At 71.7% G+C, this 114,452-nt stretch carries 101 protein-coding genes, 1 rRNA gene and 1 pseudogene (1 of these 103 running past the window's edge); 68 read left to right on the forward strand and 35 right to left on the reverse strand.

The features are described from left to right. Positions 1-87, forward strand: a 5S ribosomal RNA gene (gene rrf, locus AB0J71_RS31230); the annotation flags it as partial. Positions 88-1,093: 1,006 nt separating this feature from the next. Here the strand turns inward: rrf and AB0J71_RS31235 are convergent. Next, on the reverse strand, positions 1,094-2,494 hold the full coding sequence (locus AB0J71_RS31235; protein WP_364417328.1) for a hypothetical protein: 1,401 nt from the start codon (positions 2,492-2,494) through the stop codon (positions 1,094-1,096). On the opposite strand from AB0J71_RS31235, the gene AB0J71_RS31240 reads away from it, so the two are divergent. Beyond that, positions 2,438-3,490 carry a hypothetical protein gene (locus AB0J71_RS31240; protein WP_364417330.1) on the forward strand — a complete coding sequence of 351 codons (1,053 nt, stop codon included), beginning with the start codon at positions 2,438-2,440 and terminating at the stop codon, positions 3,488-3,490. The two genes, AB0J71_RS31235 and AB0J71_RS31240, sit on opposite strands and share 57 nt — an antisense overlap. An 80-nt stretch (positions 3,491-3,570) precedes the next feature. Here the strand turns inward: AB0J71_RS31240 and AB0J71_RS31245 are convergent, their stop codons facing one another. Further along, a complete protein-coding gene (locus tag AB0J71_RS31245; protein WP_352326199.1) occupies positions 3,571-4,497 on the reverse strand; it encodes an MBL fold metallo-hydrolase in 927 nt (308 codons plus the stop codon). Positions 4,498-4,607: 110 nt separating this feature from the next. Between AB0J71_RS31245 and AB0J71_RS31250 the strand changes: the two genes are divergently transcribed. After that, positions 4,608-5,000 (forward strand): single-stranded DNA-binding protein, encoded by a 393-nt coding sequence (locus AB0J71_RS31250; RefSeq protein ID WP_364417332.1) that lies wholly within the window; start codon positions 4,608-4,610, stop codon positions 4,998-5,000. An 82-nt stretch (positions 5,001-5,082) separates the two neighbouring features. On the opposite strand, the gene AB0J71_RS31255 is transcribed toward AB0J71_RS31250, so the two are convergent. Further along, positions 5,083-6,702: a DUF1015 domain-containing protein gene (locus AB0J71_RS31255; protein ID WP_364417334.1), complete on the reverse strand. Its 1,620-nt coding sequence runs from the start codon at positions 6,700-6,702 to the stop codon at positions 5,083-5,085. A 114-nt stretch (positions 6,703-6,816) separates the two neighbouring features. Here AB0J71_RS31255 and AB0J71_RS31260 point away from each other — a divergent pair, with 114 nt between their 5' ends. After that, positions 6,817-7,242, forward strand: coding sequence for a tetratricopeptide repeat protein (locus AB0J71_RS31260; RefSeq protein WP_352326203.1), 426 nt, complete (start codon positions 6,817-6,819; stop codon positions 7,240-7,242). A gap of 818 nt (positions 7,243-8,060) precedes the next feature. Here AB0J71_RS31260 and AB0J71_RS31265 read toward each other — a convergent pair. Further along, positions 8,061-8,477 (reverse strand): TipAS antibiotic-recognition domain-containing protein, encoded by a 417-nt coding sequence (locus AB0J71_RS31265; protein WP_352326205.1) that lies wholly within the window; start codon positions 8,475-8,477, stop codon positions 8,061-8,063. A gap of 121 nt (positions 8,478-8,598) precedes the next feature. On the opposite strand from AB0J71_RS31265, the gene AB0J71_RS31270 reads away from it, so the two are divergent. Next, positions 8,599-9,570 (forward strand): HAD-IIA family hydrolase, encoded by a 972-nt coding sequence (locus AB0J71_RS31270; protein ID WP_364417337.1) that lies wholly within the window; start codon positions 8,599-8,601, stop codon positions 9,568-9,570. A 506-nt stretch (positions 9,571-10,076) separates the two neighbouring features. Here AB0J71_RS31270 and AB0J71_RS31275 read toward each other — a convergent pair. Continuing rightward, a complete protein-coding gene (locus AB0J71_RS31275) occupies positions 10,077-10,424 on the reverse strand; it encodes an SCP2 sterol-binding domain-containing protein (RefSeq protein WP_352326207.1) in 348 nt (115 codons plus the stop codon). Between the two features lie 127 nt (positions 10,425-10,551). Here AB0J71_RS31275 and AB0J71_RS31280 point away from each other — a divergent pair, with 127 nt between their 5' ends. The 13 genes from AB0J71_RS31280 (at position 10,552) to AB0J71_RS31340 (ending at position 23,835) form a co-directional block, all read left to right on the forward strand. After that, positions 10,552-10,725, forward strand: a complete 174-nt coding sequence (locus tag AB0J71_RS31280; RefSeq protein ID WP_352326208.1) for a hypothetical protein — start codon at positions 10,552-10,554, stop codon at positions 10,723-10,725. After that, positions 10,722-11,534 (forward strand): TlyA family RNA methyltransferase, encoded by an 813-nt coding sequence (locus AB0J71_RS31285; RefSeq protein ID WP_352326209.1) that lies wholly within the window; start codon positions 10,722-10,724, stop codon positions 11,532-11,534. The genes AB0J71_RS31280 and AB0J71_RS31285 overlap by 4 nt, the downstream gene beginning before the upstream one ends. Beyond that, positions 11,531-12,433 carry an NAD kinase gene (locus AB0J71_RS31290; protein ID WP_352326210.1) on the forward strand — a complete coding sequence of 301 codons (903 nt, stop codon included), beginning with the start codon at positions 11,531-11,533 and terminating at the stop codon, positions 12,431-12,433. Before AB0J71_RS31285 ends, AB0J71_RS31290 begins: the two co-directional genes overlap by 4 nt. A 94-nt stretch (positions 12,434-12,527) precedes the next feature. After that, positions 12,528-14,237, forward strand: a complete 1,710-nt coding sequence (gene recN, locus AB0J71_RS31295) for a DNA repair protein RecN (protein WP_352326211.1) — start codon at positions 12,528-12,530, stop codon at positions 14,235-14,237. A 73-nt stretch (positions 14,238-14,310) separates the two neighbouring features. Next, positions 14,311-15,507 carry a putative cytokinetic ring protein SteA gene (gene steA, locus AB0J71_RS31300; protein WP_352326215.1) on the forward strand — a complete coding sequence of 399 codons (1,197 nt, stop codon included), beginning with the start codon at positions 14,311-14,313 and terminating at the stop codon, positions 15,505-15,507. Then, positions 15,504-16,478 (forward strand): copper transporter, encoded by a 975-nt coding sequence (locus AB0J71_RS31305; protein WP_352326212.1) that lies wholly within the window; start codon positions 15,504-15,506, stop codon positions 16,476-16,478. Before steA ends, AB0J71_RS31305 begins: the two co-directional genes overlap by 4 nt. Before the next feature lies 1 nt (position 16,479). Then, entirely contained in the window at positions 16,480-17,331 is an 852-nt protein-coding gene (locus tag AB0J71_RS31310) for a hypothetical protein (RefSeq protein WP_364393717.1), read from the forward strand. A 72-nt stretch (positions 17,332-17,403) separates the two neighbouring features. Beyond that, positions 17,404-18,996, forward strand: coding sequence for a lipid II flippase MurJ (locus AB0J71_RS31315; RefSeq protein ID WP_364417338.1), 1,593 nt, complete (start codon positions 17,404-17,406; stop codon positions 18,994-18,996). Between the two features lie 706 nt (positions 18,997-19,702). Next, a complete protein-coding gene (locus tag AB0J71_RS31320) occupies positions 19,703-20,800 on the forward strand; it encodes a glycosyltransferase (protein ID WP_364417445.1) in 1,098 nt (365 codons plus the stop codon). Between the two features lie 176 nt (positions 20,801-20,976). After that, entirely contained in the window at positions 20,977-21,960 is a 984-nt protein-coding gene (locus AB0J71_RS31325; protein WP_352329586.1) for a TerC family protein, read from the forward strand. Between the two features lie 108 nt (positions 21,961-22,068). Further along, positions 22,069-22,710 (forward strand): phosphatidylserine decarboxylase, encoded by a 642-nt coding sequence (locus AB0J71_RS31330; RefSeq protein ID WP_352329585.1) that lies wholly within the window; start codon positions 22,069-22,071, stop codon positions 22,708-22,710. Then, a complete protein-coding gene (gene pssA / locus AB0J71_RS31335) occupies positions 22,697-23,524 on the forward strand; it encodes a CDP-diacylglycerol--serine O-phosphatidyltransferase (protein WP_357983442.1) in 828 nt (275 codons plus the stop codon). Before AB0J71_RS31330 ends, pssA begins: the two co-directional genes overlap by 14 nt. Positions 23,525-23,559: 35 nt before the next feature. Beyond that, the gene (locus AB0J71_RS31340; RefSeq protein WP_352323039.1) at positions 23,560-23,835 is read left to right on the forward strand and encodes a hypothetical protein; all 276 of its coding nucleotides are present in this window, start codon (positions 23,560-23,562) and stop codon (positions 23,833-23,835) included. Position 23,836: 1 nt separating this feature from the next. Here the strand turns inward: AB0J71_RS31340 and AB0J71_RS31345 are convergent, their stop codons facing one another. Then, the gene (locus AB0J71_RS31345; RefSeq protein ID WP_352323038.1) at positions 23,837-24,493 is read right to left on the reverse strand and encodes an MBL fold metallo-hydrolase; all 657 of its coding nucleotides are present in this window, start codon (positions 24,491-24,493) and stop codon (positions 23,837-23,839) included. After that, positions 24,490-25,281, reverse strand: a complete 792-nt coding sequence (locus AB0J71_RS31350) for a maleylpyruvate isomerase family mycothiol-dependent enzyme (RefSeq protein WP_364417339.1) — start codon at positions 25,279-25,281, stop codon at positions 24,490-24,492. Before AB0J71_RS31350 ends, AB0J71_RS31345 begins: the two co-directional genes overlap by 4 nt. A gap of 217 nt (positions 25,282-25,498) precedes the next feature. Here AB0J71_RS31350 and uvrA point away from each other — a divergent pair, with 217 nt between their 5' ends. Further along, positions 25,499-28,339: an excinuclease ABC subunit UvrA gene (uvrA, locus tag AB0J71_RS31355; protein WP_352323036.1), complete on the forward strand. Its 2,841-nt coding sequence runs from the start codon at positions 25,499-25,501 to the stop codon at positions 28,337-28,339. Positions 28,340-28,479: 140 nt separating this feature from the next. On the opposite strand, the gene AB0J71_RS31360 is transcribed toward uvrA, so the two are convergent. Then, a complete protein-coding gene (locus AB0J71_RS31360) occupies positions 28,480-29,226 on the reverse strand; it encodes a DUF2306 domain-containing protein (RefSeq protein WP_364417341.1) in 747 nt (248 codons plus the stop codon). 220 nt (positions 29,227-29,446) lie between these two features. On the opposite strand from AB0J71_RS31360, the gene AB0J71_RS31365 reads away from it, so the two are divergent. From AB0J71_RS31365 to whiA, 7 genes are all read left to right on the forward strand, one after another. Continuing rightward, the gene (locus tag AB0J71_RS31365) at positions 29,447-29,863 is read left to right on the forward strand and encodes a Rieske (2Fe-2S) protein (RefSeq protein ID WP_364417344.1); all 417 of its coding nucleotides are present in this window, start codon (positions 29,447-29,449) and stop codon (positions 29,861-29,863) included. Positions 29,864-30,061: 198 nt separating this feature from the next. Continuing rightward, complete coding sequence (locus AB0J71_RS31370) at positions 30,062-30,529, forward strand: Rieske (2Fe-2S) protein (protein WP_352323033.1); 468 nt, start codon at positions 30,062-30,064, stop codon at positions 30,527-30,529. Between the two features lie 76 nt (positions 30,530-30,605). Continuing rightward, positions 30,606-31,028 (forward strand): Rieske (2Fe-2S) protein, encoded by a 423-nt coding sequence (locus AB0J71_RS31375; protein ID WP_364417346.1) that lies wholly within the window; start codon positions 30,606-30,608, stop codon positions 31,026-31,028. A 128-nt stretch (positions 31,029-31,156) separates the two neighbouring features. Beyond that, positions 31,157-33,061 carry an excinuclease ABC subunit UvrC gene (uvrC, locus tag AB0J71_RS31380; protein ID WP_352323041.1) on the forward strand — a complete coding sequence of 635 codons (1,905 nt, stop codon included), beginning with the start codon at positions 31,157-31,159 and terminating at the stop codon, positions 33,059-33,061. A gap of 44 nt (positions 33,062-33,105) precedes the next feature. After that, the gene (rapZ, locus tag AB0J71_RS31385) at positions 33,106-33,972 is read left to right on the forward strand and encodes an RNase adapter RapZ (protein WP_352323031.1); all 867 of its coding nucleotides are present in this window, start codon (positions 33,106-33,108) and stop codon (positions 33,970-33,972) included. 11 nt (positions 33,973-33,983) lie between these two features. Further along, positions 33,984-34,940 (forward strand): uridine diphosphate-N-acetylglucosamine-binding protein YvcK, encoded by a 957-nt coding sequence (yvcK, locus tag AB0J71_RS31390; RefSeq protein ID WP_364417447.1) that lies wholly within the window; start codon positions 33,984-33,986, stop codon positions 34,938-34,940. Between the two features lie 72 nt (positions 34,941-35,012). After that, the gene (whiA, locus tag AB0J71_RS31395; protein ID WP_138714326.1) at positions 35,013-35,993 is read left to right on the forward strand and encodes a DNA-binding protein WhiA; all 981 of its coding nucleotides are present in this window, start codon (positions 35,013-35,015) and stop codon (positions 35,991-35,993) included. Positions 35,994-36,180: 187 nt separating this feature from the next. Here the strand turns inward: whiA and AB0J71_RS31400 are convergent, their stop codons facing one another. After that, positions 36,181-36,879 carry a hypothetical protein gene (locus AB0J71_RS31400; RefSeq protein ID WP_364417348.1) on the reverse strand — a complete coding sequence of 233 codons (699 nt, stop codon included), beginning with the start codon at positions 36,877-36,879 and terminating at the stop codon, positions 36,181-36,183. A 182-nt stretch (positions 36,880-37,061) separates the two neighbouring features. On the opposite strand from AB0J71_RS31400, the gene gap reads away from it, so the two are divergent. The 5 genes from gap to AB0J71_RS31425 all read left to right on the forward strand — a co-directional run bounded on the left by gap (position 37,062) and on the right by AB0J71_RS31425 (position 40,827). Further along, positions 37,062-38,066, forward strand: coding sequence for a type I glyceraldehyde-3-phosphate dehydrogenase (gap, locus tag AB0J71_RS31405; protein ID WP_352323029.1), 1,005 nt, complete (start codon positions 37,062-37,064; stop codon positions 38,064-38,066). A gap of 37 nt (positions 38,067-38,103) precedes the next feature. Further along, positions 38,104-39,291 (forward strand): phosphoglycerate kinase, encoded by a 1,188-nt coding sequence (locus tag AB0J71_RS31410; RefSeq protein WP_352323028.1) that lies wholly within the window; start codon positions 38,104-38,106, stop codon positions 39,289-39,291. Position 39,292: 1 nt separating this feature from the next. Next, positions 39,293-40,078, forward strand: coding sequence for a triose-phosphate isomerase (tpiA, locus tag AB0J71_RS31415; RefSeq protein ID WP_352323027.1), 786 nt, complete (start codon positions 39,293-39,295; stop codon positions 40,076-40,078). A gap of 99 nt (positions 40,079-40,177) precedes the next feature. Then, positions 40,178-40,408, forward strand: coding sequence for a preprotein translocase subunit SecG (gene secG, locus AB0J71_RS31420; protein ID WP_090942947.1), 231 nt, complete (start codon positions 40,178-40,180; stop codon positions 40,406-40,408). Positions 40,409-40,482: 74 nt separating this feature from the next. Beyond that, positions 40,483-40,827 (forward strand): RNA polymerase-binding protein RbpA, encoded by a 345-nt coding sequence (locus AB0J71_RS31425; protein WP_082310244.1) that lies wholly within the window; start codon positions 40,483-40,485, stop codon positions 40,825-40,827. Positions 40,828-40,876: 49 nt separating this feature from the next. On the opposite strand, the gene AB0J71_RS31430 is transcribed toward AB0J71_RS31425, so the two are convergent. Further along, complete coding sequence (locus AB0J71_RS31430) at positions 40,877-42,481, reverse strand: amidohydrolase (protein WP_364417350.1); 1,605 nt, start codon at positions 42,479-42,481, stop codon at positions 40,877-40,879. 40 nt (positions 42,482-42,521) lie between these two features. Then, positions 42,522-43,898 carry an FAD-dependent oxidoreductase gene (locus AB0J71_RS31435; protein WP_364417352.1) on the reverse strand — a complete coding sequence of 459 codons (1,377 nt, stop codon included), beginning with the start codon at positions 43,896-43,898 and terminating at the stop codon, positions 42,522-42,524. A gap of 337 nt (positions 43,899-44,235) precedes the next feature. Between AB0J71_RS31435 and AB0J71_RS31440 the strand changes: the two genes are divergently transcribed. Further along, positions 44,236-45,252 carry a GNAT family N-acetyltransferase gene (locus tag AB0J71_RS31440; RefSeq protein WP_364417354.1) on the forward strand — a complete coding sequence of 339 codons (1,017 nt, stop codon included), beginning with the start codon at positions 44,236-44,238 and terminating at the stop codon, positions 45,250-45,252. A gap of 108 nt (positions 45,253-45,360) precedes the next feature. Here the strand turns inward: AB0J71_RS31440 and AB0J71_RS31445 are convergent, their stop codons facing one another. Next, positions 45,361-45,894: a hypothetical protein gene (locus tag AB0J71_RS31445; protein ID WP_352323023.1), complete on the reverse strand. Its 534-nt coding sequence runs from the start codon at positions 45,892-45,894 to the stop codon at positions 45,361-45,363. 209 nt (positions 45,895-46,103) lie between these two features. Beyond that, positions 46,104-46,487, reverse strand: coding sequence for an STAS domain-containing protein (locus AB0J71_RS31450; protein ID WP_352323022.1), 384 nt, complete (start codon positions 46,485-46,487; stop codon positions 46,104-46,106). A 165-nt stretch (positions 46,488-46,652) separates the two neighbouring features. On the opposite strand from AB0J71_RS31450, the gene AB0J71_RS31455 reads away from it, so the two are divergent. Then, entirely contained in the window at positions 46,653-47,021 is a 369-nt protein-coding gene (locus tag AB0J71_RS31455; protein WP_364417356.1) for a helix-turn-helix domain-containing protein, read from the forward strand. Between the two features lie 190 nt (positions 47,022-47,211). Further along, positions 47,212-47,682, forward strand: coding sequence for a hypothetical protein (locus AB0J71_RS31460; protein ID WP_352323020.1), 471 nt, complete (start codon positions 47,212-47,214; stop codon positions 47,680-47,682). Between the two features lie 248 nt (positions 47,683-47,930). Here the strand turns inward: AB0J71_RS31460 and AB0J71_RS31465 are convergent. Further along, positions 47,931-48,347: pseudogene (locus tag AB0J71_RS31465) on the reverse strand (Clp protease N-terminal domain-containing protein); the annotation flags it as partial. 73 nt (positions 48,348-48,420) lie between these two features. Here AB0J71_RS31465 and AB0J71_RS31470 point away from each other — a divergent pair. After that, positions 48,421-49,254 carry a hypothetical protein gene (locus AB0J71_RS31470; protein ID WP_364417358.1) on the forward strand — a complete coding sequence of 278 codons (834 nt, stop codon included), beginning with the start codon at positions 48,421-48,423 and terminating at the stop codon, positions 49,252-49,254. 39 nt (positions 49,255-49,293) lie between these two features. Next, positions 49,294-50,052, forward strand: coding sequence for an oxidoreductase (locus tag AB0J71_RS31475; protein WP_364417360.1), 759 nt, complete (start codon positions 49,294-49,296; stop codon positions 50,050-50,052). Between the two features lie 319 nt (positions 50,053-50,371). Here the strand turns inward: AB0J71_RS31475 and AB0J71_RS31480 are convergent, their stop codons facing one another. Next, complete coding sequence (locus AB0J71_RS31480; protein WP_364393699.1) at positions 50,372-51,268, reverse strand: class I SAM-dependent methyltransferase; 897 nt, start codon at positions 51,266-51,268, stop codon at positions 50,372-50,374. A gap of 102 nt (positions 51,269-51,370) precedes the next feature. Between AB0J71_RS31480 and add the strand changes: the two genes are divergently transcribed. After that, complete coding sequence (gene add / locus AB0J71_RS31485; RefSeq protein ID WP_364417362.1) at positions 51,371-52,390, forward strand: adenosine deaminase; 1,020 nt, start codon at positions 51,371-51,373, stop codon at positions 52,388-52,390. A 39-nt stretch (positions 52,391-52,429) separates the two neighbouring features. On the opposite strand, the gene pgl is transcribed toward add, so the two are convergent. The 6 genes from pgl to tkt are packed head-to-tail and all read right to left on the reverse strand — an operon-like array spanning position 52,430 to position 60,552. After that, positions 52,430-53,203: a 6-phosphogluconolactonase gene (pgl, locus tag AB0J71_RS31490; RefSeq protein WP_352323012.1), complete on the reverse strand. Its 774-nt coding sequence runs from the start codon at positions 53,201-53,203 to the stop codon at positions 52,430-52,432. Positions 53,204-53,229: 26 nt separating this feature from the next. Beyond that, positions 53,230-54,144, reverse strand: a complete 915-nt coding sequence (gene opcA, locus AB0J71_RS31495) for a glucose-6-phosphate dehydrogenase assembly protein OpcA (protein WP_352323011.1) — start codon at positions 54,142-54,144, stop codon at positions 53,230-53,232. Then, positions 54,144-55,745, reverse strand: a complete 1,602-nt coding sequence (zwf, locus tag AB0J71_RS31500; RefSeq protein WP_364417364.1) for a glucose-6-phosphate dehydrogenase — start codon at positions 55,743-55,745, stop codon at positions 54,144-54,146. The genes opcA and zwf overlap by 1 nt, the downstream gene beginning before the upstream one ends. Position 55,746: 1 nt before the next feature. Next, on the reverse strand, positions 55,747-57,363 hold the full coding sequence (locus AB0J71_RS31505) for a glucose-6-phosphate isomerase (RefSeq protein WP_364417366.1): 1,617 nt from the start codon (positions 57,361-57,363) through the stop codon (positions 55,747-55,749). Then, positions 57,360-58,451 carry a transaldolase gene (gene tal, locus AB0J71_RS31510; RefSeq protein ID WP_364393688.1) on the reverse strand — a complete coding sequence of 364 codons (1,092 nt, stop codon included), beginning with the start codon at positions 58,449-58,451 and terminating at the stop codon, positions 57,360-57,362. Before tal ends, AB0J71_RS31505 begins: the two co-directional genes overlap by 4 nt. A gap of 7 nt (positions 58,452-58,458) precedes the next feature. Further along, a complete protein-coding gene (gene tkt / locus AB0J71_RS31515) occupies positions 58,459-60,552 on the reverse strand; it encodes a transketolase (protein ID WP_352328036.1) in 2,094 nt (697 codons plus the stop codon). 272 nt (positions 60,553-60,824) lie between these two features. On the opposite strand from tkt, the gene AB0J71_RS31520 reads away from it, so the two are divergent. After that, positions 60,825-61,769, forward strand: a complete 945-nt coding sequence (locus AB0J71_RS31520; RefSeq protein ID WP_352328037.1) for a heme o synthase — start codon at positions 60,825-60,827, stop codon at positions 61,767-61,769. A 125-nt stretch (positions 61,770-61,894) separates the two neighbouring features. Next, on the forward strand, positions 61,895-63,085 hold the full coding sequence (locus AB0J71_RS31525) for a PrsW family intramembrane metalloprotease (RefSeq protein ID WP_352328038.1): 1,191 nt from the start codon (positions 61,895-61,897) through the stop codon (positions 63,083-63,085). Here the strand turns inward: AB0J71_RS31525 and AB0J71_RS31530 are convergent. After that, positions 63,061-63,768: an ElyC/SanA/YdcF family protein gene (locus AB0J71_RS31530; RefSeq protein WP_364417368.1), complete on the reverse strand. Its 708-nt coding sequence runs from the start codon at positions 63,766-63,768 to the stop codon at positions 63,061-63,063. The two genes, AB0J71_RS31525 and AB0J71_RS31530, sit on opposite strands and share 25 nt — an antisense overlap. A gap of 22 nt (positions 63,769-63,790) precedes the next feature. Further along, positions 63,791-64,777 (reverse strand): COX15/CtaA family protein, encoded by a 987-nt coding sequence (locus AB0J71_RS31535; protein WP_364417370.1) that lies wholly within the window; start codon positions 64,775-64,777, stop codon positions 63,791-63,793. Between the two features lie 117 nt (positions 64,778-64,894). Here AB0J71_RS31535 and AB0J71_RS31540 point away from each other — a divergent pair, with 117 nt between their 5' ends. From AB0J71_RS31540 to AB0J71_RS31550, 3 genes are read left to right on the forward strand one after another with little or no spacing between them, the layout of a single operon-like run. Continuing rightward, positions 64,895-65,875, forward strand: coding sequence for a proline racemase family protein (locus tag AB0J71_RS31540; RefSeq protein WP_364417373.1), 981 nt, complete (start codon positions 64,895-64,897; stop codon positions 65,873-65,875). Beyond that, on the forward strand, positions 65,872-66,885 hold the full coding sequence (locus tag AB0J71_RS31545) for an ornithine cyclodeaminase family protein (protein ID WP_364417375.1): 1,014 nt from the start codon (positions 65,872-65,874) through the stop codon (positions 66,883-66,885). The genes AB0J71_RS31540 and AB0J71_RS31545 overlap by 4 nt, the downstream gene beginning before the upstream one ends. Before the next feature lie 12 nt (positions 66,886-66,897). Further along, on the forward strand, positions 66,898-67,566 hold the full coding sequence (locus AB0J71_RS31550; RefSeq protein WP_352328043.1) for a GntR family transcriptional regulator: 669 nt from the start codon (positions 66,898-66,900) through the stop codon (positions 67,564-67,566). A 256-nt stretch (positions 67,567-67,822) separates the two neighbouring features. Here AB0J71_RS31550 and AB0J71_RS31555 read toward each other — a convergent pair whose 3' ends face one another. From AB0J71_RS31555 to AB0J71_RS31565, 3 genes are all read right to left on the reverse strand, one after another. Continuing rightward, positions 67,823-68,740, reverse strand: coding sequence for an EamA family transporter (locus AB0J71_RS31555; protein ID WP_364417377.1), 918 nt, complete (start codon positions 68,738-68,740; stop codon positions 67,823-67,825). 108 nt (positions 68,741-68,848) lie between these two features. Next, positions 68,849-69,619 carry an ABC transporter permease gene (locus AB0J71_RS31560; RefSeq protein WP_364417379.1) on the reverse strand — a complete coding sequence of 257 codons (771 nt, stop codon included), beginning with the start codon at positions 69,617-69,619 and terminating at the stop codon, positions 68,849-68,851. Beyond that, entirely contained in the window at positions 69,616-70,524 is a 909-nt protein-coding gene (locus AB0J71_RS31565; RefSeq protein ID WP_352328762.1) for an ABC transporter ATP-binding protein, read from the reverse strand. The genes AB0J71_RS31560 and AB0J71_RS31565 overlap by 4 nt, the downstream gene beginning before the upstream one ends. A gap of 156 nt (positions 70,525-70,680) precedes the next feature. On the opposite strand from AB0J71_RS31565, the gene AB0J71_RS31570 reads away from it, so the two are divergent. The 11 genes from AB0J71_RS31570 to AB0J71_RS31620 all read left to right on the forward strand — a co-directional run bounded on the left by AB0J71_RS31570 (position 70,681) and on the right by AB0J71_RS31620 (position 81,443). After that, a complete protein-coding gene (locus AB0J71_RS31570) occupies positions 70,681-71,457 on the forward strand; it encodes a VOC family protein (RefSeq protein WP_364417381.1) in 777 nt (258 codons plus the stop codon). A 93-nt stretch (positions 71,458-71,550) separates the two neighbouring features. Continuing rightward, entirely contained in the window at positions 71,551-72,786 is a 1,236-nt protein-coding gene (locus AB0J71_RS31575) for a multidrug effflux MFS transporter (protein WP_352328766.1), read from the forward strand. Between the two features lie 91 nt (positions 72,787-72,877). Continuing rightward, positions 72,878-73,576: a metalloregulator ArsR/SmtB family transcription factor gene (locus tag AB0J71_RS31580; RefSeq protein ID WP_352328768.1), complete on the forward strand. Its 699-nt coding sequence runs from the start codon at positions 72,878-72,880 to the stop codon at positions 73,574-73,576. Then, positions 73,573-74,985, forward strand: a complete 1,413-nt coding sequence (gene sufB, locus AB0J71_RS31585) for a Fe-S cluster assembly protein SufB (RefSeq protein ID WP_352328769.1) — start codon at positions 73,573-73,575, stop codon at positions 74,983-74,985. Before AB0J71_RS31580 ends, sufB begins: the two co-directional genes overlap by 4 nt. Next, the gene (gene sufD, locus AB0J71_RS31590) at positions 74,985-76,106 is read left to right on the forward strand and encodes a Fe-S cluster assembly protein SufD (RefSeq protein WP_364417383.1); all 1,122 of its coding nucleotides are present in this window, start codon (positions 74,985-74,987) and stop codon (positions 76,104-76,106) included. The genes sufB and sufD overlap by 1 nt, the downstream gene beginning before the upstream one ends. Next, a complete protein-coding gene (locus AB0J71_RS31595) occupies positions 76,103-76,420 on the forward strand; it encodes a non-heme iron oxygenase ferredoxin subunit (protein ID WP_352325535.1) in 318 nt (105 codons plus the stop codon). The genes sufD and AB0J71_RS31595 overlap by 4 nt, the downstream gene beginning before the upstream one ends. A 2-nt stretch (positions 76,421-76,422) precedes the next feature. After that, the gene (gene sufC / locus AB0J71_RS31600; RefSeq protein ID WP_352325533.1) at positions 76,423-77,169 is read left to right on the forward strand and encodes a Fe-S cluster assembly ATPase SufC; all 747 of its coding nucleotides are present in this window, start codon (positions 76,423-76,425) and stop codon (positions 77,167-77,169) included. Next, complete coding sequence (locus AB0J71_RS31605; protein WP_352325532.1) at positions 77,166-78,422, forward strand: cysteine desulfurase; 1,257 nt, start codon at positions 77,166-77,168, stop codon at positions 78,420-78,422. The genes sufC and AB0J71_RS31605 overlap by 4 nt, the downstream gene beginning before the upstream one ends. Before the next feature lie 2 nt (positions 78,423-78,424). After that, positions 78,425-78,862 (forward strand): Fe-S cluster assembly sulfur transfer protein SufU, encoded by a 438-nt coding sequence (gene sufU / locus AB0J71_RS31610; protein WP_352325531.1) that lies wholly within the window; start codon positions 78,425-78,427, stop codon positions 78,860-78,862. Then, positions 78,859-79,218: a metal-sulfur cluster assembly factor gene (locus tag AB0J71_RS31615; protein ID WP_352325530.1), complete on the forward strand. Its 360-nt coding sequence runs from the start codon at positions 78,859-78,861 to the stop codon at positions 79,216-79,218. Before sufU ends, AB0J71_RS31615 begins: the two co-directional genes overlap by 4 nt. A 308-nt stretch (positions 79,219-79,526) precedes the next feature. Continuing rightward, positions 79,527-81,443, forward strand: coding sequence for a DEAD/DEAH box helicase (locus tag AB0J71_RS31620; protein WP_352325529.1), 1,917 nt, complete (start codon positions 79,527-79,529; stop codon positions 81,441-81,443). A 75-nt stretch (positions 81,444-81,518) separates the two neighbouring features. Here AB0J71_RS31620 and AB0J71_RS31625 read toward each other — a convergent pair whose 3' ends face one another. Further along, positions 81,519-82,541: an aminotransferase class V-fold PLP-dependent enzyme gene (locus tag AB0J71_RS31625; RefSeq protein ID WP_352325527.1), complete on the reverse strand. Its 1,023-nt coding sequence runs from the start codon at positions 82,539-82,541 to the stop codon at positions 81,519-81,521. 150 nt (positions 82,542-82,691) lie between these two features. On the opposite strand from AB0J71_RS31625, the gene AB0J71_RS31630 reads away from it, so the two are divergent. The 6 genes from AB0J71_RS31630 (at position 82,692) to AB0J71_RS31655 (ending at position 87,281) form a co-directional block, all read left to right on the forward strand. Then, positions 82,692-82,955, forward strand: a complete 264-nt coding sequence (locus AB0J71_RS31630) for a phosphoribosyl-ATP diphosphatase (RefSeq protein WP_189652386.1) — start codon at positions 82,692-82,694, stop codon at positions 82,953-82,955. Between the two features lie 59 nt (positions 82,956-83,014). Next, positions 83,015-83,860: an ATP phosphoribosyltransferase gene (gene hisG / locus AB0J71_RS31635; RefSeq protein WP_352325534.1), complete on the forward strand. Its 846-nt coding sequence runs from the start codon at positions 83,015-83,017 to the stop codon at positions 83,858-83,860. Positions 83,861-83,930: 70 nt separating this feature from the next. Then, positions 83,931-84,815, forward strand: coding sequence for an ABC transporter ATP-binding protein (locus AB0J71_RS31640; RefSeq protein ID WP_352325526.1), 885 nt, complete (start codon positions 83,931-83,933; stop codon positions 84,813-84,815). Further along, on the forward strand, positions 84,815-85,549 hold the full coding sequence (locus AB0J71_RS31645; protein ID WP_352325525.1) for an ABC transporter permease: 735 nt from the start codon (positions 84,815-84,817) through the stop codon (positions 85,547-85,549). Before AB0J71_RS31640 ends, AB0J71_RS31645 begins: the two co-directional genes overlap by 1 nt. Continuing rightward, positions 85,546-86,679, forward strand: a complete 1,134-nt coding sequence (locus AB0J71_RS31650; protein WP_352325524.1) for a sensor histidine kinase — start codon at positions 85,546-85,548, stop codon at positions 86,677-86,679. Before AB0J71_RS31645 ends, AB0J71_RS31650 begins: the two co-directional genes overlap by 4 nt. Continuing rightward, the gene (locus AB0J71_RS31655; protein WP_352325523.1) at positions 86,676-87,281 is read left to right on the forward strand and encodes a response regulator transcription factor; all 606 of its coding nucleotides are present in this window, start codon (positions 86,676-86,678) and stop codon (positions 87,279-87,281) included. Before AB0J71_RS31650 ends, AB0J71_RS31655 begins: the two co-directional genes overlap by 4 nt. Positions 87,282-87,343: 62 nt before the next feature. Here the strand turns inward: AB0J71_RS31655 and AB0J71_RS31660 are convergent, their stop codons facing one another. After that, entirely contained in the window at positions 87,344-88,369 is a 1,026-nt protein-coding gene (locus AB0J71_RS31660) for an EAL domain-containing protein (protein ID WP_352325522.1), read from the reverse strand. 119 nt (positions 88,370-88,488) lie between these two features. Here AB0J71_RS31660 and AB0J71_RS31665 point away from each other — a divergent pair, with 119 nt between their 5' ends. Continuing rightward, positions 88,489-89,142, forward strand: a complete 654-nt coding sequence (locus tag AB0J71_RS31665; RefSeq protein WP_352325521.1) for an acVLRF1 family peptidyl-tRNA hydrolase — start codon at positions 88,489-88,491, stop codon at positions 89,140-89,142. Positions 89,143-89,165: 23 nt separating this feature from the next. Here AB0J71_RS31665 and AB0J71_RS31670 read toward each other — a convergent pair whose 3' ends face one another. Beyond that, a complete protein-coding gene (locus AB0J71_RS31670; protein WP_364417385.1) occupies positions 89,166-89,990 on the reverse strand; it encodes an NAD(P)H-binding protein in 825 nt (274 codons plus the stop codon). An 87-nt stretch (positions 89,991-90,077) separates the two neighbouring features. On the opposite strand from AB0J71_RS31670, the gene AB0J71_RS31675 reads away from it, so the two are divergent. The 5 genes from AB0J71_RS31675 (at position 90,078) to AB0J71_RS31695 (ending at position 95,707) form a co-directional block, all read left to right on the forward strand. Further along, positions 90,078-90,656 (forward strand): helix-turn-helix domain-containing protein, encoded by a 579-nt coding sequence (locus AB0J71_RS31675; protein ID WP_364417387.1) that lies wholly within the window; start codon positions 90,078-90,080, stop codon positions 90,654-90,656. 157 nt (positions 90,657-90,813) lie between these two features. Then, positions 90,814-92,412 (forward strand): ABC-F family ATP-binding cassette domain-containing protein, encoded by a 1,599-nt coding sequence (locus AB0J71_RS31680; protein WP_364417389.1) that lies wholly within the window; start codon positions 90,814-90,816, stop codon positions 92,410-92,412. A gap of 113 nt (positions 92,413-92,525) precedes the next feature. Further along, positions 92,526-92,741 carry a helix-turn-helix domain-containing protein gene (locus AB0J71_RS31685; RefSeq protein WP_125642298.1) on the forward strand — a complete coding sequence of 72 codons (216 nt, stop codon included), beginning with the start codon at positions 92,526-92,528 and terminating at the stop codon, positions 92,739-92,741. A 145-nt stretch (positions 92,742-92,886) separates the two neighbouring features. Beyond that, positions 92,887-93,714 carry an enoyl-CoA hydratase/isomerase family protein gene (locus tag AB0J71_RS31690; protein WP_364417391.1) on the forward strand — a complete coding sequence of 276 codons (828 nt, stop codon included), beginning with the start codon at positions 92,887-92,889 and terminating at the stop codon, positions 93,712-93,714. A gap of 103 nt (positions 93,715-93,817) precedes the next feature. Beyond that, positions 93,818-95,707, forward strand: coding sequence for an ABC transporter ATP-binding protein (locus tag AB0J71_RS31695; protein WP_352325515.1), 1,890 nt, complete (start codon positions 93,818-93,820; stop codon positions 95,705-95,707). On the opposite strand, the gene AB0J71_RS31700 is transcribed toward AB0J71_RS31695, so the two are convergent. After that, entirely contained in the window at positions 95,679-96,563 is an 885-nt protein-coding gene (locus tag AB0J71_RS31700; RefSeq protein ID WP_364393665.1) for a sulfotransferase, read from the reverse strand. The two genes, AB0J71_RS31695 and AB0J71_RS31700, sit on opposite strands and share 29 nt — an antisense overlap. 101 nt (positions 96,564-96,664) lie before the next feature. Between AB0J71_RS31700 and AB0J71_RS31705 the strand changes: the two genes are divergently transcribed. Continuing rightward, positions 96,665-97,558: an LD-carboxypeptidase gene (locus AB0J71_RS31705; RefSeq protein ID WP_364417393.1), complete on the forward strand. Its 894-nt coding sequence runs from the start codon at positions 96,665-96,667 to the stop codon at positions 97,556-97,558. Between the two features lie 41 nt (positions 97,559-97,599). Continuing rightward, positions 97,600-98,475, forward strand: coding sequence for a hypothetical protein (locus AB0J71_RS31710; RefSeq protein ID WP_352327782.1), 876 nt, complete (start codon positions 97,600-97,602; stop codon positions 98,473-98,475). Between the two features lie 27 nt (positions 98,476-98,502). Here AB0J71_RS31710 and AB0J71_RS31715 read toward each other — a convergent pair whose 3' ends face one another. The 5 genes from AB0J71_RS31715 to AB0J71_RS31735 all read right to left on the reverse strand — a co-directional run bounded on the left by AB0J71_RS31715 (position 98,503) and on the right by AB0J71_RS31735 (position 113,439). Then, positions 98,503-101,226 (reverse strand): BTAD domain-containing putative transcriptional regulator, encoded by a 2,724-nt coding sequence (locus tag AB0J71_RS31715; RefSeq protein ID WP_364417395.1) that lies wholly within the window; start codon positions 101,224-101,226, stop codon positions 98,503-98,505. Between the two features lie 208 nt (positions 101,227-101,434). Beyond that, a complete protein-coding gene (locus tag AB0J71_RS31720) occupies positions 101,435-103,750 on the reverse strand; it encodes an excinuclease ABC subunit UvrA (RefSeq protein ID WP_364417397.1) in 2,316 nt (771 codons plus the stop codon). A gap of 74 nt (positions 103,751-103,824) precedes the next feature. Continuing rightward, a complete protein-coding gene (locus tag AB0J71_RS31725) occupies positions 103,825-104,196 on the reverse strand; it encodes a hypothetical protein (protein WP_364417399.1) in 372 nt (123 codons plus the stop codon). A 70-nt stretch (positions 104,197-104,266) separates the two neighbouring features. Next, entirely contained in the window at positions 104,267-107,272 is a 3,006-nt protein-coding gene (locus AB0J71_RS31730; RefSeq protein ID WP_364417401.1) for a BTAD domain-containing putative transcriptional regulator, read from the reverse strand. Between the two features lie 152 nt (positions 107,273-107,424). Next, complete coding sequence (locus AB0J71_RS31735) at positions 107,425-113,439, reverse strand: phospholipase A2 (protein WP_364417403.1); 6,015 nt, start codon at positions 113,437-113,439, stop codon at positions 107,425-107,427. Positions 113,440-113,715: 276 nt separating this feature from the next. On the opposite strand from AB0J71_RS31735, the gene AB0J71_RS31740 reads away from it, so the two are divergent. Beyond that, a protein-coding gene (locus tag AB0J71_RS31740; protein WP_364417405.1) for an ABC transporter ATP-binding protein crosses the window boundary here: on the forward strand, positions 113,716-114,452 show its beginning. Its footprint extends 1,036 nt past the window's final position; only the first 737 of its 1,773 coding nucleotides appear in the window; the start codon lies at positions 113,716-113,718; its stop codon lies beyond the right edge, outside the window.

Below are 114,452 nucleotides of genomic sequence, written 5' to 3' on the forward strand. Positions count from 1 at the left end.
GGTTACATTCCGAACCCGGAAGTTAAGCTTCTCTGCGCCGATGGTACTGCACTCGGGAGGGTGTGGGAGAGTAGGTCACCGCCGGACAATCTTTCAAAGAAGCCCCACACGGATCGTGTGGGGCTTCTTTGCGTTGTACACATTTCTCGATGAAGAGCTTCAGGGGCGTGCAGGACGCCTTGGGAGTTCGGTTCGGTGTCACAGGGCCGGCCGCCAGTCGCGTCGTGCCAGCCGGTTCGCGAACACGGAGCCGCCTGTCGGGGCCGGTGCGCTGTGAGCACCCCCATGTGTTGACGCGGCGACCACACCCGGGCTTGCCCCCCTTGGATACAAGCACAGCGACCCCGGCGGACGTCCCGCTTGCACGCGTTGAGAACGGGCGCGACGTTTTATGAGCTTCGTGAGACGGCCTTGGGTGGTGGCGGTGAGCCCACCGTCGAATCGTGCAAATTCTCGGCCGCCGCTACCGGGAGGAGCGGTGAGCGGTGCGCTAGTCGTCGCCCTCTTGCCTTCTGGATCGGTGTTGCATCAGAGCAGAGGCATTCTCTGAGCGCCTGGCGCACAGTAGGCGTGAGGATCCACCCCCAAGCCACCGGCCCGTTCGCGAGACTCATCGTTCAGAGGCTTCTCCGATGCTCCGGGAACACGTTTATGAGGATGTGGGCCAGATACCGCTGAGGGGACTTCCCGTTCTTCGGGTGTTCGGTTTCGACCATGAGATCGCTGCCGCACCGTTCTGGTGAGCGTCGTTCTGTGGGTGGCGGCGAAGGTAAGAGGCCGGTTGGCCGAATGGTCGTGGGTGGCTGGAGGGCTCGTGAACGTTCGGGGGCTTGCTAGGCTGGGGGGAGCGGGCCACCCCCACGGGTGGCCTTCGTCGCGTAAGGCCCGAGGGCGGGCGGCGACCAGCCACGGTGGACCGGCGTTGTGAGTCCGCTGAGTGAGCCAACGAAATGGACCAGAAGTGAACAGAGAAGACGGATCGGACGGCGGACAGCGCGGGCGGGGCGACTACGGGGACAGGCGCTCCAGCGGCGGCAGGACTGGCGGATACGGCTCTCGCGGGCGTGATTCCGGTGGCGATCGTCCGTTCCGTTCAGAGGGCCGGCCGCGGCCGTACAACCGCGAGGACAGAGCGCCCCGAGGCGGGGAGGGTTCCCGCGACGAGCGTGCGCCGCGGCGTGAGGGCGGTTTCCGGGACGAGGGCCGCTCCTACCGCGACCGGGACGACCGCGGACCCCGCCGCGAGGGTGGCTACGGTGACCGCCGTGAAGGCGGAGGCAGCTACGGCGAGCGTCGCGAGGGCGGCGGTGGCTACGGCGAGCGTCGCGAGAGCCGGTACGGCGATCGCGGCCCGCGTCGTGAAGGTTCCGACCGTGGTCCGCGACGCGAGGGCTTCGATCGTGGTCCTCGCCGGGAAGGCTTCGACCGCGGGCCGCGTCGTGAGGGTGACGAGCGTCGTCCTTACCAGGACCGGGATGATCGTGGGCCGCGCCGTGAGGGCGATGACCGCCGTCCTTACCAGGACCGTGGGCCGCGTCGTGAGGGCGGCGGCTACGGCGACCGGGGTCCGCGTCGCGAAGGTTCTGACCGTGGTCCTCGCCGGGAGGGCTTCGACCGCGGGCCGCGCAGGGAGGGCGATGAGCGTCGTCCCTTCCAGGATCGCGGACCTCGGCGTGAGGGCGGCGGCTACGGTGACCGGGGACCGCGTCGTGAAGGCGGCGGTTTTGGTGACCGTGGGCCGCGTCGTGAGGGCGGCAGCTACGGCGACCGTGGGCCGCGTCGTGAAGGCTATGACCGTGGTCCACGTCGGGAGGGTTTCGAGCAGGGGCCGCGGCGTGAGGGTTTCGACCGGGGCCCGCGTCGCGAGGGCTTTGACCGTGGTCCTCGCCGGGAGGGTTTCGACCGCGGGCCGCGTCGTGAAGGTTTCGACCGGGGCCCGCGCCGTGAGGGCGGCGGGTTCGGGGAGCGCCGCGACGACCGCTTCGGTGACCGTGGCCCGCGCCGGGAAGGCTATGACCGTGGTCCTCGTGGTGAGGGCTCGGAGCGTGGTCCCCGCAGTGAGGGCTTCGACCGTGGTCCGCGTCGCGAAGGTTTCGACCGCGGGCCGCGTCGAGAGGGCTTCGATCGGGGGCCGCGTCGCGAGGGCGGGTTCCGTGACGACCGCGGCGGCGGGCAGCGTCGTGAGGGGTTCGACCGGGGGCCGCGTCGCGAGGGTGGCTACGACCGCGGCCCGCGCCGCGACGACTCCTACGGGCCTCGTCGCGAGGGTGGCGGCTACCGTGAGTCGCGTCCGTTCTCGCGTGACGACCGCGGGGAGCGTCCGGGCGGTGGCACCCGCGCCAGGTACGGCCGGGAGGACCGTGACTCCGACGCCCCGCAGCGCGAGAGGCTGCCCGAGATGGCGCCTGACATCACCGCGGAAGAGCTCGACAAGGAAGTGCGCGAGGAGCTGCGTTCGCTGCCCGGTGACCTCTCCGACCTGGTCGGCAGGCACCTGGTCGCGGCGGAGCGCGCCCTGGAGGAGGACGACCCCGACAAGGCGCACGAACACACCAAGGTGGCGCGCCGGTTCGCCGCGCGCATCGGTGTCGTACGCGAGGCCGCGGGCATCGTCGCCTATCGGGCCGGGCACTTCTCCGAGGCGCTCAGCGACCTGCGTGCGGCCAGGAGGATGACGGGGTCGGACGCGTACCTGCCGGTCATGGCCGACTGCGAGCGCGGTCTGGGCCGTCCGGAGCGGGCCATCGATCTCGTACGTTCGCCGGAGGCCGAGCGCCTCGACCGGGCCGGACGCATCGAGCTGACCATCGTCGAGTCGGGCGCCCGGCGTGACCTCGGCCAGCAGGACGCGGCCGTGATCACCCTCCAGCGCCTGCCCGAGCTGCGCGACCCGCAGCCCAAGCCGTGGTCGGCGCGCCTCGCGTTCGCCTATGCGGACGCCCTGGCCGACGCCGGGCATCAGGAGGCGGCGACGGACTGGTTCGCCCGGGCGATGGCCTTCGACGAGGACGGCGAGACGGACGCGGCCGAGCGCTACGCCGAGCTCACCGGAGCCGTCATCGAGGACGTCGAGGAGGACTTCGAGGAGGACCTCGACTCCGAGGACGACTCCGAGGACGACTCCGAGGACGACTTCGACGACGCCGGCGTCGCCGACGAGGGCAAGCTGGCCGAGGAGGAGGAAGAGGACGCCGAGGCCCTGGCCGAGGCGGACGACCTCCTGGAGCCCGAGGTCTCCGAGCCTGCCGTGCCTGCTGAACCTGTCGAGCCGGGCGCGCCGGTCGAGCCTGTCGAGCCGAAGGACGCCGTCGCTGCTGAGGCGGCCGAGCCGGAGGCGGGCGAGCCCGCGGACCGTGGCGAGGAAGGCAAGCCGGCGGAGGCCGGGACGCCGGGGATCACGCCTGCGTTCATCGAGCCGGACTTCGGTGACGTGCTGGAAGTCGAGACGGACGAGTCCGCTCAGGACCGGCCGAAGAAGAACGGCGAGTAGGTATTGAGGCTCCGCCGTACCCCTGATGATCAGGGGTACGGCGGAGCTTTTGTGTCCTATGAGGTGTGGTCAGCCGGTGGTCATCGTTCGACGCGGTTGAGCCAGTGGAGGATGCCCGCGACGTTCGACGGGGCGCCGCTCAGCAGTTCGAACTGCTCGGCTGTCACGTCGTCCGACTGCAGGGCGGTGTAGCGCTCCTTGGTGCGGTCGCGGACCATGGCGACCGCGTGATCGAGGTCGAGGCCCTCGGAGTGTGCCTGGCGGGTGAGATCCACCCAGACCCGGAGCTCCTCGGCGGATCGCTCAAGGGTCTCCTGGACGGCGCCGACCGGTCCGTAGTGGCTGAACAGCAACCGTTGCGGACCAAGGGCCTGGAACAGGGCGATCGAGTCGAGGGCCGTCTGAAGGTCGAAGTCCGGCGGCGGCGTGGCGGGGCGCAGGTCGCCGGTCTGGGGCAGATACACGCCCGCGGCGTCCCCGACGTAGAGGTCTCCGGTGGCGGAGTCGATCAGGCCGACGTGGTGCTTGGCATGGCCGGGGGAGTAGTGGCTGCTCAGCGTGCGGCCGTTGCCCAGGTCGATGGCGCCGGTGTCGCCCAGGGCGACGATGCGCTCGGCCTCGGTGGGGGACAGTTCGCCGAAGAGGGTGTCGAGCTGGTCACCCCAGACCATCCGGGCGCTGGCCATCAGACGCGACGGATCGGCCAGATGGCGCGCACCCTTCTCGTGTACGACCACCTGCGCGGACGGGAAGAACTTCGCGATGTCCCCCACACCGCCCGCATGGTCCAGGTGGATATGGGTCACCACCACGGTGGCCAGGTCGTCCGGGCCGACGCCGAGCGAGGCGAGCGCGTCGCGCACCACGGGGGACGAGGTCGAGGTGCCCGTCTCCACCAGGCACGGCCGATCTCCCAGGATCAGGTAGCCGGCGGTGATGCCTGAGTATCCGGCCATCTTGGTGTCGATCTCATAGACGTCGCCGCCTAGTGCGGTGATGTTGTCCACAGGCACTCCCGCGCGTACATCCGTCATCCCCAGAACGACGTTCGTATCGATCCGGGCTTCCCCTCATCGTAGAGAGTGATCTCCTCCGGAACACAAACGGGAGGACGACAATGGATCGGAACGAGGTCGTGCTGGTGGGGCGGCTGTCGGCGGCGGTCGAGGAATACGCGATGCCGAGCGGCGACATGGCCACGAAGTGGCGCGTCATCGTACGCCGCCGGCGCAGGCACCGGCGAGGAGCGGCTCTCACCGACAGCATCCCGTGCGTCACGTTCGATCCCGAGGTCGCGCACATCGTGCGAGGTCTCAAACCGCGGGACTTCATCGAGGTGACGGGCGCGTTCCGCTGCCGGGTCTTCGGCCCGGCCGCCGCCAAGATCTGGCGGTACGAGGTGGAGGTCGGTGCCGTCAGACCTGTCGAGGAGACGGTTCCTGAGCCGTCTGAAGAGGTGGTGGCGAGCCGGGGGCCGCGGCAGGTGGCTCAGCTGGCCGGGGCGGGGTGATCTTGTCGGCGATGGCCAGGCGCCGCCCTGGAGAGCGCTCGGCGATGGGCAGGGGAGGCGTGGCTACGCGGCAGGGGCGGCGTCAGTCGATGGCGAACGTGCGCAGGACCAGGCCGGTACGCGGTTTGGGGCCGAAGGAGGTGGACTTGCGGGGCACTCGTTCGCCCCCCGCGGCGACGGCCAGCACGTCGTCGACCATGAGCGGCTTGAGGATGACGGCTGTGCCGCCCGTCTGGATCGCGAGCCGCAACGCCGCCTCGGTGTCGTGGTGGACGATGCGTACCGCCCGCTCGTCGTCCTCCATGCCCCACACCTTGGGCAGGATGAACTCGCTGAGGATGGAGGTGTTCAGCGAGTTCCAGCGGTCCGAATGGCCGTCCGGCATCGCCAGGTTGAGCTGCACCGGGTCGGGGTCGGTGAGCAGATGCGTGCCGCTCTCACCGGCGAGGAGGAAGGCGGGTTCGGCCGCGTTCTGCAGTGCCTCCAGGCCCTGCGCCAGGTCGTCGTAGTCGTGTACCTGCCAGGCGCCTCTGGCCCTGGCGGCGGCCTCGGCCAAGGGGAGACCGGGGATGACGCGGTGGATGGCCTTGAGGTCGGGCGGGTAGGCGGTGGAGTCGACGATCAGGGCGAGCCCGAAGTCCCAGGGGCCCAGCGCCTGCCGGGGGTCGGCCGGGGCGGAGGCCGGCTCCGCTGACGGATGGGCCAGGTGATCGGTCAGCTCGTGCCGGAACGAGGTGATTGGGCTAGGAGAGGGTGTTACGGGGTGGTCCGGCGCGGTGGACGGGTGTGATGCGCCCTGGGAGTTGTGGGTGGGCATGCTCGGGGGTGCGTTGAGGGGGACGTGCTGAGAGGGCTGGATGGCTTCCTGTGACCCGTCGTTGGGCGTGGCCTGGTGCGTCCCGTCCCGCAGGGCTTGGCGGGCGGCGTGTTCCTGACGCTGGAGGACGCGGTAGGTGGCGTACCGGTGGTGGCCGTCGGCGATCAGGGCTTGACGGTTGCGCAGGTCGGCGTTGATGGCGTCTATCTCGTCCGGGTCGGTGATCGCCCACAGCCGGTGGGTGAGGCCGTCCTCGGTTCCGGCCGTGACGAGGGGCGGTCGTTTGGCGGCGACCTCGTCCACCAGGCGGGTCGCCCTGCCGTTGTCGCCGTTGTAGAGGAGGAAGATGGGTTCGAGGTTGGCCTCGGTGGTGCTCATGAGGGCCAGCCGGTCGGCGATGGGGCCGGGCATGACGTCCTCGTGGGGGAGGATGACGCGGTCGGCGGGGTCGACCAGGCCGACGTCGCCGATCAGGCCGCGCTGGAGGACGTGCGGGCCGCTCTGCTCGTACACGTACAGGGCGGGGGTGTCGTCGGCCACGAGGACGCCGGCGTCCAGCCAGGCCCTCAGCGTGTCCCTGGCCTCGGAGTAACGCGCTTCCAGCGGCACTTCGGTCCGGTGGCGGAGTCTGGACGGGGTCCCGGCCGGGTCACGAGGGGTGCCGGGTTCGGTGGCGGGTGTCGCTTCTGGGTTGCAGGGAAGGATGAGGCGGACGACATTGTTCGGGTGGGAGGCAAGGAGGGCTTCGACGTCCGCGTCGCTGATCAGGTCGTACGGTGGGGAGGTCACCTTGGCGGGATCTTCGACATCGAAACGTACGCCTCGGAAGGGCCGTAGCACCAGTCCGTCCGGCACCGGCAGTTCAGGAGTCCCCATACCGGGCATGCTCCCATAAATGCTTGCGCCTACCAGGAGTTGCCCCAATCGTTTGCTGTCGCGCCCCTTACGCGGCGGAGGGGGAGCGAGGTTCGTCGTCCAGCGATGAAGGAGTCCTCACGCATGGTTCAGGGCGGAAATGGTCACGATGAGTCCGTGGGTGGCGTTCCCGGGGGCGGTGTGTACGACTGGTATCAGCGTGGTGTGAAGTTGCTGAAGGAGGGGAGCCCGGCTGCTGCCGCGGCGTTGCTGGAACGGGCCGCCGCTGCAGAGCCGCAGTCCCGGAGCATCCTCGAGGCGCTGGCTCGGGCGCAGTTCAACTCCCGTCAGTACGCGGAGGCCGCGGCCAGCTTCCGGCAGATCGTGGATGCGAACCCGGCTGAGGATTATGCGTACTTCGGGCTGGGCTTGTCGTTGTGGCGTACGGGGGATCTGGAAGGGGCTCAGGAGCCGCTGGCCATCGCGGTGGCCATGCGGCCGGACGAGCGGCATTACGTGTCGGCCTTGAAGAGTGTGCGGGCGACGTTGAGGGCTCGCCGAGAGATGTAGGGGCAGGCGGGCGCGGGGGCCGGCCATGGCCGACGTCGTCTCCCAAGCGACTGTGCCGAGGCGTTTCGGTCCTCTCCGGGGGCGTTGACTCGGTGGGGAGGCCGCCCTGCGATGTGTGCTTGCGGCCCGTCGTGCTGATCGGGCGTCGTCGCAGCAGATCGCTTCCTTGGTCTGGCCCTGTGTTGGAGGGCGGCTATCCGTGCCCTAGGTGGGTCCATTGGGGTGGCGTTGTCGCTGAGGTCCTTCCAGGGCCTCGGCAAGGCGTTCACGCCGTCGCGCATGGGCGGCCCTGTCCGCGCGTTCCCCAGCCGCTGACGGCGGCCGGGAGACAGCAGCCGCTGAAGGCGGCCGGGGGACATCACGGCACAGCCCGCCGTCGACCCCGAGCACCTGGCCGGTTGTGACGACTCCGACCGATACCGGAGGAGTGGCAACCCTGGCTGCTGGGCGACCCACTCGGGTTGTAAGGGCACCACCGTGATGGGCCGTGCGAGGTCTCACCACTGGGACATGAGGGGCCTGTGCGGTGGCTTTCCCAGGCGAGCGCCCGAGAAGCGTGGTGCGGCGAATGCAGTTGTCGTGGCTGCCCAGGCGGTGCCTGCTTGAGAGTCCGGGCATGCCACAGCTGCATCTGGCTGCCCTCGCGTAAGGGGGTAGGCATGCCTTGGCCGTATTTGGCTGCCAGACCATCATGGAAGAAGGTCGCCGTGAGGGTGTTTGCCTGGTTTTGCGTGGCAGAACGGCGCCTTGAGGGGCGGCCGTGCCCTCAGTTTTGGGCTCGTCGGCCGCCGCCCTCTGTACGCGCATGGTGGTGGGGGTCAGGCGTGGCGGGTGGCGTTGGCGAGGATGGCGGATCGGAGGTAGGCGGCCAGGCCGGGGGAGGTGCGGTCGAAGGCGGCGGTGAAGCGGGGGTCGGAGACGTACAGGTCGGCGAGGCCGCGGTGGATGTCGTACGTGCAGTCGTAGAACCAGCGCGAGAGGTGGGCGCGGTGTTCCTCGGCCAGGTCCATCGCGAGGTCGCCGTCGGCCGGGACGTCTGCGTGCATCGCGTCGGCGAGGCGGGCCGAGAGGGCGGCCGCTTCGGCTTCGTGCCGCTGCCAGTCCAACTTCGTGTACGCCGACGTGCGGCGGGCGGATTCGGCCCAGGCGTCTGTGCCGCCCCAGCGTTGCTCGGCCTCCGCCGCGTACGCGTCATGGGTAGGGGCGCCGAGGGGTTCTGCGCGTTCCTGGGGCATGGTTGTCCTTCCGGTGTCGGTTACGGGTTTCCCGATCCACGAAGAGAAGGCTTCCTGTGGACGGGTACGAAGGCGACGCTAAAGTCTCACGCGGCGTGAGAGTCAAACGGGAAGAGGCGCTGTGCTGATTGACGGCTATGACACCCTGCTGCTCGACCTCGACGGTGTGGTCTACCTCGGACAGCACGCGGTACCCGGGGCGAGGCAGGCGCTGGAGGAGGCGCAGGGCAAGGGGGTCCGGCTCGCCTACGTGACCAACAACGCCTCCAGGACGCCCGCCGCCATCGCCGCCCACCTGCGGGAAATCGGCGTCCCTGCCATGGCGGCCGATGTGGTGACCTCGGCGCAGGCGGCCGCGCGGCTCGTCGCTGAGCGGGTGGCTCCGGGCGCCGCGGTGCTGGTCGTGGGCGGGTCGGGGCTGCGGGTGGCCGTACGGGCTCATGGGCTCAGGCCGGTGTCCGTCGCGGCCGAGTCGCCCGCTGCGGTGGTTCAGGGGATCGCTCCCGGTCTGTCGTACGCCTTGCTGTCGGAGGGGGCGCTGGCCGTACGGCAGGGCGCGCTGTTCGTGGCCTCCAACGGTGACAGCACCATGCCGACAGGGCGGGGCGAACTGCCGGGGAACGGGGCAATGGTCCGGGTCATCGCCGCCGCCACCGGGGTCGAACCGGTGTACGCCGGCAAGCCGGATCCGCCGCTGCACCGGGAGTCGATGATCCGTACCGGCGCTCGGCGGCCGCTGGTCGTGGGGGATCGGCTGGACACCGACATCGAAGGGGCCTCCAACGCGGGGGTGGAGAGCCTGCTGGTGTTCACCGGGGTGGCCACTCCGCTCGACGTGCTGACCGCCGCGCCCCGGCACCGGCCCACGTACCTGGCCGAGGACCTCGGCGCGCTGGTGCAGCCCTATCCCGACGTGCGGGACGGCGCCTGCCGGGGATGGCGGGCCGAGTGGCGCGACGGGGCGCTGCACCTCGAAGGCGACGGCAGCCGGATCGACGGCCTGCGCGCGGCCTGCGACGCCGCCTGGACGGCCGCGGGCGAAGGGCAGATCGGGGAGGACGCGGTCAAGGACGTCCTGCAGCGCGTGGGGTGAGGCGATCAGCACGGGCGGAGGGGGCCGCCTCGACCCTGCCCTTTCCCGCCTGGCAGCGGCCAGGAGCCCGCGAGCCCACTCGTGACGGCGTCCTCCTTCCGCAGCCCGCACCACGCCGGACTCGTCGAGCGGGCACGCCATTGGGCACGGGACCAGTAGCCACAGCCCGCACCACGCGGGACTCGTGCACGCGAGTGGTGCAGGGGCAGCGCCGTGATTGCGGGGTGTGGGCTGGTCGGGAAAAGCGTCGTCAGATGGGGGCGACGTGGCCGCCGGAGGGCGGCTCAGTCGGTCGGGGGATGAGGGGGCAGGTTCGCTGTTCGCTTGTCGCCTAACAGTTAACGCACGCGCCGAGCAGTTGCCTGATCGCGAACACACGCGCCGAGTAGTTGCCTGATGGCGAACACGCACCGAGTAGTTGCCTCATGGCGAACACACGCGCTGAACGGCTGCGCAGGACAGCGAACAGTCGCCTGACAGCGAACGCGCGCATGGCACGGACCCGGTCAGATCAGCTTGCGCAGGCGCAGCAGGTCGCCGAAGCTTGCGTCGATCTTCACCCGCCCTCCGAGCAGGGCACGGGCCAGATCCAGTTCACCGTCGACCAGCGCGACCAGGTCGTCGCTCGCGATGGTGATCTTCACATCGGCCGGTTTGCCGCCCGCCGGCGGCTCCTCGGTGAACGGGTCGAGCCCCCCGTGATGCAGCCGCCCGTAGAAGATCACGTCGAGGTCGGACACCCGGGCGCTGACCGTGCGTTCCACCACGTGTTTGGCACGATCCTCCGCGCCGATCTCGTCGAACTGGGCGACGAGCCTGGCCAGTGCCGCCCGGCACTCCTCGACGCTTGCCATGTTGGGCATCCTTTCTTTCCCTTTGCGGTCGGTAGCGTTCCACATCACTAGCACCCCCGTATGAGCTTCAACGCGTGACACGCCTGCCAAGGTCCCGGGCGCTCGCCCGAGGCGTTACGGTCGAGTCATGAGTGAGCTGCCGGAGGAGACCGGTGACGAGCGGGTCGACGCCATCGTGGCCGGTCTCGGTCGTGTGGGCGAGCTGCCGGTGAACGAGCACGTGGCGGTGTTCGAGGAGGCGTTCGCCGGGCTGGAGTCCACTCTCGCGGGTGCGGGCGACGAAGCGCTGGGCGAGCGGTGAGCCGGCGGATCCGTCTCGACAGCGAGCTGGTGCGCCGCGGGCTGGCCAGGTCGCGGGAGCAGGCCGCCCAGCTCATCGAGGCCGGGCGGGTCAGCGTGGGCGGCCAGCAGGCGCACAAGCCCGCGACCCAGGTCGACACCGCCTCGGCCATCGTCGTCGCCGAGTCGGCCGACGGGCCCGACTACGTTTCGCGGGGAGCGCACAAACTGCTCGGGGCGCTGGAGGCGTTCAAGAGCCTGTCGGTGGAGGGGCGCAGGTGCCTCGACGCGGGAGCCTCCACGGGAGGCTTCACCGACGTGCTGCTGCGCCACGGCGCGGCCCACGTGCTCGCGGTCGACGTCGGTTACGGCCAGCTCGCCTGGTCGCTGCGCACCGACGAGCGGGTGACCGTGATGGAACGGGTCAACGTGCGCGATCTGACCCCCGAGATGGTCGGCGAGCCGCCCACGCTGGTCGTCGGCGACCTGTCGTTCATCTCGCTGCGGCTCGTGCTGCCGGCGCTGGCGCAGGTCGCCGCGCCGCGGGCCGACTTCGTCATGCTGGTCAAGCCGCAGTTCGAGGTGGGCAAGGAGCTCGTGGGCGCGGGCGGCGTGGTGCGCGACCCCGAGTTGCGGGCCAGGTCGGTGCGCGAGGCGGCGGCCAAGGCGCAGGAGCTGGGGCTGAGCGTGCGGGGAGTGACCGCGAGCCCGCTGCCCGGTCCGTCCGGAAATGTCGAATACCTGCTGTGGCTGGGCAAAGGAGAGGGTGATCCGCCCGTCGCCGAGCTCGATGCCGAGATCCAGCGTGCCGTCGCGGAAGGGCCGCAATGAACCGGACCGTGCTGGTCGCCGTCCACACCGGGCGGGGCGCCGCCGTCGAGAGCGCCCGTCTGGTCATCAACCGGCTGGTCGGGGCGGGCATCAACGTACGCGTCCTGGACACCGAGGCGCGTGACATCGGCTGTGGCGGGGTGGAGGTCGTCCCCAGCGACGACCCCGGTTCGGCCAAGGACGCCGAGGTCATGATCGTGCTCGGCGGCGACGGCTCGCTGCTGCGCTCGGCCGAGCTGGCCAAGCCCGCCGGCACGCCGCTGCTCGGGGTCAACCTCGGGCACGTCGGGTTCCTGGCCGAGGCGGAGGTGGCCGACCTGGCGACGGCGGTCGACAGCGTGGTCGCCGGGCGCTACGACGTCGAGGAGCGCATGACGATCGACGTCCTGGCCAGGCAGAACGGCCGGGTGATCGCCGACACGTGGGCGCTCAACGAGGTCACCGTGGAGAAGCAGGAACGCATGCTGGAGGTGGTCGCCGAGATCGACGGGCGGCCGCTGTCCCGCTGGGGCTGCGACGGCGTGATATGCGCCACTCCGACGGGTTCGACGGCGTATGCGTTCTCGGCCGGCGGGCCGGTGGTCTGGCCGGAGGTGGAGGCGCTGCTCCTGGTGCCGATCAGCGCCCACGCGCTGTTCGCCCGGCCGCTGGTGGTCTCGCCACGGTCCACGATGGCCGTGGAGATCCTGCCGGACACGCCGGGCGGGGTTCTGTGGTGCGACGGCCGCCGTCGTTTCGAGCTGCCCTCCGGGTCGCGGGTGGAGGTGCGCAGGGGCGCCGAGCCGGTGCGCCTGGCCCGTCTGCACGGCATCGAGAACACCGGCGCGCCCTTCACCGACAGGCTGGTCGCCAAGTTCGAACTACCGGTTCAGGGATGGCGCGGGAGAGTGCGACCCTGAATGAATGGAGGGCGGAGCGCGTAGGATCCCATGGGCAACAGATGTCCGGAGACAATCGACCGGCCATCAGGCACGGCAGTGACGGGAGTGGGCAGTGCGACCAAGGGTCGAGGAGGTCCGCATCCAGGGGCTCGGCGTCATCGACGAGGCCGTACTCGAGCTTTCGCCGGGCTTCAACGTGGTCACCGGCGAGACCGGCGCGGGCAAGACGATGGTCGTCACGGGGCTCGGGCTGCTGTTCGGCGGCCGGGCCGATCCCTCGCGCATCCGTCCGGGGGCTGACAAGGCGACCGTCGAGGGCACTCTCGTCGTCGAGCCCGGCGGCCGGGTCGCCCAGCAGGTCGAGGACCTCGGCGGTGAAGTCGAGGACGGCGAGTTGATCATCTCGCGCACCGTCTCGGCCGAGGGCCGCTCAAGGGCCTGGCTCGGGGGCCGCACGGTGCCCGTCGGCACGCTGACGTACCTGGCCGACGACCTGGTGGCGGTGCACGGGCAGATGGACCAGCAGCGGCTGCTGCAGGCCGCCAGGCAGCGCGCCGCGCTCGACCGTTACGCCGGAAACGAGCTGGTCAAGCCGTTGCGGGCGTATGCGCAGGCGTACAAGCGGCACAAGCAGGTCGGGGCGCTGCTCGACGAGCTGACCACCCAGGCCAGGGAGCGTGCCCAGGAGGCCGACCGGCTGCGGTTCGGCCTGGAGGAGATCGAGAAGGTCGACCCCAAGCCGGGCGAGGACGCCGACCTGCGCGAGGAGGAGGAGCGCCTCTCGCACGCCGACGCGTTGCGCAGCGCCGCCACCACGTCCCACACCGCGCTGCTCGGCGACCCGATGGAGGCCGGCGGCGGCGCCCGTGACGTGATCTCGCTGCTCGGGGAGGCCCGCGCGGCCGTCGAGGCCGTGCGCGACTACGACCCGCAGCTCGCCGGCGTGGCCGACCGGCTCGCCGAGGCCGGATACCTGATCTCCGACGTCGCCACCGACCTGGCCGCCTACGCCGAGTCCATCGAGGCCGACCCCGCCCGTCTCGGAGCCGTGCAGGAGCGCAGGTCCGTGCTGGGCAGCCTGATCAGGAAATACGCCGAGGACAGCGCAGGGGTGCTGGCCTGGGCCCAGCAGGCGGCCGCCCGCCTGGGCGAGCTCGAAGGCGACGACGAGCGCATCGAGGAGCTCACCCGCGAGCACGAGGAGCTCACCACCAGGCTCACCACCCTGGCCGCCGAGCTCACCAAGGTGCGTGAGGCCGCCGCCGAGCGCTTCGGCCAGGCCGTGACCGAAGAGCTGACCGCGCTGGCCATGCCCCACGCCCGGGTCGTGGTGCAGCTCACCCAGAGCGCCGAGTTCGGCCCGGAGGGCGTCGACGAGGTGGAGCTGCGGATGGCCGCCCACCCGGCCGCGCCGCCGCTGCCGCTCAACAAGGGCGCCTCCGGCGGTGAGCTGAGCCGCGTCATGCTCGCCATCGAGGTCGTGTTCGCCGGTGCCGACCCGGTGCCGACGTTCGTGTTCGACGAGGTCGACGCGGGGGTCGGCGGCAAGGCCGCGGTCGAGATCGGGCGCCGGCTGGCCCGCCTCGCGCGCACCGCGCAGGTGATCGTCGTCACCCACCTCCCGCAGGTGGCGGCCTTCGCCGACCAGCATCTGGTCGTCGAGAAGGCCAGCGACGGCAGCGTCGTGCGCAGCGGTGTCGTCACGCTCAACCACGAGGGACGCGTCCGCGAACTGTCGCGCATGCTGGCCGGTCTGGAGGACTCCGAACTCGGCCGAGCGCACGCGGAGGAGCTGCTCGGGCTCGCAGCGGCCGACAGGTGATTCAGCGTGACATAGTGGACACGCGGCGTAGTGCTTGGCCCCGGCGCTGTTTCCCTCTGGCAGGATGGTCATGATGAAGGTTCCGGGGAGCAAGATGCCGGGCCTCCGTGGCAGGAAGGTCGATGACCTTCCCGGTGTGACGGCAGTGGCGAGAATCGACCGGCGAACCAAGAGGCTGACCAAGCGCCTCCAGCCCGGGGAAATAGCGATTATCGACCATGTCGACGTTGACCGGGTCAGCGCGGAGGCGCTCGTCGCGTGCGGCGCGGCGGCTGTCGTCAACGTCGCCGCGGGCATCAGCGGCCGCTATCCCAACCTGGGTCCGCAGATCCTGCTCGACGCGGGCGTGCCGTTTGTCGACAACGCCAATCCCGAGCTGTTCGAACGCGTCAAGGACGGCGACGTCATCCGCCTCCACGAGGGCGCGATCTACCTCGACGACGACGTCGTGGGCAAAGGCGACGAACAGACGGCCGAGGCCGTCGAGGCCGCCATGGCCGAGGCGCGCGCCGGGCTGGCCGTGCAGATCGAGGCTTTCGCCGTCAACACGATGGAGTACGTTCGTGGTGAGGGCAAGCTTCTCATCGACGGAGTCGGCGTGCCTGAGATCCGCACCCCGATGGAGGGCAGACATGTCCTCATCGTGGTGCGCGGATATCACTACAAGGAAGACATCGCCACCCTCCGCCCCTACATCAGGGAATACCGTCCCGTGCTCGTCGGCGTCGACGGCGGCGCCGATGCGCTGCTGGAGGCCGGCTACCTCCCCGACGTGATCGTGGGCGACTTCGACTCCGTCTCGACCAAGGCCCTGACCTGCGGCGCCGAGCTCGTCGTGCACGCCTACCGCGACGGCCGGGCCCCCGGCCTGGAGCGGGTGCACCAGCTCGGCCGCGAGGCGGTCATCTTCCCGGCCACCGGCACCAGCGAGGACATCGCGATGCTCCTGGCCGACGACAAGGGCGCCGAGCTGATCGTCGCGGTCGGCACCCACGGCACCCTGGAGGAGTTCCTCGACAAGGGCCGCTCCGGCATGGCCAGCACCTTCCTGACCCGGCTGATCATCGGCAGCAAGCTCATCGACGCCAAGGGCGTCAGCAGGCTCTACCGCAGCCGCATCACCACCTCCCAGCTCCTGATGCTCGTGATCACCGCCCTGATCACCATGGGGGTGGCGCTCTTCCTGTCGCCGCTCGGCCAGACCTGGCTGAACGGCCTGCAAGACGTCTGGAACGCATTCATCTTCTGGCTGGTCGGACTCTTCTCGTGATCGATTTTCGCTACCACGTCGTCTCCATCGTCGCGATCTTCCTGGCGCTGGCGGTCGGGATCGTCCTGGGCACCACGCTGCTGCAGGAGCCCGCGGTCAAGTCCGCGCAGGAGATCTCCGCGCAGCTCACCAAGACCAAGGACGAGCTGCGCGTGCAGATCGACCAGCTCCAGGGCCGCGAGGCGGGCAACGACGCCTTCGTCAGCAGCGTCACCCCGAAGCTGGTGGCGGGCGAGCTGACTGGGCAGCGCGTGCTGCTGGTCGAGGCGCCGGGGTCGAGCACCACGTTCCGCGAGGCCGAGCAGCAGGTGCTGGAGGAGGCGGGCGCCGAGGTGAGCGGGCGCGTGACGCTGACCGAGAAGTTCTTCGACCCCGACCGCAGCGGTGTGCTCGACGGCCTGGTCAACCAGCTCAAACCGGTCGACATGGTCTTCCCGTCCACGGCGACCGTCTGGGACAAGGCCGGCGCGCTTCTTGCCTCCACGCTGCTCACCACCGACCAGGCCCAGGCAGGCACCCCCAACGCCGCGACCTCCGCCGTCATCAGCGGGTTCGAGGCGGGCGGGCTGGTCAGCACCGACGGCGACCCCGCCAAGCGGGCCATGCTTGCGGTGATGTTCGCGCCGGAGAAGGCGTACGAGGGGGAGCAGGCCGAGACCCAGCTGGGCGCGCTCGTCTCGGTCGCCGACCGGCTCGACGCCGCCGGCAAGGGCGCGGTGCTGGCCGGCAGCGCCGCCAACACGGCCGTCACCGGGGGCGCCGTCAGCGCCCTGCGCGACGACGGCGACGTCGCCAAGCGCGTGTCCACCGTCGATACCGTCGATATGCCCACGGGCCGGGTCGTGGTCGTCTACGCTCTCCGGGAGCAACTGAGCGGGCGGGCCGGCCAGTACGGCATCGGCAAGGGGGCCTCGGCCACCCAGCCCGCGCTGCCGACCACCACACCCTCACCGACCCAGTCAGGGAGCTGACATGGCCCGTGGCCTGCTCTACGCGCTGGCCGGCGCCGCGATCGGTGCCGTCGCCGCCCGTGCCGCCTACTCCGCCTTCACCCGGAACCGTCCGGCCGACCTGGGCGGGCGCTGGACGCGCAAGAACCACCGCGGCGAGCCGATCACCCTGCTGGAGGGGCCCGCGTTCGTGGCGGGCTCCGGCGCCGCGGCCGCGCTCACGCCCGGCCTGACGCCGCGTACCCGGCTGGCCGCGGTGCTGGCCGGCGTCGGCACCGGCGCCCTCGGCGCCTACGACGACCTCTACGGCACCACGTCCTCCAAGGGTTTCAAGGGCCACCTGACGGCTCTGGCCCGCGGTGAGGTCACCAGCGGCGCCGTCAAGATCCTCGGGATCGGCGCCACCGGGCTGGGCGCCGCGGCCCTGGTCTCCGACGGGCCCGTCGACACCCTGGTCAACGGCGCGGCCATCGCGGGCGCCGCCAACCTCGCCAACCTGTTCGACCTGCGTCCCGGGCGGGCGATCAAGGTCGGGCTGCTGGCCGGCGGGCCGCTGCTGGCCGTCTCGCTGCTGCGGTCCTCGCCCGCCGCCGCGGCCCTGGCCGCCGTGCCGCTGGGCGCCGCCGCGGCGCTGCTGCCCGACGACCTCGGCGAGCGCGCCATGCTCGGCGACGCGGGCGCCAACTCGCTCGGCGCCCTGCTGGGGCTCGCCGCGGTGACGAAGCTCGGCAGGCCCGGCAGGCTCGTCCTCCTGGGCACGGTCGCGGCGCTCACCGCGGCCTCGGAGAAGGTCAGCTTCACCAAGGTCATCGCCGCCAACCCGGTGCTCAACCGGATCGACATGCTCGGGCGGCGTCCCGTCGACCACGTGTGACCCTCCGCGCACGATTGTCGGTGGCACCTGCCAGGATGTCGGCGTGACCGGATGCTGGGCGGGGGAGGCCGGGTGCGAAGCGTGACGGCGCGGGGCGTGGCGGGTGGCGCCCTGCTCATCGGGGCGATCACCGTGCTGGCCCGGATCGCCGGCTTCGCCAAGCAGTACGCCTTCGCCCAGACCGTCGGCACCAACTGCCTGTCCACCGCGTACATGACGGCCAACCAGATCCCCAACATCGTCTTCGAGGTCGTCGTCGGAGGCGCGCTGGCGGGCATGGTGGTGCCGGTGCTGGCCGGGTCCGCCGCCTCGCGCGAGCGCACCGGGCACATCAGCTCGGCGCTGCTGACGTGGGTCGTCGTCGTCCTGGTGCCGCTGGGGGCGCTCACCGCGCTGTTCGCCCGGCCGGTCATCGAGCTGTTCCTCGGCGAGGCCGTCAGCGGATGCGACACGACCCAGCTCGTCGCCCTCGCCACCCGCATGCTGGTCGTCTTCGCCCCCCAGATCCCGCTGTACGGCGTGGCCGTCGTGCTCTACGGCGTGCTCCAGTCGCACAACCGCTTCGCCGGGCCCGCGGTCGCGCCGCTGGTGTCCAGCATCGTGGTCATCGTGGCGTACCTGCTGTTCGTGCCGCTCAGCTCGGGGATCGTCGACCCGGCTCACCTGCCCGGGCCGGCCGAGCTGGCCCTGTCGGTGGGCACCAGCCTGGGCGTGCTCTCGCTCGTGCTGACCGTGGTCGGGCCCGTGTCGCGGCTGGGGCTGCGGTGGCGGCCCACCTTACGCTTCCCCGACGGCGTGGCCGGGCAGGTGCGCAGGCTCGCCCTGGCCGGGATCGCGGCGCTGCTGGCCCAGCAGGCCGCCATGATCGTCGTCGTGCTGCTGTCGAACAAGGCGATCGGCAACGGGGCCCTCACCATCTACAACTATGCGTGGGCGATCTATCTCGTGCCGTACGCGGTGCTGGCCGTGCCGATCGCCACCAGCGCGTTCCCCCGGCTGTCGGCGCAGGCAGGCGACGCGGTCGCGTTCTCGGCGCTGGCGGCGCGGACCACGCGGGCCGTGGTGCTCGTCACGGGGCTGGCCGCCGGGGTGCTGGCCGCCGCGTCGGGGCCTGGCGCGGTCGTGTTCCTGGGAGGCAGGAGCGAGGTGCCGCCGCCTCAACTCGCCCTGGCGATCGCGCTGTTCGCGCCGGGCATCGTCGGCTACGGGCTCATCGCCCACCTGAGCCGGGTGCTCTACGCTGCTGGGCTCGGGCGGGCGGCTGCCACCGGGACGGTGGCGGGGTGGCTGGTCGTCATCGTCGCGCAGACCGTCCTCGTGCTGGTGCTGCCCGCCGGGTGGAAGATCGGCGGGATGGCGTTGGGGATGAGCATCGGGATGACAGCAGGTGGGGTGGTGCTGCTCGGGGCCGTGGTCCGGTCGCGGGGGAGCGGTGCCGCGGCAGGGCTGCCCCGGGCGGCGGGGGCGGCGGTCGCCGGTGGTGTGCTGGGGTACCTGGCGGGGGCCGGGGTGGTGAGGTGGCTCGGGGGCTCGGGCATCTGGCCGAACGTGGGTGCGGTGGTGCTGGCGGCGGTGGTCGCCGTGGCGGTGGGGGCTGCCGTCGTTGCGGTGGTGGACCGGCCGGATGCCAGGGTGGTGGCCGGGCTGCTCCGACGGGGCGGCTGATCCACCGCCACTGATCCTCTGCCTTGGTTGCGGTGGGTGCCCTACGGCGGTTCCTGGTTGTCGCGCACGGCTTCCGGGCCGGACGGCTCGTGGTGTGCGGCTTCTGACGCTCGGACGGCTGGTCCCGCAGGGCTTCTGGGGCTGGAACGGCTGCGGCGCCTGCGGCTTTTGGGGCTCCTTGTGGGGGCGCGTACGGCTTCTGGGGTTTGCCGTTGTGGGGCTGGTTGCCGTAGGCGACGAGCATCGCAGACCGTCGGGTGCGGTGGCCTTCAGGAGTGGCTGGCCTCGGAGGGGGCGTCGGGCGCTGGTGCAGTGGCACTTGACCTCTCGTGGGCCAGGCGCACGGGATTGGCCGGTCTGTGAAGGTGATCACACTCCTGGGGTGTTGGCCCGTGAGGCGCAGAAGCTGCCGAGCTGCCTCGCATCAAGAAGGTGTCATGGCTTCGGATCCTTCGGCCCTTGGCTTCGGGCGGGGGCCTGCGCGGTTGGTGCTTGGGTGATGGTCATGGCTTGCGGGCCAAGGCGCGGCGGTTGGGGCCGGCAGCCCTTGAGCCTCGGGGGCCTGTGAGGGCCGGTATGGGGTGTCGGTGGGTTGGGTGGGTGAGATCGGGAGGCTGCGAGGTGATACGGGCTACGGTTTCAGCTTTGAGGTGTGGCTGCGGTTTCCGGTGAGGGCCTAGGAGGGGTCGTGCGGGTGGCATTTGTGATGGGGACCACGTCGGGTGGGACCGGTCGGCATGTACGGATGCTCGTCGAAGGGCTGGTGCAGCGCGGTAACCAGGCGGCGGTGGTGGGGCCTGGGAGTGTCGAGGAGGCGTTCTCCTTCCGGGCCGCGGGAGCTACGTTCGCCGAGGTGGCCGTCTCCGACCGGCCGCATCCGCTGAACGACCTGCGCGCGGTGCTCGCGATCCGGCGGCTGACGCGCGACGCCGACGTCGTGCACGCCCATGGCCTGCGAGCGGGGGCGCTGGCGAGCCTGGCACTGAGAGCGTTCAAGACTCAGGGGACAAGCGGCCGGGAGGGGAGGGGGCCGGGGGTGGTGGTCACCTTGCACAATGCGCTTACCGCCGGCGGTTTCGTGGGGTTCGTCTACGGGGTGCTGGAGCGGATCGTGGCGCGGCAGGCCGACCGGGTGCTGGTGGTCTCGCCGGATCTGGCGGAGCGGATGACCGTCCTGGGAGCTCGGGAGGTGGCGGAGGCGGTGGTGCCCGCGCCTCCGCTCCGGCCCGCGCGGCGCAGGCCGGAGGAGGTGCGGGAGGAACTGGGGGCGGGTGATCGTCCTCTGGTGCTGACGATCGGCCGGCTCGCCCAGCAGAAGGGGCTCGACACCCTGCTGGACGTGGCGGCCGGGCCGTGGGAGTCGCCGGTGCCCCTGTTCGCCGTCGCGGGCGAGGGGCCGTTGCGGGCGGAACTGGAGGACCGGATCCGGTCCCGGAGCCTTCCCGTCCTGCTCCTCGGAGACCGGGACGACGTCCCCGACCTGCTGGCGGCCGCGTCCGTCGTGGTCAACTGCAGTCGCTGGGAAGGGTTGCCGCTCAGCCTCAGCGAGGCACTGATGGCGGGCAAGCCGGTGGTGGCCTCCGACGTCGGCGGGGCCCCGTGGCTGGTCGGCGACGCGGGGCTGCTGGTGCCGTACGGGGACGCCGGTGGGCTGCGCAGCGCGTTGCGCAAGGTCCTGGGCGAGCCCGGGATCGCGCGGACGATGGCCGAGGCGGCGGCCCGGCGCGGACGGGAGTTGCCGGACGGTGACGATGCCGTGGAGAGCGTCCTCGGGGTGTACGAGGGGGCAAGATCGAATGGATGATGAGATCAGAGTGTCGGCGTATACTGCGTGGGTTAGGGAGGGGAGTATCCCTTCGCGACAGCCTCGTCATCACGGTGCAGCCCCGCTCCACGGGGCCCCCGGGGCTGCCGGTCCGCGTTGTTCGCGGGCGGGAGAGACCTCCGGCAATGAGTCATGCATGCCGGAGGGTTTGAATCGTGACCGTACCCGTGTGGGCCTGGATCGCCGTCATCGGTGGTCTGCTGGTCGTCCTCGCCTTTGACCTTTGGATCGTCGACCGCGGTGAAGCCCGTGAGTTCTCCATGCGGCAGGCCGGATATTGGGTCACCTTCTATGTCGCCCTGGCCGCGTTGTTCGGTGTGGGGTTGTGGGCCACCTTCGGGGCCGACAAGGCGGGGGAGTTCTTCGCCGGTTACATCACTGAGTACAGCTTGAGCGTCGACAACCTGTTCATCTTCTTCATCATCATGAGCAGGTTCGCGGTGCCGCGGCCCTACCAGCACAAGGTGCTGCTCGTCGGCATCGTGCTCGCGCTGGTCATGCGCGGCATCTTCATCGCGCTCGGCGCCGCCGCGCTGGAGCGGTTCAGCTGGCTCTTCTACGTCTTCGGCGCCTTCCTGGTCTACACCGCCGTCAACCTGATCCGGCAGCACCTCAAGGGCGAGGAAGACGAGTTCAACGAGAACATCCTGCTCAGGTGGGTGCGCCGGGCGTTCCCGACCACCGAGGGGTACGTCGGCTCGAAGGTCAGCGTCAAGATCGACGGCCGCCGCATGGTGACCCCCATGCTCATCGTGATGGTCGCCATCGGCACCACCGACCTGCTGTTCGCCCTCGACTCGATTCCGGCCATCTTCGGGCTCACCAAAGACCCCTACGTCGTCTTCACGGCCAACGCGTTTGCCCTGATGGGGCTGCGTCAGCTTTACTTCCTGCTGGGCGGGTTGCTGCAGCGACTCGTCTACATCAGCTATGGTTTGGCGTTCATCCTCGGGTTCATCGGGGTTAAGCTGATAATGGAGGCGTTGCATGCCAGCGGCGTCACCTGGGCACCCGAAATTCCCATCTGGGTGTCGCTCACGGTCATCGGCTCCACCATGGCGATCACCACGGTTGCGAGCCTGATCAAAGCCCGCATGACGAGCGGCGAAGGCGAGCACACGCACCCGGAGCAGGTCTAGCGGAACGGCTATCGAGGCGCTTTGCTTGTGTAGTTGCGCCGTGTAATAGTTGCGAGTTCCGTAACAGCATGGCAAAGCGCCTAGTCCAGTCACCACCAAAGGTTGTACGTGTCAGACGATTCTGCTAAGTCGAGCCGCGTCCGGCTCGCGCGCGGGGTCTCCCCGTGGCTCCTCCCGACGGCGGCCGCGGCGGCCGCCACCGCGCTGCTGACGCGCCGAGACCGGCGCTGGGCCCTGGCTGCGGCCCCGCTGGGTGCGCTCACGGGCGGCATGCTCTGGTTCTTCCGCGACCCCGAGCGCACTCCTGGCGAGGGGCGCATCCTGTCGCCCGCCGACGGCGTGGTGCAGAGCATCGACCCCTGGCCGGACGGCCGCACCCGCGTCGCGATCTTCATGAGCCCCCTGAACGTGCACGTCAATCGTGCCCCTCTTGCGGGAAATGTCACGTCCGTGCAGCATGTCGCGGGTGGGTTCCTGCCGGCGTTCAACAAGGACAGCGACCAGAACGAGCGCGTGGTGTGGCATTTCGAGACCGCGCTGGGCGACATCGAGATGGTGCAGATCGCGGGCGCCGTGGCGCGCCGGATCGTGCCGTACCTGAGCGCCGGGGCCAAGGTGGCGCAGACCGAGCGCATCGGGCTCATCCGGTTCGGCTCGCGGGTCGACATCTACCTTCCCGAAGGCATCTCGCCCGCGGTGACCGTGGGGGAGAAGACGGTTGCGGGGGTGACCAGAATTGACCACGGCTGACGCCGGCAGCTGGCAGGCGGGCGAGGAAGAGCCCCGCGGCCCCGTGGGCAAGGCGTTCCGCCTGTCCGCCGCGGACTCGCTCTCGCTGGGCAACGCGGTCTGCGGGTTCCTCGCCGTCTGCGTCCTGGCCTACTCGGCGATTCAGCAGCTCACGGTCGCCGACGGCAAGTTCACGCCCACGCCGAGCTACTTCGCCACCGCCATCGTCCTGCTGCTCATCGGCGCGACCTGCGACCTGTTCGACGGGCTCGTGGCGCGGCGCTTCCGCGCCTCGGCGATGGGCGCCGAGCTGGACAACCTGGCCGACGTGATCAGCTTCGGCTTCGCGCCCGCGTTCATGGTCGTGATCTGGGGGGTCGGCGCGCCGCCTTCGGTGCCGTTCATCGCGGTGGTCACCGCCGCGGCGGCCGTGCTGGTCGCCGGTGTCGTACGGCTGGCGCGCTTCGCGTGCGTCAAGACCAAGAGCGGCGACTTCATGGGCCTGCCCATCCCCATGGGCGCCATGACCGTGATCTCCATCGTGCTGCTGTTCCAGCCCAGCATCTGGGCGCTGTTCGCGGTGCTCGGCGTGGCCTGGCTGATGGTCAGCCGGATCGAGTACCCCAAGCCGAAGGGGCAGCTCGCGGCGGTCGTCCTCGGGTGGATCATGGTGAACGTGGCCTTCCTCACGTTCTGGGTGGCCTGGCCGGAAGGCGGCGACCTGCCGATCAAGATCGGCGCGACCATGCAGATCGCGCTCGTCGCGGCGATCCCGCTGCGCATGTTGTTCTACAAGCGGGAGCTGCGCAAGGAAGCCGAGCGAATCGGCAACTAGGGGATTTTTCATCCATCTTCGGCTTTGATGGATTCATGTCGGCCATGCCGCGCGAGCACACGCGTACGTACTACCTCGGCAAGCTGGCCACCGAGCTGGAGCAGCGCGGGCTGACCGCCACCCTGCGGGCCGACCCGCCCGCGCTGCGGATCAGCGATCCCGACACCGCGCTGCTGGCCGAGACGATCGACTGCGTGCCGCTGCCCGAAGGGTGGTTCTACCGCTGGTCGTGGGGCGAGCTCGTGGGCCTGGCCGACGATCCCGCCCTGGCGGCCGGGCGCATCGTGCGCGTGCTGGCCGCGGGCAGGTGAGCTACCAGCCTCTGGCCTTCCACTCGGGCAGCGAGGGACGTTCGGCGCCGAGCGTCGTGTCCTTGCCGTGGCCGGGGTAGACCCAGGTGTCGTCGGGCAGGCGGTCGAAGATGCGCTCGGTGACGTCGGTGTAGAGGCGCTCGAAACGCTCCGGGTCCCTGCCGGTGTTGCCCACCCCGCCGGGGAACAGGGAGTCGCCGGTGAACAGGTGACGGCCGTCGGGGCCGCCGTCGTAGAGCAGCGCGATCGAGCCGGGCGTGTGACCGCGCAGGTGGATGACCTCCAGGCTGACCGGGCCGAGGGCGATCGTGTCGCCGTGGTCGACCGTGCGGCCGACCGGGACGGGCAGGGCGGGCGCGTCGAGCGGATGGGCGATCACCTCGGCGCCGGTGACCCTGGCCACCTGTTCCAGGGCCTGCCAGTGGTCGCCGTGCTGGTGGGTGGTGACGATCGCGCCGAGCGGCTGGTCGCCGACGAGCGCCAGCAGCCGGTCGGCGTCGGCCGCGGCGTCGATCAGCAGCTCGTCGCCGGTCTCGGTGGAACGCAACAGGTAGGCGTTGTTGTCGTGGGGGCCGACCGCCAGCTTGGAGATGGTCAGGGCGGGCAGCTCGCGCACGTCGGCGGGGCCGCCGACCCGGACGTCGCCGGTGTAGGTCATGGGTAGTCCTTCGGGGGCGTCGCGGGCAGATCAGCGGGGGCCGGCATCGTCAGCCACGGCGGCGGCTCGGGAAGGAGCGCGCCACCGTCACCAGGCGGCGACGGCTGTCCCGCGGGCACCAGGGTAACGCCCTCGCCGTCCGACCTTCCCGTCAACCAGGCCAGCATGTCGGCCGGTCGTCCCTGCACGGCAGGACCCTGGCCGAGGTTCTGCCACCTTTGCCCCGGCTCGCCGGTCAGGACGACCTCGCTCACCGTGCTGCGGTCGTACGGCCAGGATCGGCGGAGGTCGTGCAGTTCGCGATGGACGAACGTCTCCGGCCAGTCGCGGGGGCCGTACCCGGCGCCCAGGTCCACGTGGTGCATGCCCACCTCGCGCAGTCGGCGTACCAGGACGTACCAGGCGGGATGCGACGGCGGGCGCATGCCGCGGACGGGCGCCGGCCACGCCGGGGCGGGCAGATCGCGGATCGCGGCGGCCAGGCGCGCGGCGCTGTCGGCCAGGTCGGCCAGGTGGCGCGCGGCCGGGCGGGCGGCGGCGGCCTCGATCTCGGCGGTCCTGGCCTCCAGGGAGGGGTACTGCGGGGTCTCGACGCCCGTCCTCGCCCAGGTGAGGAGGCGGAGGTGGGAGCGCGCGTTGCCGGCCAGGTGGGCCAGCACGTGCCCTCTGGTCCAGCCGGGCAGCAGGGACGGGGCCGCGACGTCGGCGTCGGACAGGGAGGCGGCCGTGGCCAGCAGCAGGTCGGTCGCGGAGGCGAGTTCGGCCTGCACCGCGGGTAGAACAGTCATGTCCGGATATTTCATCACTTAGGTGTCCAAGGTCGGGCGTGGGCATAAAGCGGCAGGTCAAGTGGTTGACTCTCAAAGGGCTCCTGCCGACGCGGGAGATGGCCGTAACCTGTGAAGGACGGATTTTCGGGGGCCGGGGATCGGCTCGCCGAAAATGTCGGTGCCCCCGTCTACCATCCCCCGTGGACCTATCCGCCTTTCGACCTCCGGGATCGCCGTGGCAGACCGCCTGATCGTGCGTGGTGCACGAGAACACAACCTCAAGGACGTCTCGCTTGACCTGCCGCGAGACTCGCTGATCGTCTTCACCGGCCTGTCCGGCTCCGGCAAGTCGAGCCTGGCCTTCGACACGATCTTCGCTGAGGGCCAGCGGCGCTACGTCGAGTCCTTGTCGGCCTACGCCCGCCAGTTCCTCGGCCAGATGGACAAGCCCGACGTCGACTTCATCGAGGGTCTGTCGCCCGCGGTGTCCATCGACCAGAAGGCCACCAGCAAGAACCCCCGCTCGACCGTCGGCACCATCACCGAGGTCTACGACTACCTGCGCCTGCTGTGGGCGCGCATCGGCAAGCCCCACTGCCCGGCCTGCGGCCGTCCGATCGCCCGGCAGATGCCGCAGCAGATCGTCGACCGGGTGATGGACCTGGAGGAGGGCACCCGTTTCCAGGTGCTCGCCCCCGTCATCCGCGGCCGCAAGGGCGAATACGCCGAGCTGTTCCGCGAGCTGCAGACCAAGGGCTTCGCGCGGGCCAGGGTCGACGGCACGGTCGTGCGGCTGGAGGAGCCGCCGACGCTGAAGAAGTACGAGAAGCACGACATCGAGGTCATCGTCGACCGCCTGTCGGTCAAGGAGTCCTCGCGCCGCCGGCTCACCGACTCCGTCGAGACCGCGCTGCAGCTGTCCGGCGGCACGATCACGCTGGAGTTCGTCGACCTGCCGGAAGACGACCCGGGCCGTGAGCGCTTCTACTCCGAGCACCTCTACTGCCCCTACGACGACCTGTCGTTCGAGGAGCTGGAGCCGCGCTCGTTCTCCTTCAACTCGCCCTTCGGCGCCTGCCCCGAGTGCACCGGCCTCGGCACCAAGATGGAGGTCGACCCCGACCTGGTGGTGCCCGACCCCGAGCGCACGCTCGGCGACGGCGCGCTGCACCCGTGGTCGGGCGGCCACACCAGCGAATACTTCGTCCGGCTGATCGAGGCGCTCGGCCACACGGTCGGGTTCACCCTCGACACGCCGTGGGAGCGGCTGCCCAAGAAGGCCCAGAAGTCGCTGCTGTACGGCCACGACGAGCAGGTGCACGTCCGCTACAGCAACCGTTACGGCCGACAGCGCTCCTACTACACCACCTTCGACGGCGTCATCCCCTGGGTGCAGCGCCGGCACGCCGAGGCCGAGAGCGACGCCACGCGCGAGCGCTTCGAGGGCTACATGCGCGAGATCCCGTGCCCGGCCTGCAAGGGCGCCCGGCTCAAGCCGGTCACCCTCGCCGTCACCGTCGACGACAGGTCGATCGCCGAGGTCGCGGCCATGTCGATCGGCGAGTGCGCGAAGTTCCTGGCCGAGCTGAAGCTGTCCGACCGTGACATGCACATCGCCGAGCGGGTGGTCAAGGAGATCAACGCCCGCATGGGCTTCCTGCTCGACGTCGGCCTCGACTACCTCACCATGGACCGCGCCGCCGCCACCCTCGCCGGTGGCGAGGCCCAGCGCATCCGGCTGGCCACGCAGATCGGCTCCGGGCTGGTCGGCGTCCTCTACGTGCTGGACGAGCCGTCCATCGGCCTGCACCAGCGTGACAACATGCGCCTGCTCGACACGCTGATCAGGCTGCGCGACATGGGCAACACGCTGATCGTCGTCGAGCACGACGAGGACACCATCGCCGCCGCCGACTGGGTGGTGGACATCGGTCCCGGCGCCGGCGAGCACGGCGGCCAGGTCGTGGTGTCCGGCACCGTCCAGGAGCTCCTCGCCAGCGAGGAGTCCATGACAGGCCAGTACCTGTCGGGACGCCGGAGCATCCCGATCCCGGCCAAGCGCCGCAAGCGCGACAAGAAGCGGCAGATCACGGTCAAGGGCGCGCGCGAGCACAACCTCAAGGGCGTCGACATCGAGTTCCCGCTGGGCGTGTTCACGGCGGTGACCGGCGTGTCCGGGTCGGGCAAGTCGACGCTGGTCAACGACATCCTCTACAACGCGCTGGCCAAGGAGCTCAACGGCGCCCGCACGGTGCCGGGGCGGCACTCCCGCATCAACGGCATGGACCAGGTGGACAAGGTCGTGCACGTCGACCAGTCGCCGATCGGCCGTACGCCGCGCTCCAACCCGGCCACGTACACCGGGGTCTTCGACCACGTGCGCAAGCTGTTCGCCCAGACGGCCGAGGCCAAGGTGCGCGGCTACCAGCCCGGGCGGTTCAGCTTCAACGTCAAGGGCGGGCGCTGCGAGGCGTGCGCGGGCGACGGCACGATCAAGATCGAGATGAACTTCCTGCCGGACGTCTACGTCCCCTGTGAGGTCTGCCACGGCGCCCGGTACAACCGGGAGACGCTGGAGGTCCACTACAAGGGCAAGACGATCGCCGAGGTGCTCGACATGCCGATCGAGGAGGCGCTGGCCTTCTTCGACGCGATCCCGGCGATCAAGCGGCACCTGCAGACGCTCAACGACGTCGGCCTGGGCTACGTGCGGCTCGGGCAGCCGGCGACCACGTTGTCCGGCGGCGAGGCGCAGCGCGTCAAGCTCGCCTCCGAGCTGCAGCGCCGCCAGACCGGGCGGACGATCTACGTGCTCGACGAGCCCACCACCGGCCTGCACTTCGAGGACATCCGCCGGTTGCTCGGCGTGCTCGGGCGGCTGGTCGACGGCGGGAACACGGTGATCGTCATCGAGCACAACCTCGACGTCATCAAGACCGCCGACTGGATCATCGACATGGGCCCCGAAGGCGGGTCCCGCGGCGGCACGCTCGTGGCCGCGGGCACGCCCGAAGAGGTGGCCCTGGTCAACGAGAGCCACACCGGGCGCTTCCTGCGGAAGATCCTGTCGCTCTGAGGCAGGTGGCGGCTCGGATGGGACCCGTCTCACCGGGAGTCGGGTGGCGGTTCGGGTGAGCCCGTCTCACCGCGAGTCGGGTGGGGTCCGTCTCGCTGTGGGGCGGGTGGTGGCCCGGTGTGCGGCTGGGTCCCGCCTGGTCAGGTGGTGGTGCGGGGTTCGCTGGAGGTCAGGGCGGTGGCTCGGGCGCGGCGGCGGCGCTTGGCGGCGTCGCCGCGCTCCAGCCACCACTCGGCGAACAGCAGCGGCAGCACCCAGCCCAGCCAGGCGCTCAGCGCGCCGACCGTGGCGGCCAGCAACGCCTGGTCGCCGTGGAAGGTGGTGTCGAGCTGCGGTGACAGCGTGATGACGAACACCGCGCCCCACAGGCGGTTGGTGATGATCGACATCGTCAGGGCGAAGCTGCGGATCATCCACCTGCGATGATCGACGAACCTGCGCTGCCTGGCCATCCGCCAGCCGGCCAGGGTGCAGCCCAGCCAGAGCAGCGCCAGCACCACGCCGCTGGCCCTGGTCACCGGGCCGAAGGGCGTGGCCAGGCTGACCACCAGGCCCAGCAGGCCGCCGGGCAGGCAGCCGCCGAAGACGTACACCCGGCCGATCACGCGGTGGGCCCGCGGATGGCGGGCCCGGAACCACGGCCAGACCTGTAAGCAGCACGAGATCATCGCGATCGAGCCGAAGATCACGTGCAGGGAGAGCACCGCGAAGTGCGGCGGGAAGAAGTCGGGCGCGGGCACCCGCGACCGGCTCGGGTCCAGCGACAGGTAGGGCGGCAGGGAGAAGGCGACGAACGCGATCGCCAGCACCGCGAGCGGGGCGACCCACGGACGCCGCCACCAGCGCGGTCCGGACGTCGTGGGAGTGGGAGTCTCGGTGAGTGTCATGAGCGACACGCTCGCGCCTGGCGCTGACCGCGGGCGTACCGTCCGCTGACCGTGCGCCGCCCGCTCGTTGCCGCGACGGTGACCGTATCGGTCACCCGATGGGCGGACCGAGGGGTGGAGCCAATAAAGTTGAGGCACGGGTAACGGCTTGACCTGCTGGGGGTCGGCGGAGACGCGAAGGGTCGGCTGAATCATGACGGTGACGAATCAGGGCGAAGCCATGCCCGAAAACAGCAGCGGCATCGGGCGTCGCGAAGTGCTCGGCGTGGCGGGGGTGGCCGCGTGCGGGCTGGCGCTGGCCGGGTGCGGAGCGGGGGACGCCAAGGCGCAGCCGGCGTCGGGGATCAAGGGCAAGGTGCTCGCCAAGACGGCGGACGTGCCCGTCGGCGGCGGCACGATCGTGCAGGAGTGGCGGATCGTGGTCACGCAGCCCACGAAGGGCGTCTACAAGGCGTTCAGCGCGGTCTGCACCCACAAGGGATGCACGGTGGGCAGGCCGAAGGACAACGTCATCACGTGCGCGTGCCACGGCAGCGAGTTCGCCGCCGACAGCGGCAAGGCCACCAAGGGGCCGGCGACTGCGCCGCTGACGGTCTACCAGGTCAAGGTGGAGGGCGACGGCATCGTCGTGGTCTGAGGACGCGGTCTGAGGATGCGGTCTGAGAGCGCAGGCCCATGACCTGTCTGAGGCCCGCGCTCGTGGCTCGGGGGGCGGGCCGGAGAGCTTGTTCTGGGTAATTGTGCGTGGTTTCCGGGATTGGGGGCGTGCAGGCTGAACCGGTGCGGGGGCACCGGCCGTACCTGCATGTGAGACCGAGACCTGGGAGGACGCACCATGACAGAAACGACGCGCCGGACGGTCATGCTCGGCGCCGGAGGCGCCGGGCTCGCGGCGGTTCTGACGGCGTGCGCGAGCTACGGTTCGCCGACGACGGCGGCGAACGAGGCGCCGGCCGCGAAGGAACCGGACGCCGAGGAGCCGTCGTCGGAGCCCAAGAAGAAGGCGAAGAAGAAGGCCAAGGCGCTGGCCGACACCAGTGACATCCAGGTCGGCGGCGGCACGGTCTTCAAGGACCAGAAGATCGTGGTGACGCAGCCGACCGAGGGGGAGTTCAAGGCGTTCACGGCGATCTGCACCCATGCGGGATGCACGGTCGCCGCCGTCTCGAACGGCACCATCAACTGCCCCTGCCACGGCAGCAAGTTCAAGATCGAGGACGGTTCGGTGGCCGACGGCCCCGCCGGCGCGCCGCTCGCCGAGAAGAAGATCACCGTGGACGGCGACAAGATCAGACTCGCCTAATCCCCGTCTCATGAATTTCTCACCTGCCTCCGGTTGGGTGGGACGCATGGGAGATGACCTTCGAAGCCGTAGGGCAGTGATAGCGGGTGTGGGCGCGGGCGGGCTGGCCCTGGCGATCAGCGCCTGCGGCGGAAGCACCGAGACCCCGGCGGCCACCGCGCCCGACGCGGGCGGCCAGTCGAGCGCGGCCCAGCCGGGCGCATCGCAGTCCGGCGGCGCGCTGGCCAAGACGGCAGACATCCCCGTCGGCGGCGGCACGATCTTCAAGGACCAGAAGATCGTGGTGACGCAGCCGACGGCGGGCGAGTTCAAGGCCTTCAGCGCGATCTGCACGCACAAGGGCTGCCCGGTGGCCAGCGTCGCGGACGGCGCGATCGTGTGCCCGTGCCACGGCAGCAAGTTCGACATCGCCGACGGCTCGGTCACCAATGGGCCGGCCGACAAGCCGCTGGCCGCCCAGCAGATCAAGGTGGAGGGCGACCAGATCACCCTGGCCTGACCCGTGCCCTGACCCCTGGCCTGACCCGGGAACGTGGTGAGTCCCGTCGTGCCGTCCGAAGCTCGGCGGGTCACCTTGTCGGTGGCGCCTACTAGTCTTTGACCGTGGCGAGAGCAGCGGGCAGCCCCTTGAGTTTCCGGCCCAGACCAGGTTCGATCCCCGAGTCGCCGGGGGTCTACCGGTTCAGGGACGCGCACGGCCGGGTGATCTACGTCGGCAAGGCCAAGAGCCTGCGGCAGCGGCTCAACTCCTACTTCGCCGACTTCTCCGCGCTGCATCCGCGCACCCAGTCGATGCTCACCACGGCCGCCGACGTCGACTGGACCGTCGTCGGCACCGAGGTCGAGGCGCTGCAGCTCGAATACTCCTGGATCAAGGAGTTCGACCCGCGCTTCAACGTCAAGTACCGCGACGACAAGTCCTACCCCTACCTCGCGGTGACGATGGGGGAGGACTTCCCGCGCGTCCAGGTCATGCGGGGCGCCAAGCGCAAGGGCACCCGCTACTTCGGCCCCTACTCGCACGCCTGGGCCATCCGCGAGACCGTCGACCTGCTGCTGCGCGTCTTCCCGGTGCGCACGTGCAGCGCCGGGGTGTTCAAGCGGGCCGGGCAGATCGGCCGTCCGTGCCTGCTGGGGTACATCGACAAGTGCTCGGCGCCGTGCGTGGGCCGGGTGACCCCGCAGGAGCACCGCGAGCTGGCCGAAGACTTCTGCGACTTCATGGCGGGCAACACCACCCGCTTCATCAAGCGCCTCGAGAAGGACATGCGCGAGGCCGCCGCCGAGCAGGAGTACGAGCGGGCGGCCCGGCTGCGCGACGACATCCAGGCGTTGCAGCGCGCGCTGGAGAAGCAGGCCGTGGTGCTCGGCGAGGCCACCGACGCCGACGTGATCGCGCTGGCCGAGGATCCGCTGGAGGCCGCCGTCCAGGTGTTCTACGTGCGCGGGGGCCGCATCCGCGGTCAGCGGGGCTGGGTGGTCGACAAGGTCGAGGAGACCTCGCCCGGCGAGCTGGTCGAGCAGTTCCTGCTGCAGATGTACGGCGAGGCCGGCCCCGAGTCGATGCCGCGCGAGGTGCTCGTGCCCGCGCTGCCGCCCGACGCCGAGGCGGTCGCCGAGCTGCTGACCGAGCAGCGCAGGGCCCGGGTGGAGGTGCGCGTCCCGCAGCGCGGCGACAAGAAGGCGCTGATGGAGACCGTCGAGCGCAACGCCAAGGAGTCGCTGGCCCAGCACAAGATCCGCCGCGCCGGCGACCTGACCACGCGCAGCAAGGCGCTGCAGGAGATCGCCGACGCGCTCGACCTCGACCAGGCGCCGCTGCGCGTCGAGTGTTACGACGTCTCCCACCTGCAGGGCGAGAACGTGGTGGCGTCCATGGTGGTCTTCGAGGACGGTCTGGCGCGCAAGAGCGAGTACCGGCGCTTCGCGATCAAGACCAAGGAAGGCGACGTCGCCTCGATCCACGAGGTGATCATGCGGCGGTTCCGGCGTTACCTGGAGGAACGTTCGGCCACCGGCGAGCTGGCCGCCGAGGACGACGACGGCCACGGGCCCATCGACCCCGAGACCGGCAAACCGCGCAAGTTCGCCTACCCGCCCAACCTGGTCGTCGTCGACGGCGCGGGCCCGCAGGCGGCCGCCGCGCAGCGGGCGCTCGACGAGCTCGGCATCGACGACGTCGCGGTGTGCGGCCTGGCCAAGCGGCTGGAGGAGGTGTGGCTGCCCGGCGACGACCAGCCAGTGATCATGCCTCGTTCAAGTGAGGGTCTCTACCTGCTGCAACGCGTCCGCGACGAAGCACACAGGTTCGCTATCACCTACCATCGTTCCAAGAGGTCCAAGTCAGTGAAGGAGAGCGCGCTCGACGGCGTGCCCGGCCTCGGGCCGGCGCGCAGGCAGGCGTTGCTCAAGCACTTCGGCTCCGTCAAGAAGCTACGCGAGGCCAGCGCGACCGAGATCTGCGAGGTTCCCGGCATCGGGCCGGCCCTCGCCGAGGTCATCGTGTCGACGCTGAAGGGAGATACATCGTGAACACCCGCGAGGGAGCGCAGGGTGTCGGCGAACGGAGTGAGGCCATGAGCACCGAGCCGGCGTTCGTCATCGTCACCGGCATGTCCGGGGCGGGGCGCAGCACGGCCGCCAAGGCGCTGGAAGACCTGGGCTGGTTCGTCATCGACAACCTGCCCCCGGGGCTGCTGTTCGCGATGGCGGAGGAGGCGGGCAAGGTCAAGCTGGCAGCCGACAAGGTGGCCGCGGTCGTCGACGTGCGCAGCCTGGCCTTCACCACCGACCTCAACGCGGCCATCGAGGAGCTGGAGGGCCGCGGCGTGCGCGTACGGGTCGTCTTCCTCGAGGCCAGCGACGAGGAACTGGTGCGCAGGTTCGAGAACGTCCGCCGGCCCCACCCGCTGCAGGGCGAGGGCCGCCTGGTCGACGGCATCACCCGCGAGCGCGGCATCCTGCGCGAGGTGCGGGCCAACGCCGACCTGGTGATCGACACCTCGTCCCACAACGTGCACGACCTGCGCAACAAGATCGTCGCCTACTTCGGCGGCGATGACCGTCCGGGGCTGCGGCTCAACGTCGTCTCGTTCGGGTTCAAGTACGGCCTGCCGGTCGACGCCGACCTCGTCGTCGACTGCCGGTTCCTGCCCAACCCCCACTGGGTGCCCGAGCTGCGGCCGATGAACGGCCTCGACGCGCCCGTCAGCGACTACGTGCTCGGCCAGCCGGGCGCCAAGGAGTTCCTCGACGCCTACGAGGAGGTCCTGCAGGTCGTCGCCACCGGCTACGCCCGCGAGGGCAAGAGCTACGCGACCCTGGCCGTGGGCTGCACCGGCGGCAAGCACCGCAGCGTGGCCATGGCCGAGCAGGTCGCCGCCCGCCTGCGCGACCGCGGCATGGAGGTCCAGGTCAGTCACCGGGATGTGGGGCGGGAGTGACCCATGAACGTATGGACGCGGGGCTGCCCCATCCGCTGAACGGTCCCCGCGTGGTGGCCCTCGGCGGCGGCCACGGGCTCTACGCCTCGCTGTCGGCCTTACGGGTCGTGACCGACCGGCTGACCGCGGTGGTGACCGTGGCCGACGACGGCGGCTCCAGCGGCCGGCTGCGCCGCGAGCTCGGCGTGCTGCCGCCCGGCGACCTGCGCATGGCGCTGGCCGCGCTGTGCGGCGACGACGAGTGGGGCATCACCTGGAGCGAGGTCGTCCAGCACCGCTTCCGCAGCGAGGGCGAGCTCCACGGGCACGCCGTCGGCAACCTGCTGATCGTGGCGCTGTGGGAGCTGCTCGGCGACTCGGTGGCCGGCCTTGACTGGGTGGGCCGGCTGCTCGGCGCGCACGGCAGGGTGCTGCCGATGGCCTCGGTGCCGCTCGACATCGTGGCCGAGGTCGAGCTCGACGGCGTCACCTCGACCGTGCGCGGCCAGGTCGCCTGCGCGCTCACGCCGGGCCGGGTGCAGGCCATCTCCCTGGTGCCCGAAGACCCGCCCGCGCGTCCCGAGGCGGTCGCCGCGGTGCACGAGGCAGACTGGCTGGTGTTCGGGCCGGGCTCGTGGTTCACCAGCGTGCTGCCCCACCTGAAGGTCCCCGAGCTGGCCCGCGCGCTGCACGACAGCAAGGCCAAGCGGCTCGTCACCCTCAACCTGGCCCCCCAGCCGGGCGAGACCGACGACTTCTCCCCCCAGCAGCACCTGGAGGTGCTCCGCCAGCACGCCCCCGACCTGGCCTTCGACGTCGTGCTGGCCGACACCGGCGTGGTCGACGACCTCGACGCCCTGGACAAGGCCGCGGCGGCGCTCGGCGCCCGGCTCGTCCTGGCCGACGTGGCCGCCGCCGACGGCTCGCCCCGGCATGACCCACGACGTCTTGCCTCCGTCCTGGACGAGATTTTCCTCCAGAAGCGTTGATCCTGGTCGGCGTGGCGCGAAGGTGCGAGAGACTGGCGGGAGCCGGTCTGAATGGGGGAAGGACTAACGCTTATGGCGATGACAGGTGTGGTGAAGGACGAACTGAGCCGCCTGCCGGTGCTGAAACCGTGCTGCCGCAAGGCGGAGGTTTCCACGCTGCTGCGGTTCGCCAGCGGCCTGCACCTGGTGGGCGGCCGCATCGTGATCGAGGCCGAGCTCGACACCAACGCCACCGCGCGGCGGCTGATCAAGGACATCGGCGAGGTGTTCGGCCACAAGGCCGAGGTGCTCGTGCTCGCGCCGGCCGGGCTGCGCAAGGGCTCGCGCTACGTGGTGCGCGTCTACCGCGACGGTGAGGCGCTGGCCCGGCAGACGGGCCTGATCGACAACCACGGGCGCCCGGTGCGCGGCCTGCCCCGGCAGGTCGTGGCCGGCGCGGCCTGCGACGCCGAGGCGGCCTGGCGGGGCGCCTTCCTGGCGCACGGCTCGCTGACCGAGCCGGGGCGTTCGATGTCCCTGGAGGTCACCTGCCCGGGGCCGGAGGCCGCGCTCGCGCTGGTCGGCTCGGCCCGGCGGCTGAAGATCCACGCCAAGGCCCGGGAGGTGCGCGGCGTCGACCGCGTCGTGGTCCGCGACGGCGACGCGATCAGCGCGCTGCTCACCCGCCTCGGCGCGCACGACAGCGTGCTGGCCTGGGAGGAGCGCCGGATGCGCCGCGAGGTGCGCGCGACGGCCAACAGGCTGGCCAACTTCGACGACGCCAACCTGCGGCGTTCGGCGCGGGCGGCCGTCGCGGCGGGCGCGCGGGTGCAGCGCGCGCTGGAGATCCTCGGCGAGGAGGCGCCGGACCACCTGGTGGTGGCCGGGCGGCTGCGGGTGGAGCACAAGCAGGCGTCGCTGGAGGAACTGGGCCAGATCGCCGACCCGCCGCTGACCAAGGACGCCATCGCCGGGCGTATCAGGCGGCTGCTGGCCATGGCCGACAAACGCGCCTCCGACCTGGGCATCCCCAACACCGAGGCCAACCTCACCGTCGACATGCTGGCGCCGTAGCGGGCTCGCCGCCGTGCGGGCGCCCGCGCCGCCGTCCGGGAGACCCCCATCCCGTACGGCTCCGCGCGGTGGCCCGCACGCGCCGACGTCCCTGCAGGCCCGTCTTGGCCGGTCGTGAGGGCTCACGGGCCGTTCGCCGTGACGAAGCGCGCTGTGGGCCGCCCGACGGCTGCTGAGTGGGCGTCCGTCAATCCCTGGCGGGCTTGCGCGGCGTGAACAGGTCCGCGGGCACGGCCTGCTGCGCGGGCGGCTGAGCGAGCACCTGCGCGGACGACTGTGCCGACGACTGGGCGGGCGGTTGCGCGGGCTCGAAGGGCGCCCGGTACTCCTGCCCCGCCTCCTCCGCCGCCTCCTGAGCGGCCAAGGCGGCCCGGTCGGCGCGGCGTACGCGGAAGACGCGCAGCGTGACCAGCAGGAGCGCCGCCACGGCGGCGACGGCGATGTACAGCCACATCTGCCAGGTCTGCGCGAGCGGCTCGCGGTAGACCGCCAGGGCGCGGGGAAGCCCCTCGCCGGCGTTGGCCGCCGTGATGTCGCCGAGCCGCGGGGAGAAGGGCGTGCCGGTCGCGGGGGTGCGCCGAGCGGCGCCGAGCATGACGGACACGCCCGAGATCTGGCCGCCGGCGACGGCCGCCGCCGCGTACAGGGCGGCCACCACCGGCAGCGCCCGGCTGCGCGGGCGGGCCGCGCCCACGGCCAGGGCGACCAGCAGCGCGATCAGGAGCGACAGCGTCACCGACAGGGCGTGGCCGTTGCCCAGCGTGGCCACGGCCCTCGGCAGCCGGTCCTGGAACAGCACCGCGAGCCCCAGGGCCGCCGCGCAGACCAGCGCGGCGACCAGCCCCGCGATCAGTCCAGGAAGCAGGCCGGACCGCTTATGTGACATCTCAGCCCCCAGAGAATGCACGAATTTACTCCGACGAGTCGGGCACTTTACTCGAAGCTCGCAAATTGCGCCCCCTGAACGGGGATACGCAGGGCAGTACCTGCAGTGGTCTAAACCAATTTGGGTCCGATAGTGTTCGTGGTTGAGATTCAACCGCCATCTGTTCGAGGAGATCGGTTTCCGTGAGCATCCGCGTAGGCGTCAACGGCTTCGGCCGCATCGGTCGCAACTTCTGGCGCGCGGTCGCCGCCAGCGGCAAGGACATCGAGATCGTCGCGGTCAACGACCTGACCGACAACGCGACGCTCGCCCACCTGCTGAAGTACGACAGCATCCTGGGCCGTCTGCCGTACGAGGTGAAGGCCTCCAGCGACGAGATCACCGTCGACGGCAAGGCGATCAAGGCGTTCGCGGAGCGCGACCCGGCCAAGCTGCCCTGGGGCGACCTCGGCGTCGACGTCGTGGTGGAGTCCACCGGCCTGTTCACCGACGCCTCCAAGGCCAAGGTGCACGCCGACAACGGCGCCAAGAAGGTCATCATCTCCGCGCCGGCCAAGAACGAGGACGTCACCATCGTGATGGGCGTCAACGAGGACGTCTACGACCCGGCCAGCCACACGATCATCTCCAACGCGTCCTGCACCACCAACTGCCTGGCCCCGATGGCCAAGGTCATCCACGACACCTTCACCATCGAGAAGGGTCTGATGACCACCATCCACGCCTACACGCAGGACCAGAACCTGCAGGACGGCCCGCACAAGGACCTGCGCCGCGCCCGGGCCGCCGCCCTCAACGTGGTGCCCACCTCCACCGGCGCCGCCAAGGCCATCGGCCTGGTGCTGCCCGAGCTCAAGGGCAAGCTCGACGGCTTCGCCATGCGCGTGCCGATCCCCACCGGCTCGGCCACCGACCTCACCGTCGACGTCAGCCGCGAGGTCACCGCCGAGGAGGTCAACGCCGCGGTCAAGGCCGCCGCCGACGGCCCGCTCAAGGGCATCCTCAGCTACACCGAGGACGAGATCGTCTCCTCCGACATCGTCACCGACCCCCACTCCTGCATCTTCGACGCCGGCCTCACCAAGGTCATCGGCAACCAGGTCAAGGTCGTCGGCTGGTACGACAACGAGTGGGGCTACTCCAACCGCCTCGCCGACCTGATCGAGCTGGTCGGCCGCGACCTGTGAGGGTGACCGAGGCCGCTGCGGGAACAGGAGCATGAGCATGCGCACGCTCGACGATCTCGACGTCAAGGGGCGGCGCGTGCTCGTGCGCGCCGACCTCAACGTCCCGCTCGACGGGGAGAAGATCACCGACGACGGCCGCATCCGCGCGTCGGTGCCGACGATCCAGGCGCTGGCCGGGCGCGGCGCCAAGGTCGTCGTCTGCGCCCATCTGGGCAGGCCCAAGGGCAAGGTCAACCCCGAGTACTCGCTCGCGCCGGTGGCCGCCCGCCTGGGCGAGCTGCTCGGCCAGGACGTCGCCTTCGCCACCGACGTGGTCGGCGACAGCGCGCGGCAGACGGTCGAGGCCCTCCAGGAGGGCCAGGTCGCCCTGCTGGAGAACCTGCGCTACGAGCCCGGCGAGGAGTCCAAGGACGACGCCGCCCGCGGCGCGTTCGCCGAGAAGCTGGCCGCCCTGGCCGACCTCTACGTCGGCGACGGGTTCGGCGCGGTGCACCGCAAGCACGCCAGCGTCTACGACGTGCCCAAGCTGCTGCCGCACGCGGCCGGCGGGCTGGTCGTGGCCGAGGTCGAGGTGCTGCGCAGGCTGACCGAGGACACCGAGCGTCCCTACGTGGTCGTCCTGGGCGGGGCCAAGGTCTCCGACAAGCTGGGCGTCATCGCCAACCTGCTCACCAAGGTCGACCGGCTGCTCATCGGCGGCGGCATGGCCTACACCTTCCTCAAGGCCCAGGGCCACGAGGTGGGCCGGTCGCTGCTCCAGGAGGACCAGCTCGACCAGGTGCGCGGCTTCCTCGCCGAGGCCGGCAAGCGGGGCGTCGACCTCGTGCTGCCGGTCGACGTGCTGGCGGCCGTCACCTTCGCGGCCGACGCCGAGCACGAGGTGGTCGAGGCCACCGCGATCCCGGCCGACCGCGAGGGGCTCGACATCGGCCCCAGGACGCGCGAGCTGTTCGCGAGCAAGCTGGCCGACGCCAAGACCGTCTTCTGGAACGGGCCGATGGGCGTGTTCGAGTTCGACGCGTTCTCCGGCGGCACCAGGGCGGTGGCCGAGGCGCTCATCGGCTCCGACGCCTTCACGGTGGTCGGCGGCGGCGACTCCGCGGCGGCCGTGCGCAGGCTGGGCCTGCCCGAGGACGGTTTCTCGCACATCTCCACCGGCGGCGGGGCCAGCCTGGAATACCTTGAGGGCAAGACCCTTCCCGGACTCGCGGCTCTGGAGGACTGAGGTGGCCCAGCAGCGCAAGCCGCTCATCGCCGGCAACTGGAAGATGAACCTCAATCACCTTGAGGCCATCGCCCTGGTCCAGAAGCTGGCGTTCGCGCTCAGCGACAAGGACTTCGACAAGGCCGACGTGGCCGTCCTGCCGCCCTTCACCGACCTGCGCAGCGTCCAGACGCTGGTCGACGGCGACAAGCTGCGCATCGTCTACGGGGCTCAGGACCTGTCCCAGTACGACGGCGGCGCCTACACCGGCGAGGTGTCGGGCGTCATGCTGGCCAAGCTCGGCTGCACGTACGTGGTCATCGGCCACTCCGAGCGCCGCCAGTACCACGGCGAGGACGACGACCTCGTCAACGCCAAGGTGCAGGCGGCCTACCGGCACTCGCTCACGCCCATCCTGTGCGTGGGCGAGGGGCTGGCCGTGCGCCAAGAGGGCGGCCACATCGCGCACAGTCTCGGTCAACTCGACGGCGCCCTGCGCAAAATCAGCGCCGAGCAGGCAAAATCGATAGTGGTGGCCTACGAGCCCGTGTGGGCGATCGGCACGGGCGAGGTGGCCACCCCGGAGGACGCCCAGGAGGTCTGCGGAGCGTTGCGGGTGAGACTCGCGGAGCTCTACGACCCCGAAGTGGCCTCCGCGGTCCGTATCCTTTACGGTGGCTCGGTCAAGTCCGGCAATATCGTGGGGATCATGGCTCAACCCGATGTCGACGGCGCGCTCGTGGGCGGTGCCAGCATCGACGCCGGGGAGTTCGCCAAGATCTGCCGATTCTCCGAATTGCCTGGCTAACTGAGTCGTTCTGAGGGTGCGACTTGACACCAGGCCGTACCCTCAAGAGGCAAGTTTGAATCGTCACGCGTAACAGAGCACTGAAGGAACAGGCATACCGTGGAAATCGGAATCTCCATCGCCCTCATCCTGGCGAGCGGTCTCATGATCCTGCTCGTCCTGCTCCACAAAGGCAAGGGTGGCGGCCTGTCTGACATGTTCGGCGGCGGTTTCTCGTCGAACTTCGGTGGTTCCTCGGTGGTGGAGCGCAACCTCGACCGGCTGACCGTCATCACGGGCACCGTCTGGTTCGTCTGCATCATCGCTCTCGGCCTGCTCATGCGGCCCTGAGACAACTGATTAACGCGTGACAGTGATTCTCCCCCCGTGTCACGACGCGGGGCGATCGAGCGAGGAGTTCATCCGTGGGTAGTGGCAACGCGATCCGTGGCAGCCGAGTCGGCGCCGGCCCTATGGGGGAGGCCGAGCGCGGCGAGGCAGCTCCGAGAGTGCGGGTCTCGTTCTGGTGCGCCAACATGCACGAGACGCGCCCCAGTTTCGCCAGCGACGCGGCGGTCCCCGAGATGTGGGATTGCCCACGTTGCGGCCTCCCAGCCGGACAGGACGAGGAGGCCCCGCCTGCCCCGCCCAAGAACGAGCCGTACAAGACGCACCTGGCCTACGTGAAGGAGCGCCGGAGCGACAAGGACGGCAAGGCGATCCTCGAGGAGGCACTGGAGCGCCTGCGCAACAACAAGTCCCCCTGGTAGGCGAGCCGTCGGAAGGGCCCTGGTGCTGGTCACCGGGGCCCTTCGCGCGTCACCGGCCGTGCACCGCCACGCCGTCGACGAACGTCATGCGCACCCGCGTCGTCCAGATGTCGGCCGGGGGCAGCTCGAAGGGGTCGCGGTCGAGCACCACCAGGTCGGCCGGGCGGCCGGGTGCGATCACGCCCGCCGGCGAGCGGTTGATCCAGGCCGACCCCTCGGTGTACGCGGTCAACGCCGTGGCCAGGTCGAGGCGCTGGCCGGGCAGGAACGGCGTCTGCGCCGTCGGGTAGCCCGCGTGCACCGATCCGCCCGGTTCGGTACGGTTCACCGCCACGTGCATGCCCTGGATCGGGTCGGCGTCGGAGACCGGCCAGTCGCTGCCCGCGCAGAACCGGGTGCCGTGCGCCTGCAGATCCTTGAAGGGGTACTGCCACGACGAGCGCGGCTCGCCCAGGAACGGCAGCGTCAGCTCGTCCATCTGGGCGTGGTGGGTGGCCCACAGGGGCTGCAGGTTGGCCGTGACGCCCAGCGCGGCGAAGCGCGGCACGTCGGAGGGCTCGATGATCTGCAGGTGGGCGATGTGGTGGCGGTTGGCCGGGTCGGTGCCCTCGAAGCTGTCCAGGGCCTCGCGCACGGCACGTTCGCCGATGGCGTGAAAGTGCACCTGGAAGCCCAGCCGGTCCAGCTCGGCGACGTACCGCTTGAGCTTGCCGGGATCGACGTAGGACAGGCCCGTGCCGCCGCACCGGCAGTACGGCTCCAGCGTCGCGGCGGTGAAGTTCTCCGTGATGCCGTCCTGCATGATCTTGACGGAGGTGGCGGCGAACCGGTCCAGCCCCTCGGCGGCGGCCCGCCTGCGGACCAGGTCCTCGATCTGGTCCTCGCCGCGCGTCCTGTCCCACCACAGCGCGCCGACCACGCGGGCGCGCAGCCGCCCCGCGCGGGCGGCGTCGAGGTAGGTGGGAAGCTGGTCGTCAGAGCCGGCGTACGAGCCCACGATGGCGTCCTGCCAGCCGGTGACGCCCAGCGAGAACAGGTGCTGCTCGGCCTCGGCCAGGGCCCGGGCCTGGTCCTCGGCGGTCGGGCGAGGGGCCAGCAGGCCGACGAGGTCCATCGCGCCCTCGTGCAGGACGCCCGACGGGGTGCCGTCGGCGTCGCGCTCGATCCTGCCGTCGGCGGGGTCGGGGGTGTCGCGGGTGATGCCGGCCAGGTCGAGGGCGCGGGAGTTGACCCAGGCGGCGTGGTGGTCACGCTGGATGAGGTAGGCGGGGCGGTCGAGGAAGTCGAGCTGGGAGCGGTGGGGGAGGCCGTTGGGGAAGGCTGACATGTCCCAGCCTCCGCCGTCGATCCACTCTTTTTCTGAATTTTTCGTGGCGTAGTCGGAGATCTTGGCGATGTAGGTGTCTAGGCCGAAAATCTCTGACAAGTCGCACTTTGCTCGTTCGAGTCCGGCTTGTACCGGGTGCATGTGCGCATCGATGAAGCCCGGGGTGAGCAGGCCGCCGTCCAGGTCGACGGTGTCGTGGCCGGGGGCGCTGCGGGACAGCTCGCCCTCCGGGCCGACGGCGGCGATCACCCCGTCCCGCACCAGCACGGCGTCGCGCCGCACGGCGCCGCCGATGAAGGCGCCTCCACCACGGAAGAGGATGTTCATGGAGGTTCTCCCTTTCTCAGTGCGGGTTCCCGGTACGGGGTCAGTGACCGGTGATCAGGTCGGCGAAGCGGGCCAGGGCGGAGGTGCGGGGCATGGAACGCTCCCGGTGGTCGGCCACCCGGTACAGGCGGTACATCGCGTGCACCCCCATCCAGCGCAGCGGCTCGGGCTCCCAGGAGCGCACCTTGCGCCCCACCCACGGCAGGGACGTCAGCTCCGTCTCCTCCCCGAGTATGAGATCACGCAGGGTGCGCCCGGCGAGGTTCGTCGTGGTCACGCCGTGTCCGGTGTAGCCGCCGGCCCAGCCCAGGCCGGTCGCGCGGTCCACGTGCACGGTCGAGCACCAGTCGCGCGGCACGCCCAGCACGCCCGACCACGCGTGCGCGACCGAGGAGGAGCGGGCCGCGGGGAAGAAGTCGACCAAGAGCCGCCACAGGGCCTCGACCGTCCACTCGTGGGTGCGGCCGCGGGCGTCGATGCGGGAGCCGTACAGGTAGGGACGGCCCCGGCCGCCGAAGGCGATGCGGTCGTCGGCGGTGCGCTGGGCGTACATGTAGTAGTGCGCGAGGTCGCCGAGCAGTTCGGCGCCCCGCCAGCCGACCTCGTCCCAGAAGGAGGCGGGAAGCGGCTCGGTGACGATCATGGAGCTGTTCATGGGCAGCCACTGGCGGCGCAGGCCGTTCAGGCGGGCGGTGAAGCCCTCGGTGGCGCGGATGACGTACGCCGCCGTGACCGTCCCGTACGGGGTCACCGCCCGGCCGGGGGCGATCTCGGTGACCGGGGTGCGCTCGTAGACCGGGACGCCGAGGTCGCGTACGGCCCTGGCCAGCCCCTGGGCCAGCTTGGCGGGCTGGATGCGGGCGCAGTGGGGGCTCCAGGAGGCCGCCAGGGCGCCCGCCACGCGCACGTGCTCCGAGGGGTCGGCCAGCCGCAGGTCCGCCTCCTCGATGCCCCAGGCGCGGGCGGCGGCCACCGAGGCGCGCAGCCGGTCGGCCTGGGCGGGGGTGCGGGCCACGTTCACCACGCCGCCCTTGACGATGTCGCAGTCGATCGACTCGTTCTCGCAGACCGCGATGACCTCGTCGATGGAGGCGTACATCTCGCGCTGCAGCCGGCGGGCGCCCGAGCCGTACCGTTCGTGGGAGCCGGCCAGGTCGCCGGTCAGCCAGCCGCCGTTGCGTCCCGAGGCGCCGAACCCGGCGAACTCCTGCTCCAGCAGCACCACCCGGAGCGAGGGGCGGGCCTTCTTGAGGTAGTACGCGGTCCACAGCCCCGTGTAGCCGGCCCCGACGATCGCCACGTCGGCCTGCAGGTCGCCGTCGAGCCGCGGACCGGGCTCCGGCACCCCGGACGAGCGGTACCAGAAGGACACGTCACCGTTGACGAATCCGGACGACAAGGGAACTCGCGCATTCATGGCCACATATCCTGCTATATCGGGATTAGGTGGCGCATCTCACGACGAAATTCGTGATGAAACCCGTCGTCAGCGGGTGGGGGCACGTACCCCGGCGTGCTCCTCCTCGCGGGATTCGTGCGCGTCCGGACCACGAGCGAACCGGACGGCCGGCCTCCACTCCCGGCGGGCCCCCCGAGGCGGTCATGCAGGTCTCGGTGGAACGCCATGGCGGCACCTGGAGCTGGGCGAAGACCGCAAAAGCCGCAAACCGGGAAACGAAACGGCGGAGCCACCACCGTGTAGCAACCCCGTAACACACCTCTTCCACGCTGGAATCACAACGGAAGGGGACCCCATGGCCTACATGCGCATCCGCGCCACCGTCGACGAGCGACCCGGACGCCTCGCCTCCCTCGCCACCGCCCTGGCCGAGCGCGGCGGCAACATCCTCGGCCTGTCCGTGCAGCCGGACACCGCCGGCACCGTCGACGAGTTCGTCGCCGAGGTCCCCGCCTCCGCCGAAGACGTCGCCGCCGCCCTGAAAGCCGCCGGCGGACGCCGCGTCCACGTCGTTCCCGCCGCCGCCCACGAGCTCGCCGACGAGACCACTCGCGCTCTGCTCCTCGCCGCCCGCCTGCACGCCCAGCCATGGCGCCTGCCGGCGATCCTGGCCGACCTGCTGCGCGCGGACTCCGCCCGCTGGGCCTACGGTGAGCCCGTGAGCGAACTGCCCGACCCCCACCAGCTCGTCATCCCCGTCGCCCCCAAGCGCGTCATCCAGCTGCGCCGCCGCGAGCTGCCCTTCACCCTCACCGAGGCCGCTCGCGCCGCCGCCTTCGTCCGGCTCGCCCAGCCCCCCGCCGAACCCGCCGGCAGCGACCGGTCCCTGCGCCTGGCCGACAACACCGAGGTCGACGTCCGCCCCCTGACGCCCGCCTTCCGCGAGGCCGTGCGCGACCTCCATGACCGCTGCACCCCGGCCTCGCGCCGCTTCCGCTACTTCACCGCCATGCCGTCCCTGCCGCCGCGCATGTTCGACCGGCTGTGCGACCGCGACCGCGGCGAGTCCGTCGTCGCGTGCCATGACGGCCAGGTCATCGCCCTGGCCAGCCTCATGTACCGCGCCGACCCCGGCGCCGCCGAACTCGCCTTCCTCGTCGAGGACGGCTGGCAGGGCCGCGGCCTGGGCGCCGCGCTCGCCCGCATCCTCATCGACGCCGCCCGCAACCACGGCTTCGCCGAGATCCGCGCCACCATGTTGTCGGACAACATGCGCATGCACCGGCTCATGGCCAGGCTGGGCGCCGCCGTCGGCCCCACCGACGATCCCGGCGTGATCGAGGCCCGCCTGTCCGTCGCCGCCATGGTGTGAATCGCGACGGCGCGGCCCCGGTCAGGACCGCGCCTTCGCCTGCGCCGATGTGATCAGAGGGACACCAGCTCAGGAGCACTGGGATCCACGGCTGGCCGCCTCGATGGCTCAGGCGGTGCGCTTGGCCCAGAAGTGCACGCCGATCGGCCCGAACAGCGACAACGATGTCGCCTGCGGAGACTGGCTCTGCCCCAGGTGCCGGAGGTTGGCGACGTTCTTGGTCGGCAGGGTGCCGCCAGGGCCTGACACGGCGGTGGGGTGGAACCACTTCTGGCTGTCGGTGTCGTCGCACGCGGCCACGACCACGTCCACGACGTTCCTGGCGGTCAGGCACAGCGGAGAGCCCGTCTCCAGGCTGGCCCGCAGCGTGTAGACGAAGGCGGGCTGCCCGCCGCCCGAGGAGACGGTCGCGGTCTGCGCCCACTGGCCGAGCGCGCTGTTGGTGTCGGCCTTCAGCACGACGAAGGAACCGTTGAAGTTCGCCTCCGCGGACAGGACCAGCCTGGAGGCGTTGCCGCGGTATTCGAGCTCCTTGTACACGGTGGCCGCCTGCGCCGGCGAGGCGAGCGCGGCGCCGATTCCGGCCACGCACATGGCGGCGGCGAACGCAGCGGTGCGTCCTGGTCTTCCTGACGTGAACATGTATCCCCTTGATGAAGCGGTCCGCCGGATTGCGGGCCTCGGGTAGTACACACGCCGCCAGGCTGGTCGGTCGGCGCACAAATACCCACTGCGCCAGTGATCCCGGACACAGGGAGGAGGGGTGCGCCATGCGGGATTCCACCGGTGAGGGGTGCCCGCGGGGAAGCCCGCGCCGGCTCGCTACGGCCGGGCTGTCAAGGGGCGAGTGGTCAGGCGGGGTTCCGCTCGGGGAAGGAGTCGCCCGCGTCCGGCTCGTCCAGTGCGGTCAGGGCGTGGTCGACGCTGGGGTGGACGTTCAGGAAGTCCGCTACGCCGGTGATCTCCAAGAGCCGGGCGGGGGTGCCCTGGACGGACGCCAGGTGCAGACCGCCTCCGACAGCGCGCAGTTCGTCGTGCACGTGGATCAGCGCCTGCAGTCCCTTGCTGTCCATGAAGGTCATCGCGGCGAGGTCGAGCACCACCGGGACGCCGGCCCGAGCCGCCCGGATCAGGTACTCCTGCAGGCGGAGGGCGTTGGTGGTGTCGATTTCGCCTGTCACGGTGACCACCACCGCGCCGGGTGTGTCCCACGAGTCGATCAGTAGCGGGGTCATGACGATGCCCCCTCGGTTCGGTGGTTCACGATGGCTGCCTCCGGGAATGGGCATCGCTTCTCCCCGATGTGGGGACCGTGCTTGCCGAGGCAGCCCCAACTGTAATCCCGAAATACAATACCGGAAAGAGTTTTCTGCACAGTCCCTTCGTGAAATGCTGTCGGGATGCGCATCTCCGACACGTCAGTGGACGCACGAGCCGATGAGGCGGTGGCCGGCCGTGCGGACGAGCGCCGGTGGACCTTCCTCACCCATCACGCCCGGGTCCTGCTGGAGATCGCCCGCCATCCGGAGGCCCGCCTCCGCGACATCGCCGCGACCCTGGACATCACCGAGCGCACGGTGCAGAGCATCGTCTCCGACCTGCACCAGGGCGGCTATGTCGTGCGCGAGCGGGTAGGTCGCCGCAACCACTACCACCTCAACCTGGACCAGCACTTCCGCTATCCCACCGAGGCGGAACTGCCCATCCGCCTGCTGGTGGACATGTTCACCGAACGAGACCTGCCCCGGCAGGCGCACCAGGACAACTGACCGCGGCCATGACCCGAAGGCGTGTCGCGGGGCCGCGAAGAACCGGATTCCCGGAGCTCTTGGCGGCGTTCCTGACGTCCAGGCGGTGGTCGTGGAGTCCTCAAGCCATTGCTTCGGGCAAGGCTCTCGCAGGCGACTCCCGCCGCTCGGACACAGGGCCGCTGACGAGACTAGGCTTGGATGTCTTGGGGTGCAGCCGCGAAGGGATCCGATCATCAGCAGTGACTCCGTCTCCCCGTGGGAGGACCGGCCGAGGCGGGCGCGCCGCCGCGTCACCGAAGCAGCCGTCCTGGGCGCCCAGCCCCAGAGCGCGGCCGACGTCCTCCAGTGGACCTGTCCGCATGGCCGGCATGCCGCGCATGGCTGCGTCACCTGCTACCACGTCTGTGCCGACGTCGGTCCGGCGCAGCCGCTCTGGGAGGTCGCGGTGTGGTTCACCACTGAGCGGCCGATCCCCATCAGGGCGCTGCAGGACGTGCACCGCCACGACCGCGACCTCACTCTCACCCAGCCGGCGACGCCCCTCGTCTACCTCTTGAGCGCACGCGTGCGGGCTGCCCTGGGCGCGGAGGCGGTGGCGGGGGTGGTGGGGTTCCTGGTGCAGAACAGGCACATCGTCGACGAGTTCACCGTGACGGAGATCCGCGCCGCCCACTCCTGAACGCCGTGAACGCGCGCCTGCCTGCCGGTCAGGGGCTGCCGGTCGCCTCAGCCCAGGCCTTCTCCGCGCGGCCCTTCCTGCGTGGGCGTCTCGGGCTCGTCCGGGTCGGCGGCGGCGGGGCCGATGCCCAGGTGGCGCTCGATGCGTTCCAGGCTCTCCTCGATGCGGGTGAGCCGTTCGGCGAGCACCGAGCCGCCGCCGAAGTACACCTCCGTCGGACGTTCCCTGGTGCCGCGGCCCACCCGGTCGAGCAGGCGCTGCCGGACGTCGGCCAGGTCGGCGCCGGTGTCCGCCAGAGCCAGGGCGGCCAGGCCCTCGCCCTCCCTGATCAGCCCGAGCAGGATGTGCTCGGTGCCGATGTAGTTGTGGCGCAGTTGCAGGGCCTCGCGCAGGGACAGCTCCAGTACCTTCTTGGCGCGCGGGGTGAAGGGGATGTGCCCGCTCGGCGAGCTGGCCCCGCGGCCCACCTCGCGCTCCACGAAGGCCCGTACGTGCTCCAGCTCCACGCCGCAGCCGTCGAGCACCAGCGCGGCCAGCCCCTCGCCCTCGTAGATGAGGCCCAGCAGGATGTGTTCCGTGCCGATGTAGTCGTGGCTCATCTGCCGCGCCTCCTCCTGGGCGAGCACGACGACCCTGCGCGCACGGTCGGTGAAGCGTTCGAACACCGGGGGCCTCCGTTCGACTGGGGCTGCCTCCACTATGCGCTACAAACCGCGCCGCGTGGGGTATTTGTCCTGTGTGGATCTTGACGAGGTGGCCGGCCGCCTCTACGCAGTCCCGCCGGCGGAGTTCACCGCCGCCCGCGCGGCCGAGGTCCGCGCGGCCAAGGAGGCGGGCGACGTACGGCTCTCGCGCGACATCGCGAAGCTGCGCAAGCCCACCGTCTCGGCCTGGGCGGTCAACCGGCTGGCCCGGGAGCACCCCGCCGAGCTGGCCGAACTGCTCGGCGTGGGGGAGCGGCTGCGCGCGGCCTGGCAGGCGCAGGACGCCGAAGCGCTGGCCGAGCTGACCCGCGCGCGCGGCGAGGCGACCGCCAGGGTGGCGAGGCTGGCCAGGCAGGCCGGCGGCCTGTCGGCGGCGGCCGCCTCGGAGGTGGACCAGACGCTGGACGCCGCCGTCGTGGACGACGGCGCCGCCGACCAGGTGCGGGCCGGCCGCCTGGCCAAACCGCTCAGCTACAGCGGCTTCGCCCCCGCCCTCGCCACCACCCCTTCCGCCGCGCCTTCCGGCGGGCCCCGGCCCGATTCGCGTGGTCGGGGACGGGCCGGGAAGGACACGGCGGCCGAGGCGCGGACGCGGGCGGAGGCCGAGGCCAGGCAGGCCCGAGAGGCCAAGGAGGCCAAGGAGGCCAGGGAGGCCAGGAAGGCGAAGGAGCGCGCGGAGGCCGAGGCGGCCCACCGGGAGTGGGCCGAGGCCCTGGAGTCGGTCACCCGCGACTACGACGAACGCGCCGAGAAGGTCGCCCGGCTGGAACGCAAGCTCGCCAAGGCGCGCAAACGGCTGGAGGAGGTCCGGCAACGTCTGGAGGTCACCCGCCGCGAGGAGCGCCACGCCCGCCGCCGACTGGACTAAGGTGCACGAAACGCGCTCATACACCTGCAAGGAGGGGCGATGGCCCCCTGGACGCCCGCCGACATCCCGGACCTCACCGGCACAACGGCCATCGTGACCGGCGCCAACAGCGGCATCGGCCTGCCCACCGCCCGCGAGCTGGCCCGGCACGGAGCCCGCGTCGTCGTGGCCGCCCGCTCGGCGGACAAGGGCGAGGCGGCCGTGGCCGAGATCCGGCGGGCCGTGCCGGGGGCCGACGTCAGATACGGCGCCCTCGACCTGGCCGACCAGTCCTCGATCCGGCGCTTCGCCGACACGGTGGACAAGGTGGACCTGCTGATCAACAACGCCGGGATCGGCCTGATCCCCCGTCAGGTGACCAAGGACGGCTGGGAGCTGCAGTTCGCCACCAACCACCTCGGCCACTTCGCGCTCACCGGGCTGCTCCTGCCACGGCTCCTGGCCGCCCCGCACGCGCGCGTGGTCACCGTCTCCAGCGACGCGCACTCCATGGGCAGGCTGGACTTCGACGACCTCGCCCTGGAACGCGGGTACGGCCGGATGAGCGCGTACGGACGGTCCAAGCTCGCCAACCTGCTCTTCACCCTGGAGCTCCAGCGACGGGCCGACAGCGCCGGTGTGCGGCTGATCAGCGTGGCCACCCACCCGGGTGCCACCGCGACCCGCTTCGTCAAGCTGGGGCCCCTGCAGCCCTCCTGCGCCTGTTCCTGCAGTCGGCCGACGCCGGCGCCGCCCCCTCCCTGTACGCCGCCACCTCTCCGGACATCACCGGCGGCGAGTTCGTCGGCCCCCGGCTGAAGTTGCTCACGCCCTCGGAGACGGCCAGGTCCGAGGAGGTCGCCCGGCGGCTGTGGGAGGTGTCCGCGCAGCTCACAGGCGTACGGTTCGAGGAGATCGCCCCCCGCTGAACAACCTGCCGCGGCCCCGGACACTCGCCGGGGCCTTGCGCGCCCACAAAGTGATAGGCGTGCGCGTCCTGGTCGAGCGGGGTGGCGAGCTCGACGCAGCTGTCCACAGGTCGCCTGAGGCTCTGCTGTGGCAGCCATGATCTTCACCGGGCCGCTCTTCGGCGAAGAGCCGGTCGGCGGCGTGGCCGGCGCCGCCGGTCCTGATCCGGTCAGCGTATGCCGCGGGCCAGGTGGGCGCAGACGGGGAAGCCCGTGCCGGCGTACGGGGCGGCCATGCGGTCGTAGCAGGCCCGGACGCGGGCGTAGGTCTCCGGCGGCTGGCGGGCGATCGTCTCGAAACGCGGGCCGCCCGCCTCGACCACGCCGCTCCACCAGGCGGCGACGTCCACCAGGTGCCGCCAGCGCAGCGTGCGCACGTCCACGGCCGTGAAGCCCGACTCCGCCAGCGACGCGGCGAAGCGTTCCGGCCGTTCAACGGCGGAGAAGGGGCGGACCGGGGGTTCGTACGGCACTCCTGCCGCCGCCAGGGCCTCGGCGAAGACGTTCGTGGCCGTCATCTCGTCGGACTTCCACCAGGTCAGCGCGACGGCGCCGCCGGGACGCAGCACCCGGCGCAGCTCCGCGAGCGTCGCCGGGACGTCGGCGACGTGGTTGACGACGAAGTTGCCCGCCACGGCGTCGAAGGAGGCGTCCTCGAACGGCAGGACGGGCAGGGTGGCCCGGCGGACCGTGGCGGCGGGGTGGCGGCGGGCGACCAGCTCCAGCATGGCGGGGTCGGCGTCCACGGCGGTGACCTCGGCACCGGCTGCGAGAGCGGCCGCCGTGACCACGCCGGTGCCGCATCCGACATCGAGAATCCGCTCCGGACGCCGCTCCGCCTCCCGGCCGTCCGGCAATGCCGTCACGTCAGCGCCCGGGGGCGCGGCGATGCCTGGGGGCTCGGCCGTGCCCGGCGTCACGGCGGGGCCTCGCGTCACGGCGGCGTCTCGCGTCACGGCGGCGTCTCGCGTCACGGCGGAGTCTCGAGTCACGGCGGCGAGCAGAGGTTGGACGGTGTGCGAGCTGAGCCGCGCGAAGCCGCGGTCGTAGGCCTCAGGATCTCTCACGAACCAGGAGCCTACCTGTGCAACCCGAATCCTGACATCTTGCCGTGAAATTTCGCCTCTTTCCCTGTCTCAGGGGGAAATCTCAGGCTTATGGTCTTCGCCATGACCATCGACGCCTTCATCGACGCGCTGCCCAAGGTGGAGCTGCACGTACATCTGGTCGGATCGGCCTCGGTCGACACCGTGCTGGAGCTGTCCCGGCGGCATCCCGGCAGTGAGGTCCCGACCTCCGAGGAGGAACTGCGCCGCTTCTACACCTTCCTCGACTTCCCCCACTTCGCCCGCGTGTACCAGGCCGTCAACAGCCTCGTCCGCGAGCCCGAGGACGTCGCCACCCTCGTCCTAGGCCTGGCCAGGGACCTCGCCGGGCAGGGCGGCCGGTACGCCGAGCTGCAGGTCACCCCGTACGCCCACCACATGGTCGGCATGCCCATGCGCGAGGTGACCGAGGCCCTCGACCTGGCCGCCCGCCGCTCACTGACCGACCACGGCGTGGAGATGGCCTACATCTTCGACATCCCCGGCGAGTACGGCGAGGAGGCCGCCCGGATCACCGTCGACCACGCTCTGCGCGAACCTCCCGCCGCGTTGGTAGGTTTCGGCATCGGAGGCATCGAACAGGACCGCCCCAAGTACCGCGACGCCTACCGCGACGCCTTCACCGCCGCGCGCGCCGCCGGCCTGCACAGCGTCCCGCACGGCGGCGAGATGAGCGGCCCCGAGACGATGTGGGAGGTCATCGAGGGCTACGGCGCCGAGCGCATCGGCCACGGCATCAACTGCCTGTCCGACCCCCGCCTGGTGGCCCACCTGCGCGAGACCCAGCTCCCCCTGGACGTCTGCCCCACCTCCAACGTCTGCACCGGCCAGGTGCCCGAGCTCGCCGCCCACCCGCTGCCCCGGATGCTGGAGGAGGGCCTGTACGTCACCCTCAACAGCGACGACCCGCCCATGTTCGCCACCACGCTGGCGGGGGAGTACCGCGCCGCCGCCCACGTGCTCGGCCTGGGCGCCACCGAGCTTGCCCAGCTGGCCCGCAACGCCGTCAACGCCTCCTACCTGACCCCCGACCGCAAGCACACCCTCCTCAAGGAGATCGACACCCTGACCGCCGCCCTCTGACGGCCAGGCGCGTCGTGCGTCGCCGACCCGCGTTCGAGGTCAGGGGGAGGCCAGGCGGCCCAGTTCTGGGGGGATCTTGGCGGCAGCGGCGCGGTCGAGCAGGAACAGGGTGCCGGCCCGGCCGCGGGCGCCGGCCGCCGGCACCTGGACGTGCCCCGAGTCCGACAGCGCCAGGCGGACCGCGCCCGACTTCTCCTCGCCGGCCGCCACCACCCACACCTCGCGCGCCGCCTGGATGGCGGGCAGGGTCAGGGAGATGCGGGTGGGGGGCGGCTTGGGGGAGCCGTGCACGGAGACGACCGGGCGCGTGTCGTACAGCGCGGGCATGCCGGGGAACAGCGAGGCCACGTGCGCGTCGGGGCCCATGCCGAGCAGCATGACGTCGAAGGCCGGCACCGGGCCGTGGTCCTCGGGGCGGGCCGCGGCGCGCAGCTCGGCGGCGTACGCCTCGGCCGACTCCTCGGCCGTCATGCCGGAGTCGGGGCCGCGCATGACGTGGATGCGGGCGGGGTCCAGGTCCACGTGGTCGAGCAGCGCCTGGCGGGCGCCGGTCTCGTTGCGTTCCTTGTCGCCGGTGGGGACGAAACGTTCGTCGCCCCACCAGACGTCCAGGCGCCGCCAGTCGACGGCGTCACGGGCTGGAGTGGCGGCGATGGCGGCCAGCGTGGCGATGCCGACCGTGCCGCCGGTCAGCACGATCGAGGCCGACCCCTTGGCCGACTGCACGTCGACCAGGCGCGTGATGATGCGCGCCGCCACGGCCTTGGCCAGGACGTCGGCGTCGCGGTGCACGACAACGTTGGGAACGCTCACGACACTTCTTTCTCAAGTGGAGGGGGTCAGCCCTTGTACGTACGGGCGAAGCGCTTGACGGCGGCCTCGTAGACCTCGTCGCTGTCCAGCCGGCGCAGCTCCTCGGCCATCAGCTCGGAGGTGTGCCGCCTGGCCAGGGCCACGTTCCGGTCGGGCTGGCCGGGCCGCGACAGCGTGGCCAGCCGCGCGTCGGAACGCATGACCGACAGCTCGCCGTCGCCGGTCTGCAGGCGTACGGCGGTCAGGCCGGGACCGGCCGACTCGCCCACCTTGACCGGCGCGCCCAGCCGCTCCGACAGCCAGGCCGCCAGCAGCGGCGCGCTCGGGTGCCCGGCGCTGGCCTCCACCACGCCCTTGCGCACCTTGCCCACCGGCTGGTCGAACGCGGCGGCCAGCAGGCTGCGCCACGGCGTCAGCCGGGCCCAGGCCAGGTCGGTGTCGCCGGGGGCGTACCCCTTGGCGCGGGTGACCAGCGACGCGGCGCCGCCGTTCTCGAAGCCCTTGGCATCGGTGATGCGCCGCTGGGCCAGCGCGCCGATCGCGTCCTTGGAGGGCACGTCGGGGGCCGCGCCCGGCCACCAGGCCACCACGGGGGTGTCGGGCAGCAGCAGGGGGCTGACGACGGAGTCGGCGTGCTGGGTGAGCTCGCCGTACAGGCGCAGCACCACGACCTCGCCCGGCGTGTTCTCGCCGATGCGCAGCTCGGCGTCGAGCCGGTTGGGCTCGGCCTCCTCCCGCTTGATCACCACGATGATGCGCGAGGGGTGCTCGCGGGCCGCCTCGGTGGCGGCGCGCAGCGCGTCGTACTGGTGGCGCTCCTCGGAGACCACCACGAGGGTCAGCACCATGCCGATGGCGGGCGCGCCCATCTGGTGGCGCAGCAGCATGAGCTGCGCCGAGATCTTGCCGGCCGTCGTGTCCGACAGCATGAAAGTCGTCACTAGAGTCTCCTCCACACGCGGCCGTCGCGGGCCATCATCGCGTCGGCCGACTCCGGGCCCCACGAGCCCGACTCGTAGGCCTCGGGCTGTCCCTGCGTGGCCCAGAAGTCCTCGATCGGGTCGAGGATCGTCCAGGACAGCTCGACCTCGCGCTGGTGCGGGAAGAGCGGCGGGTCGCCGATCATGACGTCGAGCAGCAGCCGCTCGTACGCCTCGGGCGAGGACTCCAGGAACGACTCGCCGTAGGCGAAGTCCATGGACACGTCGCGCACCTCCATGGCGGTGCCCGGGACCTTCGACCCGAACCGCACGGTGATGCCCTCGTCCGGCTGCACGCGGATGACCAGGGCGTTCTGGCCCAGGATCTCGGTGTCGGTCTTGCTGAAGGGCAGGTGCGGCGCCCGCTGGAACACCACGGCCACCTCGGTGACCCGGCGGCCCAGCCGCTTGCCGGTACGCAGGTAGAACGGCACCCCGGCCCACCGCCGGTTGGCGATCTCCAGCTTGACGGCCGCGTACGTCTCGGTGGTGGACTCGGCGGAGATGCCCTCCTCCTGGAGGTAGCCGACCACCTTCTCGCCGCCCTGCCACCCGGCCGCGTACTGGCCGCGGGCGGTGTTGAGCCCCAGGTTGGACGGCAGCCGCACCGCCTTGAGCACCTTCTCCTTCTCCCGGCGCAGCGCCGAGGCGTCGAAGGAGGTCGGGTCCTCCATGGCGACCAGCGCGAGCAGCTGGAGCAGGTGGTTCTGGATCACGTCGCGGGCCGCGCCGATGCCGTCGTAGTAGCCGGCGCGCCCGCCGATGCCGATGTCCTCGGCCATGGTGATCTGCACGTGGTCGACGAAGCTGCGGTTCCAGATGGGCTCGTACAGGTTGTTGGCGAAGCGCAGCGCCAGGATGTTCTGGACGGTCTCCTTGCCCAGGTAGTGGTCGATCCGGAAGATCGAGCTCTCCGGGAACGCCGACGTGGTGATCTCGTTCAGCTCGTGGGCCGACTGCAGGTCGTGGCCGAACGGCTTCTCGATGACCACCCGCCGCCACGACCCCTCGGGCGCGTCGGACAGCCCGGTGCGCTTGAGCTGCTCGACCACCACGGGGAAGAACTTGGGCGGGACGGACAGGTAGAAAGCGTAGTTGCCGCCCGTGCCGCGGGTCTGGTCGATCTCGGCCAACGCCATCGCCAGCGCGTCGAAGGCTCCGTCGTCGGAGAACTCGCCGGGGACGAAATGGATGCCCTCGAGGATCTGCTTCCAGACCTCCTCGCGGAACGGCGTACGCGCGTGCGCCTTGACCGCGTCGTGCGTCAACTGCGCGAAGTCCTGGTCCTTCCAGTCGCGCCTGGCGAAACCGACCAGCGAGAAACCGGGCGGCAGCAGGCCGCGGTTGCCCAGGTCGTAAATGGCCGGCAGCAGCTTGCGCTTGGCCAGGTCGCCCGTCACGCCGAACAGCACCAGCACGCACGGCCCCGCCACCCGCGGCAGCCGCTTGTCACGCGGGTCGCGCAAGGGGTTGGCCTCGGCGACCTCCAATGTCGTGGCGGTGTTCGCCACGGCCGCCGCCACCGCGACGACCTCCTCCTCAGGAGATGCTTCGTCAGTCATCTCAAACCTCCTGTGCGGCTGCGAGCAAATGCGCGACACCCGTCGCGCGGTCCGTCAAATGCAGGCGTACGGTGGGCCGTCCGCGCGTCTCCAGCGCGGCCAGGTCGCCCAGCGCCTGCGCGAGCTGGAGCCGCCCCAGCGTGTACGGCTGCCCGGGGACGGCGACGTCGTCGGTCACCGCACCCGTGATCTGCAGGAACACGCCGTTCTGCGGCCCGCCCTTGTGGTATTGGCCGGTCGAGTGCAGGAAACGCGGCCCCCATCCGAACGTCACCGGCCGGTTGGTGCGGATGGCGAGCAGGGCGCGCAGCGTGGCCGCGTCGGCCATCATCCACGCGTCGGTCATCTGCTCGAAGTCGGCCCCCTCGGGCACGGGCGCGTCGAAGGCGGCCAGCCGGTCGAGGTAGGCCATCACGGCCAGGTAGCCGTCGTGCGGGATGGCCTTCAGCAGCTCGGCCAGCACACCGGGCAGGTCGTGGGAGCGGACCGCGCCGTAGACCTCGACGGGCCCGTCGACCAGCGCGGGCGCGCCGAGCGGCAGGTCGGGCAGGGCCAGCAGGGCCGCGGTGTTCTCCTTGGACTCGGCCACGTTCGGCTGGTCGAACGGGTCGATCTCCAGCAGCAGCCCGGCCACGGCCGTCGCGTACTCCCAGACCAGGAACTGGCCGCCGAGCGGCCCGTCGACGCGTACGGCGCCGTCGTCGGACTCGATCGCGACGACCAGCTCATCGCTGGTGTGGTTGGGGTCGGCGTTGACGATCGGCAGGATGCCCCTGCCCTGCTTGCCGGTGGACTCGGCGACGAGCTGCTCGATCCAGTCGGGCAGCCCGTTGATGCCGGACAGCTGGTCCTCCAGCACGAGCTTGTCGCGCCCGGCCAGCGCCGCGCCGCCGAGGGCCGCGCCCAGGTCGAGGCCGGGGTTGCCGGTGTCGAGGGACAGCAGCGGCAGCACCTCCTCGGCGTCGTCGAGCAGCCGCTCGACGTCGGCCCCGGCCAGCGCGCTCGGCACCAGCCCGAACGCCGACAGCGCCGAATAGCGGCCGCCCACGTCGGGGACGGCCAGGACCAGGTGGTAGCCGCCGTCGATGGCCCGCTGCTCCAGCGGCGAGCCGTGGTCGGTGACGACCACGATCCGGTCGGCGGGCGAGATGCCCGCCTCGGTGAAGATCTGTTCGTAGATGCGCAGATGGCAGTCGGTCTCGACGGTCGAGCCGCTCTTGCTGGCCACCACCACGACCGTGGACTCCAGCAGGTCGGTCAGCGCCCGCCGGACCTGCGCGGGGTCGGTCGTGTCGAGCACGGTCAGCGGCACGTCGGCGGTCTGGCAGATCACCTCGGGAGCCAGCGACGAGCCGCCCATCCCGGCCAGCACCACGTTCGTCAGGCCCTCGGCGCGCGCCCGCTCCACGAGCTTGCCCAGCTCGGGAAGGAGCTCGCGGGAGGTGCGCGGCAGCGTCAGCCAGCCCAGCCGGACCGCCGCCACCGCCTCGGCGTCCTCACCCCACAGCGTGGGGTCGCCGCCGGCCAGCCGCGCGGGCACGCCGTCGGCGACGAGGCGCCCCGCGACGGAGGAGGCGGCCGCGGCCACCCCCTCCTCGCGGTAGGACACCTCGATCATGGCACCAGATTCTTGGTGACGCTCTCCAGCAGCTCGTTCCAGGACGCCTCGAACTTCTCGACGCCCTCCTCCTCCAGCACCCGCACGACGTCGTCGTAGTCGATGCCGGCGTCCTTGAGCGCGGCCATGGTGTTCCATGCCTGCTCGTAGAAGGGGCGCACGGTGTCGCCGGTGACCTGGGCGTGGTCGGCGGTGGCGTCGAGCGTCTTCTCCGGCATCGTGTTGACGGTGCCGGGGGCGACGAGCTGGTCGACGTACATGGTGTCGGAGTAGTCGGGGTTCTTCACTCCGGTCGAGGCCCACAGCGGACGCTGCGGACGGGCGCCCGCCGCGCGCAGCCGCTGCCAGCGCTCGGAGCTGACGACCTCCTCGTAGGCGGCGTAGGCCAGGCGCGCGTTGGCGATGCCGGCCTTGCCCTTCAGCTCCGGCTTGCCGAGCTTGTCGAGCCGCTTGTCGATCTCGGTGTCGACGCGGCTGACGAAGAACGAGGCCACCGACTCGATCGTGGCCAGGTCCAGGCCCTTGGCCTGCGCGGCCTCCAGGCCGGCCAGCCAGGCGTCCATGACCGCGCGGTAGCGCTCCAGGGAGAAGATCAGCGTGACGTTGACGCTGATGCCCTCCGACAGCGCCTGCGTGATCGCGGGCAGGCCCTCGAGCGTGGCCGGGATCTTGATGAACAGGTTGGGCCGGTCGACCATCCACCACAGCGCCCGGGCCTCGGCCACGGTCTTCTCGCTCTCACGAGCGAGGCGCGGGTCGACCTCCAGCGAGACGCGGCCGTCCACGCCGCCGGTGGCGTCGTAGACCGGGCGCAGCACGTCGGCGGCCCAGCGGATGTCGTACGTGGTGATGGCGCGGACGGCCTCCTCCACGGTGACGCCGCGCACGGCCAGGTCGTGGAGCTGGGCGTTGTAGGCGTCGCCCTTGCTGAGCGCGCTGGCGAAGATCGTCGGGTTGGAGGTGACCCCGACGACGTTCTTCTCGCGGATCAGCTGGTCGAGGTTGCCCGTGCGCAGCCGTTCGCGGCTGATGTCGTCGAGCCAGATGGAAACGCCCTGGCCGGACAGCTTGTTGAGGTTCTCGCTCATACTCTTCTCAGTTTCCCGTCGTCTCGCCCTTGTCCTGACCCAGCTTGGCGAGGCTCGCCTTGGCCGCGGCCGCCACGCGCTCGGCCGTGAGCCCGAACTGCTCGTACAGCGTCTTGTACGGCGCCGAGGCGCCGAAGTGCTCCAGGCTGACCACTTCGCCGCACTCGCCGACGAACTGGTGCCAGCCGAGCGCGACGCCGGCCTCGACCGCGACCCGAGCCCTGATCGAGCTCGGCAGGACGGTCTGCCGGTAAGCGGAGTCCTGCCCGTTGAACCACTCGACACACGGCATCGACACCACTCGTGCCGGGATGCCCTGCGCCTCCAGCAGCTCGCGGCCCTGCACGGCCACCTCGACCTCGCTGCCGGTGGCGATGATGATCACGTGCGGCTGGCCGTCGGACGCCTCGCGCAGCACGTAGCCGCCGCGAGCCACGCCCTCGGCGCTCGTGCCCTCGTAGACCGGCACGTTCTGCCTGGTCAGAGCCAGGGCGGCGGGACGGTCGGTGTGCTCCAGGATCGTCTTCCACGCATGCGCGGTCTCGTTGGCGTCAGCAGGGCGGACGACGTCGAGGCCGGGGATGGCGCGCAGCGCCCACAGGTGCTCGATCGGCTGGTGGGTGGGGCCGTCCTCGCCCAGGCCGATGGAGTCGTGCGTCCAGACGTAGGTGACCGGCAGCTTCATCAGCGCGGCCAGGCGCACCGAGGGGCGCATGTAGTCGGAGAAGACCAGGAACGTGCCGCCGTAGGGGCGGGTGCCGCCGTGCAGGGCGATGCCGTTGAGGATCGCGCCCATGGCGTGCTCGCGGATGCCGAAGTGCAGCGTGCGGCCGTAGCGGTTACCGGGGAAGTCCTTTGTCTGGTACTCCTCGGGGATGAAGGACGGCTCGCCCTTCATCGTGGTCAGGTTCGACTCGGCCAGGTCGGCCGAGCCGCCCCACAGCTCGGGCAGCACCGGCGCCAGCGCGCCGAGCACTTCGCCGCTGGCCTTGCGGGTGGCCATCGAGGAGCCGGTCTCGAACTCCGGCAGGGCCGTGGCCCAGCCGGCGGGCAGCTCGCGGTGGGAGATGCGGTCGAACTCCTTGGCCCGCTCGGGGTTGGCCAGGCGCCATTCGGCGTAACCCTTGTCCCACTCGGCGCGCTCGGTACGGCCGCGCGCGACCACCTCGCGGGCGTGCTGCAGCACCTCGGCCGGCACGTCGAAGCTCTTGGCCGGGTCCATGCCCAGGATCTCCTTGGTCGCGGCGATCTCCGCCTCGCCCAGGGCCGCGCCATGGATCTTGCCGGTGTTCTTCTTGTTCGGCGCCGGCCAGCCGATGATCGTGCGCAGCCGGATGAAGGAGGGCCGGTCGGTCTCGGCCTTGGCCGCCTCCAGCGCCTCGTACAGCGCCTGGACGTCCTCCTCGTACTCGCCGCCGGCGGTCCAGTCGACGCTCTCGGTGTGCCAGCCGTAGGCCTCGTAGCGCTTGACGACGTCCTCGGACTTGGCGATGAGGGTGTCGTCCTCGATCGAGATGTGGTTGTCGTCGTACAGGACGACGAGGTTGCCGAGCTTCTGGTGGCCGGCCAGGGCGCTGGCCTCGTGGCTGATGCCCTCCTCGATGTCGCCGTCGCTGACGAAGCACCAGATGTGGTGGTCGAACGGCGAGGCGCCGCGCTCGGCGTCGGGGTCGAACAGGCCGCGCTCGCGGCGGGCCGCCATCGCCATGCCGACCGCGTTGCCCAGGCCCTGCCCGAGCGGGCCGGTGGTGGTCTCCACGCCGGCGGTATGGCCGTGCTCGGGGTGCCCCGGGGTCAGGCTGTCCCACTGGCGCAGCCGCCGCAGGTCGTCGAGCGTCAGGCCGTAGCCCGACAGGTAGAGCTGGATGTAGAGCGTCAGGCTGGTGTGGCCGCACGACAGCACGAACCGGTCGCGGCCCGCCCAGTTGGGGTCGCTGGGGTCGTGACGCATCACGCGCTGGAACAGCAGGTATGCGGCGGGGGCCAGGCTCATGGCGGTGCCGGGATGACCCGAGCCCGCCTTCTCCACTGCGTCCATCGCCAGGGCCCGGACGACGTCGACGGCCTTCTTGTCGAGGTCGGTCCATTCAAGGGCTGGCACGAGTTCGGTGCTCAAGTGCTCGATCTCCGGAATCTAGTTGTCATTTGGCAGTACCTGTTGGCTATCCCGCCCACACGGGACCCTAACCGAGTGGAGCTGGCGATCGATTCCCATTCCACCCTCGCGTGTCCATGAATGGCGCAAGCCCCCCATTGGCCGGACCGTCCGCCCCTGCGACTACAGTTTGTTTGTTCGCAGAGGCGCCACGGCGCCACTCATCGATCCGCTCTAATCAGAGGTTACGCGTTGACTCCGCACAGGCTGGAAGCGCCTTGACGGTGCTGACCAACAGGCAGGCCACGGCTCCCTCGACCGAGCCCGGGGCGCCGCGCACGTTCGGCATGGTCGTGAAGGCCTACGTCGCGCTCACCAAGCCGCGGATCATCGAGCTGCTGCTGATCACGACCCTCCCGGTGATGTTCCTGGCGGCCGGCGGCCTGCCGCCGCTGTGGAAGTCGATCGCCGTCATGGTCTTCGGCACCCTGTCGGCGGGCAGCGCCAACGCGCTCAACTGCTACGTCGACCGCGACATCGACCAGAAGATGCGCCGCACCCGCCGCCGGCCGCTGGCCAGGCACCAGGTGTCGCCGCGCGGCGCGCTGATCTTCGGGATCGTCCTGGGGATTTTGTCCACTGTTGGCCTGTGGCTCACCACCAATTGGCTGGCCGCGGCGCTGTCCACCGGCGCGATCCTGTTCTACGTCATCGTCTACTCGATGGTGCTCAAGCGCCGCACGGCCCAGAACATCGTCTGGGGCGGCATCGCGGGCTGCATGCCGGTCATGATCGGCTGGGCGGGCATCACCGAGCGGCTCGACTGGGCGCCCCTGGTGCTGTTCGGCGTGGTGTTCTTCTGGACGCCGCCCCACACCTGGACCCTCGCCATGCGCTACAAGGAGGACTACGCGGCGGCCAACGTGCCGATGCTGCCCGTGGTGGCCACCGAGCGGCGGGTGATCCTGGAGTCCGTCGCCTACACCTGGGCGACCGTGCTGTGCTCGCTGGCCCTGTGGCCGGTGGCCGGCACCACGCTGTTCTACCCGGTCGTCGCGGTCGTGCTCGGCGTGGTCTGCCTGTGGGAGGTCCACCGCCTGCTGGCCCGGCTCAACGCCGGCAAGAGCGGCGTCGACCTGCGCCCGATGCGCTTCTTCCACTGGTCCAACGCCTACCTCGCGCTGCTCTTCCTCGCCGTCGCGATCGACCCGCTGCTGGCCTGAGCGCCGTGACCGTCCCGACCGCCGTGCGCGAGGGCCGCCAGGCGCGTGTCCGGACGGTGAGGAGTGGCTGTCCCGCGCGGGCGGTCGGCACGGACCCCGGCCCTTCGATCCGTTAAAGTCACGGTATGGCGACCCGTGATCCACGCTGGGTGTTGAAGGACCGCCCGTCGTTCGCGTTGATCACCGGGCTGGTCCTCACCGGCATCTGCGCCCTGGTCTCGTTCTCCTTCGACGTGATCAACGGCGAGCCGGTGCAGTTCTTCATCGCGCTCGGGCTCGCCCTGGCGCCGGTGCCGCTGCTGCTGGCCGCCGTGCTGGCGCTCGACCGCATGGAGCCGGAGCCGCGCAGCAACCTGATCTTCGCCTTCGCCTGGGGCGCGGGCATCGCCGTGCTGGTCGCCGGCGCGATCAACTCGCTCAACCTCCACTACTTCATCGACACCGCCAAGCTCTCGCCGACCAGCGCCCGCAACCTGGCGGCCACCTTCGGCGCGCCGGTGGTCGAGGAGACGATGAAGGGCCTGGTGCTGCTCGGCCTGCTCAAGTTCCGCCGGGCCGAGCTCGACGGCCCCACCGACGGCGTCATCTACGCCAGCATGGTCGGCCTCGGCTTCGCCATGAGCGAGAACGTCAGCTACTACCTGTCGGCGCTCAACGGCAACGGCGTCAGCAGCCTGGCGGTCACCGTGGTGCTGCGCGGCATCCTGTCGCCCTTCGCCCATCCGCTGTTCAGCTCGATGATCGGGGTGGCCGTCGCCTACGCGGCCCAGCGCCAGGGGCCCGAGCGGGTGTTCCTGGTGCTGGCCGGCTGGTCGGGGGCGATGATCCTGCACGGCCTGTGGAACGGCCTGGCCTCCTACGGCGGCTTCCCCGGGCTCGTGGTGGCCTACCTGGCGCTGCTGGTGGTGCTCGTCGTGCTGATCGGCGTGGTGTTCAGGGACCGGCGGCGCATCGTCGCGCTCATCCAGACCTACCTGCCGCCGTACGAGCCGACCAGGCTGGTCGGGCCGGCCGACATCTACATGTTGTCCACGTTCGCCAGGCGCCGCCAGGCCAGGCAGTGGGCCAGGGCCTACGGCGGCAAACGAGGGGTGCGCGCCATGCGCGACTACCAGCTCGCCGCCACCGAGCTGGGCCTGCTGCACGAGCGGGCGGCCCGCCACATCGTCGACGAGCAGGCCTTCCACGAGGAGCAGCGAGCCCTGCTGGAGTGCATGAGCACCGCCCGCGCCGACTTCCCGGTGCCGCCCGTGCACGCCCGGCGGATGGCCAGGGGCACCCCGCCGCCCGGTTACGCGCCCGGCGCGCCCCGCTGAGCCAGGATCTCGGTCAGCGAGACCTCGCGCGGGCCGGGGTAGACCGGGTCGGAGTGCAGCACCAGCGCGTCCACGACGGCCTTGCCGGTGGCCAGCAGCTCCCGGGTGGCGTAGGCGTACGTGGCGGCCGCCCACTGGCGGGTGGAGTCGTCGCCCACGCCGAAGGTCTCCAGGCCGGCCGTCCGGCACAGCGCGACGGCCCTCGGCAGGTGGAAGACCTGGGTGACGACGGTGACCCGCTCGGCGCCGAACACCCGGCGGGCCCGTACGCAGGAGTCCCAGGTGTCGAACCCGGCGTAGTCGAGCACGATCACGCCGGCCGGCACGCCCTTGCGCAGCAGGTAGTCGCGCATGGCGGTGGGCTCGTCGTACTCCTTGCGGCTGTTGTCGCCCGACAGCAGCAGCGCCCGCACCTTGCCCGCCCGGTAGAGCTCGGCGGCCACGTCGAGCCGGCGGGCCAGCATGGGCGTGGGCTGCGTGCGCCACAACCCCGCGCCGAGCACCAGCGCGACCTGCGCGGGCGGCACCCGGCCCAGCCAGCCGCCGGTGCCGGCCACCACGCGGTGCGGCGAGCTGTCGAGCCAGGCCCACGTCATGGGCGCCAGCGCGAGCACGCTGACCAGCACCAGCCCCTGGTACGTACGGCGCAGCAGCCTGCGCGAGAGACTAGGGAGTCGCAGCACACCCCATACCATCGCACAACGGTCAGACCGGAGCGGGCGCTTCCGTGTGAGCGGCGGCCGCCGGGGCCTCCAGCGGGCCTCTGCTGCGCAGCGAGGTGACCACCCGCAGCGCGGCGATCCACACCAGTGAGGCGCCGAGCACGTGCAGCAGCACCAGCGCGGCCGGCACGGCCAGGAAGTACTGGGTGTAGCCGATCACGCCCTGGCCCAGCTCCACGACGAACAGCCCGAGCGCGGCCCGCCTGGCGACCCGGGGCGCGCCGGTCGCGCGCAGCGCGAACAGCAGCGCGAACGTCAGGCCGACGACCACGTAGACGATGTCGGCGTGCAGCCGGGCCACGGTCTCGATGTCGAAGCCGAACCGCGAGGCGATGACGTCGCCCGAGTGCGGGCCGGTGCCGCTGACCACCACCCCCGCCACCAGCAGCACCGCCGTGGCCGCGAGCAGCGCGTGGCCGAGCCGCCGGACGTCGCGGTGGGCGACCCGCGCGGCCGGGCCGTCGCCCTCGCCGGCGCGGGCGTAGAGCGTCCAGCAGGCGGCGATCAGGGCCATGGAGATCAGGAAGTGCATGCCGACCGTGAACGGGTTGAGCGCGCTCCGGACCACCAGCCCGCCCCACAGCGCCTGGGCCAGCACGCCCGCCGGCTGCAGCAGCGCCAGGCGGACCAGCGCCCGCCGGCGCGGGACCAGGCGCAGCGCCGCGATGACGCACGCCGCGCCCACCGCCAGCACCAGGAACGTCAGCAGCCGGTTGCCGAACTCGATGAGCATCGTGAGCATCGACGTCTCGGGATGGGCGATCGGCACGAAACTGTCGGGCGTGCACCTCGGCCAGGTCGGGCAGCCGAGCCCGGAACCGGTCACCCGCACGCCCGCGCCGGTCACCGCGATGCCCGCGTTGGCCACCACGGAGGCCAGCGCCCAGCCGCGCATCGAGCGCGCGGTCGGCGCCCAGAACGAGCGCAGTGCGCGGACCAGGACGTTGGGGCGGCCGGTGGATTCCTTCACGTCAACGATGGTACGGGCCGGGTGGCACGGTCCCGTCAGGGGCTTCTCCGGAACGTGACAATGTGACATGTTACTCCTGGCGGCTTCCTCGACCCGGTCCCGGAGGGCTTTCGAACTGTGATCACTACTGTCGACTACCACACGGGCGGCGAGCCGTTCCGGATCGTGACCGGGGGCGTACCCGAGATCCCCGGGCCGGACGTGCCCACCCGGCGGGAGAACGCGCCCGCGCACGCCGACCACGTCAGGCGGCTGCTGTGCCACGAGCCGCGCGGGCACGCCGACATGTACGGCTGCTTCCTGGTCCCGCCCGACGACGCCGGGGCGCATCTCGGCGCGCTGTTCTGGCACAAGGACGGCTTCTCCACCGCCTGCGGGCACGGCACGATCGCCCTCGGGGCCTACGCGGTGCAGGAGGGGCTGGTCGAGGCCGACCCCGACGGGGAGACCGACGTGGTGGTGGACGTGCCGTCGGGGCGGGTCAGGGCGCGGGTGCGGTGCTCGGGCGGGCGGGTGGCGGGGGTGACGTTCGTGAGCGTCCCTTCGTACGTGATCGCCCGGGACGTGGCCGCCGCCGGAACGAAGGTTGATATTTCGTACGGCGGGGCGATTTATGCGTCTATTTCGGCTGGAGAGGTGGGCCTGTCCGTCGAGCCCCGCCACCTGACCGCCCTCGTCGGGCACGCCCGCCGCATCAAGTCCGCCCTGGCCGGCCACCCCGCCACCCGCCACCCCCGCGACGACCGCCTGTCCGGCGTCTACGGCGTGATCTTCTACGACGACCTGCCGGACGGCGGGCCGGCGGCTGGCGACGGGAGCGTCCGGCAGCGCAACGTCACCGTTTTCGCCGACGGCGAGGTGGACCGGTCGCCCTGCGGGTCGGGCACCGCCGCCAGGATGGCGCTGCTGCACGAGGCGGGCCTGCGCGGCACCCTGGTGCACGAGAGCGTCGTCGGGTCGGTCTTCCGGGCGCGGGTGGCCGGGGTGACGGCCGAGGGGATCGTGCCGGAGATCGAGGGCATGGCCTACCGCACCGGCCGGCACGTCTTCGAGCTCGATCCCGACGACCCGATCGGAACGGGGTTCACGCTGCGATGAGCGCTCTTCCCTACATCGACGGGCCGGTGCTGGACCGGCTGGTGCCGGTCGGCCGCGCGGTGGCCGTCCTCGAACAGGCCCTGCGCGACGGGCTCGACCCCGAGCTGACGCCCCGGCGGCCGGCCGTGGACCTGCCGGCCGGGCAGCTCCTGCTCATGCCCGCCGCCGCCGGCCGCTACGCCGGGGTCAAGGCCGTCACCGTCACGCCCGCCAATCCCGGGCGCGGGCTGCCCCGCATCCAGGGGACGTACCTGCTGCTGGACGGCCCGACCCTGGCCCCGCTGGCCGCCCTGGACGGCATCGCGCTCACGTCCCTGCGCACGCCCGCCGTCTCCGCCCTGGCCGTCGCCCGCCTGGCCGAGCCGGACGCGCGCCGCCTGGTGGTGTTCGGCAGCGGGCCGCAGGCGTACGGGCACGTCCTGGCCCTGCGCGAGGTGCGGCCCGTCGAGCACGTCACGATCGTGGGCCGCGACCCGGCCCGCGCCGCCGCCCTGGCCGCCCGCTGCCGCGCCCTGGACCTGACCGCCGCCCCCCTGACCGCCGGCCCTCCGACCACCGAGCCCTTGACCGCCGGAGCTCCCACCGCCGAAGCCGACACCGCCGACGCCGCGGCGCTGCCCGGCGCGGTGGCCGACGCGATCCGGGCCGCCGACCTCATCGCCTGCTGCACCACGGCCGCGCAGCCGCTGTTCCCCGGTAAGCTCGCCCGGGACGGCGTCACCGTGGTCGCGGTCGGGTCGCACGAGCCCGGCGTCCGCGAGCTCGACGGCGACCTCGTCGCCCGCGCCACCGTGGTCGTCGAGGCCAGATCGGCCGCCCTGGAAGAAGCCGGCGACGTGATCATCCCGATCCGCCACGGTACGATCACCTCTGGTCATCTCGCCGGGAACCTCGCCGAGCTGATCGCCGGAAGGGTGGTGGCCGGTCCGGGCCCGCGGGTGTTCAAGAGCACGGGCATGGCGTGGCAGGACCTGGTGGTCGCCGCGGCCGCGTACGAGGCGTGGAAGTAGGAGGGAAGGCGGATGGCTGCCGAGGACCGGCTCGACCTGCCGATGGTGGGGGAGCGGCAGAGCCTGCGCGAGCAGGTCGCGCACGCGCTGCGGGCCGCGCTGATCACCGGTGAGATGCGGCCGGGGGTCGTCTACTCCGCGCCCGTGCTCGCCGCGCAGTTCGGCGTCTCGGCCACGCCGGTCCGCGAGGCCATGCTCGACCTGGCCAAGGAGGGCCTGGTCGAGGCCGTGCGCAATAAGGGCTTCCGGGTGACCGAGCTGTCCGACCGCGACCTCGACGAGCTGACCCAGATCCGCGAGCTGATCGAGGTGCCCACCGTCGCGCGGCTGGCCGACAGCGCCCGCGCCGAGGAGTTCGAACGGCTGCGCCCGATCGCCGAGGAGATCGTCACGGCCGCCGACCGGGCCGACCTGCTCGCCTACATCGACGCCGACCTGCGCTTCCACCTGGAGCTGCTGGCGCTGGCGGGCAATGTCCACCTGGTGGAGGTGGTGCGCGACCTGCGCAACCGGGCCCGGCTCTACGGCCTGTCGCAGCTGGCCGAGCGCGGCTCGCTGACCGACTCCGCCCGGGAGCACCTGGCCATGCTCGACGCCCTCAAGAGCGGCGACGGCAAGGCGGTCGGCCACCTGATGGGCGAGCACATCGGTCACGTCCGGGGCATCTGGGCCGAGCACTGACGCCCGCCGCGTTTCTTTACCGTCCGAGTTAAGAGGGTTTATCCGTTTTGAGGTAATGTGTTTGTGAAAGCTTTCACGAACTGATCTACGTGAAGCCTCACAGGCCCGGTCACGCGGATGCCCGCATCCGCTGACCTTCACCGGGCTCGGCGACCCGCCCACCTCAAGCCGAGCCCTCCGCCGCGCGCCCGAGAGATCCCCATCCCCGCGGGCGCGCGGCGGCACCTCCTCGGGCGTTCCTACCGCCCAGCGGCGGCTACCGCCCGGTCATCCTGGTCGAGCCGAGGCTCGCGGCCACGACGCACACGATCGCCGCCCACTGCTGCACGTGCAGGACTTCACCCAGCACCAGCACGCCCGCCAGCGCCGCCACGGCCGGCTCCAGGCTCATCAGAATGCCGAACACGTGCTTGGGCATGCGCCGCAGCGCGTGGAGCTCCAGCGAGTACGGGATCACCGACGACAGCAGCCCCACGCCCAGCCCGATCAGCAGCAACGACGGCTGCAGCAGGTCGGCGCCACCGGTCGTGACGCCCACCGGCGCGATCACCAGGGTCGAGACGATCATCGCGAACGACAGTCCGGTCGTGCCCGGGAAACGCCGTCCGGCCGCCGCCGACAGCAGGATGTAGGCCGCCCAGCACGCGCCCGCCACCATGGCGAACCCGATGCCGAGCCACCACGCCGCCGACGCCTGCTGCCCCCAGGGCGCCAGCAGTGCCACGCCGAGGCCCGCCAGGCCGATCCAGGCCAGGTCGAGCCGGCGCCGGGAGGCGGCCACGGCCACGCCCAGCGGGCCGAGGAACTCGATCGCCACCGCGACGCCCATCGGCAGCCGCGACAGGGCCTCGTAGTACGACAGGTTCATCAGCGCGAGCGTCAGGCCGAAACCGGCACCTACCGCCCAGTCGCGCCACCCGAGCCCCCGCAGCTTCGGCCTGGCCACCGCGGCCATGATCAGGCCGCCCGCCGCGATGCGCAGGAACACCACGGCGCTCGGCGGCAGCACGGCGAACAGGTTCTTGGCGAACGCGGCCCCGAGCTGCACCGAGACGATGGACAGCAGGACGAGCGACGAGGGCGGGATCGAGTCCGCGGCCTGGCGCAGCAGGCGGCCGGGCCGGGGCAGCGCCGGGCGGCGATCGAAGGGATCGTCGAGGGCGAAGTCGGTCACGGGACTCCTCGCGCGGAAGGTGGGGCGGTCGTCCAGAGCGTACTGACCTCGGACGACATCTCCGCACGCGGGGTGGCGTGCCGCCTCACCCCCAGCGGGACAGCCCCTTCACTCCCAGCGGAACAGCCGCGAGACCAGCGCCAGGGTCAGCACGGCCCAGCCGGCCAGGACGAGCACCGGCCCCAGCGGCAGCGCCGCCCCCTGGGCGAGCACCGCGCGCAGGCCCCCGGTCAGCGCCGAGATCGGCAGCAGCTCCAGGACCGGCCGCGCGCCCTCGGGGAACTTCGACTGCGGGAAGATCACCCCGCCCGCGCCCAGCAGCACCAGGTAGACCAGGTTGGCCGCGGCCAGCGTCGCCTCGGCCCGCAGCGTGCCCGCCATGAGCAGGCCGAGGCCGCTGAAGGCCGCCGTGCCCAGCACGACCAGCACCGCGGCGGCCAGGAACGAGCCGTGGGGACGCCAGCCCAGCGCCAGCCCCACGGCCACGATCACCGCCGCCTGGATGACCTCCACGGCCACCACCGCGGCCGTCTTGGCCAGCATGAGCCCGGCCCTGGACAGCGGGGTCGCGCCCAGCCGCTTGAGCACGCCGTAGCGGCGCTCGAAGCCCGTGCCGATGGCCTGCCCGGTGAAGGCCGTGGACATGACGGCCAGGGCCAGCACGCCGGGCGCCAGGAAGTCGACCCGCCGGCCGCCGCCGACGTCGACCAGCGGCGCCAGCGAGAAGCCGACCAGCAGCAGCACCGGGATGATCAGGGTGAGCAGGAGCTGCTCGCCGTTGCGGAGCATCGTGCGGACCTCCGAGCCGGCCTGCGCGAGCACCATGCGCGGGAACGGCGCGGCGCCCGGCGCGGGGGAGAGGTCGAGCACGGGGGTCATCGCAGCTCCCTGCCGGTCAGTTCGAGGAAGACGTCTTCGAGGGTACGGCGCTCGATGCGCAGGTCGTCGGCCGTGACGCCCTCCGCCGCGCACCAGGCCGTGACGGTGGCCAGCAGCTCGGGCCCCACCTGGCCCTCGATGATGTAGTGGCCGGCCGGCGACTCCTTGGCCGCGCTGCCCACCGGGAGCGCGTTGAGCAGCTCCTCCAGCGTGAGCCCCGGCCTGGCCCTGAACCTGAGCTGCCGCTCGGCCCCGGTCAGCGAGGCCGGGCTGCCCTCGGCCACCACGCGCCCCCTGTCGATGATCACGACGTGGTCGGCCAGCCGCTCGGCCTCCTCCATGTGGTGGGTGGTCAGCACCACCGACACCCCGGCGCCGCGCAGCTCGCCGACCAGGTCCCAGCAGGCGTGCCGGGCCTGCGGGTCGAGCCCGGCGGTCGGCTCGTCGAGGAACACCAGCTCCGGCCTGCCGATCACGGCCGCGGCCAGCGACAGCCGCTGCTGCTGCCCGCCCGACAGCCGCCGGTAGGGGGTGCGCGCGTGCTCGGCCAGCCCGAGCCGGGTCAGCAGCGCCCCGGGGTCGTGGGGACGGGCGTAGAAGCGCGCGACCAGGCGCAGCCACTCGGCGCAGCGCATCGCCGGCGGCACCCCGCCGGCCTGGAGCATCACCCCGACGCGCGGCCGTAGCTCGGGCTGCGTGGGCGACAGGCCGAGCACCCGGACCGTGCCGGAGTCGGCGTTGCGGAACCCCTCGCAGATCTCGACCGTGGACGTCTTGCCCGCGCCGTTGGGCCCGAGGACGGCGGTGACCGCGCCGCGGCCGGCCCGCAGGGTGAGGCCGTCGAGGGCGGTCCGGCCGCCGTAGCGTTTGACCAGGTCGACGATCTCGACGGCTGGGGAATCCATGGCCACGAGTTTAGGGACTGCGCCGGGCGGTCCGGCCCCCAGGTACGCGCCCGGCGAACGCCCGTCGGACGGCCCTGCCCGGAAATGGACGGCCCTTGACCGGACCGTTCCCCGGAAAGGCGTGAGAACCGGGGGAAGGACGGCGATGAGCTCCACATGTCGCGACGCAGTGCATACGACCCAGGAGTTCCGTGCTGGGTGGACCTGGCCAGCACCGACGTCCCCGGCTCGGTCCGGTTCTACGGGGACCTGTTCGGCTGGCGGGCCGACATGGTCGACGACCCGGCGGCCGGCGGCTACGGGATGTTCGTCCACGAGGGCAGCAAGGTCGCCGGGATCGGCCCCCTCCGCGACGGCGGCGGCACCTCGCTCTGGAACACCTACGTCGCCACCGACGACGCCGCCGCGCTGGCCAGCCGGGTCAGGGACGCCGGCGGCACCGTCGTGGCGGAGCCCATGGCGGTCTTCGACGAGGGCACCATGGTCGTCCTGCGGGCCCCCGACGGCTCGTCCGCCGGCGCCTGGCAGGCGGCCGCCCACGCGGGGGCGGAGCTGGTCGACGAGCCCGGCGCGTTCTGCTGGAACGAGCTGTGCACGCGGGACGCGCCGGCCGCCGAGCGCTTCTACTCGGCGGTCTTCGGCTGGACGTCCCGCACGTCCGACCTGGGCGGCATGGCGTACACCGAGTGGGTGACGGGGGAGGCGGCCGTCGCGGGGATGATCCCGATGCCCGACGAGGCCCCGGCGGAGCTGCCGTCGTTCTGGCTGACCTATTTCGCGGTCGCCGACCTCGACGCGGCCCTGCACGCCGCCGCCGACGCGGGCGCCGACGTGCTCACCGGCGTGACCGAGGCGCCGCCCGGCCGGTTCACGCAGCTCATCGATCCGCAGGGCGCGGCGTTCGGGGTCATCCAGCTCAACGAAACATCATGAAATATCTGATAACCGGGAATTAGGAGGACCGAATCCCGGTTTGATCCCTCGGCCCTCGTGGGTCATCGGCCTGCGAGGGGAAGGGGTTCACGCATGTCCGTGGCAGAAGCCGCGTCCGCCGCCATTGGGAGCAAGGGCGAGACCAAGGGCGGGAGGCGGGGGCTGCTGCTGGTCATCCTGGGCGCGCTGTCGGCGATCGGCCCGCTGTCCATCGACATGTACCTGCCCGCCCTGCCCGCCATCACCGAGGAGATGCTCAGCGCTCCCGCGCAGGTCCAGCTCACCCTCACCGCCTGTCTGATCGGCGTCTCCGTCGGCCAGGTCGTCGCCGGCCCGGTCAGCGACGTGCGCGGGCGGCGCGTCCCGCTGATCGTGGGCGTGTCGGGGTTCATGGTGGCCTCGCTGCTGTGCGCGTTCGCGCCGTCGGTGCCCGTGCTGATCGTCCTGCGGCTGCTGCAGGGCGTCCTGGGCGGGGCGGCGCTGGTCATCGTGCGCGCGGTCGTCCGCGACCTGTACGACGGCGCCGCCATCGCCCGCATCTTCGCCACGCTGATGCTGGTCAGCGGCCTGGCGCCGATCCTCGCCCCCATCGCCGGGGCCCAGTTGCTCGCCTTCACCTCCTGGCGCGGCGTGTTCGTGGCGCTCAGCGTCGCCGGGCTCGTGCTGCTGCTGGCCGTGCTGCCGGGGGTGCGCGAGACGCTGCCCGCCGACCGGCGCGAGAGCGGCGGCCTGGGGCACACCGTGCGCACCTTCTGGCAGCTCCTGCGCGACCGCTCGTTCATGGGCTGCGCCCTCACCGCGGGGCTGGCCTTCGCGGCGATGTTCGGCTACATCTCCGGCTCGCCGTTCGTGCTCCAGCAGGTGTACGGCGCCACCCCGCAGCAGTACTCGCTCATCTTCGGGCTCAACGCGCTCGGCCTGACCGCGATGGCCCAGCTCGGCGGCCGCCTGTCGGGCCGCGTGGAGCCCGCCCGCCTGGTCGTCGCGGGCCTGGTCACCGGCCTGGTGGGCGCCGGGCTGCTGCTGACCGCCGCGCTCACCGGGCTCGGCCTGGCCGGCATCGTGGCGGGCCTGTTCGTGATCATGCTGGGTCAGGGGCTCGTCCTGCCCGGCACCGGCGCGCTGGCGCTGGCCGGGCAGCCCGCCCAGATCGCCGGCAGCGCCTCGGCGCTGCTCGGCGTGCTGCAGTTCGCGCTGGGCGCCGTGGCGGCCCCGCTGGTCGGCCTGGCCGGCGAGGGCACGGCCGTGCCGATGGCCTGCGTGATGCTCGGCCTCATCGTCTGCTCCACGCTCGCGTTCGCGATCCTGGGACGCCGAAAGGTTAGGTAAGCCTTACCTGCGTGAGCAATTCCATTGGTGGCCTGCTCCGATTCGTTTGTGCAGCGGGAAGGAATTACGGCACACTGATGTTGTGAAAAACATGCCCACGATCGAGCCCGGTAGCGAGCGCAGCACCCGCGCGCGCGTCGCTAGGCTGATCCTTGAGCATGGTCCCGTGACGGCCGCCTCGCTCGGCGAGCGGCTGGGGCTGACGCCCGCCGCGGTGCGCAGGCACCTCGACGCGTTGCTGGCCGAGGGAATGATAGAGCCTCGCACGGTCAGGCCGCGCGGTCAGCGCGGGCGCGGACGGCCCGCCAAGCTGTTCGCCATCACCGACGCGGGGCGCAGTGCTTTCGAGCACGCCTATGACGACCTCGCCGGGAGCGCACTCCGCTTCCTGGCCGAGCGCATGGGGCGAGAAGCCGTGACCGACTTCGCCCGCTCGCAGGTGTCGAGCCTGCTGACGCGGCTGGAGCCGGTCATGCGGACGGTGCCGGCGGACCAGCGCGTACAGGTGCTGGCGCAGGCGCTGTCGGCAGAGGGGTACGCCGCCTCGGCCAGCAAGGCCAAGTCGGGCGGCGACCAGCTCTGCCAGCACCACTGCCCGGTGGCTCACGCGGCCGCGGAGTTCCCGCAGCTCTGCGAGGCCGAGACGGAGGCGTTCGCGCAACTGCTCGGCACCCCGGTGCAGCGCCTGGCCACGATCGCGCACGGCGACGGGGTCTGCACGACCCACGTGAGCCCCAAGTCGCTGGCTGAATCCGCACACAGAGACAAGAGCAAGGAGACCGGAAGGTGACTGTCACCGACCGCCCGGAGCTGGAAGGCCTCGGGAATTACAAGTTCGGCTGGGCCGACCCGGATGCCGCGGGCGCGGCGGCCAAGCGTGGCCTGTCCGAGGAGGTCGTCCGCAACATCTCCGCGCTCAAGAACGAGCCGGAGTGGATGCTCGACCTTCGCCTGAAGGGCCTCCGCCTGTTCGACAAGAAGCCGCTGCCCACCTGGGGCTCCGACCTCACCGGCATCGACTTCGACAACATCAAGTACTTCGTGCGCTCGACCGAGAAGCAGGCCGCTTCCTGGGACGAGCTGCCCGCCGACATCAAGAACACCTACGACAAGCTCGGCATCCCCGAGGCGGAGAAGCAGCGCCTCATCGCCGGCGTCGCGGCCCAGTACGAGTCGGAGGTCGTCTACCACAAGATCCGTGAGGACCTTGAGGAGAAGGGCGTCATCTTCGTCGACACCGACACGGGCCTGAAGGAGCACGAGGAGCTCTTCAAGGAGTACTTCGGCTCGGTGATCCCGGTCGGCGACAACAAGTTCGCCGCGCTCAACACCGCCGTGTGGTCCGGTGGCTCGTTCATCTACGTGCCGCCGAACGTCGAGGTCGAGATCCCGCTGCAGGCCTACTTCCGGATCAACACCGAGAACATGGGCCAGTTCGAGCGCACCCTGATCGTCGTGGACGAGAACTCCTACGTCCACTACGTCGAGGGCTGCACCGCGCCGATCTACTCCTCCGACTCGCTGCACAGCGCGGTCGTCGAGATCATCGTGAAGAAGAACGCCCGCTGCCGTTACACGACCATCCAGAACTGGTCGAACAACGTCTACAACCTGGTCACCAAGCGCGCCGTCGCCTACGAGGGCGCGACCATGGAGTGGATCGACGGCAACATCGGCTCCAAGGTCACGATGAAGTACCCGGCCGTCTACCTGATGGGCGAGCACGCCAAGGGCGAGACGCTGAGCGTCGCCTTCGCCGGCGAGGGCCAGCACCAGGACGCCGGTTCCAAGATGGTGCACCTGGCGCCCAACACCAGCTCCAGCGTCATCTCCAAGTCGGTGGCGCGCGGCGGCGGCCGCACCTCCTACCGCGGTCTCGTGCAGATCGAGGAGGGCGCCCACGGCAGCGCCAGCACCGTCAAGTGCGACGCGCTCCTGGTCGACCAGATCAGCCGCTCCGACACCTACCCGTACGTCGACGTGCGCGAGGACGACGTCTCGATGGGCCACGAGGCCACGGTCTCCAAGGTCAGCGAGGACCAGCTCTTCTACCTCATGAGCCGCGGGCTCGGCGAGGACGAGGCCATGGCGATGATCGTGCGCGGCTTCGTCGAGCCGATCGCCCGCGAGCTGCCCATGGAATACGCGCTCGAGCTCAACCGGCTGATCGAGCTGCAGATGGAAGGAGCCGTCGGCTGATGGGCCTGAACGAGAAGCCCCTGTCGACCCTGCACGAGAAGGCGTCCTACGACCTGGACGACTTCGAGGTCCCGACCGGGCGCGAGGAGTCGTGGCGCTTCACGCCGCTGTCCCGCCTGAAGGGCCTGCACAACGGCAAGGCCGACCCCGTGGGCCACGTGCGCCTCGACGTCGAGGCCGCGCCCGAGGTCGTCGTCGAGACGGTCGGGCGCGACGACGCCCGCGTCGGCAAGGCGTTCACGCCCACCGACCGGGTCAGCGCGCAGGCGTGGAACAGCTTCGAGAAGGCGACCGTGATCACGGTGCCGCGCGAGGCCGTCACCTCGAAGCCGACCGTGCTCACCCTGACCGGTGAGGGCGACGGCGCCGCCTACGGCCACATCGTGGTCAAGGTGGAGCCGCTGGCCGAGGCCGTGGTCGTGCTCGACCACAAGGGCAGCGCCGTCTACGCCGACAACATCGAGTTCGTCGTCGGCGACGGCGCCAACCTCAAGGTCGTCAGCCTCCAGGACTGGGACGACGACGCCGTGCACGTCTCCCACCACCACGCCCAGCTCGCCAAGGACGCGACCTTCCGCAGCTTCGTGGTGACCCTCGGCGGCGACCTGGTCCGGCTCTCGCCCAGCGTGGCCTACACCGCGCCCGGCGGCGACGCCGACATGTCCGGCGTCTACTTCGTCGACGCCGGCCAGCACCTGGAGCACCGCCTCCTGGTCGACCACTCCCAGCCCAACTGCAAGAGCAACGTCGACTACCGCGGCGCGCTGCAGGGGCAGGACGCGCACGCCGTCTGGATCGGCGACGTGATCATCAGGGTCGAGGCCGAGGGCACCGACACCTACGAGCTCAACCGCAACCTCATCCTCACCGACGGCGCCCGCGCCGACTCGGTCCCCAACCTGGAGATCCTCACCGGCGAGGTCGCCGGAGCCGGGCACGCCTCGGCCTCGGGCCGCCTCGACGACGAGCACATCTTCTACCTCCAGGCCCGCGGCATCCCCTACGACGAGGCCCGCCGCCTGGTCATCAGGGGCTTCCTCGGCCAGCTCATCGAGAAGATCCAGATCGAGGAGATCCGCGACCGCGTGCTGGCCGCGGTGGAGGCGGAGCTCGCGCGATGAGTTTCGAGAAGGTCTGCCAGGTCGCCGACATCCCCGACGGCGGCGTCATCGGCGTCGAGGTCGGGGAGACCCCGGTGGCGCTGGTGCGCAAGGGCGCCGACGTCTTCGCCCTGCACGACGTCTGCTCGCACGCCGAGGTGAAGCTCAGCGAGGGCGAGGTCTACGACGGCACGCTGGAGTGCTGGCTGCACGGCTCGTGCTTCGACGTGCGCTCCGGCAAGCCCACCGGCCCGCCCGCCACCAAGCCCGTGAACGTCTACACAGTCAAGATCGACGGCGACGACGTCCTCGTCTCGCTCTCGAAGGAGTCATAAACGTGTCCACCCTAGAGATCCGTGACCTCAAGGTCGCCGTCGAGGACAAGGAAATCCTGCGCGGCGTCAACCTGACGGTGAAGTCCGGCGAGACGCACGCCATCATGGGCCCCAACGGCTCGGGCAAGTCCACCCTCGCCTATGCGATCGCCGGTCACCCCAAGTACACGATCACCGGCGGCCAGGTGCTGCTCGACGGCGTCGACCTGCTGGAGCTGTCGGTCGACGAGCGCGCCCGCGCCGGCCTGTTCCTCGCCATGCAGTACCCGGTCGAGGTCCCCGGCGTGTCGGTGTCGAACTTCCTGCGCTCGGCCGTCACCTCGGTCCGCGGCGAGGCGCCCAAGCTGCGCGAGTTCGCCAAGGACCTCAAGGCCGGCATGGACGCGCTGTCCATCGACGCCGCCTTCGCCCAGCGCAACCTCAACGAGGGCTTCTCCGGCGGCGAGAAGAAGCGCCACGAGATCCTCCAGCTGGAGCTGCTCAAGCCGAAGATCGCCGTGCTCGACGAGACCGACTCCGGCCTCGACGTCGACGCGCTGCGGGTGGTCTCCGAGGGCATCAACCGCTTCCGCTCCACGGGTGAGACCGGCGTGCTGCTGATCACCCACTACACCCGCATCCTGCGCTACGTGAAGCCCGACTTCGTGCACGTCTTCGCCGGCGGCCGGATCGTCGAGGAGGGCGGGCCGGAGCTGGCCGACAAGCTCGAGGCCGAGGGCTACGAGCAGTACACGAAGGCATCTGCATGACTTCCACCAGCTTGGACGTGGAGAAGATCAGGAAGGATTTCCCGGTCTTCTCCCGCGAGCTGCCCGACGGGCGCCCGCTCGTCTACCTCGACTCGGGCAACTCCTCGCAGAAGCCCAACCAGGTCATCGACACCATGCGCGACCACCTGGCGCTGCACTACAGCAACGTCGGGCGGGCCATGCACGTGCTCGGCTCGGAGTCGACCGAGGCGTACGAGGGCGCGCGCGACAAGGTGGCGGCGTTCGTCGGGGCGGGCTCGCGCGATGAGGTGATCTTCACCAAGAACGCCTCCGAGGCCCTCAACCTCGTGGCCTACTCCTTCGGCAACCCCGCCAGCACCGACCCCCGCTTCACCCTCGGCCCCGGCGACGAGATCGTCATCTCCGAGATGGAGCACCACTCCAACATCGTGCCGTGGCAGATGCTCGCGCAGCGCACCGGCGCGACGCTGAAGTGGTTCGGCGTCACCGACGACGGGCGGCTCGACTTCGACCCGGCCGTCGTCACCGAGCGGACGAAGATCGTCTCGATCGCCCACCAGTCGAACGTGCTCGGCACGGTCAACCCGGTCACCGCCGTGGCCGCGCGGGCGCACGAGGTCGGCGCGCTGATCATGCTCGACGCCTCCCAGTCCGTGCCGCACCACCCGGTGGACATGGCCGCGCTGGGCGCCGACTTCGTGGCCTTCACCGGCCACAAGATGGTCGGTCCCTCGGGCATCGGCGTGCTGTGGGGCCGTACCGAGCTGCTGGAGGCCATGCCGCCGTTCCTGGGCGGCGGCGAGATGATCGAGGCGGTCTGGATGGACCGCTCGACGTACGCGCCGATCCCGCACAAGTTCGAGGCCGGCACGCCGCCCATCGTCGAGGCCATCGGCCTGGGCGCGGCGGTCGACTACCTCACCGCGGTCGGCATGGACGCCATCGAGGCGCACGAGCGCTCGCTGACGGCCTACGCCCTCGACGCCCTGCGCGAGGTGCCGTCGCTGCGGCTGATCGGGCCCGACTCCCTCGACGAGCGCGGCAGCACGCTGTCGTTCACGCTGGAAGGCATACACCCCCACGATGTGGGGCAGATCCTGGACGACCAGTTCGGGGTCGCCGTCCGCGTCGGGCACCACTGCGCGCGCCCGCTGCACCTGCGGTTCGGAATACCGGCGACCACGCGGGCGTCGTTCTACCTGTACAACACCACGGGCGAGATCGACGCCCTGGTCCGCGGCCTCCATCACGTTCAGAAGGTGTTCGCATAGCCATGATCGGCGAGTCGATGTACCAGGAGCTGATCCTGGAACACTACAAGCACCCGCAGGGGCGGGGGCTTCGCGAGCCGTACGACGCCGAGGTTCACCACGTGAACCCGACGTGCGGCGACGAGATCACGCTGCGGGTCAGGGTGGGCGACGCCGGTAAGATCGAAGACGTCTCCTACGACGGCCAGGGCTGCTCGATCAGCCAGGCGGCCGCCTCCGTGCTGCACGAGCTGGCCACCGGCTCGACGGTCGAGGAGTCGCTGTCGGTGGTCGACGAGTTCACCCGGCTCATGCAGGGCCGGGGGCAGGTCGAGGCCGACGAGGAAGTGCTCGGGGACGCGGTGGCGTTCGCGGGCGTGGCCAAGTTCCCGGCACGCGTCAAGTGCGCGCTGCTGTCGTGGATGGCCTACAAGGACGCTGTGGTGAGGAGTGCCCAATGAGCAAGCCTGTGGAGACTCCGACCGGCTTCGACGGTGACACCACCGTCGAGGAGGTCATGGAGGCGCTCAAGGACGTCGTCGACCCCGAGCTCGGCATCAACGTCGTCGACCTGGGGCTGATCTACGGGCTCAACCTCGACCCGTCCGACGCCGGTCAGCCGGTGGCCACCATTGACATGACGCTGACCAGCGCGGCCTGCCCGCTGACCGACGTCATCGAGGACCAGGCCCACTCCGCCCTGGAGGGCATGGTCTCCGACGTGAAGATCAACTGGGTCTGGCTGCCGCCGTGGGGCCCCGACAAAATCACCGACGAGGGGCGTGAGCAGCTCCGTATGCTAGGCTTCAACGTCTGATCTTTCTAGCTGTAACGGCTGGCGTTGGGCGTCAGCCGTTTCAGTGTGCCGATGAAGGGTTTCGGAAGGTCCGTACCCAGTCAGGGAATATCCGATAACATCCCCGGCGTTGGCACCAGGTATACACCAGACGCCTCATCTCGCGTCATCGCGCCGCCTGCGGCCGGTGCCCCGGTGTATCCCCCCTGTGAAGTCCCGCCTCGATGGCGGGCGTACTGCAACTTGTACGGCATCAGGCCGTATGTCCCGGCTCGTCCTTTCGCAGAAGTGACGCGCCACTTCGACTGAAAGGCACGAATTTCGTGACCATGCTTGACGCTGTCATGCCCGCGTTCGACGAGACCGCCCCCGAGGCGGGCCCGTCGGAGTTCGAACTGCTCGGCCTTCCCAAGCCGCTCATCAGCGGCCTGGCCAAGCAGGGCATCGACAGCCCGTTCCCCATCCAGAGTGCGACGATCCCCGACGTGCTCGCCGGCCATGACGTCCTGGGCCGTGGCCAGACCGGCTCGGGCAAGACCCTGGCCTTCGGTTTGCCGACCATGGCTCGCATCGCGGGGGTGCGGCCCGCCGCCGGCCACCCGCGCGCGATGATCCTTGTGCCCACCCGTGAGCTGGCCCTTCAGGTGCACGACGCGCTCGAACCGCTCGGCCGCGGCCTCGGGCTGCGGATGAAGGTCGTCGTGGGCGGCATGTCCATGGGCAAGCAGATCGAGGCCCTGCGCCGCGGCGTCGACATCGTGATCGCCACCCCGGGCCGCCTGGGCGACCTGATCCGGCAGGGCGAGTGCTCGCTGGCGCAGGTCGAGGTCTCCGTCCTCGACGAGGCCGACCACATGTGCGACCTAGGCTTCTTCCCCGTCGTCACCGAGCTGCTGGCCCAGACCCCGACCGACGGGCAGCGCCTGCTGTTCTCGGCCACCCTCGACGGCGACGTCGACAAGCTGGTGCGCCGCTTCCTCAAGGACCCGATCACCCACTCCGTGGCTCCGGCGACCTCGCCGGTCGACACCATGGAGCACCACGTGATGCAGGTCACGCGGGACGACAAGTTCGACGTCACGGCCGAGATCGCCAACCGCGAGGGCCGTACGATCATCTTCGTCCGCACCCAGCACGGCGTCGACCGGCTGTGCAAGCAGCTCGCCCGGGTCGGCATCAAGGCCGGCGGCCTGCACGGCGGCAAGCGCCAGAACCAGCGCACCCGCATCCTGGCCGAGTTCCGCGAGGGCTCGATCAACGTGCTGGTCTGCACCGACGTCGCGGCCCGCGGCATCCACGTCGACAACATCAGCCTGGTGCTGCACGTCGACCCGCCGCAGGACCACAAGAGCTACCTGCACCGCGGCGGCCGTACCGCCCGCGCGGGCGAGAAGGGCACCGTCGTCACCCTGGTGCTGCCCAACGAGCGCCGCTCGACCGACGCCCTGACCAGGCGCGCCGGCATCCACCCGTTCCGGCTCAAGGCCACCCCGGGGCACCCCCGGCTGGCCGAGGTGGCCGGGGCCAGGACGCCGACCGGCGAGGCCATCCCCGTGTGGGAGCCCGACGTCCGCAAGCCGCTGCGCCCGCGCCGTGAGGGCGGTCACGGCGGCGCCGAGCGCCGGGGCGGGCGTCGTCCGCGCCGCGAGTTCGACGGCGAGCGCCGTCCGCGCCGGCACGAGGACGGCGCCTTCGCCGGCGGCGACGACCGCCGTCCGCGACGCCACGAGGAGTCCGGCGAGGACCGTCGTCCGCGCCGGCACGCCGAGGGCGAGCGGCCGTTCGGCGGCGGGCAGCGCTCCGGCGAGCCGCGCACGTTCGGCGAGGACCGCCGGCGTGGCGACCGGCCGCGCGGCGGTTTCCGCTCCGACGACCGTCCCCGCCAGGACGACCGCGGTGGTTACCGTTCCGACGACCGTCCCGCCCGTCAGGACGACCGTGGCGGCTTCCGGTCCGAGGACCGGCCGTTCCGTCAGGACGACCGCGGCTACCGCTCCGAGGGGCCGCGTGGCGCCGGGTTCCGTGACGGCCAGCGCAGCGGCGGCGGCGGTTTCCGCGCCGACGACCGCGGCCGCTTCGGCGCCGACCGTGGCCGCCCGTTCTCGGGCGACCGCGACCGGCCCGCCCGCTCCGACGAGCGCGCCCCCCGCGACGGCTTCCGCTCCGGCGGCGGCTTCCGTTCCGAGGAGCGCGGCAACGGCGGGTTCCGCCGCAACAACGGGGGCGGCCGCCGCTTCGAGCGCTGACCCCGGCTGAACGACCGACTGCCCGTCGCGCCTCCCGCAGGGGAGGGGCGGCGGGCTTCGTCGTGCCCGGGCCTGCTACGAGGTCAGGACGTCGAGAGCGCGGTCGACGTCGTCGACGGTGTTGTAGACGTGGAAGCCCGCCCGGACCCGGCCGGCGCGCACCGCGGCGCGGATGCCGGCCGCCGCCAGCCGCTCGCCCGGCGCCTCCACCGACACGATCGCCGAGTCGGCCGCCTCCAGCCCCAGCCCGGCCCTGAACCGGTTGGCCAGCCCGACGTCGTGCTCGTGCACGCGCTGGGCGCCGATCTCGTTGAGCAGTTCGAGCGCGGGCGCCGCGCCGACGTAGCAGAACCAGGCCGGCGACAGGTCGAAGGCGCGGGCGTCGGCGGCCAGCCGCAGCGGCGGCCCGTAGTAGGAGCCGCCCGGATCTTCGCCGGCGTACCAGTTGGCCGCCAGCGGCCGCATCAGGGAGCGCACCCGGGGCGACAGGTACCCGAACGCGGCCCCGCGCGGCGCCATGAGCCACTTGTAGGCCGCGCACGCCAGCACGTCGATCCCGTCGGCCACCGACACCGGCAGCCACCCGCACGCCTGGGAGCCGTCGGCGATGACCAGCGCGTCGTGGGCGCGGGCGGCGGCGACGACCTCGTGCAGCGGCGTCACGTAGCCGGTGGCCGACTGCACGAGGCTGAAGGCGACGGCGTCGGTGCGGCCCGTGACGGCGTCGGCCAGGCGATCGGCGGGCACGGTCTCGACCTCGGCCGCCATCGCCCACGGGAACAGGTTGCTGGTGAACTCGATCTCCGGCACCAGCACCCGCGCCCCCGGCGGCAGCGCGGTGGCCACCGTGGACATGATCTGCGACACCGTCGAGCCGACCGTCACGTCAGCCGGCTCGGCGCCGACCAGGTGGGCGAAGGCCGTGCGGGCCCGGCCGACCGAGGCGTCCCAGGGGGCCCAGTCGCCGCGGCCGTGCCGCCACTCGGTGAGCACGGCCTGCAACTCCTCGAAGGCCGGGCGGGGCGGAAGGCCGTACGAAGGGGTGTTGAGCCAGCCGGGATCGGCGTCCCAGAGCTTGCCCACGGTCGCGATGTCCATGACCACCAGCCTAGAACGGCCCCGCGGAGACCAAGCGGCGCCCGGGCGACGGGCAGGAAGCGGCCGTCTCGCGTGGCGGACTCCGGGCGGCGTCACCGTCGCGCGCAGACTAGGCTTGTCAGGCACGCAAACCGACCGACGAGAGAGACCATGAAGACCTTCGAAGAGCTGTTCGCCGAGCTGTCAGACAAGGCGCGTACCAGGCCCGCGGGCTCGGGCACCGTGGCCGCGCTCGACGCCGGCGTGCATGCCATCGGCAAGAAGGTCGTCGAGGAGGCCGCCGAGAGCTGGATGGCCGCCGAGCACGAGTCGAACGACAGGGCGGCGGAGGAGATCTCCCAGCTCCTCTACCACGTGCAGGTGCTCATGATCGCCAAGGGCATCGGGCTCGACGAGGTGTACAAGCATCTCTAGGGCGCCTCGCGCCCGCCCCGGCGTCCCCGTCGACCATGAGTGAGGAAGAAGACCCGAACATGCTGCGTCTGGCCGTACCGAACAAGGGCGCGCTCAGCGAAGCCGCCCAGAACATGCTCAAGGAGGCCGGCTACCGGTCCCGCAGGGACAGCAAGGAGCTCGTCGTCGTCGACGAGGACAACGGCTGCGAGCTGTTCTTCCTGCGTCCCCGTGACATCGCCGTCTACGTCGGGGAGGGCACCCTCGACCTCGGCATCACCGGCCGCGACATGCTGATCGACTCCGGCGCGCCGGTCGAGGAGATCATGCCGCTCGGCTTCGGCGGCTCCACCTTCCGGCTGGCCGCCAAGGCGGGCACGATGTCGTCGGTGAAAGACCTCGACGGGCAGCGCATCGCCACCTCCTACGCGGGGCTGCTCGACAAGTACCTGTCCGACCAGGGCGTCGACGCCCGCGTGATCAAGCTCGACGGCGCCGTCGAGACCGCGATCCGGCTCGGCGTGGCCGACGCGGTCGCCGACGTCGTCGAGACCGGAACCACGCTGCGCAACGTCGGCCTGGAGGTGTTCGGCGAGCCGATCATGCGCTCGGAGGGCGTGCTGATCAAGCGGCAGAGCGCGCCGGAGACGCCGGGCATGGGCCAGCTCGTCCGCCGGCTGCAGGGCGTCGTGCACGCCCGCGACTTCGTCATGATGGACTACGACATCCGTGCCGAGCGCATCGAGGAGGCCATCGCCCTCACGCCCGGCATGGAGGGGCCCACGGTCTCGCCGCTCCACCGCGAGGGCTGGGTCGCCGTCCGGGCCATGGTCCGGCGCAAGGGCCACCAGCAGGTGATGGACCAGCTCTGGGACATCGGCGCGCGGGCCATCCTGGTCACGGACATCTACGCCTGCCGCCTCTGACAAATGTCACCGTCAACCCCGGAAGGATCACACTAACGGGGGAAAAGCCGCGCCCGTAGCGTTTGCTGACATGAACGCCATCGTGTTCGACCAGGTCAGCAAGCGCTACGGGGACGTGCTTGCCGTCGACGACCTCTCGCTCGCCATCGAGCCAGGCAAGACCGTGGCCCTGCTCGGCCCCAACGGCGCGGGCAAGTCCACCTCGATCAACATGCTGCTCGGCCTGCTGCGTCCGACCAGCGGCACGATCACCATCCACGGCCGCACGCCCGACCACGCGGTGCGCTCCGGCGAGCTGGGCGCGATGCTCCAGAACGGCGCCCTCATCCCCGAGCTGTCGGTCAAGGAGCTCATCGAGGTCGTCCGCAGGCTCTATCCCGACCCGCTGCCGCTGGCCGAGATCCTCAAGCTGGCCGACCTGTCGGACCTGGTCAAGCGGCGCGCGAACAAGCTGTCCGGCGGCCAGACGCAGCGCGTCAGGTTCGCCCTGGCCATCGCGGGCGCGCCGAAGATCCTGCTGCTCGACGAGCCGACCGCGGCCATGGACGTGGAGTCCAGGCTGCGGTTCTGGGCCAGCATGCACGACTACGCCGCCGGCGGCAGGACCGTGCTGTTCGCCACCCACTACCTGGAGGAGGCCGACGAGCACTCCGACCGGGTGATCGTCATCGCCCGCGGCCGGCTGGCCGCCGACGGCACCGCCGCCGAGATCAAGGCGGGCGTGGGCGGGCAGGTCGTGCGCTTCACGCTGGGCGACCAGCCCGCGGCCGGGCTCGACCGGCTGCCCGGCGTCACCGCCGTCGAGGTCGCCGCAGGCACCGCCACGCTGCACACCTCCGACCCCGACGCGACCGTGGCCGCCCTGTTCCGGGGCACCGAGCTCGACGTGCGCGGCCTCCAGCTCACCGGCGCCGACCTCGAAGACGCCTTCCTCGCGCTCACCAGGGAGTCCTGATGCTGTTCTACGCCAAGACCGAGGCGATGCGCATGCTGCGCAACCGGCGCTACATCATCTTCGTGGTCATCTTCCCGGTCGTGCTATACCTGATCAACGCCAACATCTACGGCAAACAGACCGACGGCGCCGGGGTGAGCTACAGCGTCGTGCTGATGGTCTCCATGGCCGCCTACGGGGCGCTGGCCTCGTCGATGATGAGCTCGGCGGTGCCGTGGGCGACCGAGCGGCAGTCCGGCTGGCTGCGCCAGCTCCAGATCACCCCGCTGCCGAACTGGATGATCATCGCCACCAAGCTCGGCACCGCCATGCTGCTCGTGCTGCCCTCGCTGCTGCTGGTGGCCGTCGTCGGGATCGTCCAGCAGGGCGTGTCGATGCCGGTCGGGCGGTGGGTGCCGCTGCTGCTGGCCATGTGGCTGGGGACGATCCCGTTCATCGCGCTGGGCCTGGCGATCGGGTCGCTGCTGACGGCCGACGCCGCGCAGCCGGCCGCGATGATCTGCATGTTCGTCCTGGCCATCGCGGGCGGCCTGTGGTTCCCGCCCGAGGTGTTCGGCGACACCATGCGGACCGTGGCCGACATCATGCCCTCCTACCACTACGCGAGCCTCGGCTGGAGCATCGTCGCCGGGAAGGGCGTCGCGATGACCGACGTGCTGGTGGTCGGCGGATGGGCGGTCGTCCTGGGCGGGGCTGCCGCCTACCTCTACCGCCGGGCTACTGTTCGGGCATGAGTTTCGCCGACAAGCTGCACTTCGGTGACGGGCGGCCGTCGCCCAGGCGGCGGCTGCTCGGGATGTCCGTCGGCATGGTCTACCTCGTCTTCCCGATCGCCGAGATCGTCGCGGGCGGCGTCACCGGCGCCCGGGCGTTCTGGGGTGCCGTGGCGCTGGTCGCGTTCATCGGCTGCTTCGCCGGCACGGTGATCAGCGCCAAGAGCTTCCACGAGCGTTCACGGGCCACCTTCCCCCTGCTCGGGGTGACCGCGGTGATCGCGGTGGTCAGCGCGTTCGCCTTCGGCGGCGCCTGGCTCACCCTGCCGGTCTACACGGTCGTGCTCTACGGGTTCACGCTCCCGCCCGCCTGGGCGCTGGCGGGGGTGGGCGTGAACCTGGCGGTGGTGGTGGCGGCCGGGGTGCTGACCGGCGACGAGTTCGCCGGCGTCGTCGTGCTGGGGCTGCAGGTCGTCACGCTGGGCGTGCTGTTCATCAGCATCCGCAACAGCCGGATGCTGACGCTGCAGCTGCAGCAGGCGCAGGACGAGGTGGCCAGGCTGGCGGCCACGGAGGAGCGCCTGCGCATCGCCCGCGACCTGCACGACCTGCTCGGCCACAGCCTGTCGCTGATCGTGCTCAAGAGCGAGCTGGCCGGGCGGCTGGCCGAGGAGTCGCCGCAGGTGCGGCAGGAGATCGCCGACATCGAGTCCGTGGCCAGGCAGGCGCTGGTGGAGGTGCGCGAGGCGGTCACCGGCTACCGGCAGCGCAGCCTGTCGGAGGAGATCGACGGCGCCCGGTCGGTGCTGCGGGCGGCGGGCGTGCGGGCCGAGGTGCGGGTGTCGGGCACGCCGCTGCCCGACCTGCTCGACGGGTTGTTCGGCTGGGCGGTGCGCGAGGGCGTCACCAACGTCGTACGGCACGCGCGGGCCGCCCGTTGCGAGATCCAGGTGACGTACGACGGCGAACACGCCACTCTTGAGATCATGGACGACGGACGCGGCGGCGAGCCGCAGGGCACCGGCAGCGGGCTCAGCGGCCTGCGCGAACGGGTGACGGGCGCGGGCGGCACCATGGAGGCCGGCGGCGCGCCCAAGGGCGGGTTCCGGCTGCGGGTGCTCGTGCCGATCAGGGTGGGGACGGCCGCGTGATCCGGGTGATGCTGGCCGAGGACCAGGGCATGATCCGCGGCGCGCTGGCCTCGCTGCTCGGCCTTGAGCCCGACATCGAGGTGGTCGGCGAGGCCGCCGACGGGGACGAGGCCGTCGCCGTCGCGGTCGCCGCGACCCCCGACATCGCGCTGCTGGACATCGAGATGCCCGGCAAGGACGGCCTCACCGCCGCCGCCGAGATCGCCGCCCGGGTGCCGGGCTGCCGGGTGATGATCCTGACCACGTTCGGGCGGCCCGGCTACCTGCGCACCGCGATGGAGGCGGGGGCGGTGGCGTTCCTGGTCAAGGACAGCCCGGCCAAGGACCTCGCGGCGGCCATCCGCCGGGTGCAGGCGGGGGAGCGGGTCATCGACCCGGGGCTGGCCGCGGCGGCGCTGAGCGCGGGGCCGAACCCGCTGTCGGCGCGCGAGCGCGACGTGCTGGCCGCCGCCGCCGACGGCTCCACGATCGGGGACATCGCCCGCCGCCTGCACCTGTCGGAGGGCACGGTGCGCAACTACCTGTCCGCGGCCATCCAGAAGACGCACGCGCGCAACCGCATCGAGGCCGTGCGGCGGGCCAAGGCCCAGGGCTGGGTCTAGCCGGGCCGCGTCTGGCCGGGCCGCGTCTGGCCGGGCCGGGTCTGGCCGGGCGCGGCTGGACCTCAGGTCCGCATGGCGGCGATCTGGCGGATCAGGTCCGACACCCGGACGATGCCCAGGCAGCGGTTGAGCTCGTCGGTGACCACCAGGTCGTCGTAGATGCGGGCGGCGTCCCGGCCGGCGGCCTGCATGGCGGCGATGGCGGGGGTCGTCCTCGGGACCGTGCGCGGCGGGTCGGCCAGGCGCTGGGCGGGCTTGGCGCCGTGCAGGGCGTGCCCGTACCGGGCGGCGAAGGACAGCAGGAAGCGGCTGCGGTCGAGGCTGCCCTTGGGGCGCTGGTACTCGTCCACCAGGATCACGCTGGTGATGGTGGGCTCGTGCCCGAACGCCGCCACGACCTCCTCCGCCTTGGCCCCGGCCGGCAGCGTCACCGCCGGGAGCAGCAGCTCCTGCACCCGCGGGCCGAGCATCAGCGTGTCCGGCGACTCGTCGGCCACCGGGAGCGGCACCCGGATCTTGCCGTCGGGGCCGGGCGCCAGCAGCGGGCCGTGGGCCAGGCGCACGCCCAGGCCGCGGGCCACCGCCACCTGCCCCTCGCGCTCGACGCCCGGGGCCATCACGTGCGCGCCGATCCCGCGGGCCAGCGTCACCACCGCGCGGGCCACGGCCGCCGCCCGGTGGTCGCCGGGCAACCTGGTCACCAGCTCTTCGTCCAGCGCCAGCAGGTACGGCGCGGAGTCGGTGACGACGTCCAGCGCCGGGCCGCCCGCGCCCACGTCGGCGAAGCCCAGCAGGTAGCCGATCGTGCGCAGCCCGTCGAGGCCGACCTTCAGCAGGCGGCGGTCCTGCTCCTGGCACGTTCCGGTGAGCATCAGGATGGCCTCACGAGGATGCCTGCCCGCCCGCCGCAGGGCCTCGTGGAGCGGCGCCAGCGCCCCGGCGCCCGAGAGCACCACGTGCAGGGGCAGTGGCAGCACCATGGGCAGCGGAGCCGCCCGGAGGACGCCCGCCGGGTCGACGACGGCGGGCTGAGCGATGACGGCCCCGTTGTCGAGATCCACTACAGGGCTGGTGAGCAGGGAGGACACGTTCAGATGATCCGACCGGCACGGTTACGGCAGAAGCCCTCCGAAACGAAGTTCACCGACATTTCCGCTATAGTTCCCCCCTTCTCGTGAAGGGAATGTCGTTCGGTTACCCTTCCCGCATGAGCGCGCGTCCGGCCAGAGGCGGCGGCCGCTGGGTCACGGTGCCGCCCGAGCGCGTGCACCCCTGGATCGACGGGTTCGCCGGCCGCCACGGGCCCTTCGAGGCCGCCGGCGACGACCGCGTGGTCCGCCTGACCGCCGCCGACGGCGCGCTGGCCGAGCTGCACGTGCCGTTCCCGCCCATGACCCCGGGCCCGCCGCACGTGACCGGGCTGGTCGCGCACGCGCAGGCCGCGCGGCGGGTGGGCGTGCTGCTGGTCCGGCTCGGCGGTTACGCGGCCGGGGTGTTCCACGGCGCCGAGCTGCTGGACTCCAAGGTCGGCTCCCGGCTGGTGCAGGGCCGTACGGCGGCCGGCGGGTGGTCGCAGCAGCGCTTCGCCAGGAGGCGGCAGAAGCAGGCGGCCCAGGCGTTCGACAGCGCGGCGGAGACGGCGGTGCGGGTGCTCGTGCCGCGGCTCGGCGAGCTGGAGGCGGTGGTGCTCGGCGGCGACCGGCGGGCGGTCGACGCGCTGCGCGGCGACCGGCGGCTCGCGCCGGTGTTCGCGCTGGAGAGCGAGCCGTTCCTGGTGGTGCCCGACCCGAGGCTCGCGGTCCTGCGCGACGCGCCCGCCCGGTTCCGGGCCGTCCGGATCCGGGTGGTCGACCCGTCCTGAGCCCTGAGGGTTCGATCAGGCGGTCAGGACGCCGGGAGGAAGGCGTCGGCGTGGTCGGCGGCGAAGGCGGCCAGGGTGCGGGGCGGGCGGCCGGTGACCTCCTCGACGGTGGTGGTGATCTCCGCCCAGCCGGTCCGGCTCAGCGTCGCCTGCGTGGTGGCCAGCTCGGTGGCGAACGGCTCCGGGATCCCCTGTCCGGCCAGCCGCGCGGCCATCTCGGGCACCGGCAGGTCCACGTAGGAGATCGGCCGCCCGAGCACGCGGGTCAGCGTCGCCGCGATCTCCTCGTGGGTGGGCGACTCGGGCCCGGTCAGCAGGTACGAGCCCGATGCGCCCACGGGCCGGGTCAGCAGGGCGGCGGCCACCGCGGCGATGTCCCTGGCGTCGATGTAGTTCATCGGGCCGGCGCCCCAGGAGCCGTAAAAGCGGTCGCCGCGCACCTCGCCGAGCAGGTTTTGCATGAACCCGGTCGGCTGCAGGACGGCGTGCGGCACGCCGGAGGCCCGCAGGTGCTCGTCGACCTCGCCGTGGGGCCCGGCGCTGAGCGCGGCGCCGGGGGCGGCGTCGCGTACGGATACCTCGACGATCTGCGCCACGCCCGCCTCGGCGGCCAGGTCGATGACCTCGTTGAGCCGCTCGGCGAACCCGGGGAACGGCGAGCTGTTGAGGAACAGCCGGTCGCCGGGGGATAGCAGCCGGCCGATCGTCTCCGGCCGGGTGAAGTCGCCGACGGCGTGCCGTACGCCCAGGTCGGCGGCGGCACGCGAGACCGCGAGCACGTCCTGGCCGGCGAGCTGGGCGACCAGGGCCCGGCCGATGGAACCGGTCGCGCCGGTGATCACGATCATGGTTGTCCTCCTAAGTGGAATCTCTTCGTCCGCTTGCCTGGACGGTACACTAAGCGGAAACAGTTCGTCCACTTAGGGGGTCGGGACGTGCGCGCGGACGCCAGAAGGAACCTGGTCAAGATCCTCGACGCGGCCGCCCGGGTGATGGCCGAGCGCGGCGTCAACGCGCCCATGGAGCTCATCGCGCGGCAGGCCGGCGTCGGCGTCGGCACCCTCTACCGCCGCTTCCCCGACCGCGACGCCCTCATCGCCGCGCTGGGCGAGCATTACGTCCAGTCGCTGGCCGAGGCCCTGGAGCGCGCCGTCGACCGCGAGGAGGACGCCTGGGGCGCGCTGCGCGGGTTCGTGCTGTGGGCCGCCGCCCCGGGCCGCGTCGCGCTGGCCGCCGCGCTGGCCCACCTGCCGCAGGAGGCCATCGCGGGCACGGCGGAGTTCGCCGAGAGCAAGGAGCGCTGGCTGGGGCTGCTCCAGGAGCTCGTCCGCCGGGCCCAGGCCGAGGGCGGCATGCGTCCCGACGTGACCTGGGAGGACGTCGTCAGCCTGCTCAACGTCTTCACCTGCCACCCCGACGGGCTGCCCGCCCCCGTGGCCGCGCGTCCGGAGAAGTACCTGCACCTCATGCTCGACGGGATGGCCGCCGGCGCCGCCACTTCGCTGCCCGCCTGACGGCACCCGTCCCACGCGTATCGGAGGGCACCTGGAGCCCCTATAAGCAGAGGTAGCGCCTGGCACGGGGGCCCTACACTGATCTGTATGCATACTCCCGATTGACCGGCGGTCGCACGCCCAATCCTCGTTTCCTAGCTCGGGAGTGTCCGCCAATATGATCATCGCCAGTGACATCGAGCTGCGCGCGGGCGCGCGCCTGCTCATCGAGAACGCCTCCTTCCGGGTCAACCCCGGCGACAAGATAGGTCTGGTCGGCCGCAACGGCGCGGGCAAGACCACCCTGACCAAGGTGCTCGCGGGGGAGGCGCTGCCCGCCGCGGGCTCGGTCACCTCCTCCGGCAGCATCGGCTACCTGCCCCAGGACCCCCGTACGGGCGACCTTCAGGTGCTGGCCCGCGACCGCATCCTGGCCGCGCGCGGCCTCGACGAGGTCCTGCGCAAGCTGCGCGAGGCCGAGGTCGGCATGTCCTCCGCCGACGAGCGCACCCGCGAGAAGGCCGTCAAGCAGTACGGCAGGCTCGAGGACCAGATGCACGTGCTCGGCGGCTACGCGGCAGAGTCCGAGGCCGCCTCCATCGCCTCCAGCCTCGGCCTGCCCGACCGGGTACTCGGGCAGACGTTGCAAACGCTTTCCGGCGGTCAGCGGCGCCGCGTGGAATTGGCGCGAATTCTTTTCAGCGGAGCGGAAACTCTCCTTCTCGACGAGCCGACAAACCACCTAGATGCGGACTCAATCGGGTGGCTTCGTGATTTTTTGCGATCTCATCAAGGTGGCTTGGTGATCATCAGTCACGACGTCGGCCTTCTTGAAGCCACGGTCAACAAGGTCCTCCACCTCGACGCCAACCGCTCGGTGATCGACCACTACAACGTCGGCTGGACGGCCTACCTGGCCCAGCGCGAGACCGACGAGAAGCGCAGGAAGCGCGAGCGCGCCAACGCCGAGAAGCAGGCGGGCGCGCTGCTGGCCCAGGCCGACAAGATGCGCGCCAAGGCCACCAAGGCCAAGGCGGCCCAGGACATGATGCGCCGCGCCCACCGGCTGCTGGCCGGCACCGAGGAGGAGCGCCAGAGCGACAAGGTCGCCCGTCTGCGCTTCCCCGAGCCCCTGCCGTGCGGCCGCACGCCGCTCATGGCCGAGGGCCTGTCGAAGTCCTACGGCTCCCTGGAGGTGTTCACCGACGTCAACGTGGCCATCGACCGAGGTCACAGGGTCGTCATCCTCGGCCTCAACGGCGCCGGCAAGACCACGCTGCTGCGCATACTCGGCGGCATCGAGTCTCCCGACACCGGCGAGCTGCGGCCCGGCCACGGCCTGAAGGTCGGCTACTACGCCCAGGAGCACGAGACCCTCGACCCCTCCCGCACGCTGCTGGAGAACATGCGCTCGGCGGGCGGCGAGTTCACCGACACCGAGCTGCGCAAGGTCCTCGGCTCGTTCCTGTTCTCCGGCGACGACGTCGACAAGCCCGCCGGTGTCCTGTCCGGCGGCGAGAAGACCCGGCTCGCGCTGGCGATCCTGGTGTTGTCGAGCGCCAACGTCCTGCTGCTCGACGAGCCCACGAACAACCTCGATCCGGTCAGCCGTGAGCAGGTTCTCAACGCTCTGAGGTCGTATTCAGGAGCAATCGTCCTCGTCACCCATGACGAGGGTGCCGTTGACGCCCTGTCACCGGATAGGGTGATCTTGCTGCCTGACGGAACTGAAGACGCGTGGAGCGACGAATTTTCCGATCTTGTGGCACTTGCCTGATCTTAATTTGAGTGGGTACGGATCTTTTCCCGTGGAGTAGGTAGCCGATCCCGCTGAAATGACTGATCATGGCGGAGTAACGCTGCGGAAGTCCGGCACTACAGGAGGTACTCGTGGCCGAGACACTGAAGAAGGGCACCCGGGTCACCGGGGCCGACCGGGAAAAACTGGCCGGCGATCTCAAGAAGCGCTACGCGCAGGGCGAGAGCATCCGCGCCCTGGCCGCTTCGACCGGTCGGTCCTACGGGTTCATCCACCGCATCCTTAGCGAGTCCGGTGTGACTCTGCGCGGGCGCGGCGGGGCGACTCGAGGCAAGTCCAAGCGCTGACGGCTGCCTCGGTACGTGCGACCGCAGCCGCCCGTCCCTAGTCAGTCGCTGTCGCGCCCGAGCCAGAATCATATTCTGTAAGCTCGGGCGCGACGGTCAGCCTTGGTGGCGCACCCCGTGCGCGACCGGACAAAGGGAGCAGGCGATGGCGGAAGCACAGGCACCACAGCGCGGGGGGCACGCGGAGGACGTCTCTGCCGAAAGGCTGGCGGAGATCGGGCTTCGCTATGAGGTGGACGGTGAGATAGCGACGATCACGCTGGACCGGCCGGAAAAGCGCAACGCCCAGACGTTCGCGACATGGTCGGCGTTGGCTCGCATCGGGGAGAGCCTTCCCGAACAGGTGCGCGTCGTCGTCGTGAAAGGTGAGGGACCGTCCTTCTCGGCAGGAATCGACCTGCGGATGTTCACACCGGAGGGAGTGCCCGGACAGGGCTCGTTCAGCTCGGCCGCCGCAACCGACGGCGAGACCTTCGAGCAGCGTATACGTCAGGCACAGGACGGTTTCCTGTGGCTGCGCCGCCCGGAGATCGTCTCCATCGCCGCCGTGCAGGGGCACGCGATCGGCGCGGGGTTCCAGCTCGCGCTCGCCTGTGACCTGCGCATCGTGGCCGACGACGTCACCTTCTGCATGAAAGAGCCCGCACTGGGCCTGGTCCCGGATCTGACGGGGACCAAACCCCTGGTCGAGCTGGTCGGACTGGCCAAGGCGATCGACATCTGCCTGACCGCCAGGAACGTGTACGCCGAGGAGGCCATGCGCATCGGCCTCGCGGAGCAGGTGGTCGCCGGGGGCGACCTGGACAAGACCGTACAGAACAAGATCGCGGAGCTGCTGTCGACGAACCGGGACGCGGCGGTGGCGACGAAGCGCCTCCTCCAGGGGGCGCGGGCGCGCACCCTGGAGGAGCAGAGTGCGGCCGAGGGCAGGGAGCAGGCCAAGCGCATCAAAGCCCTGTTCGGCCCGCGTTAGGACGGCCGGCCGGAGGCGGGGCTCCGGTTCGCCGTGAGCGGATCGCGGAATCGCCGGAGGACCTCTCGACGCTGAATCCGGGGGAGGAGGAGGGATCCCCCGTATGGCGATGATGGGAGGGGGCTTCGGCCCTCAGGTCTGGATGTCGCTGCGCCGTGACGGCTCGGTGACCAAGCAGCGCATCGCGCCGGGCACGGTCCGGCGCATCGGCCGGCACGCGCGCCCGCACACCAGGAAGATCGCGGCGTTCCTGCTGCTCGTGGTGGCCGGGGCGGTGATCGTGGTGGCCAACCCGCTGTTGATGAAGGCGATCATCGACGACGGCATCCTGACCGGCCGCACCGACGTCGTGATCGGCCTGGCCGTGGCCATCGGCGCGCTGGCCGTCCTCGACGCCGCGCTGACGCTGGCGCAGCGCTGGTTCTCCGCGCGCATCGGCGAGGGGCTCATCTACGACCTGCGCACCGAGGTCTTCGACCACGTGCAGCGCATGCCGGTGGCCTTCTTCATGCGGGCGCAGACCGGCGCGCTGGTCAGCCGGCTCAACAGCGACGTGATCGGCGCCCAGCGGGCGCTGACCAGCACGCTGTCGTCCGTGGTGTCCAACGTGGTCAGCCTGGTCCTGGTGCTGGGCGCGATGCTGGCGCTGTCGTGGCAGGTCACGCTGGTCGCGCTGGTGCTGCTGCCGATCTTCATCGTGCCCGCCAAATACGTCGGCCGGCGCATGTCCGCGCTGACCCGCGAGCAGATGCAGCTCGACGCCGAGATGAGCTCGGTCACCACCGAGCGCTTCAACGTGGCCGGCGCGATGGTCGCCAAGCTCTACGGCCGGCCCGAGGACGACGCGGCCACCTTCGCCGCCCGCGCGGCCCGCGTCCGCGACGTCGGCGTGACCGTCGGCATGTACGGCACGGTCTTCCGGGTCGCGCTCGGCCTGGTCGCCGCCCTGGCCACCGCGCTGGTCTACGGCATCGGCGGCGTGCTCGCCGTCGGCGGCGCCTTCGAGCTGGGCACGCTGGTGGCCCTGACCGCGCTGCTGATGCGCCTGTACGGCCCGCTGACGTCCCTGTCCAACGTGCACGTCGACGTGATGACGGCGCTGGTCAGCTTCGACCGCGTCTTCGAGATCCTCGACCTCAAGCCGATGGTCGCGCAGCGGCCCGGCGCGCGTCCGGTGCCCGAGGGGCCGGTCACCATCGAGTTCGACGACGTGCGCTTCCGCTACCCGGCGGCCGAGGAGGTCTCGCTCGCCTCCCTGGAGTCGGTGGCCCGCCAGGACTCCGGGGGCCCGTCGCAGGAGGTGCTGAAGGGCGTCTCCTTCACCGCCCGGCCGGGCGAGATGATCGCGCTGGTCGGCCACTCCGGCGCGGGCAAGACCACCATCACCTCCCTGGTCTCCCGGCTCTACGACGTCAACGAGGGGGCCGTCCGGATCAACGGGCTCGACGTGCGCGAGGCCACGCTCGACTCGCTGCGCGACACCGTCGGCGTCGTCATGCAGGACGCCCACCTGTTCCACGACACGATCGGGGCCAACCTCCGCTACGCCAGGCCCGGCGCGAGCGACGAGGAGATCCGCGACGCCCTGCGCGCCGCGCAGATCGGCGACCTCGTCGAGGGGCTGCCCGACGGGCTCGACACCGTCGTCGGCGACCGCGGCTACCGGCTGTCCGGCGGCGAGAAGCAGCGGCTCGCGCTGGCCAGGCTGCTGCTGAAGGCGCCGCGCGTGGTCGTGCTCGACGAGGCGACCGCGCACCTCGACTCCGAGTCCGAGGCGGCCGTGCAGCTCGCGCTCAAGACGGCCCTGCACGGCCGTACGTCGCTGGTCATCGCCCACCGGCTGTCCACGATCAGGGAGGCCGACGAGATCCTCGTCGTGCACGACGGGCGCGTGGCCGAGCGCGGCCGGCACGAGGAGCTGCTGGCGCGCGGCGGCCACTACGCCGAGCTCTACCGCACCCAGTTCAGCTCGGGAGGTAGCCCAGCCGGGTGAGCTCCTGCCGGGCGACCTTCTCCACCAGCTCCAGGTCGGCCGGCCGCAGCCGGGCCCGCCAGGCGCCGACCTCGGGGACGCGCGAGCCGTACAGCGCGACCTTGGACACCCGCGTCTCCAGGAACTCGGTGAGCACGGCGAGCGTGTCGGCTGGCTTGAGCGCCAAGTCCTCGTAGCGGACGGTGAGGAGCTGCCGCTCGGGCAGCTCCCGGCGCAGCTCGGCGCTCAGCCGCACGGCGCTGCGCCAGCGCAGCGCCGCCTTGCCCGCCGCGGGCATGCCCTTCCACCGGTCGAGGTGCTCGTCCTTGTTGACGCCGAGGAAGGCGTTGGGGAACTCGGTGCTGTCGGAGAGCATCGCGGGCTTGAACCAGGCCAGGCACGCCGGGTCGCCGAGCATGCCGGCGACGGCGTCCCTGCCGTCCCTGATGAGCTGGACGAACCGGGCGTCGGGGAATGCCTGGAGCAGCACCGGCGCGCTGTAGAGCAGGTCGGGGCTGCCGTCGCCGAACCGCGTCACCTCTCCGGGATCGACGCACGGCCCGCTGCCGGTCACCCCGCCCGCCTCCCGGCACGGCTCGGCGCACTGCCCGCACGAGCGCGGGGAGACCTGCCAGGACTCGGCCAGCGCGTCGCGCAGCACGCGCACCGCGCCCGACGTGCGGCCGATGGACGGTTTGCGGGCGAAGGCGTATACGACGTGCGCCACGCTCGCGCGGCCGGTCGTGACGTGGAAGCCCGGGGAGCGTTTGAGGGCGCGGGCCAGCAGGTCCGCGCCGGAGTGCGGGGCGCCGAGCAGGAAGACGGGCCTGCGGACCTTGATGCCGTTGACCACGAGGATGTGGGGCGGAAGTCGCATACTGGACCACAAGTGTGACACCGTTTGGCAGGTGAACGAGCCAATCAGCGTTTCGGTGCTTACCCGGGCCCCGGCGCTCCCAGGCCTGCAGGAGTTGACCGATGCAGCAAGGTGACACCGTCGCGATCGTCATGCCGTCGGGGCCGCCCTCACCCGTCCTGTTCCAGCGCGGCGTCGAGCGGCTGGAGGCCCTCGGGCTGAAGGTGGTGGCCGGGACGCACGCGCTCGACCGCCAGGGCCTCGACTACCTGGCCGGCCAGGACGCCGCCCGCGCCGCCGACCTCCAGGCCGCCTGGTGCGACCCGGCCGTGTCGGTGGTGTTCTGCGGCCGGGGCGGCTACGGCGCGGCCCGGCTGCTCGGCCTGCTCGACTGGGACGCCATGCGCGCGGCCGGGCCCAAGGTGCTGGTCGGGTCGAGCGACATCACGGCCCTGCACAACGCCTTCGCGATCGAGCTGGGCGTGCCGACGCTGCACGGGCCGATGACCGCCTGCGACACGATCGCCGCCGAGCAGGGCCCCGAGCCGCGTTCGTGGGAGAGCCTGTGGGCGGCGCTGGCCGGGGAGAGCGCGACCGTGCGGGGCGACCGGGTGCTGGCGCCAGGACGGGCCGAGGGCGTGCTCACCGGGGGCAACCTGTCGCTGCTGGCCTCGATGTGCGGCACCCGGTACCAGCCCTCCTTCGACGGCAAGCTGGTGCTGCTGGAGGACATCGGGGAGGAGCCGTACCGGATCGACCGGATGCTGACGCAGCTGCTGCAGGCCGGGGCGTTCGACGGTGTGCGGGGCATCGCGCTCGGGTCGTGGGTGGACTGCGGCGACCCGTACCCGGTGCTGGCCGACCGGCTGGCGCCGCTCGGGGTGCCCGTGGTGGCCGGGCTTCCGGTGGGGCACGGGTCACCACAGATGAGCGTGTGGCTGGGGGAGCTTGGGGTTATCGATACCGAATCGTGCTCCCTGGCTGGTCCGTTCCGCGACGGCGAGCAGGCAAGGTAGGAAGACACCGAAAGGGACGAATCCGACAGAGGGGACGGTGTGTGAGCTTCTTCAGGCGTGACCGGGAGCCCTCCCGCCGGCCGATCGAGGACGTCGACCTCGACTCCCTGCTCGGCCTCGTCGCGGAGTCCCTGGGGTTCGTGTGCGAGTTCGCCCGCGACGGCGCGTCGCTGACCCTGCGCGGCGACGGCGTCGCGGAGCTGGTGGTGAAGCTGACCGGGCTGCGCCGCGAGGCCGGGCGCCGGGCCAGGGAGGACTGGCCGGTGCTGGTCTCCGAGCACCTCGCGCACGCCCTGGCCACCGCGGACGAGCGTTACGACGCCTGCGACCTCGACCAGGCCGCGCCCCTGCTGCGCACCCGGGTGGAGGCGGTGGACGAGGTCCCCGACCTGACCCGGGTGGTGGGGCGGCACCTCAACGCCGACCTGGTGGAGTTGCTGACCGTCGGCTCGCGCCTGGTGCGGCCCGAGGAGGCCGGCTGCTGGCCCGTCCCGACGGCTCAGGCGCTCGACCTGGCCGTGGCGAACGTCCGGCGGGCCGAGCGGCTGGAGGTCGAGCGCATCGAGCTGGGCGGCACGCCGGTGACCCGGCTGACCGGCAGGAGCCCGTCGGCCGCCACGCATCTGCGCTGGCTCGGCGACCACCTCACCGTGCCCGCCGACGGGGTGCTGGTGGTGCTGCCCGACCCGTACACGGTGCTGGTGCGCCCGGTGGACGGCATCGGGGTGGTGCGCGCCATCGAACGGCTGCGGGTGCACGCGGCCCGCACCGGCGGGCTGAGCGCGCAGGTCTACTGGTGGCACCAGGGACGGCTGACGCTGATCAAGGCCGACATCGTGGTGCAGCAGGGGCAGACGAGGCTGGTGGTGGCGCCGCCGCCGGAGTTCGCCCGCATCCTGGCCCGCCTGGCCGTCTGAGCGCCCTCCTTCCAGGGGGCGCCCTCGTCAGTGGCGGCGCAGGACCGCGCAGCGGGTGCGGATCGTCTCGGCCTCGGCGTCGCCGAGCGTCTCGTAGCACTCCACGGCCCGCCGCCAGGCGTCCAGGGCGCCCGCGCGGTCGCCGGCGGCGGCGTGCGTCTCGCCGAGCCGGACCAGCGTCTGGGCGGCAGGGTGCAGGTCGTCGCAGGACAGCAGGAGCGCGGCCGCCCGCTCGTAGCAGGCCACCGCGCCCGGGTGATCGCCCTTGGCCTCCAGCACGTACGCGATGCTGTCCCACGCATGCCCCTCGCCCTGGGCGTAGCCGAGGTCGGCCAGGATGCGCTGCGCCCGGCAGCAGTCGGCGTACGCCTGGTCGTACTGGCCGAGCTGGGCACGCCACCAGCCCGCGGTGTTCAGCGCGCGGGCCTGGCCGATGGCGTCGCCGCCCTCCTCGAACAGCTCCTGGGCCCGCAACGCGTGCCGCAGTTCCTCGCCCGGCCGCACCCGGCCGACCGCGACGGCCTGGCCGAGGTGCAGGTGCGCCTCCAGGACCGGCTCGCCGAGGCCCCGGTGCAGCTCGATGGCCCGGTCGAAGTGCTCGACCGCCTGCCGGTCGGAGCCGAGCCTGGCGTGCGCGCGGGCCAGGCCGCTGTGGCATCCGGCCTGCGCCAGCCGGTCGCCGAGCCGCGCGGCGCACTCCAGCGCCACCGTCTGGACGCGCAGGCTCTCCTCCCACAGGCCGCGGCGCTGCATGAACTCGCCGAACCCCCAGGCGAGCTGCCAGGCGTGCCGGTCCAGCCCCGCCCGCGCGGCCTCGCCCACCAGCGCGGGCAGCACCGCCGACTCCGTGGCGTACCAGCTCAGAGCCTCTTCCGGGCCGGTGAAGCGCTCCGGGGTGACGCCGCGGGCCGGCCGCCCCCGCCGGACGTGCTCACGGTAGGGGTAGCAGACGGCGCTGGCCGCGCAGGCCGAGTGCAGGTAGTGGTCCAGCAGGCGGCGGATCGCGGCCCCGCGGGCGGCGCGCCGGTCGGTGCTGCGGGCCTGCTCGACGGCGTAGGCCCGCAGCAGGTCGTGCAGCCTCGGGCGGTCGCGGGCGGACAGCTCGACGAGGTTGGCCCGGTGGAGCAGGTCCACGAGCCTGCGGGTCCGCTCCACGGGCAGGCCGGCCAGGCTCGCGACCGCGGCCGGCGGGAGGTGCGGCGGCGCCTGCCCGAGCAGGCGGAACAGCCGCGCCGCCTCCTCCGGCAGCTCCCGGTACGACCGGCCGAACACGGCCCGCAGGTCGATCGCCGGATCGGCGTCGGCGAACGGCTCCAGGTCGGCGCCCGCGCGTTCCAGATCGGCGGCGATGTCGGCCAGCGGCAGGTCGGACCGGCGTACCGTCCGGGCGGCCACGATGGCCAGGGCCAGCGGCAGCCGGCCGCACCGGTCGACGATCAGCTCCGCGGCCTCGGGCTCGGCGGCCAGGCGCGCCTCGCCCACCCGGGCGGCCAGGAGATGGCGGGACTCCTCGGCCGTGAGGGTGTCCAGATGCAGCAGGGACGCGCCCATGGTGACCGACAGCGCGGGCAGCTCCGCCCGGCTGGTGATCAGCGTCAGGCAGCCGGGCGCGGTGGCCAGGAGCGGGGTGACCTGGTCGGCGGCGCGGGCGTCGTCCAGCAGGACGAGCACCCGGTGGGTGGCCAGCAGGCTGCGGTAGAGCCCGGTCCGGTCCTCGACGCCCAGCGGGATCCGGGACTCCGGCACGCCGAGCGCGCCCAGGAAACGGGACAGGACGGCGGCGGCGTCGGCCGGGTCGAGGCCGCCGAGACGGGCGTGGAGCTGGCCGCCGGGGTACCGGTCGCGGTGGTGGTGCGCCCAGTGCAGCGCCAGCGAGGACTTGCCGACGCCGGGCGGCCCCGAGATCACGCAGACGGCCGCGGCGCCGGCCAGGCGCGCCAGCTCGGCCTCGCGGCCCACGAAACCGGCGAGCCCGGCGGGCAACTGCGCGGGAACGGGCGGCGCGGTCACACTCGCCGCGTCCTCGCGGGTGCGGCCCGTCCCGCCGGTTCGCAGGAGCAGGTGGTGGAGGTCGCGCAGGGCCGCGCCGGGTTCGACGCCCAGCTCCTCGGCCAGGGTGCGGCGTACGGCGGCGTAGCGGGCCAGCGCCTCGGCGGTCCGGCCGCCCTCGTGCAGCGCCTCGATGAGCGCGCCGGCCACCAGCTCGTCCAGCGGGTACGCCTCGGCCAGCGGCGACAGTGCCGCGACCGCGGCCCCGGGGTCCTCGGCCGACACCGTACGGGCCCAGCGCAGCACGACCTCCTTGCGCTCCTCCCACAGCCGCCGCCGCACCCGCTCGGTCCATTCGCCCGGCAGCCCCGCCAGCGGGTCGCCGCGCCACAACGCCAGCGCCTCCTCCAGCGGCGTACGGGGATCGGCCGCCGTCGCCGCCCCCTCGGCCAGGCTCCGGAAACGCCGCAGGTCCACGCCCGGCTCGGCCACGTCGAGCAGGTAGCCGCCGACCTGGCGCAGCACGCGGCCCTCGTCGCCGAGCACCTCCCGGCGCAGCCGGGTGATGATCGTGTGCAGCGTGTTCCGCGCGCCCGGCGGCACGTGCTCACCCCAGATCCGGGCCAGCAACGTCTCGACGGGCACGACCCGGCCCGCCTCCCAGGCCAGCGCGGCGAGCGCGAGCGCGGCCTGCGGGGGGCGTACCGGTCCGGTCTGATCCGCGCGCTCCAGCTCCACCGGTCCGAGCAACCGAATCATCATGATCTTCAAGCCTAATCAAGGGGCGCCGGTTCATCCCCTGTTGTCACGTCTTCGAGACGGCATTGAGAGGTCATTGAGAAATCGCTCAGGCGGCCGGGTGAGGTTACCCGGGTCAGTCCGTCCTCCCGCCGGGCGGCGGCGCCGCCGCCCTGGTGCGGGCGCGACGGCGTCGGCCCTCCCGGGCGCGTCGCCCGGGAGGGCCGGTCCGCTACGGGGCCTGGTGGCCCACGTACTCGCGCAGGTGCACGGCGGTGAGCGAGTCGCCCTTCGCCACCAGCTCGGCCGGGGTGCCGGTGAACACCACCTGGCCGCCGTCGTGGCCGGCGCCCGGACCCAGGTCGACGATCCAGTCGGCGTGGGCCATCACCGCCTGGTGGTGCTCGATGACGATGACCGTGTTGCCGTCGTCCACCAGCCGGTCGAGCAGGGACAGGAGCTGGTCCACGTCGGCCAGGTGCAGGCCGGTGGTGGGCTCGTCCAGCACGTACGTGGTGCCGTTCCTGGCCATGTGGATGGCCAGCTTGAGCCGCTGGCGCTCGCCGCCCGACAGCGTGGTGAGCGGCTGGCCGAGCCCGAGGTAGCCCAGGCCGACCGAGTGCAGGCGGTCGAGGATCGTCCTGGCCTGGCCGCTGGGGAAGAACTCGCGCGCCTCGGCCACCGGCATCTCCAGCACCTCGCTGATGTTCTTGCCGCGCAGCCGGTACGTCAGCACCTCCGGCGTGAACCGCCGCCCCTCGCACGCCTCGCACACCGAGGCCACGTCGGCCATCATCGCCAGCTCGGTGTAGATCAGGCCGATGCCCTTGCAGGCCGGGCAGGCGCCCTCGGAGTTGGCGCTGAACAGGGCCGGCTTGACCCCGTTGGCCTTGGCGAACGCCGTGCGGATGGGGTCCAGCACGCCCGTGTACGTGGCCGGGTTGCTGCGCCGCGACCCGCGGATCGGCGACTGGTCGGCGACCACCACGCCCTCGCGGCCGGACACGTACCCGTGGATGAGGGAGCTCTTGCCCGAGCCGGCCACGCCCGTGACGACGGTGAGCACCCCGAGCGGGATGTCCACGTCCACGCCGCGCAGGTTGTGCAGCGTGGCGCCGCGCACCTCCAGCTGCCCCTTGGCCGGGCGGACGGAGGCGCGCAGCGCGGCCCGGTGGCCGAGGTAGCGGCCGGTCAGGGTGCCCGAGGCGGGCAGCCCGTCGAGGTCGCCGGCGTAGCAGATGCGGCCGCCGCCGGTGCCCGCGCCGGGACCGAGGTCCACGATGTGGTCGGCGATCTCGATCACCTCGGGCTTGTGCTCGACCACGAGCACGGTGTTGCCCTTGTCGCGCAGCTGGAGCAGCAGGTTGTTCATCCGCTGGATGTCGTGCGGGTGCAGCCCGGCCGTCGGCTCGTCGAAGACGTAGGTGACGTCGGTCAGGCTGGAGGTGAGGTGCCGCACCATCTTCACCCGCTGGGCCTCGCCGCCCGACAGCGTGCCGGACTCGCGGTCGAGGCTGAGGTAGCCGAGGCCGATCTCGACCAGCGAGTCCAGCGTGTCGCGCAGCCCCTGGAGCACCGGGCCCACGCTCGGGTCGTCGATGCCCTTGACGAACTCGGCCAGGTCGTTGATCTGCATGGCCGAGCAGTCGGCGATGTTGCGGCCGTCGATGCGGGAGGACCGGGCGGCCTCGTTCAGGCGGGAGCCGCCGCAGGCGGTGCAGCCGGTCAGCTTGAGCGCCCGGTCGGCGAAGGCGCGCGCCTGCGGCTGCATCGACTCGCGGTCCTTGGCCAGGTACTGGCGCTTGACCTTGGTGACCAGCCCTTCGTAGGTGAAGTTGCCGGTGCCGTACTTGATCTTCGTGGCGGGCTTGTCGAGCAGGTCCGCCCACTGCTCGGGGGTGAAGTCGCGCAGCTTGGTGTCGGGGTCGTACAGGCCCGAGCCGACCATGATCTGCCAGTACCAGGTGTCGACCGCGTACCCCGGGATCTTGATGGCGCCCTCGTTCAGCGACTTGTCCCGGTCCACCAGCTCGTCGACGTCGACGCCGGCGACCTTGCCGAGCCCCTCGCACTCGGGGCACATGCCCTCGGCGCGGTTGAAGCTGAACGCGAACGGCGGCCCGACCTGCGGGGAGCCCAGCCGGCTGAACAGGATCCGGAGCATCGTGTAGGTGTCGGTGGCGGTGCCCACGGTCGAGCGGGCGTTGGCGCCCATCCGCTCCTGGTCCACGATGATCGCCGCGCTGAGGTTCCGCAGCGAGTCCACGTCGGGACGGGCCAGGCTCGGCATGAAGTTCTGGACGAACGTGGTGTACGTCTCGTCGATCAGCCGCCGGGACTCCGCGGCGATCGTGTCGAAGACGAGCGAGGACTTCCCCGAGCCGGACACGCCGGTGAACACGGTGAGGCGGCGCTTGGGCAGGTCGAGGTCGACGCCGGTGAGGTTGTTCTCGCGGGCGCCGCGGACCTGGATGACGTCGTGGCTGTCGGCGGCGGTGTGATCGGCGGATCGGGTGCGTACGGCGTCGGGCTTGGCGCTGGAGGCCACGGAATCCCTTCTTGTCACATCAAATGGGGAGCGGGTAGGCGATCGTACCGTACGCAGTACGGTCGCCGTGGGGCTCAGCGGGATCTGGCGACCAGCGACGTGATGAGCGAGGCGGCCAGGGGCAGCAACGTCAGGCCGGCCAGGAACATCAGCCCGACCGGCCACAACCCCTGCCCGCCCCCGCGCAGCTCGCCCACCACCCCGGCGGCGAAGTGCACGAAGAACGGCGCGGCGGCGACGGCCCCCCACAACGGATGCGGAACGGCCCACGCGGCCAGCCCGGCCAGGACCGCCAGCGCGGCGAAGGCCGGAACGAGCGCCGGGGAGTCCAGGACGTCCTTCGTCGCGCCGGGCGCGACCACGGGCGCGGTGAGCACGCACACGGCCACGGCAGCGACGCCTCCGGCGATCAGGATCACGGCCCACAGCAGGGCGGAACGCGGCATCTCTCTCCTCACACAGGTGGTGAGGGCCAGCATGCCCGAGACGAGGACGGGGACACGAGCGCTCGGATACTCAACCCGTCTGAGGAGAACCGGCAAGCGACCGAGCCTCCAGCCGGGCCGCGGCCGCCGCCGCCGGGTCGCCCGCCGCCGCGTACGCCTCGGCCAGGCTGTCCAGCGCCCCCGCCAGAAACTCCTGCCAGCCCCGCGCGCGCCACAGCCGCACCGACTCCTCCAGGTGCGCGACGGCCTCCTGCACCCGGCCCTCGGCCAGGTCCACCGCGCCCAGCACCCACAGCGCGTCGGCCCGGTGGTGGGCCAGCCGGTGGGAGCGGCTCAGCAGCTCGGCCGCCTCGGCGACCGCCCTGGCCCGCGGGTCGTGGTGGCCGGCGTACAGCTTGGCCAGCGCGACCAGGCCCATCGCCTCCAGCAGCGGGTCGCGGATCTGCCGGTAGATGGCCAGCGCCCGCACCATGTACTCCAGCCCGGCCTCGAACTCCTTGGCGTGGGCGTGCGCGAGGCCGAGGAACTGCAGGGTCGTGGCCTCGAAGCGGGGGTTGCCGAGCTTGGCGGCCAGGTCGAGGCCGCGCAGCAGGTGGACGATGGCCATCCTGATGTCCCGGGTGCCGTAGGCGACCGCCATGCACACGTGCGCCCTGGCCTCGCCGCCCTGGTGGCCGCTGCGTTCGGCCAGCTCCAGCGCGAGGCGGCCCGAGCGCAGGCCCTGCGCCATGTCGCCCCTGGCGGCCTCGCCCCAGGCGCGCAGCACGTACGCGTCGGACAGGCCGCGCCGCTCGTCCAGCTCGGTGAACATGGCGATCAGGCGTTCGGCGCCGTCGTACTGGGCGGCCATGGCGCCGCCGGTCTCGGTCCAGGTGGTGGCGTGCATGAGGCCGCGCCTGATCACCGCCTCGCCCAGCCGGTCGCCGGCGGCCAGGCAGGCGGCCAGCACCCGCTCGTGCAGCGCCCGCCAGTCGTCGAACAGGCCGCTGACGTCGAAGTAGCGCTCGGCGCAGCAGGCGGTGTCCCAGGCGACCTCGGCCAGGCCGAGCGCGCACGCCTGCCGGATCGCCGCGACCAGCGCGGTGCGCTCGGTGTCGAACCAGGCCATCGGGTCCTGCCGGATCTCCCACGGCGTGCCGTCGGGCGAGCTCCAGCGCGGGGCCGAGCCGTGGATGATGGCCGAGGAACTGCCCTGGACGCGTTCGGTCGCCTGCTCGGCCAGTGCCAGCCAGCCGCCGAAGGCCCGGCCGAGCGCCGCCGCGACCGCCTCGGGCCGGTCCTCCAGCTCGGCGCGTTCGCGGGCGTACAGGCGGACCAGGTCGTGGAAGCGGTAGCGCGGCTGCCCGGCCGGATCGACGCCGCTGATCAGCACGAGCTGGGTGTCCACCAGCGACTCCACCAGCTCCTCGCCCACCGGTACGGGCACGTCCAGCAGCGCGCCCGCCACCCATCCGGCGAAGTCGGGCACCTCCAGCGTGCCCAGCAGCCGGAAGGCCCGCCGCGCGGCCGGTTCCAGTCCCACGTAGCTGAGCGCCAGGCTCGCCCGGACCGCCAGGTCGCCGGTCGCGAACTGGTCGAGCCGCCGTCGTTCGTCCTTGAGCTGCCCGGCCAGCCGGGTCAGCGGCCAGTGCGGCCGGGCCACCAGCCGGGCCCCGGCCACCCGCACGGCCAGCGGGATCCCGTCGGAGAGGCGGACGATCTCCGCCGCCGCCTCCGGCTCGGCCTCCACCCGCCCCGCGCCGGCGATCCTGGCCAGCAGGCGCACGCCCTGCCGCAGGTGCAGCACCGACAGCTCGATCAGGGCGGCGCCGGACAGGCCGCTCAGCCTGGCCCTGCTGGTGATGATGACGGCGCAGCCGGACGTGCCGGGCAGCAGCGGGCGCACCTGCTGCTCGGAGGCGGCGTTGTCGAGCACGATCAGCATGCGCCGCTCGGCCAGGCTGCTGCGGAACAGCGCGGCCCGTTCGTCCACGCTCTCGGGCAGCGTGGAGCGCGGCACGCCGAGCGCGGTGAGGAAGGCGGCCAGCACCTGTCCGGGGTCGGCGGGGCTGGCCTCGGCGCCGTGCAGGTTCGTGTGCAGCTGGCCGTCGGGGTAGTGGCGGGCGATGCGGTGCGCGGCGTGCACGGCCAGCGTGGTCTTGCCGACGCCGCCCATGCCCGCGATCACGCACATCCGCACCTGGCCGGGGCCCTGCGGCGGTTCGTCGCCGAGCAGGGAGGTGAGCTGGGCGAGCTGCTCGCCGCGTCCGGTGAAGTCGGAGATGTCGGTCGGGAGCTGGGCGGGGGAGCGCGCCGCTGGCCCGGCGGCGCCACCGGCGCCGCCGGCCGCGCCGCCGGGGGCCGGGCCGAGGGTGCCGGTGAGGATGGCCTGGTGCAGGCGGTTGAGCTCGGCGCCGGGGTCGAGGCCCAGCTCGGCGGCGAACACCCGGCGGGCCTCGCGGTAGCTGGCCAGCGCCTCGGCCTGCCGTCCGGACCGGGCCAGGGCGAGCATGAGCTGGCGGCGCGGGCGTTCGCGCAGCGGGTGCTCGGCGACCAGCTCGGTCAGCTCCGCGATGAGCACGGCGTGCAGGCCGCGGGCCAGGTCGGCCTCGATCCGGTGCTCCAGGGCGGCCAGGCGCTCCTCTTCCAGGCGGCGGGCGTGGTCGCGCAGCCCGGCGGTGAGGTTCAGCCCCGCGTAGACGGGCCCGCGCCACAACTCCAGCGCCTGCCGCAGCAGCGCGGCGGCCTGTTCGTGGTCGCCGCCGGACAGCGCGTCGCCGCCCCGGCCGGCCAGGGTCTCGAAGCGTTCGGCGTCCAGCTCGCCGGGGTGCACGGCCAGCACGAATCCGGCGTCGGTGCGGGTGATGCGGTCCTGGCCGAGCGTCCGGCGGAGCTGGTGCACGTACAGGCGGAGGTTGTCGGCGGCGGTGCGCGGCGGGCGCTGCTCCCACAGGGCCTCGACGAGCGTGGCGGGGGAGACCGGGCGGCCGGCCCGGCACAGGAGCTCGGCCAGCAGGGTGCGCTGCTTGCCGACGCCGAGCGGCAGCGGCCCTTGGTCACCCGAGACGTGAAGCGGCCCAAGTACGGCGAACTCCATCGCGCTCCCCGCAAGGACGTTGGTGCACAAGGAAGATCAAAGCTGCTTCAATGTGCATCAACGTCCGACTCCCGTCAACCCTGCGCCGACCGGGAGAAAAAGGCACCGGCGGGAGCCTTTCGTGGTAGCTCCCGCCGGTGGTTCATCCTAGGTCACGGGTGGCCGAAGGCGACCACCGAAAGGAAGTACGCGTACGCGATGCTGCGACATGTCCCCTTGAAGAAGTAGTGGGAGCAGACGCCCCAGTACAGGACGTAATAGAAGATGTAGTCGACCTGGTACTTGCTGTGGATATACCCCATATTGCGCAGGGCGTACCCGTAGTCGTGCATCATGCACGCCTGCCGGAAGTCGTAGCCGAGCGGCTTGTCGGGTGACTTGGTGCAGTAGTCGTAGTACACGCCGCGCACCCACCAGCCGGCCGGCGTCTTCTTCCAGTGCACGTAACGCCAGCTGCCGTGGTAGTAGGCGTAGCTGACGCCGCAGTGGTTGAAGGCGAAGTGCCAGAAGTTGGTGCACCAGTACCACTTCTTGCCGTCCAGGTCGGCGTTGGAGGTCGGCGACTGGTTGGCGTAGTCGTAGGCGTTGGCGCTGCCGCCCTCCACCGGGTCGGTCTGCAGGAACCGGCCCAGTCTGGGCTGGTAGAGCCGCACGCCCATGAGGATCGTGCCGTCGGGGGTGTCGGCGGCCCGCTCGGCCGCGCCGTGCCAGCCGTAACGCATCGCGGGCTGGCCGGCGCGCGGGTTGCCGAACTCGTCGAAGTCCAGCGCCAGCGGCACGCCGTCGGCGTAGACCACGTTGATGTCGTCGTGCAGGTTCGTCAGCTGCAGCCGCACGTCCCCGGTCGCCGAGGTGACCGCGGCCAGGCCGCCGGAGATGGAGTGCACGTTCCTGGTGACCACGCCGCCCTCCACGACCCAGGCGGGCGTGTCGTCGTCGGCGTCGAAGTGCTCGACCCGCTTGCCGGCCGCGCTCCACGTGCCGCCGGACAGCTGCTCCAGCGTGGTGGTGTTGCGGCGCAGCTCCGGGTCCAGCGTGTACGACTGCCGCACCGCCCCCGACGTCATCTGCCGCACCAGGTCGGTGGTGTAGTACTCCGCCTTCAGCCCGGCCGGCGTGGCCGTGGTGCGGCCGTAGGCGTCGTACTCGTAGCCGGCGTCGGCCAGCCGGTCGCCGCCGTCGTAGGCGTGGTTCTCGGTGACCGCCCCCGAGCCGTCGCAGGCGCTCGTGGTCAGCCCCGTCCTGTTGGAGTTGGCGTCGTAGCCGTAGGCCCGGCGCGAGCACAGGCCGCTCACGGTGTCGTCCACCGAGGCGATGCGGCCCAGTTTGTCGTAGCCGATCCTCTGGGCGGACAGCCCGTTGTGGCTCACCTGCTGGCCGTGGATCGACCAGGTCACCGAGTCGTCCAGCAGCCGCGCACCCGCCGCGGTCCGGTAGACCCGCGAGACCGGCGCGCCGGACGGGTCCCGGGCCAGGTCGTAGGACAGGCCGCCCGGCAGGTTCTCGTGGCTGATCGAGCCGTCGACGGTGTACGTGGCGGTGAACGTCCCGGCCACCGAGTCGGTCATGGTGGACAGCGCGCCGCGCACGTCGTCGTAGGCGTAGGTGACCGTCGAGGGCGCGCCGTCGGTCTTCCTGGTGATGCGGTCGAGGGCGTCGTACTCGACCCTGGTGACGCCGCCGTCGGCGTCGGTGTAGGACGTCTGGCGGCCCAGCGCGTCGTACTCGCGGGTGATCGAGGTGCCGTTGGAGGCCGTCGTCCTGACCGCCCGCCCGGCCGCGTCGTAGGTGGTGCTCACCTCGGGCACCGCCGTCCCGGCCCCGCCGGACACGACCGTCCTCACGATGTCGCCCGCCGGGTTGTACGTGGTCGTCGTGGTCCTGGTCACGCCGTTGGCCGTCTCGGTCACCGACGACACGCGGCCGCCGGGCTCGTAGGCGTACACCTTGGTGACCAGCTCGGCCGGACGGGTGCCGCTGTCGCCGACGCCCGTCTTCGACCTCGTCCGGCACAGCTGCCCGGCCCACTCGGCCTTGCCGCCGCACGCGCCGGTGCCGTCGGCGGTGTAGTACTCGCTGGTCGTGGTGCCCGCGTCGTCGCCCGACGACTTCGGCATCGTGGTGGCGACCACCCGGCCGTCGGAGTCGTACGTCGTGGTCTTGGTGATCGCCAGGCCGCCGGGGTCCTCCACCGTCCTGACGCTCTTGCCGGTGTTCCAGTCGTAGTACGTCCGGCTCGTGCGCACGTCGGCGTCGGCGGCCGCGCCGGGCATGTACGCGCCCACCGCCACCGTCGTGGCCAGGTTCGACACCTTGGCGTCGGCCGGCCGGCCCTCGTCGAAGGTGTTGACCGTGTGCTTCCTGGCCGCGACCTGCGTGCCGTTCAGCGTGACCAGGTGCAGCGGGCCGAGCTCGGAGACCATCCGCTGCCCGTCGGAGCTGTAGGCGGACTCCTCGGCCAGCAGCCGCGCCCGGTCGGCGGGCGAGGCGTTGAGCAGGCCGAGCCGGGTCAGCTCGGCGCCCGCGTCCGGCGTCTGGGCCAGGGCGAGCGCCCTGTTGCCGGCCGACAGCGACAACACCGTGTTGCCCTGCGCGTCGTACTGGCTGGTGGAGACCGCGCCGCCGGGCTCCACCCGGTTGACCGTCTGCCCGGAGGCGTTCAGGTAGGTGATCGTGGCGCGGCCGTAGTCGGAGGCGGCCAGGCCGCCGCGCCCGGTGTGGTTGGCCGGCACCTGGTCGGCCGGGAAGATCGCGGTCGCGTCCACCGGGGAGTCGCTCTGCCCCCAGGCGGCCGTGGCCGTCTCGCTCATCCCGTACGGCGCGCCCGTCCCGCTGATCGGCACGTCGTAGACCACCGACGTGACCGCGGTGCCGTTCGTCTCGCTCGGCGTGCCGGGCCGCAGCGTCGGGCGGGAGACGGCGAGCAGCATGCCGTCCGCGGCGGTGTCGGCGTTGCCGGCCTTGCCGTAGGCGAACGTCCACGGCAGCTCGCCGGGCGGGGTGTAGCGGTTCACCCGGCCGCCGAGGTCGTAGTCGTAGCGCGTCCTGATGTCGGGGGTGGCCGGGTTCCACTGCTCGCGCAGGCGGCCCAGGTCGTCGTAGCGGTACTCCGACAGGCCCAGCGGCGCGCTCGCGCCGCCCTCCCACAGGCTGATCGCCTTGACCTGCCCGGCCACGTCGCCGAGCTGCGCGCCCGCCGTCGTGGTGGTGGCGTAGTCCAGCTTGATCAGGCGGCAGCCCTGCGGCAGGCTCGCCAGCGTGTCCACGTCGCAGTCGGCCTGCGTGTACGACGGCGCGATGATCTTGACCGGCCGGGCCAGCGCCTTGCCGTCCGAGCCGGTCACCGACTGCCACACGAACGCCGTGCTGCCCTTGCCGCTGGCCGGGTAGACCGCCCGCACCAGGTAGATCGGCGCGGCGGCGTCCACCTTGGCGAACACCGTGCGCTCGGCCGAGTTCGCGTCCGACAGGGTGTAGCGGTCGGCCGCGGCGTCGAAGGTCAGCTTCAGGCTCGCCGCGTCCTGCTGCGGCTCGTACGAGCCGTCGGCGTTCTTGGTGAAGGCGACCGCCGAGCCCTCGCCGGTCAGCTCGACCGAGGTGGCGGAGGTGGCCCGGAGCTGGGCGAACGTGCCCTGGCCCGACTGGGCGAGCCCGGTCGGCGTCCACTCGGTGCCGAAGATCGCCGCCACGCCCGGCAGCGCCGAGCCCTTGCGCGGGTCACGCGAGGAGAACGAGCGCATCAGGCCGATGCCGTACACGTTGGCGTCCGTGGCGGCCATCCTGAAGTCGCCGGTCAGCGTGTTGACCGAGCCGGGGCCGACCGGCTGGGTGGAGGCGCCCTCGCCGTCCCGGTCCACGACCAGGTCCACCGGCTGGGAGGCGGCCGTGCCCGAGGAGGTGACGAACTCGGCCCTGATCTCGATCGAGCCGTCCTCGGCCAGCGTGTGCGTGGTGTCCCAGACCAGCTCGGGCGAGGCGCCCGCGCTCATCGCCACCGGCCAGGCGATCGCCGACCCGTCGGACTTCCTGCGCACGTCGGCCGCCGGCACCTGGTGCCAGGAGTCGGCCTCGCCGCGCCGGTAGGAGAAGGTGACCGCGCTCAGCCCCGCGCTGCCCGTGGCCGACAGGACCGTCCGGCGGGCGGTGGACTGCCCGTCCTTGGGCGAGGTGACCGCCGAGCCGCCCGCGTTGAACGCGTACGTCGTCGCCTCCGACAGGTTGCCCGCCTTGTCCTTGACCCACGCCTTGAGCGTGTGCGGGCCGTCGGCGGGCGGCGTCCAGCTCACCGTGTGCGGCGCGCCGGAGTTGGCGGCCGACTGCTGGGCGCCGCCGTCGAAGGACCACAGCACCGAGGACGCGTCGGCCGAGGCCGGCGTGATGGTGAATTGTCCGGCCTGGCCCGCGCCCTTGGCCCACGCGTCCTCCGGGTAGTCGGCGGAGGACACCTCGGGGGCGGGCGGCGGGGCGGCGTCCACCGTGAAGGCGAACCACGCCGACCAGGGACCGTAGTCCGTGCCGTCGTACGAGCGCACCCGCCAGGCGTACGACGTGCTCGCCAGGGCCGTGCCGGCCTTCCAGGAGGCGGTGGCGCCGTTCGCCACGTTCGCGGCCGAGCCGCCGGTCACCTTGGTCGCGTGGTCGGCCGTCCAGATCTCGAAGTCGGCCCGCTGCGCCTGCCCGTCGGCGTCGCTCACCTTGGCCGACAGCGTCGGCTGCGCCGCCCCCACCACGGCCGGGCTGGCGCACACCGAGCAGGGCGCGACGGCCAGGGCCGACGGCGTGCCCGGCAGCGAGTTGTAGGTGATCGCGATGTTGGGGTTGTTGGCGAAGCGCTTCCAGTAGTAGTTGTCGGTCTCGCTGCCGGCCTTGACCATGAAGGTGACCGACGTGCCGTTCGCGCTCACCACGCTCTGCACCGCGCTGGTGACGTCCCAGCCGACCCAGGCCGCCGGGCAGTTCGACGCGCCGCCCTGACCGGCCGACGACCAGCCGTAGGCGACGTTCTTGGCGCCGATGTTGAGGTTCGAGGCGGGCTGGTTGTTCCACGTCGTGCCCGAGCCGACGGCCGCGGTCCTGTGCAGCTCGACGTTCCGCGCCGAGCAGGACCAGGCCCACGTCTCCTTGATGTTGAACGTGGCCGCCGTGACGTGCTTGCCGGCCAGGCCCGACAGGCCCATGTTGAAGAACGAGCGCCGCTTGTAGCCGCCGCCGTTGCTGGTGCCGGCCGTCGCGTCGTTCGCCGAGTTCCAGTACGCGCTGGTGGGATAGGCCGAGTCCACGTACGTCCAGCCGGACTTGGCCGAGGTGAAGCTCGGGTCGATCGTCACCGGGTAGACCGTGGCCGGGTCGGCCAGCAGCGCGGCGTCGGGGGTGACGCGCAGCTCGCGGCCCGACAGCCGCACGCCCATCCTGGCCCGCCGGCCCGGCTGGGCGGCCAGCGCCGGGGTGGCCGGGTTGCGGGTCATGGCCGACTCGGTGGCGGCGTCCCACATCTCCGGCGCCGCCGAGCCGAACACCGGCTCGCCCTCGGCGTCCAGGATCGAGACGTTGCCGTGCCTGTCGGTCCTGACCTCGCCCTTCTTCACCGACGTGGCGAACGTCAGCTCCTTCAGCGCCGGGTTCGCCGCGGCCTGCCGGGTCCTGACGACGAGCTTCTCGGCGAAGCCGTCCACGTCCGCGGTCAGCACCAGGTCCACGCCCGGCAGCACGTCGGGGTAGGTGGCGGTGGCGCCGTCCAGCACCGGCTTGGGCAGGGTGCCGAGCGGCGTGCCGAGGGTGAGCCGGGTGCCCCGCTCGGTGGCGGTGACCAGCGGGCCGTCGCCGCCGCCGGAGAAGCTGTAGGAGACCGCGGCGGCCTTCGGCGCGACCGTGCCGTCCTGGCCCGCCGCGAGCGTCGGGTCGGCGGGCACCCACGCCTCGCCCCGCCTGACCCGGACCGGGCGGTAGCGGTGCTCCTGGGTGACCGTGCCGGCCGGGTTGACGAAGAACTCGTCGGTCTCGGTGGTCAGCGAGACCGCCCTGATCCGCTTGCCGCAGACCGCCGCGGCCAGCCGGGCGGAGATCTCGGTGGGCATCTCGTCCGGGCAGGCGACCGCCGCCTGCGCCTTGACGGGCGCGGGCGGGGCGGCCCGCGCGGGAAGCGGCACGAGGGCCGTGGATGTCAGCAACAGGACGACGAGCGGCGGTAAGGGAGTCAGCCGCCTGGGTTTCTTCAACACCGTCCAACCTCCGCGGGGGGTGTAAGGCCGTTCGGTGCTCAGCGTGAGCAGCGGCTGTATAGGCGGCGTATAGATCGCGTAGGCGGCCAAAACCGGTTGCGGCGCGGCGCGGGCGGCTGTTGTACTTCCCGGCGGCACCGATCGCCGGACGAAGGAGCGGACCGATGAGGACAGCGTTCATGACCTCCCAGCACAGGACACCCACCTATCCAGAGGGCATGACGCTTGTCGAGATCCCCGCTCACCAGGACACCTCCGCATGTAGCTAGACCAGCCCGGCAGGCCCTGCGCCACCTGCGGCCCGGCCCGCGCGCCGCGCTCGCGCTCGGCGCCGCCACCGCCGCGGCCACCGCGCTGCCGCTGGCCGCCCCGCACGTCACCCGCCGCTTCGTCGACGACGCCGCCGGCGGCGCCGGGCTGCGCCACCTGATCGTGATCGCGCTCGGCTACCTCGGCCTGGCCGCCGCCGGTCAGGCCGCCCGCATGGCCGCCGCCTGGCTCGCCGGCCGCCTGGCCTGGGACGGCACCAACCGCCTGCGCGAACACCTGGCCGGGCACGTGCTCGGCCTCGACCTGGCCTTCCACGCCCGCCACTCGCCCGGCGAGCTGATCGAACGCGTCGACGGCGACGTGGCGGCCGTGGCCGACTTCGTCGTCGCCTTCGTCCTCGACGTCGTGGCCGGGCTGCTGCTGCTGGCCGGCGTGCTCGCCGTCGTGTTCACCGTCGACCTGCGGCTGGGCGCGGCGCTGCTGGCCTACTGCCTGATGACCGGGCTCGCCATGGCGGGCGCGCAGCGGCTCGCCGTGCCGTCGGCGACCCGATCGCGGCAGGCGAGCGCCGCGCTCTACGGCCACCTCGAAGAACGGCTGGCCGGAGCCGAGGACCTGCGGGCCAACGGCGCGGGCGAGCACGCGCTCGGCCGCTTCCACCAGGTCGCCGCGGCCTGGTTCCGCGCCGAGTG

The organism is Nonomuraea sp. NPDC049637 (genome assembly GCF_040675235.1).
GTDB lineage: Bacteria > Actinomycetota > Actinomycetes > Streptosporangiales > Streptosporangiaceae > Nonomuraea.

What these genes read in the sequence shown, in the direction of transcription:
- AB0J71_RS31625 (WP_352325527.1), bottom strand. Translation starts at nt 82,541, where the DNA reads ATGGACATCGCGACCGTGGGCAAGCTCTGGGACGCCGATCCCGGCTGG.
- AB0J71_RS31605 (WP_352325532.1), top strand. Translation starts at nt 77,166, where the DNA reads ATGACTTCCACCAGCTTGGACGTGGAGAAGATCAGGAAGGATTTCCCG.
- AB0J71_RS31715 (WP_364417395.1), bottom strand. Translation starts at nt 101,226, where the DNA reads ATGATGATTCGGTTGCTCGGACCGGTGGAGCTGGAGCGCGCGGATCAG.
- AB0J71_RS31280 (WP_352326208.1), top strand. Translation starts at nt 10,552, where the DNA reads ATGAGTGAGCTGCCGGAGGAGACCGGTGACGAGCGGGTCGACGCCATC.
- AB0J71_RS31595 (WP_352325535.1), top strand. Translation starts at nt 76,103, where the DNA reads ATGAGTTTCGAGAAGGTCTGCCAGGTCGCCGACATCCCCGACGGCGGC.
- AB0J71_RS31650 (WP_352325524.1), top strand. Translation starts at nt 85,546, where the DNA reads ATGAGTTTCGCCGACAAGCTGCACTTCGGTGACGGGCGGCCGTCGCCC.
- AB0J71_RS31440 (WP_364417354.1), top strand. Translation starts at nt 44,236, where the DNA reads ATGGCCTACATGCGCATCCGCGCCACCGTCGACGAGCGACCCGGACGC.
- AB0J71_RS31365 (WP_364417344.1), top strand. Translation starts at nt 29,447, where the DNA reads ATGCCCGAAAACAGCAGCGGCATCGGGCGTCGCGAAGTGCTCGGCGTG.
- AB0J71_RS31320 (WP_364417445.1), top strand. Translation starts at nt 19,703, where the DNA reads ATGGGGACCACGTCGGGTGGGACCGGTCGGCATGTACGGATGCTCGTC.
- AB0J71_RS31450 (WP_352323022.1), bottom strand. Translation starts at nt 46,487, where the DNA reads ATGACCCCGCTACTGATCGACTCGTGGGACACACCCGGCGCGGTGGTG.
- AB0J71_RS31370 (WP_352323033.1), top strand. Translation starts at nt 30,062, where the DNA reads ATGACAGAAACGACGCGCCGGACGGTCATGCTCGGCGCCGGAGGCGCC.
- AB0J71_RS31340 (WP_352323039.1), top strand. Translation starts at nt 23,560, where the DNA reads ATGTCGGCCATGCCGCGCGAGCACACGCGTACGTACTACCTCGGCAAG.
- AB0J71_RS31525 (WP_352328038.1), top strand. Translation starts at nt 61,895, where the DNA reads ATGGCGACCCGTGATCCACGCTGGGTGTTGAAGGACCGCCCGTCGTTC.
- AB0J71_RS31560 (WP_364417379.1), bottom strand. Translation starts at nt 69,619, where the DNA reads ATGACCCCCGTGCTCGACCTCTCCCCCGCGCCGGGCGCCGCGCCGTTC.
- AB0J71_RS31265 (WP_352326205.1), bottom strand. Translation starts at nt 8,477, where the DNA reads ATGCCCCAGGAACGCGCAGAACCCCTCGGCGCCCCTACCCATGACGCG.
- AB0J71_RS31505 (WP_364417366.1), bottom strand. Translation starts at nt 57,363, where the DNA reads ATGATCGAGGTGTCCTACCGCGAGGAGGGGGTGGCCGCGGCCGCCTCC.
- AB0J71_RS31250 (WP_364417332.1), top strand. Translation starts at nt 4,608, where the DNA reads ATGGATCGGAACGAGGTCGTGCTGGTGGGGCGGCTGTCGGCGGCGGTC.
- AB0J71_RS31550 (WP_352328043.1), top strand. Translation starts at nt 66,898, where the DNA reads ATGGCTGCCGAGGACCGGCTCGACCTGCCGATGGTGGGGGAGCGGCAG.
- AB0J71_RS31570 (WP_364417381.1), top strand. Translation starts at nt 70,681, where the DNA reads ATGTCGCGACGCAGTGCATACGACCCAGGAGTTCCGTGCTGGGTGGAC.
- AB0J71_RS31545 (WP_364417375.1), top strand. Translation starts at nt 65,872, where the DNA reads ATGAGCGCTCTTCCCTACATCGACGGGCCGGTGCTGGACCGGCTGGTG.
- steA (WP_352326215.1), top strand. Translation starts at nt 14,311, where the DNA reads ATGAAGGTTCCGGGGAGCAAGATGCCGGGCCTCCGTGGCAGGAAGGTC.
- AB0J71_RS31310 (WP_364393717.1), top strand. Translation starts at nt 16,480, where the DNA reads ATGGCCCGTGGCCTGCTCTACGCGCTGGCCGGCGCCGCGATCGGTGCC.
- add (WP_364417362.1), top strand. Translation starts at nt 51,371, where the DNA reads ATGACCATCGACGCCTTCATCGACGCGCTGCCCAAGGTGGAGCTGCAC.
- hisG (WP_352325534.1), top strand. Translation starts at nt 83,015, where the DNA reads ATGCTGCGTCTGGCCGTACCGAACAAGGGCGCGCTCAGCGAAGCCGCC.
- AB0J71_RS31290 (WP_352326210.1), top strand. Translation starts at nt 11,531, where the DNA reads ATGAACCGGACCGTGCTGGTCGCCGTCCACACCGGGCGGGGCGCCGCC.
- AB0J71_RS31565 (WP_352328762.1), bottom strand. Translation starts at nt 70,524, where the DNA reads ATGGATTCCCCAGCCGTCGAGATCGTCGACCTGGTCAAACGCTACGGC.
- AB0J71_RS31725 (WP_364417399.1), bottom strand. Translation starts at nt 104,196, where the DNA reads ATGCCGCGTTCCGCCCTGCTGTGGGCCGTGATCCTGATCGCCGGAGGC.
- AB0J71_RS31580 (WP_352328768.1), top strand. Translation starts at nt 72,878, where the DNA reads ATGCCCACGATCGAGCCCGGTAGCGAGCGCAGCACCCGCGCGCGCGTC.
- whiA (WP_138714326.1), top strand. Translation starts at nt 35,013, where the DNA reads ATGGCGATGACAGGTGTGGTGAAGGACGAACTGAGCCGCCTGCCGGTG.
- AB0J71_RS31430 (WP_364417350.1), bottom strand. Translation starts at nt 42,481, where the DNA reads ATGAACATCCTCTTCCGTGGTGGAGGCGCCTTCATCGGCGGCGCCGTG.
- AB0J71_RS31260 (WP_352326203.1), top strand. Translation starts at nt 6,817, where the DNA reads ATGGTTCAGGGCGGAAATGGTCACGATGAGTCCGTGGGTGGCGTTCCC.
- rapZ (WP_352323031.1), top strand. Translation starts at nt 33,106, where the DNA reads ATGAGCACCGAGCCGGCGTTCGTCATCGTCACCGGCATGTCCGGGGCG.
- AB0J71_RS31410 (WP_352323028.1), top strand. Translation starts at nt 38,104, where the DNA reads ATGCGCACGCTCGACGATCTCGACGTCAAGGGGCGGCGCGTGCTCGTG.
- AB0J71_RS31255 (WP_364417334.1), bottom strand. Translation starts at nt 6,702, where the DNA reads ATGCCCGGTATGGGGACTCCTGAACTGCCGGTGCCGGACGGACTGGTG.
- AB0J71_RS31705 (WP_364417393.1), top strand. Translation starts at nt 96,665, where the DNA reads ATGCAGCAAGGTGACACCGTCGCGATCGTCATGCCGTCGGGGCCGCCC.
- AB0J71_RS31645 (WP_352325525.1), top strand. Translation starts at nt 84,815, where the DNA reads ATGCTGTTCTACGCCAAGACCGAGGCGATGCGCATGCTGCGCAACCGG.
- AB0J71_RS31690 (WP_364417391.1), top strand. Translation starts at nt 92,887, where the DNA reads ATGGCGGAAGCACAGGCACCACAGCGCGGGGGGCACGCGGAGGACGTC.
- AB0J71_RS31730 (WP_364417401.1), bottom strand. Translation starts at nt 107,272, where the DNA reads ATGGAGTTCGCCGTACTTGGGCCGCTTCACGTCTCGGGTGACCAAGGG.
- AB0J71_RS31700 (WP_364393665.1), bottom strand. Translation starts at nt 96,563, where the DNA reads ATGCGACTTCCGCCCCACATCCTCGTGGTCAACGGCATCAAGGTCCGC.
- AB0J71_RS31400 (WP_364417348.1), bottom strand. Translation starts at nt 36,879, where the DNA reads ATGTCACATAAGCGGTCCGGCCTGCTTCCTGGACTGATCGCGGGGCTG.
- AB0J71_RS31455 (WP_364417356.1), top strand. Translation starts at nt 46,653, where the DNA reads ATGCGCATCTCCGACACGTCAGTGGACGCACGAGCCGATGAGGCGGTG.
- AB0J71_RS31680 (WP_364417389.1), top strand. Translation starts at nt 90,814, where the DNA reads ATGATCATCGCCAGTGACATCGAGCTGCGCGCGGGCGCGCGCCTGCTC.
- AB0J71_RS31445 (WP_352323023.1), bottom strand. Translation starts at nt 45,894, where the DNA reads ATGTTCACGTCAGGAAGACCAGGACGCACCGCTGCGTTCGCCGCCGCC.
- AB0J71_RS31695 (WP_352325515.1), top strand. Translation starts at nt 93,818, where the DNA reads ATGGCGATGATGGGAGGGGGCTTCGGCCCTCAGGTCTGGATGTCGCTG.
- AB0J71_RS31275 (WP_352326207.1), bottom strand. Translation starts at nt 10,424, where the DNA reads ATGGCAAGCGTCGAGGAGTGCCGGGCGGCACTGGCCAGGCTCGTCGCC.
- AB0J71_RS31665 (WP_352325521.1), top strand. Translation starts at nt 88,489, where the DNA reads ATGAGCGCGCGTCCGGCCAGAGGCGGCGGCCGCTGGGTCACGGTGCCG.
- AB0J71_RS31350 (WP_364417339.1), bottom strand. Translation starts at nt 25,281, where the DNA reads ATGACTGTTCTACCCGCGGTGCAGGCCGAACTCGCCTCCGCGACCGAC.
- AB0J71_RS31345 (WP_352323038.1), bottom strand. Translation starts at nt 24,493, where the DNA reads ATGACCTACACCGGCGACGTCCGGGTCGGCGGCCCCGCCGACGTGCGC.
- AB0J71_RS31435 (WP_364417352.1), bottom strand. Translation starts at nt 43,898, where the DNA reads ATGAATGCGCGAGTTCCCTTGTCGTCCGGATTCGTCAACGGTGACGTG.
- sufD (WP_364417383.1), top strand. Translation starts at nt 74,985, where the DNA reads ATGGGCCTGAACGAGAAGCCCCTGTCGACCCTGCACGAGAAGGCGTCC.
- AB0J71_RS31640 (WP_352325526.1), top strand. Translation starts at nt 83,931, where the DNA reads ATGAACGCCATCGTGTTCGACCAGGTCAGCAAGCGCTACGGGGACGTG.
- tal (WP_364393688.1), bottom strand. Translation starts at nt 58,451, where the DNA reads ATGAGCGAGAACCTCAACAAGCTGTCCGGCCAGGGCGTTTCCATCTGG.
- zwf (WP_364417364.1), bottom strand. Translation starts at nt 55,745, where the DNA reads ATGACTGACGAAGCATCTCCTGAGGAGGAGGTCGTCGCGGTGGCGGCG.
- yvcK (WP_364417447.1), top strand. Translation starts at nt 33,984, where the DNA reads ATGGACGCGGGGCTGCCCCATCCGCTGAACGGTCCCCGCGTGGTGGCC.
- AB0J71_RS31360 (WP_364417341.1), bottom strand. Translation starts at nt 29,226, where the DNA reads ATGACACTCACCGAGACTCCCACTCCCACGACGTCCGGACCGCGCTGG.
- AB0J71_RS31475 (WP_364417360.1), top strand. Translation starts at nt 49,294, where the DNA reads ATGGCCCCCTGGACGCCCGCCGACATCCCGGACCTCACCGGCACAACG.
- sufU (WP_352325531.1), top strand. Translation starts at nt 78,425, where the DNA reads ATGATCGGCGAGTCGATGTACCAGGAGCTGATCCTGGAACACTACAAG.
- AB0J71_RS31575 (WP_352328766.1), top strand. Translation starts at nt 71,551, where the DNA reads ATGTCCGTGGCAGAAGCCGCGTCCGCCGCCATTGGGAGCAAGGGCGAG.
- AB0J71_RS31630 (WP_189652386.1), top strand. Translation starts at nt 82,692, where the DNA reads ATGAAGACCTTCGAAGAGCTGTTCGCCGAGCTGTCAGACAAGGCGCGT.
- AB0J71_RS31620 (WP_352325529.1), top strand. Translation starts at nt 79,527, where the DNA reads ATGCTTGACGCTGTCATGCCCGCGTTCGACGAGACCGCCCCCGAGGCG.
- AB0J71_RS31615 (WP_352325530.1), top strand. Translation starts at nt 78,859, where the DNA reads ATGAGCAAGCCTGTGGAGACTCCGACCGGCTTCGACGGTGACACCACC.
- AB0J71_RS31670 (WP_364417385.1), bottom strand. Translation starts at nt 89,990, where the DNA reads ATGATCGTGATCACCGGCGCGACCGGTTCCATCGGCCGGGCCCTGGTC.